Raw genomic sequence first — 84,135 nt, forward strand, 5'->3', positions numbered from 1 at the left:
CAACGACTAATTTAAACTTTCTTCATTCAGCGACCAGGGAGACGCGAGCAAAGGCCTTCTTGCCAGCCTGCAGCACATGGATGGCACCGACCTTGAAGACAAAGCTGCGACCCACCACATCGCCATCCACACGCACGCCGCCAGAAGACAGCAGGTCGCGAGCGACAGCAGAGTTCTTCACCAGGCCCGCCTTATTAAGAACGGCACCGATCGGCAGATCCTCCGCCGCCGCTACTTCTACTTCCGGCAGGTCTTCCGGAAGCTCGCCTTCCTTCAGGCGATTGCCAGCAGACTTGTGCGCGGAAGCAGCAGCTTCTTCGCCATGGAAACGAGCGACGATTTCTTCCGCCAGCTTGATCTTGATGTCACGCGGATTGGCGCCAGCCTCGACATCCTTCCTGAAGCCCTCGATCTCTTCCATGGAGCGGAAGCTGAGGAGCTCGAAGTAACGCCACATCAGGGTATCCGGGATGGAAACCAGCTTGCTGTACATGACACCCGGAGCTTCCTGGATGCCGATGTAGTTGCCCAGGGACTTGGACATCTTCTTCACGCCGTCCAGGCCTTCGAGCAGCGGCATGGTCAGGATGCACTGCGGCTCCTGCTCATAGGCGCGCTGGAGCTCGCGCCCCATCAGCAGGTTGAATTTCTGATCAGTACCGCCGAGCTCGACGTCCGCACGCAGCGCTACCGAGTCGTAGCCCTGAACCAGCGGATAAAGGAACTCGTGAATGGCAATGGACTGATTGCTGGCATAGCGTTTGCTGAAATCATCGCGTTCCAGCATACGGGCAACGGTGTACTGGGAAGCCAGACGAATGAAATCAGCGGGGGAAAGCTGGTCCATCCAGGTGGAATTGAACGCCACCTCGGTCTTTGCGGGGTCAAGAATCTTGAAGACCTGGGCTTTGTACGTCTCGGCGTTGTCGAGAACCTGCTCGCGCGTGAGGGGTGGGCGGGTAACACTTTTCCCACTGGGGTCACCGATCATCCCAGTGAAGTCGCCGATCAGGAAGATCACCTGATGGCCCAGCTCCTGGAATTGGCGCAGCTTATTAATGAGGACGGTATGACCCAGGTGCAGGTCGGGAGCGGTCGGGTCGAAGCCGGCCTTGATACGCAGGGGCTGGCCGCGCTTGAGCTTTTCGATCAGCTCGGCCTCCACGAGAATTTCGTCTGCTCCGCGCTGGATCAGCGCCAGCTGCTCTTCGACCGACTTCATTGCAGGTTCCTGTACGTTGCGAATTGCGAAAGGGAACCAACGATACAAGAACAGGCACTAAAAACAAGTTTTGCCCAGCGCCAGAGGACAGGACGTCAGAAGCCCGACATCAGGGTTGCTTCAGAGGGAATTTGGTTATATTTTAGGCAGTTATTTCACATTCCAAAAACACCACTCACGCCATGACGCAATCCGATCAGAAAGCGCCGTACTACCCGAAGAGCCATCTGCTGGCCGCAAGCGGTGTAGCAGCGCTCCTCAGCCTGGCTCTGCTGGTGTTCCCCTCGGCCGAGGTCGAGGCGAAGAAGACCACGCTCAATCTCGAGCTGGAAAACGGCACCGAGCAGATCCTCCAGGAAAAAGACGACCTTCGACCCAATGCGGTCACGGAAGACAACGGCTCCTCCCCCTTCGCCCAGATCGAAGGCCAGCCGGACAACCAGAACAGCGCCGAAAAAGACGCGGGCAATAAGCACGATCTCGCCGACTCGAAACAAGCCTCCCCCTCCGCCCCCGCAGAACCTGCGTGGAAGAGCGTGACCGTGGGCAAGGGCGACACTCTTTCCAACGTGTTCGCGAAGGCCGGCCTGCCGGCTAACGTCGTGCACGACATGCTTGCCGCCAACAAGGACGCCAAGCAGTTCACTCGTCTGGATGTCGGCCAGGACGTGGACTTCCTCATCGACTCCAAGGGCGAACTGCAGGGCCTCAAGGTCAAGCGCAGCGATCTGGAGACCATCAGCCTGAACAAGTCTGCCAAGGGCTATGACTTCAAGCGCGATCTGGTCAAGCCCTCGGTGCACGCCAACTACGCCCACGGTCGCGTCGACAGTTCGCTGTTCGTCGCCGGCCGGAATGCCGGTCTTTCCCACGACCTGATCATGTCGATGGCCAACGTCCTCGGCTACGACATCGACTTCGCCCAGGATATTCGCGAGGGCGACGAGTTCGACGTGATCTACGAATCCCAGCAGGTACAGGGCAAGCAGGTCGGCACCGGCAGCATCCTGGCGGTGCGCTTCGTCAACCGCGGCAAGGAATACACCGCGGTGCGCTACACCAACAAACAGGGCAATACGAGCTACCTGCGCGCCGACGGCAGCAGCATGCGCAAGGCCTTCATCCGCACTCCGGTGGACTTCGCCCGCATCAGCTCGCGCTTCTCCATTGGGCGTTTCCACCCGATCCTGAACAAGATTCGTGCACACAAGGGCGTGGACTACGCGGCCCCTATCGGCACGCCGATCAAGGCGACCGGCGACGGCAAGATCCTCGAAGCCGGCCGCAAGGGTGGCTACGGCAACGCGGTGGTGATCCAGCACGGCCAGCGCTACCGCACCGTGTACGGCCACATGAGCCGCTTCGCCAAGGGCATCCGCTCTGGCGTGGCGGTGAAGCAGGGCCAGATCATCGGCTACGTCGGCATGACCGGTCTCGCCACTGGCCCGCACCTGCACTATGAGTTCCAGGTCAACGGCCAGCATGTCGACCCGCTGAGCGCCAAGCTGCCGACAGCCGATCCGCTGAGCGGCCCGGAGCGCAAGCGCTTCATGGCGCAGGCGCAACCGCTGATCGCGCGCATGGACCAGGAGAAGGCAACCTTCCTGGCCCTGAACAAGCGCTGAGCCATGCCGCTCTATCTGGGGGTGATGTCCGGTACCAGTCTCGACGGACTGGACATCGCCCTGATCGAGCAAGGCGAGCAGACCGCTCTGCTCGCCTCCCACTACCTCCCGATGCCTGCGGCACTCCGTGCCGATCTCCTGGCACTCTGTTCCTCCGGCCCTGACGAAATCGCTCGCTCCGCCCTTGCGGAAAACAGCTGGGTCCGTCTGGCTGCGCAGGGCATCAACGAACTCCTCGCCCGCGAGAGGCTCAGCGCCGGCACAATTCGCGCCATCGGCAGCCACGGCCAGACCATTCGCCATGAGCCGCACCTGGGCTTCACTGTGCAGATCGGCAACCCGGCACTGCTCGCCGAGCTGACCGGCATCGACGTAGTGGCCGACTTCCGCCGCCGCGATGTAGCCGCCGGCGGCCAGGGCGCACCGCTGGTACCCGCTTTCCACCGCGCACTGTTCGGCAGCGATGACCGCGAGTGCGCCATCCTCAACGTCGGCGGCTTCAGCAACGTTTCGTTGCTCAGCCCCGGCGAGCCGGTTCGTGGATTCGACTGCGGCCCCGGCAACGTCCTGCTGGATGCCTGGATTCAGGAGCAGCGCGGCGAAGCCTATGACCGCGACGGCGCCTGGGCCGCCAGCGGCAGCATCGACCCGGCGCTGCTGCAGAAGATGCTGGCCGATGACTTCTTCGCCGCCAAAGGCCCGAAGAGCACCGGACGCGAGCGCTTCAACCTGAACTGGCTGAACGCGGTCCTGGCCGACCACGGCCCGGTGAAGGCCGAAGACGTGCAGGCAACCCTGCTCGAACTGACCGCACAAAGCATCGCGGCAGCACTATTGGACGCGCAGCCCGGCTGCGAGGAAGTGGTGGTTTGCGGTGGCGGCGCCTTCAACACGACGCTGATGCAGCGACTGGCCGCGCACACGCCTGGCGCCAGCGTGATCAGCAGCCTCGACCGCGGAGTACCGCCGGAATGGATGGAAGCCATGGCCTTCGCCTGGCTGGCCCATCGCTTCTTGGAACGCGAGCCCGGCAACTGCCCGGAAGTCACCGCCGCCCAGGGCCCACGGGTTCTTGGCGCGCTCTACCCAGCCTGAACCCGGCCCACAAACAAAAACGCCGCGCATCTGCGCGGCGTTTTCGCTTTTACGGCATCAGATCGAGAAGGACTGACCGCAGCCGCAGGTGGTCGCTGCGTTCGGGTTCTTGATGACGAACCGCGAACCTTCGAGGCCTTCCTGGTAGTCCACTTCCGCACCGGCGAGGTACTGGAAGCTCATCGGATCGACCACGAGGTTGACGCCGTCGCGCTCGACGATGGTGTCGTCGTCCGCGGTGTCTTCATCGAAGGTGAACCCGTACTGGAAGCCCGAACAGCCACCGCCCGTGACGAACACCCGCAGCTTGAGGCGCGGGTTGCCTTCTTCGTCGATCAGGTTCTTCACCTTGTTCGCAGCGCCTTGCGAGAACATCAGCGGAGTGGGGGTGAAGGTTTCGATGGTCATGGTGAAAACTCTCCCGGCCGAGGCCGTACGTTACAACATTGCGGACCATTATCCGCTTACCCCAGAAAAACGGTCAACTAATCCGACTCATCCATTGGTCCAGATCAATCGGCCGCCTTCCGGGGCAGTCTTTCCTTACGGCAGCAGCGCGACGTTGGACAGGCCCAGGTGCTCATCCAGACCGAACAGGATGTTCATGTTCTGGATCGCCTGGCCGGATGCACCCTTCACCAGGTTGTCGATCACCGACAGGATCACCACCAGGTCGCCGCCCTGCGGACGGTGCACCGCGATGCGGCAGACGTTGGCGCCGCGTACGCTGCGGGTTTCCGGATGGCTGCCAGCCGGCATCACGTCGACGAACGGCTCGTTGGCGTAGCGCTCTTCATACAGCTTCTGCAGGTCGACGCCACGATCAGCGACGCGTGCGTACAGGGTCGCATGGATGCCGCGGATCATCGGGGTCAGGTGCGGCACGAAGGTAAGGCCGACATCGCCCTTGGCCGCGCGACGCAGGCCCTGGCTGATTTCCGGCAGGTGACGGTGACCTTTCACCGAGTAGGCCATCATGCTTTCACCGGCTTCGCAGAACAGCGAACCGACCTTGGCGCCACGACCGGCGCCGCTGACGCCGGACTTGCAGTCGGCGATCAGCTGACTGGCGTCGGCCAGGCCGTTTTCCAGCAGCGGGATGAAGCCGAGCTGGGTGGCGGTCGGGTAGCAGCCGGGAACGGCGATCAGGCGCGCGGACTTGATCGCCTCGCGATTCACTTCCGGCAGACCATAGACCGCCTCGGGCAGCAGTTCGGGCGCGCCATGGGGCTGGCCGTACCATTTGGCCCACTCTTCGGCGTCCTGCAGGCGGAAATCCGCGGACAGGTCGATCACCCGGGTACCGGTCGCCAGCAGTTCGCCGGCCAGTGCGTGGGCCACACCGTGCGGAGTGGCGAAGAACACCACGTCGCACTCGCCCAGACGCTTCACGTCCGGCACGCTGAAAGCCAGGCCGTCGTAGTGGCCTCGCAGGTTCGGGTACATGTCAGCGACTTTCACGCCCTCCTCGGAACGCGAGGTAATCACCTCCACGCGAGCCTGGGGATGCTGTGCCAGCAGGCGTAGCAGTTCCACGCCCGTATAACCCGTACCGCCTACGATACCGACCTTGATCATCTGCCTGTCACTCCACCTATGGGGCCAAATTCAGGGGCAGCCATGATATGAGCCGCTGCCCCCGCTGAACAGAGCGAATGCACGCAGGTTTAAGAGCCTTTGGTCGGAGCCAGGGTTTCCTGCATCTGACGAGCGAGCGCGTGATAGATCGGCAGCGGGTTCAGGCGCGCCGATACACCACTGGCCAGCAGCGTGGCGGCGAGGATTGGGATCAGCATGTCCGGGCTGTGGGACATCTCCACGGTGATCACCGTGGCGGTGAGCGGCGTACGCGTGACCCCGGCGAGGTAGGCAGACATCCCCAGCAGCGCCACTGCCGGCAGGCTTGCGCCGGGGATCAGCGGCGTCAGCCAGGGCGCCAGACTGGCGCCTACGGTGAGCGAGGGCGAGAACAGCCCACCGGGGATGCCGGCGATGAAGGAGATCACGTTGGCGATGAACTTCCACAGGAGGAAGTCATCTCCCACCACCGGATGCCCCTCGAGGATGGAACGGGTTTCGGCGTAGCCAGTGCCGAACACATGCTGCCCGGACAGCAAGCCGAGCAGCGCCAGCACCAGCCCGCAGGCAGCGGCAAAGCGGATCGGCCAGCGGCTGATGAAGCCGAGCGGGCCGCGCTGGGTCGGCAGCACCAGCCGGCAGTAAAGGCCGCCAAGCAAGCCGCCGAGCACTCCACAGGCCACCACGGCGATCCACGCCGGGCCCAGCGGCATGCTTTCCGAGAGACGACCGAAATAGCTGTAGCTGCCCATCAGGCCGAGCGTGACCATACCGCCGAGCAGGACGGCGGTGAGCACCAGCCCGCTGAAGCGTTGCTCGAAGGTGCGGCTCAGTTCCTCGATGGCGAAGACCACTCCGCCCAGCGGCGTATTGAAGGCGGCCGCGATGCCCGCCGCACCGCCGGCGATGATCAGGCCGGACACCGTGCGCTTGTCGTAGAGCCCCAGGCGACGGCCTAGCGAGTACATCAGGGCGGCGCCGATATGCACTGTCGGGCCCTCGCGGCCAGCCGAGGCTCCCACCAGCAGCGCCATCAGGGTCATCGCCAGCTTGCCCACGGCAATCCGCACCGACAGCAAGGCATTGCGATTGCGACTGCTGCGTTGCTCCAGCGCCACGATGACCTGTGGAATGCCGCTGCCACGAGTGTTCTTCAACGCCCCCTGGGTCAGCCACACCAAGCCGGCGAAGCCCAGTGGGCAAAGCAGCCACGGCCACCACGGACTTTTCGCGACCACGGCGCGGAACGTCGCGCTGGCGAGGTCCGCCAGATGCGCGAAGGCCAGTGCCACCAGGCCCACCAGCAGCGCACCGAGCCAGAACGCCAGGTTGCGCCGCCACTGGCGCAGCAATGGATGGCGCGCCAGCGGGCGCCTGGGCGCGGCACGAGCGGACGAATCACCAAGCGGCTCGCTGGAACTCTCCGGCGGTGTGGGTTCTGACATGGACACGAAGCCGGGCATCTTCCGGATGCCATGCGGCGCGCGCGGCAAACAGCCACGGACGGGATAGCTCAGTGTAATAGATGCAGGGATGACGCCATTGCACGACGCCACTACTATCGGCTCAACCGTGATTCGAGGAAGTTCCGATGCTTTACCTGTGGTTGAAAGCCTTTCACATCATTGCCGTGGTCTGCTGGTTCGCCGGCCTCTTCTATCTTCCGCGCCTGTTCGTCTACCACGCCATGAGCGAGGACGCCGCCAGCCGCGAGCGCTTCTGCATCATGGAGCGCAAGCTGTACCGCGGCATCATGGGCCCGTCGATGATCCTCACCCTCGCCCTCGGCGCCTGGATGCTCTACCTCAACCCGGCCTGGCTGACCCAGGGCTGGATGCACGCCAAGCTGACCCTGGTGGTCCTGCTGATCGGCTACCACCACGCCTGCGGAGCCATGCTCAAGCGCTTCGCCCGTGGCGAGAACGGCCGCAGCCATGTGTTCTACCGCTGGTTCAACGAAGTGCCGGTGCTGTTCCTGATTGCCATCGTGATCCTGGTGGTCGTCAAACCTTTCTGACCCCGACAAGGAGACTGTCATGTCCCTGCCCGCCCTGCTCGACCGCCGCCTGCGCATCCCTCTGGTGGCGGCACCGATGTTCCTGGTCTCCAACCCGCAACTGGTGCTTGCCTGCTGCAAGAGCGGCATCGTCGGCAGTTTCCCGGCGCTGAACCAGCGCGAGAGCAGCGGTTTCAAGGCCTGGCTGGAAGAGATCGAGGCCGGGCTGGCCGCCGACCCGCAGGCCGCGCCCTATGCGGTGAACCTGATCGTCCACAACACCAACCCGCGCCTGCAGGAAGACCTGAAGCTCTGCGTCGAGCACAAGGTGCCCATCGTCATCACCAGTCTGGGCGCGGTGCGCGAGGTGGTGGATGCGGTGCATAGCTACGGTGGCCTGGTGTTCCATGACGTCACCACCCGCCGTCATGCCGAGAAGGCCGCGCAAGCCGGTGTCGATGGCCTGATCGCCGTGGCCGCCGGCGCAGGTGGCCACGCCGGCACCTGGAGCCCGTTCGCGCTGGTCGCCGAGATCCGTCAGTTCTTCGACAAGACCCTGCTGCTGGCCGGTTGCATCAACCACGGCCACGAGATCCTCGCCGCGCAGGTGCTGGGCGCCGACCTCGCCTACCTCGGCACCCGCTTCATCGCCACCCGCGAGAGCGCCGCTTCCGAGGAATACAAGCACATGCTGCTCAACGCCCGCGCCGCCGACATCATCCATACCCCTGCCGTCTCCGGCGTGCCGGCCAGCTTCATGCGCCAGAGCCTCGAGGCCGCCGGCTTCGACATGCAACGGCTGAACGACAAGGGCGCGCTCGACTACGGCGAGAAGCTCAAGCCGGTCAGCGACGAGGCCAAGGCCTGGAAGACCGTGTGGTCCGCCGGCCAGGGTGTCGGCGATATCCGCGACCTGCCCGCGGTGGGCGAGCTGATCGCGCGGCTCGACCACGAGTACCGGCAGGCCTTGACGCGCAGCGCCGGCCTGTCCAACCAACTGCTGCTCTGAGCTGCGGCACCGCTCACGATATATCCGCCGGGGCCGCTTGTTGGCCCCCGGCGGCCCGATTACGCTGTAGTGATTCCAACATAGCCAGAAGACAAGGATGCCCCGATGGATCAATCCCGCTTCAAGATCGTGTTCGACGGCGCGCTGATGCCGCAGACCCCCCTGGAAACCGCCAAGGAAAACCTCGCCCGTCTGTTCAAGAGCGACGCCGCGAAGATCGAAGCCCTGTTCAGCGGCCAGCCGGTCGTGCTCAAGCGCGACCTCTCCGGCGATGAAGCCGACAAGTACCTGCGCGCACTCCATGGCGCCGGCGCCAACGCCCGCAAGGAAGCCGAAGGTGTTGCCGGTTTCAGCCTGGTGGAGACCGAAGACCACCCCAGCGAAGCGACCCTGGCCGCCCGCGCCGCCGGCGAAAGCGCCAGCAACGAGCGGATGACCTGCCCCAAGTGCGGGCATGAGCAGGCCACCGCCATCGAATGCAGCGCCTGCGGCATCGTCATCGAGAAGTACCTGGCACGCCAGGCCGAACTGGCGGCCTCCCCGGCGCCCACCGTGGCAGCCGCGGCTCCGAGCGCGGCGGCCTCCCCCTATGCGCCGCCGCAGGCGCAGGTCGGCGATGACCTGCCCGAATTCGGCGAGCTGAAAGTCCGCAGCCTGTCCGGCCGGATCGGTCGCGTACGCTACCTCGGCTGGTCCGCCGCACTGTCCTTCATCGTCTTCGGCGCCTACCTGGTCGCCAGCCTGCTGATGGCTGTCTCAATGCCCCTGGGTGTGGCCGCCATCGCCGCAGTGGTCATCGCTGCCGTGGTCTTCAGCGTGCCCATCGGCGTACAGCGCCTGCATGACCTGGGCTGGTCCGGCTGGCTCTGGCTCGTCCTGCTGGTGCCCTTCGCCAACGCCGTCCTCAGCCTGCTGATGCTGTTCATGCCCGGCGAGCAAACAGCCAACCGTTTCGGCCCGCCGCCGCCGCCCAACAGCACCGGCGTCAAGGTTCTGGCCTTCTCCTGGCTGCTGTTCCCGGTGTTTGGCGGTATCCTCGCCGCCATCGCGATCCCGGCCTACCAGAGCTACGTCGAACGCGCCCAGGCGGCGCAAGCCTCGCAGTACCAGCAGGGCGACGAAGCGGCCGATCCGGCGGCCACCGCGGAGCCTTCCGACGGCGACTTCAGCAGTGGTGACACCGAAGGCGGCGACTCGGACCAGTAATGCAACAACCCGTGGCGGGCGTGGTCGAACGCCACCCCGTCACAGAGACTCCTGAATGCCTCGTTTTGCCCTCATCACCGGCGCTTCCAGCGGTATCGGCCTGGCCCTGGCCGAAGCCCTCGCCCGCCGCGGCCAGGCACTGATCCTGGTGGCGCGCCAGCGCGATGCACTGGACAGCGCCGCCTGCGAGCTGTCTCAGCGTTTCGGGGTGGAGGTGCTGTTCCGCGTCTGCGACCTGTCCGAACCACTGCAGATCTCCGGCCTGTTGCATGAGCTGGAACAGAGCGGGCGGCAGATCGAGCTGCTGGTGAACAATGCCGGCGTCGGCACCTCCGGTGCCTTCATCGACCAGGACTGGTCCCGCGAGCAGGAACTGCTGGAGCTCAACGTCCTCGCCCTGGCGCGCCTGTGCCACGGCATCGGCGCGATGATGGAGCGCACGGGCGGCGGACGGATTCTCAACGTCGCCTCCATGGCGAGCCTCCTGCCCGGCCCCTGGATGAGCAGCTACTACGCCAGCAAGGCGTTCGTGCTGCATTTCTCCGAAGGTCTGCGCGAGGAACTCAAAGGCCGCGGCATCAAGGTCTCGGTGCTGTGCCCGGGGCCGACCCGCACGGCCTTCTACCGCAATGCCGACATGCGCCTGGGCAAGCTCGACGACGGCAAGCGAGTCATGACACCCGAGGAAGTCGCCTTCCTGACCGTGAAAGCGCTGCGCCGCGCGCCCGCGCTGATCATCCCCGGCTGGCGCAACCGTCTGTTCGCCTGTGGCGTGCGCCTGCTGCCACGCTGGGTCATGCGCAAGCTGGCCGGGCGCATCAACCGCCTGGCGCTGGCCAGCTAGCCAGGTTCAGTCCGCGCGTACCGTACGGCCATCGGCCCACGCGCGCAGGGCGGCCAACTCCTCGGCCATCACCACCGACAGCGGCGCGGTGCGGCGGATTTCCTCCAGCAGCAACGCCTGGTCCACGGACTTCTGCCGAGCCTGAGCGGCATAGAACGCACCAACCACCGCCTGCTCGATCTCCGCACCGGAGAAACCGTCGGCCGCTTCAGCCAGCCCGCCCAGATCGAACTGCGCCACCTCCAGCTCGCGGCGCACAAGGTGGATTCGGAAGATGTCCATCCGCACGGGATGATCCGGCAGATCGACGAAGAACAGCTCGTCGAAACGCCCCTTGCGTACCAGCTCCGGCGGCAGACGATCGATGGCGTTGGCGGTCGCCACCATGAACACCGGCGCCTTGCGCTCGGCCATCCAGGTCAGCAGCGTCGCCAGTACCCGCTGGCTGACACCGTTGTCCTGGTCACCGGTGGCCACGCCCTTCTCGATCTCGTCTGCCCAGAGCACGCAGGGCGCCATGCTGTCCGCGAGGCGCAAGGCCTCCCGCAGGTTGCGCTCGGTCTCACCGAAATACTTGTTGTAGAGGCTGCCGAAATCCAGGCGTAGCAACGGCAAGCCCCAGAGGCCGGCAACGGCCTTGGCCGCCAGGCTCTTGCCGCCACCCTGCACGCCCACCAGCAACACGCCCTTGGGCAGGTCCTTGTCCCTGCCCTCGGTGAAGGCGCTCTGCCGTTCGCCCAGCCAGCGTTTCAGACTGGCCAACCCGCCCACTTCGGCGAAGCGTGCGGTGTCGTGTTCGAAACTGAGGACGCCGTCGAGGTTGAGCAGCTCGAACTTGGTGCGATTGAGCTCCGGCAAGTCTTCCTGGGTAATCGCCCCATCGTTGCAGATCACACTGCGCGCCAGCAGCCGGGCCTCGCCGTGGGTCAGGCCGCGCAGGTTCTTCACCACCTGGCGCAGCGTGCGGTTGTCCGTGCGCACCCGTGCGCCCTGGTTGCGCTCGCTCCAGCGGGTCGCCTCCTCACGGACCAGCCCCACCAGTTCATCCTCGGAAGGCAGCGACAGCGCAAAACGCGCGGCGAATCGCTGGACTTCGGCGGGCAATTTCAGGGCATGGGAAACCAGCACCAGCGTGGGGCGGAAATTGCCCTCGGCCATGGCGATCTCCTTGAGCAGACGCACGGCACGCGGGTTATCCACCAGATAGGGATGCAGATCGCAGAGCACATAGAGGTTCGGCTGCGGGTCGGCCTTGATCAGGCGCAGGGCGTTCTCGGCCTCACGGCTGTCGCCCTCGCCCTGGGGCTCTCCACCAAAACCCAGGCGCTGCAGGCCTTCGGTCGCCGACCACAGCTGCAGGTTGAGCCCACGACGCACCGCCAGACCGGTCAGGGTCTCCAGCACGCGAGGTTCATCCCAGGACTCGATGACGATCAGCTTGACCCTGGAGTCGAGCACCAGGCCCAGATCATGGATATCGTTCTGCACGCTTGCTCCTTGCGTTGGCCGGCCCGGAACTGGGCGCGGCGATCGACGGCCGCTAAACTCCTGCTCCTGACCACACGACTGGAGGAGCATTTCGTGGACTGTCTGTTCTGCAAGATCGTCGCCGGGGACATTCCCGCGCGCAAGCTCTATGAAGATGACCAGGTCATCGCCTTCCACGACATCGGCCCGCAGGCGCCGGTGCATTTCCTGGTGATCCCGAAGAAGCACATCTCGACGCTCAATGACCTGGCCGAGGCGGACAAGCCACTGGCCGGGCACATCCTCTTCACCGCCCAGCGGCTGGCGAAGGAACAGGGCTGCGACGAGGGCTTCCGCGTGGTGATGAACTGCAACGACCTCGGCGGCCAGACCGTGCACCACATCCACATGCACGTGCTGGGTCAGCGCCAGATGCACTGGCCGCCGGGTTGATCGGGCAGAAGAAGCTGCGCGCACCTCGGCAAGACCTGTCATTCTCCATCCGGTAAACTGCCGGGCGAATGTTCCTACTCGGAGGTGCGCCATGTCCGCCGACCGTCAATACTCCCCCGCCGACCGCTTCCTGCTGCAGGCCGACGCCGCGCTGCGAACCCTGCTGCCCTTCAGCGGTCATCCGGGACGCCCGTCCCCCGCCATCGTCCAGCCCGACACCGAGCTCAGCGAGACTGACGCCCGCCACGTGGCCGGCCTGATGCGCATCAACCATACCGGCGAGGTCTGCGCCCAGGCGCTGTACCAGGGCCAGGCACTGACCGCCAAGCTGCCGAAGGTGCGCAAGGCCATGGAAGAAGCGGCCGACGAAGAGGTCGACCATCTTGCCTGGTGCGAGCAGCGCATCCGCGAACTGGGCAGCCGCCCGAGCGTGCTCAACCCGTTCTTCTACGGACTGTCCTTCGGCGTCGGCGCCGCCGCCGGGCTGATCAGCGACCGGGTCAGCCTGGGCTTCGTCGCCGCCACCGAAGACCAGGTCTGCAAACACCTGGACGAACACCTGGCGGAAATCCCCGCCGAGGACCAGAAGTCCCGCGCCATCCTCGAGCAGATGCGCGAGGACGAGGAGCACCACGCCACCAGCGCCATCGAGGCCGGCGGCCTGCGCTTCCCGGCGCCGGTGAAGTTCGGCATGACGCTGCTGTCCAAGGTGATGACCAAGTCCACCTACCGGATCTGATCCCTCCGGGGCGAAGCCCCCGCTTCGGCCCGGGTCTTTTCCTTGCGTTGAAGGAAAAATTCCCAAGCCCTTTCTGCTGCCTTCCACGCCGCCATCACGCCGTGGATGCTGCTCCGGCTGTTCACCCAACCGGAGTTTCCATGCGCTTCATCAGCAGTTTTACCTCGCTTCTCGCACCACTGTGCCTTGCCCTGTCCACCGCTCACGCCGCCGATGCCCACTGGACATACAACGGCGACCAGGGGCCAGCGCACTGGGGAGAACTGGGCAGCCCGCTGTGCGCCAGCGGCCACGAACAATCACCGATCAACGTGGAGAATGCCGAGGTCCAAGCGCAGAAGGTCGACGCCTCGCAGCTCCAACTTCACTATGGCCAGATACCGCTCAAGCTGATCAACAACGGCCACACCATTCAGGCAAGTGCAGCCGAGGGCGACACCCTGACCTACAAGGGCACCGAATACCGCCTGCTGCAATTCCATTTCCATACGCCCAGCGAGCACCAGATCAATCACAAGGCCTATCCCATGGAGATGCATCTGGTTAACCAGGACAAGGATGGGCACCTTCTGGTCCTCGGACTGATGATCAAGGCAGGCCATGCGAACAAGGAGCTGGCCTCGTTATGGAAGCAACTGCCGGCCAAGGAAGGACAGGAAGTTCAACTGGCTGCCAAGCTCGCGCCAAATCTTTCCAAGCTGATCCCCGCGGCGAGCCACCACCTGTTCTACCACGGCTCACTCACCACTCCGCCGTGCACCGAAGGCGTGCAGTGGGTGCTGTTCGAGAATCCCATCGAAATGTCGAAGCAGCAGATCGGCCAGTTCCACAAACTGTTCCCGGACAACCACCGCCCGACTCAGTCGGCAACCGGGCGCGAAGTGGACGAGGACTGAGCAAACAGAAGCGAAAAGGGCGCCCACTGGGCGCCCTTTTTCAACGTGCGGAAAATCAGCGCGGCATGTTGCGCGCGTAGAAGATCTCCAGCATCTCGTGCCGAACGCGCTCTTCCACCTGCTTGCGCTGCTCGGGCGAGAGGTTGCTCGTGGCATCGCCGAACAGGTAGTTGTCCAGGTCGAACTCCTTGAGCAGCATCTTGGTGTGGAACAGGTTCTCCTGGTACACGTTCACGTCGGTCATCTGATAGGCCTCGTACGTGTCGTCGGACAGGTAGTTCTGGATCGAGTTGATCTCGTGGTCGATGAAGTGCTTCCTGCCTTCCACGTCACGGGTGAAACCGCGCACGCGGTAATCCACGGTGACGATGTCCGAATCGAACTGGTGGATGAGGTAGTTGAGCGCCTTGAGCGGCGAGATGACGCCGCAGGTCGACACATCGATGTCCACTCGGAAGGTCGCGATGCCTTCCACCGGATGAATCTCCGGATAGGTGTGCACGGTGATATGGCTCTTGTCGAGGTGCGCCAGGATGGTTTCCGGTAGCGGCCCCGGGGATTCCTCGATCTGGCTGTCGGTCGGGGTGACCGGCTGCTCGGAGATCAGGATGGTTACGCTGGCGCCTTGCGGATCGTAATCCTGACGGGCGATGTTCAGGATGTTTGCGCCAATGATGTCGACAACATCGGTGAGGATCTGCGTGAGACGCTCGGCATCGTACTCTTCGTCGATGTACTGCACGTAGGCCTGCTGGTCTTCAGGCGTCTCGGCGTAGCAGATGTCATAGATGTTGAAGCTCAAGGTCTTCGTCAGGTTGTTGAACCCGTGGAGCTTGAGTTTGCTTTTCACCGTGGGAGAACTCTCATCAAATGCGGCTCTGCCGCGTGGTTGAGCATGCCCGTCAGATGCGTACGGCGCACCTGCGTAGGACGGTTTACACCTCTTCGCGATGGCGATTGTGGTTTCTGGTTTCGGGCGGAAGGCCCTGAAAAAAGGTGGCGCATTATGCAGAGGTCAGGCGACCTCTGCCAGATTTTGCGCACCCTTGATGATGAAAGGATGAAGGGAGCTGTCAGCCCAGTTCCACGATCTCGTAGTCGTGGGTGATCTCAACGCCGGCGCGGCCGAGCATGATCGAGGCGGAGCAGTATTTCTCGGCCGACAGCTCGACCGCACGCTTGACCTGCGCTTCCTTCAGGCCACGGCCCTTGACCACGAAATGCACGTGGATCTTGGTGAACACCTTCGGGTCTTCGTCGGCGCGCTCGGCCTCGAGGAAGGCCTCGCAGCTCTCCACCGGCTGACGGCCTTTCTTCAGGATGCTGACCACATCGAAGTTGGTGCAGCCACCGAGGCCGAGCAGGAGCATTTCCATCGGACGCACACCCAGGTTGCGGCCACCGGCGTCCGGCGGGCCGTCCATTACCACCACGTGGCCGCTGCCGGATTCACCGAGGAACATGGCCTCGCCCGCCCACTGGATTCGCGCTTTCATTGCAAAGGACTCCGCCGGAAAAAAGGGGCGATAGCTTAACACAGCCCTCTAGCACGCCCACCGGGGCCTGCGGCTGTTACCCAGGTCTCATTTCCACACGGCGAGTATGCATTTATCACTTAAGCTGGCGCCGGTTTACTGGCACACTCTAGGAAATTGCCCGCACGAATGTTCCAGCTTTCCGATTGTTGGTAACACGTCGTCTGTTAAGCTCTTGCGGATTTACGTACGCGCAAGAATGCTCAGCAAGGCAATCTGCCGCCCTGCGGATCGAGGGGGATCGAGCCAGGGACGCACGGCACTACAGCTGGTCATAAAAAATCATTAGCGCCTGTTGTGCAAAGGCCACTCTTTATTCTTTCCGGGACTCGGGCATGGTAGCTATTACCCTCACACCCAAAATCAAGAACCTCGACAAGTTGCTCGCGCACTGTCATCGCCGCCGCTTCACCGCCAAGAGCACCATCATCTACGCTGGCGACCGCTGCGAAAGCCTGTTCTTCATCATCAAGGGGTCGGTCACCGTCCTGATCGAGGACGACGATGGTCGCGAGATGATCATCGGGTACCTCAACACCGGCGATTTCTTCGGGGAGATGGGGCTCTTCGAGAAGGAAGGCAGCACCGGCCAGGAGCGCAGCGCCTGGATCCGCGCCAAGACCGAATGCGAAGTCGCCGAGATCAGCTACGCGAAATTCCGCGAACTGAGCCAGCAGGATCCGGAGATTCTCTTCACCCTGGGCAGCCAGATGGCCGATCGCCTGCGCAAGACCACGCGCAAGGTCGGCGACCTGGCCTTCCTCGACGTCACCGGCCGCGTCGCCCGCACACTGCTGGACCTGTGCCAACAGCCGGACGCCATGACCCACCCGGACGGCATGCAGATCAAGATCACCCGCCAGGAAATCGGCCGCATCGTCGGCTGCTCCCGCGAGATGGTCGGCCGCGTGCTCAAGAGCCTGGAAGAACAGGGCCTGGTGCACGTGAAAGGCAAGACCATGGTGGTCTTCGGCACCCGCTGAAGCATCCCCAGAATGCAAAAAAGCCGGCAATCGCCGGCTTTTTTGTTGCCCTGACTCTGCAGGAGCGAGCTTGCTCGCGAGCCCTTTCCGGCCACTAGGGCGCCTGGGCAGTTCGCGAGCAAGCCCGCTCTTACATAAGGGCTTTCAGTCCGGATCGGCGCCCAGCTTGACCTTGCTGCGTTCGGGGAAGAACAGGCGCTTGAGCTCGGTGCCCGGCTCGTCGGCACGCATGAAGGCTTCGCCAACCAGGAAGCCGAACACATCGCTGACTTCCATCAGTTCCACGTCGGCGCGGTTGAGGATGCCGCTTTCGGTGATCACCATGCGCTCGCGCGGGATTTCCGGCAGCAGGTCCAGGGTGGTCTCCAGGCTGACTTCGAAGGTGTGCAGGTTGCGGTTGTTGATGCCGACCAGCGGGGTGTCCAGGGTTTTCAGCGCGCGCTCCAGTTCCGGGGCGTCATGCACTTCCACCAGCACATCGAGGCCGACGTCCTTGGCCACCGAGGCCAGTTCGGCCATGCGCACGTCATCCAGCGCCGAGACGATCAGCAGGATGCAGTCGGCGCCAATGGCGCGGGCTTCCACCACCTGGTAAGGGTCGATCAGGAAGTCCTTGCGGATCACCGGCAGCGTGCAGGCCGCGCGGGCCTCCTTCAGGTAGGCGTCGCTGCCGAGGAAGAAATCGATGTCGGTCAGCACCGAAAGACAGGCGGCGCCACCTTCTTCATAGCTGCGGGCGATGTCGGCGGGATCGAAGTTCTCGCGCAGGATGCCCTTGCTCGGGGACGCCTTCTTCACCTCGGCGATCACCGCCGGTTCGCGACGCTTGGCGCGCTCCAGCAGGGCATTGGCGAAACCACGGGGTGCGTCCGCGGCACGCGCCAGCTGCTCCAGCTCGGCAATGCTCACGCGGGTACGGCGATCAGCGACTTCTTCGGCCTTGCGGGCCAGGATCTTCTGCAGAACCGTCGGCACACTCACTGTGCGTTCTCCTCTCGGTAAACGGCGGTGAAGGCCGCCAGTTCTTCCATCTTCTCCCGCGCAAGCCCCGTGTGCAGGGCGTCGTGGGCCAATTGCATGCCTTCGTGCAGGCTGGTCGCCAGGTCCGCGGCGTAGAGCGCAGCGCCGGCATTGAGCACGATCAGCTCGGCGGCCTTCTGCCCGGCCTCGGTCTTGCGACGGCCCAAGGCATCACGGATCAGTTCCAGCGACTGCTGCGGGCTGTCCACGGTCAGGCCGATCAGGCTCTGGCTCTTGATGCCGAAGTCTTCTGGCTGCACTTCGTACTCGGTGACCACGCCGTCCTTCAGTTCGGCCACATGGGTCGGTGCGGCGAGGCTGAACTCGTCCAGGCCATCGCGCGAATGCACCACCAGGATGTGCTCGCTGCCCAGGCGCTTGAGCACCTCGGCCAACGGACGGCACAGCGCCTGGCTGAACACGCCGACCACCTGGTGTTTCACACCGGCCGGGTTGGTCAGCGGGCCGAGCATGTTGAACAGGGTACGCAGGCCCAGCTCGCGGCGCGGGCCGGCGGCGTGCTTCATGGCCTTGTGGTGGACCTGGGCGAACATGAAGCCGACGCCGACGGTCTCGATGCAACGCTTCACCTGGACCGGCTTGAGGTCCAGGTAGATGCCGGCCGCTTCCAGCAGGTCGGCGCTGCCGCTCTTGCCGGAGACCGCACGGTTACCGTGTTTGGCGACCTTGCCGCCAGCCGCGGCGACCACGAAGGCCGCCGCCGAGGACACGTTGAAGATGTTCGCGCCGTCGCCACCGGTGCCGACCACGTCGACCACGTGCTTGAGGCTGTCCAGCTCGACCTGGTCGGCCAGCTCGCGCATCACTGCCACGGCGCCGACGATCTCGTCGATGGTCTCGCTCTTCATGCGCATGCCCATGAGGAAGGCGCCGATCTGCGCGTCGGTGCACTGCCCGGTCATGATCTCGCGCATGACGTCCTGCATTTCCTCGGTGGTCAGGTCCAGCTGGTTGACCACGCGGCCGAGGGCTTCCTTGATATTCATGCGCGCACCCCGCCGGTCTGCTTGAGGAAGTTGGCCAGCATCTCGTGGCCCTGTTCGGAGAGGATCGACTCGGGGTGGAACTGCACGCCCTCGACGTTCAGCGTCTTGTGGCGCAGGCCCATGATCTCGTCGACCGAGCCATCCTCCAGCGCCGTCCAGGCGGTGATCTCCAGGCAGTCAGGCAGCGTTTCGCGCTTCACCACCAGGGAGTGGTAACGGGTCTGGGTCAGCGGGTTGTTCAGGCCGGCGAACACGCCCTGGTCCTTGTGGAACACCGGGCTGACCTTGCCGTGCATGACCTGGCGCGCCCGCACCACATCACCGCCGAAGGCCTGGCCAATGGACTGGTGGCCCAGGCACACGCCCAGCAACGGCAGCTTGCCGGCGAAGCGCTCGATGACCTCCAGGGACACGCCCGCCTCGTTCGGCGTGCAGGGGCCGGGGGACAGGACGATGCGCTCGGGGTTGAGCGCGGCAATTTGCTCGACGCTCAACTCGTCGTTGCGAATGACATGGATGTCGGCCTTCAACTCGGCGAAGTACTGCACCAGGTTGTAGGTAAAGGAATCGTAGTTATCGATCATCAGCAGCATGTCTGCTCGAACCTCATGATTGCACTGCTTTCGGATCGCGCCATCGTCGACACCCATTGCGGCCTCGCGGGCTGCGCGAATCTGGCAATTATGCCAGCGGATGGGGGAAATGGACGCGTAAGAAGAGACCGGCGCTATGCCGGGAAAGAAGGAATCAGGCGCGCCAGCGCCAACGGGCGAATGCCTTGAGGAGGGAGGTGATGATGCGGGTGCGGTGGATCACGGTTGCGGTCTCGCCTAGCGATGGCCGAACAGTAGCCCAAGGCCGGGCGCCAGCGCAATACGCGCGGCGGCCCTGCCGACGAAGGTAGGAAGGTTCAGCGGCACGCGTCGAGGGCGGCGCGCAGGCGGGTTTCGTAGGCCAGGTGTTGCTGCCGTTCGGCCAGCAGCGCACGTACCTTGGTTTGCAGGTCGTCCGTCGGGCGCAGGGCGGAGGTGGCGAATCGGGGGACTTCGATGGCCGGAGTCTGGCACGGCACCGGGACGGGAATACGCACTTCCACCGGCGCCGGCGCGATGGATGCGCACCCCGCCAGAAGCAGCACGGGGAGCACCCGCAGCAGCTTCATGGCAACAGCTCCCGCTCGATCAGCTGACGTACCACGGCGCACTCCTCGCCTTCGCTGCGCTCCAGCAGCAGCCGGCTGGCAGCGGTCTCATGGTTCTGCGCCTGTTCGCGAGCCAGTGCCAGAGTGCGCTCGGCGGCATCCACACGCTGGCGGGCAGCCTGCTCCAGCGCTTCGACCTGGGCGTTCTGCAGCACCAGCTTCGACTCCAGCACCTTGCCGGCGCCACTGCAGCGCGCCTGCTCCAGACGCAGACTCTCCAGCTGGCCGCCATAGAAGCACGCCGTCAGCCAGCCGCCGGCGAAGCCCCCCAGCAGGAATCCGACCACGCCCAACGCCAGCCAGAAACGGCTCATCCCAGTACCTCCAGTGCACGGTGCCAAAGCCGCACACGCTCCTCGAGGCCATTCAGCCCGCCATTGATGCGCCGGGTGATGTCCTCGAAGCGTCCCGCATCGGCCAGCTCATTGAGCCCATTGCATTGCCACCACCAGGCGGCGGTGCGACAGGCCCAGCGCGGTTCCCCCAGCAGTTGCGGGCGGGCGACAAAGGGCTGTGCGAGCCCTTCGCCAACCGCGCGGTAATTGCTCCGACCCGTCACCTGCAGCAGGCCGCGGCCACGAAAGCGCCAGCCGTCGCCGGAGGCTTCATCGCGGTTACCGTTGCGCCCGGCGTAGACGAGGTTGGCAATGCGCTCCGGCTGATACGCCACCTCTCGCGCCAGCGCCGTGGGCGAGCCATCGGCGCTGCGGAAGCGCCGGGGCCAGACGGCAGCCAGACGCTGGGCGCTGTACGTCAGGTTTTCCACACAACGGGTCAGATGGGCACTTTCATGGCCGACCTGGGCGATGAAGGCAGCAACACGCGGTGGCGTGTCGATTCCGAAATCCCCCATGGCGGCCTCGAGTGCCGGCAGAAAAACGCCCGCGACAGGGCGGGCGTTGGGCAGGATCAGCAGCAACTGGCGTTCGTCGATTTGCATATCAGCCGCCCTCCCCTGCCTTGCCCTTGCCATCGTTCCCGCCGTTGCAAAGCACGCTGGTTGTCCAACCGCTTGCCTGGAAGTGCTGGGTGACGGTGTCGACCAGATAAGTGCCATCGACCCCAGTCTTGAATCCACTCAAGTCGACCACGCACTCCGCGAACAAGTCCGCGCGGCCCGGCAACTGCAGCCGTACCCCGGCGGTTTTCCGGTTGAAATCCGCAAGACGCGACCTGGCCAACTGACGCGCCGCCGCTTCGTTGGCCTGGACATGGCGTTCGACGTACTCGGCCTGCACCTGCTTCGGCACGTTAGGGTTAGTCACCGTCACTGTTCGCACGGTCCCATCCAGTCCTTGGTACGGAACAGAGACTGTCGCGACAACCTTGCGATCATCCAGAGTGAAGGTGAAGGAGCTGACCTCCGCACGTTTGATCGGAAGATTGTCCAGTACCCGGCCGGAAGCACTGCGACCGCCCTGACGAGGCATGACCAGTAGCTTCAGATCGGCGATCTTCGCAGTGCAGTCGTACTGCCGCGCCAGGCGGGTGACGAAGTGATAGTCCGACTCCTTGATCTGATCCGCGCGCTCAATTCGCGTACTCACTTCGCACTCGGCCTGCCAGCCGTTGCGCTCCGCAATGCGCTTGACGATCTCAGCCAGCGTCACGTTCTCCCAACTGTCGCTACGGACGGACTTTCCGGCATTGCGCGAATCACCGGACTTGGCCTTGATCACCAGCGTGTCCGGCGCACCACTGAAGGTAATGGTGTCGACCGTATAGCGCCCCATAGGAGCGACACCTGTCTCCTCATAACCAAGGTAAAGCACCAGCTCTGCTCCGCGCCGCGGCAGCAGTACGGCACCATCGCGGTCGTCGAGGGTCAGCGAAAGGGTGTCAGACTCCAGGCCGTACTTGTCGGTTACGACCAGCTCGAGCACCCGGTCATTGACGTGCGGAGTGATGTCGCGGCCGTCAGCGACGATGCGAAAGACAGGTTTCATGGTTCACCAGAATGAAAAAGCCCCGCTTATGCGGGGCCAGGATGGATAAGCCGGATCAATCCCACAGGCGTACCTGGGGGCTGTCCGGCACCGCCAGGTCCGGCATGTGGATCAGCACACCGGCTCGCAAGGGTTGCGGCTCGTCGGCGAGCCCGGGGTTGGCATTCAGCACGGCTTCCACACAGCCCTTCAGATGGCCATAGCGCTGATAGCAGAGTTGGTCCAACACATCGCCGCTACTGCTGCGATAGCTTGTTGTCGTCGCCATAGCGATTGAACTCCAGGTCCAGGGTTTGTACGCGCGGTACGCCGTCAGTGAAGAGCGCGGACTGGGTTTCGGTGACCTTGATCAGACACCAGGTGCCCAGGGAGTCTCCGTAACCGCTGATAAGACTCACCGGTTTGCCGCTCAGCGCGATTTCGCGCAATTTGTCCGGGTTCTCCCGCCCTACTCGCCTGCCCGCTACGCGGGATAGCCCCGGCATGATCACCGCCTTCAGCAGTAGCGTCTCCGCACCAGCGCCGACGTACTGCAGAGCCGGCCGCCGCCCCAGGCGCGCCTGCTCTTTCCAGCTGAGCTGGCTGGTACGGGTCGCCGCTTCGAAGGGCACCGTGTCGATGTTGAAGTAGAACTGAGTCTGAGAATCCAGCACCGTCATGATCAGCAGATGCTGCTGGGGGATAACGCACATCGAGTCAGCCAGCAGAGACTTCGGCGACAGTACGGACGTGGGCAGCGGCAAACCCAGGCTGTCGCCCACCTTTCCGACCACCTTGTCCACTGCCTTTCTAGCCCGGCCGACCTGTTCGCCCAGTCCCTGCATGCGCTCATCGATACCCTTCAGGACCCGCGTGGCGCTGTTGTAGGTGTTGACCACCTTGTTGACCTTGGCCTGCGCGCGCTCCAGGCCCTGCATTGCACGCTGCACCTTGCCAACCATCTGCGACGAAACACCGGGCAGGCCCTCCAGTTCGCCAGCCGCGCCACGGATATCGCCGATAGCGCCGTTGACCGGCGCTATCATTCCGTCGAGATCGCGACGGCCATCCTCGGCCGCCCGGGCAAGTTGCGACAGGCCACTCTGCATCTGTTCCCAATACGCCATTTCGCCTCCTTACACGACGACCGTGTCGAACAGCGCATCGCGCTGTCGTTCCTGGGAGAAGTCCGCCAGCATCCAGCGCAACCGCGGCAACAGCTCGTTGGCCAACCGATCGGGATCGCTGACATTACCGGCCACGTTGATGCTGATCTGGGGGGAGAAGGTCCAGTTTTGGGTGGTCGGTTCCCCGATGGGAGCGGCAGCAGGAGATTCCGCGCCGCTTCTCCCGTCCCGCGGCTCTGGCCCGCGTCCTTCGATAGCAGGAGCATTGCGCTCCGCGGGTACGCCACCCCAATCGGTCAGTCCGCCGACGACGGCACCGATGAACGGCCCCAGCACCGGCACCGTCCAGGCTCCCAGCATGCTGCCGGCCAGCGCCCCACCCAGCGCGCGGGTGGAGTCGTCATTGCCTGGGGCATCACCACCCGCGCCAACGCGTGACCCGCGTGGTGGTCGAACCGGCTCGTTCAGCTGTGCGCCCGGCGGACGCGCAGCCGGACCAAAGCCGACGTTGCCCCAGTCACTGCGCATCCTGCGCCAGAGACCCCGGAGATCCAGGCTCGGCAGTCGCCAGTCACTGTCAGACTCATCACGCCGCCGGGCGAGTGGGGCACCGAGCTTCGTGATCAGCTGCGAGCGATCGCTCATTACGCCCAGGTCAAGCGACTTGAGGTACTGGGAAACGTCATCGAGCCCCAGTTCAGAGGCAAAGGTTGCCAACATCTCCTTCGACAGCCCGTACTGCCCCGTCATCAACCCGAACTGCGCTCCCACGAAGTGGGTGGACTCCTTCAGCCGGTCAGCGGCAAAGGTCAGCGCAGGCAGGCCTTCGTCGACCACCTTCAGGGTGACACTGCCACTGGTCTGCAGCATCCCTTCCACGGCATTCTCAGCGGTATGGCGCCAGCCTTGAGTCGTCCCTCTGCGGGCATCCACGTCCGCCTGCAACTGCGCTGCCGGCTTGATCCGCATCTCACTTGGCCGCTGCAGCATCTGCGCCCACGACCGATGCTCCTGCCCATCATTGAGTCGGCGTACCAGAAGATCGGTTGGCACCTGCTCCTGTCGTGCTCGCCAGGAAATGACTCCGAGGCTGCGCTCGACCCCTGCCGCACTGTCATCACCGTGGTCGAGGACATTCCTCACCAGAGCAGCCACTGCATCCGGCGCGACAGCCTTGCCATACTGCAGCTTCGTTGCGGCCGGCAGGTAGTTCAGGCTTTGCCGCAGGGTGAGGCCGACGTTCATCAGCTGCCGGACCATATCCAGGGCAGCGTCGGAGTTGAGCCCACTACCCTGCGCTGCTGCCTCAACCCGGCTTTTGACGAATGCTTCGGACGTTTCGCCCGGCTCAAGGCCACCGCGTACCACCAGTTCCTGAACGCGCTGTTCGTAGCGGTGCGAACTGGTGAGGGCCATGGAGATCGCGTCCAGGGGATTGGACAGGACCTGGTAGATGACCGGGTCCTTCTGGGTCCAGTCGACGTTGACCGGTTGCAGGGAGCTCGTGGGAGCCGTCGCCCCGATCTGAACGGCATTGCCCAGGGCGCCGCTCACTGTGGGCCGGCGAAGCAGGGTTGCGATTTCCCTCAGGGCCTCGAGCGTCTGCCTAGCTATCTCTTCGCCTCCCTCAGACTCCTGTCGCAATGCCTGATGCAAGGCGCTCCCCGAAGGCTCCGGCGAGCCGTCGGCCACCGCCCGTGTGCGCTTGCCCTGCAATCGTAAAAAGCCATCCGCAATGGCTTGCCCCAGAGTGTCCTTCACTGCCAGGCCGAACGACTGTCCCAGCACCTGCGCGACCTCGGGCCCCAGGATCACCGTCACCCCGGCGGTTTCACTTACTGTCATCTTGTTCACCTCAATGACGACAAAGGAGCGCCGGCCACCCGGCGCCCCTCCAAGGGGCGAACTAGCCCGCCTCGTCCCCCAGCCACCAACGCAGGTCGCCGAGGGTCATGCGCTCCAGTTCACCGGCCGTGAAGCCCGACTCAGTCGCCAGTCGCCGCGCCAGCTGGCGCATCAGCGCGAAGCTCATCGTCGTCCTCTCGCACCAGGCGAAAGTAGGCGTGTTGCAGGCGCTGGTAATCACTGAGCTTGAGCCCCTCCAGGTCCTGGCGGCTAACCTGCACCAGCGAGGCGAACAGTTGCAGCTCGCGCTCCTCGTCATCGCTGGCCACCTTGCTGGCCAGGCGAATGTCGCGCACGGTCGGCGCACGCAGGGTGAGGGCGTCGACATCGACGCCGTTGCAGGAGGTCGGGCGGGACAGTTTCACCACCGCCGCGTCGTCGGACAGGCTCAGCCACGCGGGCTGTTTGACGGAGTCTTGCATCACGGTTCTCCTCAGACGCCCAGGTCGTTACGCATGGCGGCGAGCTGGTCGACGCCGTCGATCTTGCGCACCGAGTTGGCCGGGTCGATCTCGAACATCTCGCGGCCCTCGACTTCCAGCTTGTAGTAGGTGACCGCCACGCTGTAAGTGCAGGCGGCCAGGTCACCGGCCTTCCAGTCGCCCGGGTTGATCTCCTTGAGCAGGCCGCGGACGGTGGCGACCACCGGCACGGTGCCGCCCTTCTGGGTCTTGAACGAGCCACGGAAGGTGCCGTTGAAAGCGCCCTGGTCGCTCAGGCCGAAGAACTTCATGGCCTCGCGTCGCGCGCCGTTGGTGGTGAACTTGGCCTCCATGGCCTCCAGGCCCACATCGAGCAGGACCGGAGCGTCCATGCCACCGGCACGGTACTCCTGGGTCTTCACCTTGAGGGTCGGCAGGGTCAGGGACGGCACGTCGCCGGCAAAGCTCACGCCGTCGACGAAGAGGTTGGTGTTGGTGAGGATCTGCGGAATCATCTGGGGTTCTCCTTAAGCTGCGTCCAGGACTTCGGTGAGCCACTGATCGGTCACCTCGACGCGGAAGTTGGGGTTCTCGGCAGGCGGTACGTCGGTGAAGCGGATGTTCCAGTACACCTTGCCCTGGGCCAGCTGGCTGGCGGTGTTGAGTTCCGGGTCGGCGTAGACCTCGAAGTCGATCACCGCGCCCTGGTTCTTCAGGTCGCGCATGAAGGCCTGCAGGCCCTCGGTGACGTCCTTCACGTAGGTCTTGGTGATGCCGCGGTCGACCGCCCACTTGTGCCCGGCGAGGATGGCGTCCATCACCATGTCCATGGTCCGCACGCGGGTCACGAAGGCCCACTTGGCGTCGCTGGAGAGGGTGCGGTTGCCCCACAGGCGGTAACCGTCGTCGCGGATGATGGTGGTGATGTTGGCGTTGTTGAGCAGGTTGGCGCGGCAGGTCTCGTCGCCGTCGAGGAACTCGATGGGGCGGCCGGTGCCGGTGATGCCGAGCAGTTCCTTGTTCGACGGCGAGGACCAGAAGCCGTACTGGCTGTCGGTCCAGGCGAACAGCGCGGCGGCATTGGCCGAGGCCGGTGCGTCGACCGTGGCGCTGCTGGCGGTATCCCAGGTCTGCACGCCCGGATCGACCAGGTAGATGCGCTTGCTGCCGAACTCGTCGGCGTAGGCGATGGCCGCCTCGTCGGTGGTGTTGGGGCCGTCGACGATGGCGATGGCACGCAGTTTCTCGGCCAGCGCGCCCATGGCGGTGGCGACCGCCTGGGTAGCGGAATGCTTCGGCGCGATCAGCAGGCGCGGTTGGGCGTTGAAGCGCGACTTGCCATCGAGCAGCGCCTGCAGGCCGGTACGCTGGCCGGCTTCGGTGACGGTGCCGATGATCGCGGAAGTCAGCTGTGCCGCATCCTCGATCTTCGCCACACCCACCGCCACGACCACCGCGGCGGACTGGGTGAAGATCGCGGTGCAGGACTTGTAGATCGCCGACGCAGTGCCGAACGCGGCGGCCGCTTCACGCAGGCTGGTAAGCAGCACCGGCACATCAGCCTGCGCGGTCAGCTTGGCATCGGGGGTGAAGGTATCCACCAGGCCGATGATCGAGGACGACGGCAGCGCAATGGTGCGCGCACCGACGTCGACATTGGTCACGGTGACGCCGTGAAAGAAGCTCATAGATTTTCTCCAGACATAAAAAAACCGCCGGGAGGCGGTTGGGTGGTTTGCCCTGGTCGCAAAGGGCGAAGGGCGGGATTACGGGTAAATTCACTACAACGAAAAGACTCGGTACTCGGTGATCAGTATCCGATTGCCATCCATTCGAACCCAGCGACGCCCGGGGTCGCGTTATTCCCCACGCAGTAGAACTGCCCTCCCGTCTTCGTATGTGTTCCCAAGCCCACATAGACTTGCAAGGCGGGGGAAACCCAGCGTCCGGCAGCTGTCGCTACGAATACGGCATTGGGAAACTCTGTAGGCCAGACAACATCACAAATACCGCTAGCTGCAGATATGTTGGCTCCCCACTGAATCAGAAGACCGCTGGGCAGGCGCTGGTAACCTGACTCCTGTGGTCTAAGAGCTCCTGCACCTCCGACGGCGTAGTAAACGGACGAGCCGGAGTGGACAATTTCCATCGCGTCATATCCCCTCAGGATCACCGACGAGACGCTGCTACCTGCCGTGAAATTACCCAACCCCAGAATCGCACCACCGCTGACTACCGTGACGGAATTGCCAGAGATGTCAGTGCGCTGGATCTTGAACACAGCACCCACCGGCAGCCCGCTCGGCAGGGTCAGCGTGACGTTTCCGCTTGCCGCATTTACCAGTATGAGACGTCCGACATCACTGGCAGGAATGTTTGTACTGGCCGCATAAGCGGAAGTTCCATTAAGACTGCCAAGGGCCTTCTGGACGAAGGCAGTAGTTGCCAGAGACGTATCATTGTCGAATTGCTGTGCAGTCGGAGCCGAGGGATTTCCGGAGAAGTTCGGAGAGGCCAATGGCGCCAACGTCGATATTGCCGTTTGTACGAATGCAGTAGTGGCTAGCTGCTGGGTATTCGTTCCCCCCGCCGCGGTTGGGGCAGTTGGAACACCTAGGAGAGGTGTATTCACATAGTCAAACTCTGGCGAATACACATCGACAGAATTGCAAACCAGCATCCGCTGTCGCCCCTGCGTCACAGTTACTCCTGTGCCAGCTGACGTCTTTAGCGTCAGACTGAAGGCGCCACTAGTACGGTTATGGACTACCCATTGTTGGTAGCCATTCGGCACGACCACATTGATGTTTGCAGTAAGCGCTCCGGTAAAGACCAGCATGCCGTAACCGACCTCATCCGAGGTCAGCGTGACATCGCTGCCTCCGGCAACCGACTTGACGAGCTGACCGGATACCAGGTTGCGCACGTAGGTGGTGGTGGCCAGGCGAGACGACAGATCGCCTTGAGCAGGGCTTGGAGCGGTCGGCGTGCCAGAAAACGCCGGCGAAGCCAGCTTCGCCAAGCCATTGGTAATGTTCTGGAACGTCAGCGCCGTGGCGCCCAGGACAATCGCGCCATCGGTCACCAACTGCCAGACGCTGTCCGCCTGAGCCGCACCGCTCTCCACGGTAACGGTCAGCCCCGGCGTCACCTCGCTGTTCTCATCGGCATCCGTCGCACGCCTCCAGGGGCCGGAGGCAACGAGGTACAAGCCGTTGTCCACGGCATTGCTCTGATTCTTCACCAGCACCCGGTCGCCGACTGCCAGCGCGATGCCATCCAGGGTCTGCAGGCCACTCAGGGTAATGCTCGCGGTAGTCGCCGCGCGCACTGACTGCTTGTAGTCCAGCCGATTCAGCGCCGTGACGATGGAGTTATCCACGTACTCCCGCGTCGCCAGCACCACACTCGGGTCGATCTTCAGCTCCACCGAAGCAGCATTGCTGACGATCAGCACGATGCGTACGGTCTGGGTCCGGCCGCTGCCTTCGGCCAGTTGCGGTTTGTAGGACGGCGCGCAGTTGGCGTAGGCGATCAGCGCGCCGGCTTCGTCGTACAGGCCCATCTCGCGGATCCACCAGCCACCCACGTCTTCGGGGATGACCTGTTCGGCGATGATCTGCGCGCTGTTCGCCGGGTCCACGCTCAGGCGGTTCAGCGGCGCACGGCGGACTTCGTTGACCAGCTGCGTGCGGCTGGCGTCGGGGGTCGGCACGTTGCCGCCGCCGTCGCCCACGGCAAGCTGGGTGATTTTCAGGGTGGTGCCCAGCGCGGTGGCATTCGCCAGCTTGCCGGCACCGATCGTGGTGAGAAGTGCGTAGTAGGTTACTGCCATGGGTAGACACTCAAGCTATCGATGGTGTGCTCCCGGCCCGGCAAGCCGTGGGTGCCGATCGCTTCGATGACATCCGGGAGGTAGGGGTAGACGGTGACGATGTCGCCGTCGTATTGCCCGGAGCCGACGGTGATCCGCCCCTGGGATTCCAGGCTGATATCCAGCCCGATGAGGTGCCGCGTGAGCGGCTTGGCGTCCTCGATCAGACGCTCCACCTCCTGGTACATTTCCTCGCTGATCCCGCTGTCGAGTACGCCGATGCGCAGGCGGAAGGTGCCCGGCGCGCCCATGGGCGAGCCCTGCCACCACTCGATGATCTCGATCAGGTAGCCCAGCGGCTCGATCACCCGCCGCAGCGCGGCGATGGTTCCCTTGTGCTGGTGGATGCGGAACGCAGCGGCCACTGCCTTGCGCTTCACCACCTCGCTCCAGGCCGGGTCCCAGCGGTCCACCGACCAGGCCCAGGCCAGATAGGGCAGCAGAGAAACAGGACAGCGTTGCGGATCCATCAGCTCGCGCAGGGGCACCGGCAGGTCGCCGACCTGTACATCCGCCAGTACCCGCTCCAGCGGCGTCGAGTTGATCGGCAGCAGGCGGCTACTCATCGGAGCCACCCACGCGGATCTGGTAGCCGCTGCAGTACGCCGCCTGGGTCGAGTCGAGCACCACGTCGGCAGCCGGCTTGGCCAGCTCGACACGCTGCACGCCTTCCACATGCAGCGCGGCGAACAGCGCGCTGCGACGGATGTCGCGGCCGATGCGGCGCTGGGTGGCGATGTAGGTCTGCAGCGAAGCCTCGGCGGCCTGCTGGATCAGCTCGGCCTCCGGGCCCGGATAGATGTAGAGCAGCGCATCGACCTGATAGGGCACGATGGCGGCAGACTGCACCGTGAGGCGGTCGCCCACCGGGCGCACATCTTCGTCGTTCAGCGCCTCGCGCACGGCATCCAGCAGGTCGGCCGACGCCGCACCATTGCCCTCGGAAGACAGCACGCTGACCAGCGCCTCGCACGGCTGCGGGCTGATCGCCGAAACGTCGGCGATACGACCATCGGCGCCGAGCGCGAAGGCCACGTAGGCATTGCGCGGCCCGGCCACGGACAGCTGGTCGAAGGCCAGCTGGGTGCGGTTGCGCAGGGAGTCGTCTCCCTCCAGCACGGCGGGCGTCGGTGGCGAGGTCGTGGCATCCGCTTCCTGGATCACCAGGCGCTTGACGTTGTAGCCGGCGGCCAGTTGGTCGAGGTCGCCCTGGGTCGCATAACCGAGCATCACCGCACGGGCAGCGTCGTTGATCCGGGCGCGCAGCAGCAGCTCGCGATAGGCCGCCAGCTCGAGCAGCTTGACCACCGGATCGGACTCCACCGCCGCTGTCCAGCCTTCGCCCATGGCACTACGGAAATCCGCCAGCAGCTCTTCGTAGAGCGTCTCGTAATCGAGGTTCTCGACCACCTGCGGCGCCGGCAGCTGGGACAGGTCGATCAGGCTCATGCCGCCACCTCCAGTCCGATCTCGTCGCCCAGGTAGACGCCGCGCAGGCGCAGCGAAACGCTGCCGGCGACCACCGCCACGACCTGCACCGAACTCAGCCGCAGACGGGGCTCCCAGCGGCCGATGGCACGGGCCACTTCCGCCTGTAGCGCGCCCTTCCAGCCTTCGGTGACGGGCAGGTCGACCATGCGCCGCAGGCGGCTACCGTACTCCGGGCGCATGCGCCGGCTGCCCAGCGGGGTGGCAAGAATGTCCTCGATGGATTGCTTCAGGTGCGCCAGCGCGCCCAGCGGCTGGCCGTTGCGTCGATCCATGCCGATCATGGCCGCGCCCTCCGTCGCTCAGGGTGCGCACGGGAAAAGTTGCCCATGGCAGGTCTCCAGAAATGCAGAGGCCCGCACGTGGCGGGCCCGGGTTGGAAGTCGATGCGACTTCAATGGGTGTGGTGGTTGCTGTTGCCGGCGGTGTCCAGGATCGAGCCGGTGCTGCTGATGTTGCCGTTCACCGTCAGCGCGCCCTTGATGGTCACCGGCCCGGTCAGCAGGATGCTGGCGGCAGTCACGCTCACCGCTCCGGGATCGATCACCACCTGGGTGCCGCCGACCTTTACCGTGGCGGTGCCGGCGGGCAGTTGCAGGTCATAGCGATGCGCCTGCCAGTCGTAGCTGAGCACTGCGCCATCGGGAAAATGCCAGCTCTCCACTTCGCCTCGATTGTTCGGCGCCGACGAGGCAGCGCCGAACAGCCCCGGCACGAAGGTGCCCATCGCGGCCATGCCGGACGGGCTGAGCAGTACGCCCTGCTCGCCCAGGCTCGGCGCGCGCCAGTGCCGTGCGGCGCCTGCGGCCTGGGCATGCCAGCGCACCCAGGCGCTGGTCCATTCGCCGGAGCGCACGCGCACCCGCGCCGCCGCCAGGTCCACGGCCACCACTTCGCAGGGCATGACCAGCGCGGCCAGCATGCGGTCGTGCTCGGCACTCACGTAGTCCTGGTTCATTGCAGGGCTCCCGGATCGAAGTAGTCGTCCTCATGGCCGGGGCCGGTTTCGGGGTCGAAGCCCAGCATGAGACTGCCCGGCGGCTGGTCCTCCCACGGCCACTCGGTCTCGCCCAGCAATACGGGCTGCTGCCACTCCACCCGCCACACGCGGCAGGCTGCGAGCGCCGGGTTGTCGAGCTCAGGCTGTGCCTGGATGAAGCTCACCGGTTCCAGCTCCAGACCCCAGTTCTGTGCACGCAGCAGTACCGCCAGCGCCGCGACAGTGCGCAGCGCCAGCTCCTCGGCTTCGGCATCGTCGCGCGCCACCAGCAGGCGTGCCTGCAGGCGGCAGAGCAGTGCCGTCTGGCCATTGCCGGGATCCCGGCCCGGCAGCATCCCGGCGTACTCCAGCACCAGCGCAGGGAGTGTCGCCGGGACCTGCTTCAGCGGGCCGCGCAGGTAAGCGCCGATCTCGCTCAGTCGTGCGCTCAGCGTCTGCTCGACCGCATCGAGCAACAGCGCCAGGGTCAAAGGTTGTTCGGACATGTCGTCTCCTCGCTGCTTCACTCTTGTCCGCGCTCGCTCGGCGGCAACTCGCAGACACCCAGGCGTTTAGCCGCCCAGCGTTCATAAAGGCCGACGGCGATCTCCGCGCCGGCCGCCGCAGTCAAGCTGCCGATGGCCGCCGCCAGGGTCAGCGAGGCGCCGCAGGCCATGGCCAGGAACATCACCGCCATGCCGCAGACGATGGAGGCGCCAGAGCGCAATGCCAGCCGCCGCAGCAACCGCCAGCCGCCCAGGCCCGCCTTGTCGGCGCGCCACATTTCACCGCTGATGCCGCCCGCGACCGCGAGCAGGATCAGCCCCCACAAAGGCACGTCGGCCAGGGTCTGAGGTTCGTTGCCCATTGGCTCACCTTGGATAAAGACGCCCGCGAACGGGCGAAACCGGCGGCTATCAGCCAACCGGGGATGACTGCCGGCGTGCTCGCCGGCCATCCGCCGCAACCGGCGGATCAGAAAACGCGGGCATGAAAAAGCCCGGCTCAGTGGCCGGGCTTTTCGGGGTTTCGCGTTGTGCTCCCTGGGGACGCACCTTTACAAGAATGACTACTTTTTACCCCCCGATTCCCGCCGGAACAAGGGTTCTCGGGGAATGCGCTGCAATATGCTGGTGACACACCGCAATGCGCTATCGAAACACAGAAATCCAGGATCGGAAATTTCAGAGCCCCTTGCTCATCAACACGGTGGTGAAGCCGCTGTGCCATTCCTCGTCCGGGTAGAAATCGACCTCCGCATAACCGTGCGCTCCGTAAAAGGCCCGCGCCTGCTGGTTGAAGGTGTCGGTCTCCAGGCGAATGCGCACATGGCCCGCGCTGGCGATGGCGGTTTCGGCGTGGCGCAACAGCGCCGCACCAATTCCCCGGCGTTGGTGGCGAGGAGAAACATGCAGGGCGTCGATGAAGTCATCGCGCCAGTCGAGCAGGCCGACGACCTCGCCGTCGATGCAGGCCACGTCGAAATGCGCCAGGCGCTCACGCACATAGGCAGGGGTATGCGCGGATGACTCGAAGCGCGCGATAGCTTCGGCGCTCAGCTCGGGCTTCCAGGTGGCTTCGTAGGTTTCACCGAGGATGCGCAGGACGGCATCGGTGTCGGCGGGTTCGGCGCGGCGAATCAGGATAGGTGTCGTCATGGACTGCGAGCATAGCCCAGGAGCACCCGCGAAAAGCACGAAGCCCGGCGCAGGGCCGGGCTTCGGAGAAAGAAGGGAAAGGATCAGGCGACGCGGCGCATCAGCCGCGACTGGATGCTCTGGTGCGCCACGTGCAGGCGCAGGTAGAAGGTATTGCGGCTGCAGCGGCAGTGCCGGTACTTCTGTGACGCTTCGCTGTCGCGGTTGAGGTAATGCTCCGTGACCACGTCCTTCTGCTCGTCGGGCAGGTGATTGATGATCAGGTCCAGTTCGGCAACACGGTCGAGGATTACCTTGCTGCCCCGCGTGCCGCGAATCATCTCGCCCTTGTTGGCCATCATCATCGCCAGCAGGTTGCCGCCGGCATAACCGCCGCCGGCGCTGCCCGGATTGTGCATCTCTTCGGCCCAGAGCTTGAGCATTTCATCGATGGGTTTGATCACGGCGTTTCTCCCTGGCGGCTCAGTGCCGCCGCTCCAGTTCGTCCATTGCCTGGCAGTCGATGCAGCGGGTGCAGCCCGGCGCGGCCAGGCGGCGCGCCGAAGGGATGTCGTCGCCGCAATCCTCGCAAGACTCGGCGGAGCTGATGGCCGCCGGGGAGCGGCGGCTGTGCAGCATGTCCTCGATGCGCTCCAGCATCAGGTCATTGGCGTAGTCGGCGATGTCAGCCATGGCGCACCTCCGCATCGGTGGGGGATTCGGGCTGCATTGCGTGGTTCGGGTGTCGGCTCATGAAGGTCCTCCTGGCGACGTGCCCTCCGTGGTCGCCGAGCCTTCGGCCGCCTGGGGTGGTCAGTCGCGATCTGTTCGTCGCGGACGCCGACTCATCGGACGGCATCCCTTGCCGGTACGCGGGCAGCGCCTTCCTGGCCCACCCGCATCCTCCAGCCTGCTGCGCAGGCAACCCACGGCCTCCTTGCCATGGTGAGGGGGAAGCCGGTCGCCTCCCTTCAGCCAAACCGGTTCTGGTTTCTCCGGTGGGCTGCTGGCTTTTATGATTACAACTCTGGCTATATTTAGTCAACACCAAAGCTATTTACACGCTACAACCCAGGAGGTAGAGTGCTGCCATGGAAAACTCACCCTCATCGACGCTGGCAGACCGCCTGAAACAGGCGATGGCCTCGCGCAACCTCAAGCAGGAAACCCTGGCCGAAGCCGCCGGGGTTTCGCAGAACACCATCCACAAGCTGACCTCGGGCAAGGCGCAGAGCACGCGCAAGCTGATCGAGATCGCCAGCGCGCTGGGGGTCTCGCCGACCTGGCTGGCGACCGGAGAAGGCGCGCCGACGCAGGTCGCCGGCATACCCACCGCGAGGCCGGCCGATGGCAGCCCGCTGCGACTGGAACCGCTGCACCCATGGGATAGCGACACACCGCTGGACGAGGACGAAGTGGAACTACGCCTGTACAAGGAAGTGGAACTGGCGGCCGGCGCCGGACGCACCGCCGTGCGCGAGATAGAGGGGCGCAAGCTGCGGTTCTCCTACGCCACGCTGCGCGCCGCGGGAGTCGATCCGGCAGCGGCGATCTGCGCCCAGCTCACCGGCAACAGCATGGAGCCGCTGATCATGGATGGCTCCACCATCGGCATCGACACGGCCACCACGCACATCACCGACGGCGAGATCTACGCCCTGGAACACGAGGGCATGCTGCGGGTGAAGTTCGTCTATCGCCTGCCCGGCGGCGGCATCCGCCTGCGCAGCTTCAACCGCGACGAATACCCCGACGAGGAGTACCCGGCGGAGCAGTTCGACAGCGGGCAGATCCGCCTGATCGGCTGGGTCTTCTGGTGGTCCACGGTGCGCCATCGCCGCGCACCGACCCTGGTTCGCTGAGCCCATTTCGCGATGGAAGAACCCCGCTTCGGCGGGGTTTTTCTTGCGTGTCGATTGAAGAAAAATACAACCTTTGCTATATTCATCGTGTCGCCATCACCATCGGAACAGGAGAGTCCCATGCAGTCGACCGCAGATGTCCGCCCCGCCCCCCGCCCGGAAACGGTAAGCCTGGTCTATCAGATTTTCGGGGACGTCCTGGTGCCGCTGGAGCAGGTGCGCGAGCGCTGGTTCCGCAACCTGAACCGGGAGAATTTCAGCAAGGCGCTATCCTGCGGACGCATCGCCCTGCCGGTGACCACGCTGGATGACAGCCACAAGGCGATGCAGTACGTCGCGGTGGATCACCTGGCCGCCTATGTGGAAGAGCGCTCGCTGCAGGCGGACGCAGCCCTCACCCGGCGCAGGGCTAAACAGCCGGCAGTGGTCTGACAGCAAGTACCTACAAACTGCCGCTCGCTTTCCTTCCTGAAAATGTCTGCTAGCTTCAATCCGCGCCCCGTCACTCATAATAGGAAGTACGTGCAGATGGACCAGCAGACAAAGGAAGTGCTCACCGACAACCAGGTCTATCTGGGCGTTGCGCCCGAAGACCTCAAGGTGTTCGAGTTCTACAAGAATCCGGACGCTGTTCCTGAAAAGGGCTTCTATACCGACTTCTCCGGCACCCGGACCCGATTGTCGTACTTCGGGCTGGACGAACACCCGAATGAAACGCAGATCGGCCGCGTTCCGTTCCCCGACGACGGGCTGCATGCGGAAACCATCGAATACATCGCCGCACTGCATGCAGTGGAAAGTGCCGGCGATAGCTTCACTGTCGTTGAACTGGGAGCCGGATATGGTCCCTGGGTAGTCTTCGGTGCACGCGCCGCCGCCAGGAAAGGCATCCAGAAGATTCACATGATTGCCGTTGAAGCGGATCGCCAACGACTGGCACTCATGCACTCGAATCTGTCGGACAACGGCCTTCCCGTACCCAACGAAAAGGGCCATGGGGGAGACGCATCTACCTCCATCGAAGTCGTGCATGGCGCGATCTCGGACGAAAACGGCGTTACCTCGTTCGGCGCGCAGAGCATTCATGACTGGGGGGCCGCCGCAATCGAAAATGGCAGCGACATCGACTATCGCGGCGTCAAGGTGGTGACCGAGCAGGTTAATACCTACACCATCGAAAGCGTCTTGAAGGATGTCCAGTCCGTTGATTTCATGCACCTGGACATCCAGGGCTTCGAGTACCGCGCCGTTCGCAAGTCGCTGGACGCCCTGCAGCGCAAGGTCCGGGTCCTGCTGATCGCAACCCACAGCCGCCGAATCGAAGGAGAGCTCATCGGGCTCCTGTACGACAATGGCTGGCGCCTGACCTACGAGAAGCCCTGCAAGTTCGCGCTGGCCAATGGGGGCGACCTCACCGCGCTGACCTATCTGGATGGCACTCAGGTTTGGATCAACACGGCTCTGGGCAGCCCGGCCCAGACGACTGAAGATCCGGCGGACATCCTGAGTGCCGCGAACAGCGAGATCAAGGAGCTGAAATCCACGCTGCACTCCTGCCAGCGAGAGATCGTCAATCTGAAATCCTCGACGAGCTGGCGAGTCACCGCTCCCTTACGCAAGCTGAAGCTACTGATCAGTTAAAGCGTCAGGCTGCCAGGTGCGCCTCAATATGCACCTGGCGCCACTGGATGAAAAAAGCCCCGCCGAAGCGGGGCTTTTTTCATCCGGTCAGCGACTCAATCGCGGCCATGGACCTTGGCGGTATGCTCGGCCAGCGCGACGGCGCGGAACATCGCGCGGCGCTTGTTGATGGTTTCTTCCCACTCCGCTGCCGGCACCGAGTCGGCGACGATGCCGCCGCCGGCCTGGACGTGGAGCTCGCCGTTCTTGATCACCGCGGTACGGATGGCGATGGCGGTGTCCATGTTGCCATTCCACGCGAGGTAACCCACGGCGCCGCCGTAGACGCCGCGCTTGACCGGTTCCAGCTCGTCGATGATTTCCATCGCACGGATCTTCGGCGCACCGGACAGGGTGCCGGCCGGCAGGATGGCGCGCAGGGCGTCCATCGCGCTGAGCTTCTCGTTCAGCTGGCCATTCACGTTGGAGACGATGTGCATCACGTTGGAGTAGCGCTCGATCACCATCTGCTCGGTGACCTTCACGCTTCCGGTCTGCGACACGCGGCCGACGTCGTTGCGGCCCAGGTCGATGAGCATCAGGTGCTCGGCGATTTCCTTGGCGTCCGACAGCAGGTCTTCTTCCAGCGCACGGTCGGCCTCTTCGGTCGCGCCACGCGGGCGGGTACCGGCGATGGGGCGTACGGTGACTTCGCCATCCTCGACCCGCACCAGCACTTCCGGCGAGCTGCCGACGACATGGAAGTCGCCGAAGTTGAAGAAGTACATGTACGGCGTCGGGTTGAAGCAGCGCAGCGCGCGGTACAGATCGATGGGCGCGGCGCTGAAGTCGATGGACATGCGCTGCGACGGCACGACCTGCATGCAGTCGCCAGCCAGGATGTATTCCTTGATGGTGCCGACGGCGCGCTCGTAGTCCTCGCGGGTGAAGCTGGCGCGGAACTGCGGCTCCGGGGCATTCACGGCGCTGAAATCCAGGCCGCGGCGCGGCGTGATCGGCTGGCGCAGGCGCTCCAGCAGTTCCTCCAGCTGGGCCAGGCCCTGGTCGTAGGCATCGGCCTGGGCCGGATCGGCGAGGACGATCGCGTGCATCTTGCCGGCAAGGTTGTCGAACACGACCACCGCGTCGGAGACCATCAGCAGGATGTCCGGGTTGTTCAGCGGATCGGGGTTCGGGCACTGCGCCAGGCGCTGCTCGACGTAGCGCACGCAGTCATAGCCGAAGTAACCGACCAGGCCGCCGTTGAAACGCGGCAGGCCGGCGATGGTCGGTACGCGGTAGCGCTCCTTGAACTCCTCGACGAAGGCCAGCGGGTCGGCGCATTCGAAGCTCTCGGTCTCGACGCCGTCGACCTTGATGCTCGCCTGGTGGCCATAGACGCGCAGCACGGTGCGGCTCGGCAGGCCGATGATCGAGTAGCGGCCCCACTTCTCGCCGCCCTGCACGGACTCGAGCAGGTAGGTGTTGGGGCCGTCGGCCAGCTTGAGGTAGATCGACAACGGGGTATCGAAGTCGGCAAGGGTTTCGCAGGTCAGCGGAATGCGGTTGTAGCCTTCGGCGGCCAGGCGCTGGAATTCTTCGCGGGTCATGATCAGCCTCGTGGAATGAGGAGGTAACGGACTTGGGTGCACACACGCGCCGGGCGAACCGGCCAAAGGATGTCAGGCGCGCCAGCGCCAGCGGGCCAGGGCCTTGATGACTTTCATCCAGAGTGTGTGGGGAGCCGTTTCCACGGTGCTGTCTCGCTGAGCGGGTTTTGAAGCGGAGTCGGGCAACACTATCGCTTTGCCCGAATCGAAGCAAGGCAGCAGATGGCGCAGGTCGTCGAGCACCAGCGTCGGGGTTTCCTCGGCGATGGGGCGACCGTGGTTGTAGCCGTAGCTCAGCCCCACACTGCGCACGCCGGCGGCCTTGGCGGCGAGGATGTCGTTGCGCGAGTCGCCGACGAACAGGGCCTGTTCCGCCGAGACACCGGCCATCTTCATCACGAACAGCAGCGCGGCCGGGTCGGGCTTCTGCTGCGGCAGGGTGTCGCCACCGATGATCCAGCGGAAGAACTTGCCCAGCTTCATCTCGTCCAGCAGCGGGCCGACGAAGCGCTCGGGCTTGTTGGTGATCAGCGCCAGCTCGACGTCGCGCTTCTTCAGCCACTTCAGGGTCTCGATCACGCCGGGGTAGACCACGGTCAGCGCGTGGCTGTCGGCGTAGGCGTCCATGAACAGTTCGAGGGCGCGCTCGGTGTCTTCCTCGCTGACACTTTCATGCTCGATGTCGCCCGCCAGGGCGCGGCGCACCAGTACGCGTGCACCGTTGCCGACCCAGTGACGCACCGCGTCCAGGCCAGCCGGCTGGCGTCCGAGCGCCAGCAGCATCTTGTCCACCGCCGCGGCGAGGTCGGGGACCGAGTCCACCAGGGTGCCGTCCAGGTCGAACATCACCAGACGCGGCAGCCCGGCGAACGGCAGCTGTGCAGCACTCATCACTTGCGCGCCTGCGCCAGCTCAGCGTGCATGGCGCGGATGACCTCGGCGTAGTCCGGTGCGTTGAAGATGGCGGAGCCAGCGACGAAGGTGTCGGCGCCAGCAGCGGCGATCTCGCGGATGTTCTTCACGTTCACTCCGCCGTCGATCTCCAGGCGGATATCGCGGCCGGAGGCATCGATCAGCGCGCGGGCTTCGCGCAGCTTGTCGAGGGTGCCGGGGATGAACTTCTGTCCGCCGAAGCCGGGGTTCACGCTCATCAGCAGGACCATGTCGATCTTGTCCATCACGTACTTCAGCGCGTCCAGCGAGGTCGCCGGGTTGAATACCAGCCCGGCCTTGCAGCCGCCGTCCTTGATCAGTTGCAGGGAACGGTCGATGTGCTGGGTGGCTTCGGGGTGGAAGGTGATGTAGGTGGCGCCGGCCTCGATGAAGTCGCCGATGATGCGGTCCACCGGGGAAACCATCAGGTGCACGTCGATGGGCGCGGTGACGCCGTACTTGCGCAGGGCCGTGCAGACCATCGGGCCGATGGTCAGGTTCGGCACGTAGTGGTTGTCCATCACGTCGAAGTGGACGATGTCGGCGCCGGCGGCGAGCACTTTGTCGACGTCCTCGCCCAGGCGGGCAAAATCGGCGGACAGGATCGACGGAGCGATGGCATAGGGTTGCATGGCGCACCTCTGTGGGCGGAAATCACGGATGGCGCGCATTGTAGCCGCTCGGACGGCTCGAAGGGGATCGGGCCGATAGTCGAAACGGAAAGGATGTCGGTGGGAGCAGGAACGCGGGCAAAAAAAATCGCGGATCGATCCCACCCCTGCGGGTGAGCACAGGGACGCAACCGTCCGCGAAACACTGTGAATCAGGAAGTCGGTGCGGTACGCAGTTTCTCGCTGCGGCCGCGCAGCCACTCGAGGGTCAGCAGGAGCACGACGGAGAAGCCGATCAGCAGGGTCGCCGCGGCGGCGATGGTCGGGCTGAGGTTCTCGCGGATGCCGCTGAACATCTGGCGCGGCAGAGTGGCCTGCTCGGGGCCGGCGAGGAACAGGGTCACCACCACTTCATCGAAGGAGGTAGCGAAGGCGAACAGCGCGCCGGAAATCACACCGGGAGCGATCAGCGGCAGGGTGACCTTGAAGAAGGTCAGCACCGGCGGCGCGCCCAGGCTGGCGGCGGCGCGCACCAGGTTGTAGTTGAAGCCCTGCAGGGTCGCCGACACGGTGATGATGACGAAGGGCACACCCAGCACCGCGTGGACGATGATCAGCGAGATGTAGCTGTTGCCCAGGCCCAGCGGCGCGAAGAACAGGTAGCTGGCCACGCCGATGATCACCACCGGCACGACCATCGGCGAGATCACCAGGCTCATGACCAGCGCCTTGCCGCGGAACTCGCCACGGGTCAGGCCGATCGACGCCAGGGTGCCGAAGACCATCGCCAGCACGGTGGCCGCCGGGGCGACGATGATGCTGTTGGTCAGCGCGCGCATCCACTCGGCGGAGTTGAAGAAGTCGGCGTACCAGCGCAGGGAGAAGCCCTGCAGCGGGTAGACCAGGAAGGTGCCGGAGTTGAACGACAGCGGCACGATGACCAGTACCGGCAGCACCAGGAACAGCAGGATCAGGCCGCAGAGGATGCGCAGGGTGTAGAACCACACGCGCTCGACCGGGGACATGTACGGGCTCAGCATCTTCTTGTTCTCCTCATCAGCCCAGGCGCAGGCGGCTCGCGCCCACCAGCCAGCCATAGATCACGTAGAGCACCAGGGTGGCGAACAGCAGCAGGCCGCCCAGGGCCGTGGCCATGCCCCAGTTGATGGTGGTGTTGGTGTAGAAGGCGACGAAGTAGCTGACCATCTGGTCGTTCGGGCTGCCCAGCAGGGCCGGGGTGATGTAGTAGCCGATCGACAGGATGAACACCAGCAGGCAACCGGCGCCGACGCCCGCCACGGTCTGCGGGAAGTAGACCTTCCAGAAGCTGGAGAACGGGTGGCAGCCCAGCGAGATCGCGGCGCGCATGTAGCTGGGGGAGATGCCCTTCATCACGCTGTAGATCGGCAGGATCATGAACGGCAGCATGATGTGGACCATGGAGATGTAAACGCCGGTACGGTTGAACACCAACTGCAGCGGCTGGTCGATCAGGCCCATCTTCAGCAGCGCGCCGTTGATCAGGCCGCCCGACTGCAGCAGCACGATCCACGCGGCGACGCGCACCAGGATCGAGGTCCAGAACGGCAGCAGCACCATGATCATCAGCAGGTTGGACTTGCGGGTCGGCAGGATCGCCAGCAAGTAGGCCAGCGGGTAGGCCAGCGCCAGGCAGATCAGGGTGATCACCGCGCCCATCCAGAAGGTACGGGCGAAGATGTCCAGGTAGATCGACTGGTCGGGCGTGGCGCGGGCGATCTCGCCCAGGTCATCGATGCGGTGATCGAGCGCCGCCAGCAGGTAATACGGAGTGACGGAACTGGCGTTGCGACGGATCGCCTGCCAGTAGGCCGGGTCGCCCCAGCGCTCGTCGAGGGCTTCCATCGCGTCCTTGTAGGACGCCGGCTGCTCCTTGAACGGCAGCGCGCGAGCGGTCTTGGACAACAGGCTGCGGTAGCCGGCCAGTTCCATGTTCAAGCGCTTGGACAGGTCACCGATGGTCTGGTTCTTGCGCGCGGCGACCAGGTCGTCGCTCAGCGCCTTGTACACCTCGTCCGAGGGCAGCGACTTGCCGTCCCAGGCGGAAATGGCGTTGACGGTCAGCGGCAGCGCACCGACGACCTCGGGGTTGTTCACGCTCTTGTAGAGCAGTGCCGCGATGGGCACGAGGAAGGTCAGCAGGAGGAAGACCAGCAGGGGCAGGACCAGCGCCTGCGACTTCAGGCGGTTCATCCGCTCCGCGCGCGCCAGGCGCTGCTTGAGGGTGGGGCCGGCGACCTCGTTCATCGACACAGCGGTGGCCATAGCGAACTCCGGTAAAACGGGCCGCCCGAGGGCGGCCAAGGTGTGGTGTCAGGAGGAACCGCCGCGAGGGGGAGCAGCGGTTCCGGTCCGCCACGGTCCGGGCGGCCGTGGCGGTAAGGGCTTGCTTACTTGGCGGCCCAGGCGTTGAAGCGCTGTTCCAGCTGCTCGCCGTAGTCAGCCCAGAAGGTCACGTCCATGCCGACCTGGCCCTGCATGTTTTCCGGGGTGGTCGGCATGTCTTTCAGCAGGTCCTTGCTCAGCAGCGGTACGGCGTTCTTGTTGACCGGGCCGTAGGCGATGTTTTCGGAGTAGGTCTTCTGCTGCTCGGGCTGAACCGAGAAGGCGATGAACTTCAGGCTCTCGTCGACTTTCTTGGCGCCTTTCGGGATGGCCCAAGCGTCGAAGTCGTAGATGCCGCCGTTCCAGACGATCTTCAGGTTGCTCTCTTTCTGCACGGCGGCGATGCGGCCGTTGTAGGCGGAGCTCATGACCACGTCACCGGAAGCGAGGTACTGCGGCGGCTGGGCGCCGGCTTCCCACCACTGGATGTTCGGCTTGATCTGGTCGAGTTTCTTGAACGCGCGATCCTGGCCTTCCTTGGTGGCCAGCACCTTGTAGACGTCCTTGGGCGCGACGCCGTCGGCCATCAGGGCGAATTCCAGGGTGTACTTGGCGCCCTTGCGCAGGCCACGCTTGCCCGGGAACTTCTGGGTGTCCCAGAAATCGGCCCAGCTGGTCGGCGCGGTCTTCAGTTTGTCGGCGTTGTAGGCCAGCACGGTGGACCAGACGAAGAAGCCCACGCCGCAGTTGCTCACGGCGCCCGGTACGTAGTCTTCGGCCTTGCCGAGGATGGCCGGGTCGATGGTTTCGAACAGGCCTTCGTCACAGCCGCGGGCCAGTTCCGGCGACTCGACTTCCACCAGGTCCCAGGAGACGCTGTTGGTGTCGACCATGGCCTTCACCTTGGCCATCTCGCCGTTGTACTCGCCGGCGACGATCTTGTTGCCGCTGCTCTTCTCGTAGGGGCCGTAGAACGCCTTCACCTGGGCGTTCTTGTTGGCGCCGCCGAAGGACACCACGGTCAGGTCGGTGGCAGCCATGGACTGGGCCGCGAAGGCCACGCCCAGAGTCAGCGCTGCGAGTTTGAGCCCCGATGCTTTCAAGGACTTCGACATTATTGTTGTCTCCACAGTGTGCAGGTTTGTTTTTCTTGGATGCGTCCGGGAGTGGCCGGGCCGCGCTGTTACGCCGCGGACAGTGGGTCGAGCGCGCGGACGTGCTCGACTTCCCAGCCCAGCGGAACCACGTCGCCAACACTGAGCGCGGAATCGAGCTCGGCGATCGGCTGTTTGACGAAGAAATCGGTACGGCCGCAGACCTCCAGGCGAATGCGCACGTGGTCGCCCAGGTAGATGAACTCGGCGACGCGGCCGGAGAAGCGGTTCGCGCAGTTTTCGCTGTGGCCGTTCAGGCGCACGCGCTCGGGGCGGATCGACAGGCTGACGGTGTCGCCGACATTGCCGACGTTGACCGCCAGCGCCTCGACCTTCTCGCCACGGGCCAAGCCGACGGTGCAGCGGTCGCCATCGCGGGCCTGGAGCTGGCCGGCGATGCGGTTGTTCTCGCCGATGAAGTTGGCGACGAAGGAGTTGCGCGGGTGCTCGTAGAGCTCGGCCGGCGGGGCGATCTGCTGGATCTCGCCCTGGTGGAACACAGCCACGCGGTCGGACATGGTCAGGGCTTCGCCCTGGTCGTGGGTCACGTAGACCACGGTCACGCCCAGGCGCTGGTGGATGTGCTTGATCTCCATCTGCATGTGTTCACGCAGCTGTTTATCCAGCGCACCCAGGGGTTCGTCCATCAGCACCAGTTGCGGCTCGAAGACCAGCGCACGGGCCAGGGCCACGCGCTGCTGTTGACCACCGGAAAGCTGGCCGGGATAGCGGCCGGCGAAGGTGTCGAGCTGGACCATCGACAGCGCACGCTTCACGCGCTCGCTGACGTCGGTCTTGCTCATGCCGCGCACGGAGAGCGGGAAGGCCAGGTTCTCGGCCACCGTCATGTGCGGGAACAGGGCATAGTTCTGGAACACCATGCCGATGTCGCGCTTGTGCGGGGGGACGTTGTTGATGGCGCGGCCGGCGAGCTGGATTTCACCGGCGGTGGGAGTTTCGAAACCGGCCAGCATCATCAGGCTGGTGGTCTTGCCGGAACCGGAAGGCCCCAGCAGTGTCAGGAATTCGCCTTTGCGAATGTCCAGATTGAGGTCCTTCACGATGAGGGATTCGCCGTCGTAGCTCTTCTGCACGCCACGGAAACTCACCAGCACATCGTTTGCCTGATTCTCGGCCATCACCGCACCTTTGTTTTTTTGTAAATGCCGTTGATCTCAAGACTAGAGAAGCAACACCTACGCGCAAATCGGGCGGTATGAGAGATTGCTATAAGGCTTAGAGAGGATGCTTTGTAGGGATCGCCCTACAAAACCAGGGAAACCAACTGCCGACCAATGGCTGGCCGGCAGTCCGTCGATCACCGCTTGGCCCAGGCCTGGAAGCGCTGTTCCAGCGCGTCGCCGTGCTCGGCCCAGAACGCCACGTTCATGCCCACGGCATTGGCGATGTTCTGCGGCGCGGTGGGCAGGTTGGCGGCCACGTCCGGCGCCAGCAGTTCCACGGCCTTGCGGTTGGTCGGGCCGTAGGCGATGTTCTCGGCGAAAGCCTTCTGCTGCTGCGGCTGGCCGGCGAAGTTGACGAACTGTTCGGCCAGCTCCTTCTTGAACACGCCCGAGGGCAGCGCCCAGAAGTCGAAGTCGTAGATGCCGCCGGCCCAGACCATGCGGAAGCCCTTCTGCTCGGCCTGCGCGGCGGCGATCCGGCCGTTGTAGGCGGAGCTCATCACCACGGTGCCATCGGCGAGGTCGCGCACCGGGTCCTGGCCGGACTTCCACCAGTTGATGCTCGGCTTCAGCTCATCGAGCTTGCGGAAAGCGCGGTCGACGCCGTCGTTGGTGGCGAGCACCTTGTAGACGTCCTTGGGCGCAACGCCGTCGGCCATCAGGGCGAATTCCAGGCTGTACTTGGCGCCCCAGCGCAGGCCGCGCTTGCCGGGGAATTTCCTGGTGTCCCAGAAGTCCGCCCAGCTGCTGGGCGTGCCCTGCAGCTTGCTCTGGTTGTAGGCCAGCAGCGTGGTCCAGACGAAGATGCCGACGCCGCACGGCTGCACCGCGCCGGGAACGAAATCGGCGGTGTTGCCCAGGGTCTTGGGGTCGAGCTTCATGAACAGCCCTTCCTCGCAACCGCGCGCGAGTTCGGGGGCCTCGACTTCCACCACATCCCAGGACACATGGCTGATTTCCACCATGCGCTTGAGCTTGGCCAGGTCGCCGTTGTAGGAGCCGTGGACGACGGCGTTGCCGGTCACTTCCTTGAACGGCTTGTAGAAGGCCGCTTCCTGCGCTGCCTTGTTGGCGCCACCGAAGGAAATCACCGTGACGTAGTCCGCCAGCGCCGGCATCGCAGCGCTCCCCAGCAGGCCGAACAGCAGCCCTCCCCTTACCGCTCGCAACATCTTCTTCTCCTTGTTATCACGACGTACTGCATGAAGCCGGCAATCATTCCCTGCCTCACGCCCGCTAGATAGACGGTGTGTTACAGAAATCGGACACGTCGCACAGAGTGGAGGGAAAATTCAGCGAGCGATCTGCCGCAGGTCAAGCCGGCGTCGAGGAGGGTTCAGACGAGCTTGTGCTCCATGGCGTAACGCACCAGATCCGCCACCGAGTTGGCATTGAGTTTCTGCATCAGCCGCGCCTTGTGGGTGCTGATGGTCTTGCTGCTGACCGCCAGTTGCTGGGCGATTTCGTTGACGCCCTCGCCGTGCACCAGGCGCTCGAACACCGAGAACTCGCGCTCCGACAGCAACGCATGGGGCGGGCGCGAATCGGTGAGGCCGACTTCGAAGACCATGCGGTCGGCGAGATCAGGGTCGATGTAGCGGCCGCCGCTGGCGACCTTGCGGATCGCCGTGAGCAGCAGCGCCGGGTCGCTGTCCTTGGTGGCGTAACCAGCGGCGCCGACCTTCAGCGCACGGGCGACCATCTGCACCTCGTCGTGCATCGACAGCATCAGGATCGCCGGCGGGTTGTTCAGCGCGCGGATCCGCGGGATGGCTTCCAGGCCGTTGACGCCGGGCATGGAGATGTCCAGCAGGACCACTTCGCAGGGTGTCTGGCGCAGGGTTTCGAGCAACTGCTCGCCGTTGGTGGCTTCGCCTACCACCTGCAGGTCCTTGGCCATGCCGATCAGTTGCTTGATGCCCTCGCGCACGATCGTATGGTCTTCCGCCACCAGCACTCGAATCACCGCCTTTCCTCCCGTTCCACTCTTGTCATTGTCGTTAGGGTCGTCGCCCGGTTACGCACTTCGGGAGCGCAACGGCACCCGGATCCACAGCGTGGTGCCCTCCCCGGGCTGGCTGTCGATCTGCAGGGTGCCGCCGAACATCAGCACCCGCTCGCGCATGCCCACCAGGCCAAAGGAAATGCCCTGGCGCGTGGCATTCGGGTCGAAACCCACGCCGTCATCGGCGATGCGCAGGCACAGCTCCCGTCCTTCGACGCTCAGCTGCAATTCCACAGTATGCGCCTGGGCATGGCGCATGACATTGGTCAGTGCCTCCTGGAGGATGCGGAACAGCCCGATGGCCTTGGCGTCGGACAGCTCCGGCGGGTTCTCCGGCACCTGCACCAGGCAGGGAATCTGCGTGCGCGACTCGAAGCGGCGCGCCTGCCATTCCACCGCCGAGCCGATGCCGGCATCGAGGATCGGCGGGCGCAGCGCGGTGGCCACGTCGCGCACCAGCTGGAACAACTGGGCGATCAGGCGCTTCATGTTGTCCAGGCGCTCGCGCAGGCCGCTGTCCAGCTCGGCGTAGGCCAGTTCGCACATGGACGTTTCCAGCTTGAGCACGGTGAGTACCTGGCCCAGTTCATCGTGCACTTCGCGGGCGATGCGCGCCTTCTCCTCCTCCCGCACGCTCTCCAGGTGCGCCGACAGCTCGCGCAGCTGCGCGCGGGAGTCCTGCAGCTCCAGCTCGATCTGCTTGTGCTCGGTGATGTCCCAGACGACGCCATCCCAGGCCGGGCGACCGTCGTCCAGGGTGCGTACCGTTGCCTTGATATCGACCCAGCGCGGCTCGTGGCTGCGGGTGAGGATGCGGCCCTGCCACAGCCAGTTGCGATGGCCTTCCACGGCGTCCAGTTGGCTGGCCAGGTAGCTCTCGCGCTCGGACGGATGCACCAGGCCCATGATGCCCAGGCCGCTCTCGCGCAGGTAACCGGGCGAGTAGCCCAGCGAGGTTTCGCTGCCGCCGGTGATGAAGCTGATGTAGGCGAAGTCGGAGTCATCGTCCGGCGCGTTGGGTTCCAGGCGGAACACCAGCCCGGGCACGTTGGCGGCGATGCCCTGCAGGCGCGCCTCGCTCTCTTCCAGCGCGGCACGGGCGCGGCGGCGCTCGGTGACGTCGGTAAGAAACACCAGCAGGTATTCCGAATCGCCGAAACGCAGGAAGCTCAGGGAAACGTCGGCCGGCAGCCACTGGCCGTCGGCACGCAGGCAGCGGGTCTCGAAGCTCAGCGGCGCCTCGTCGGCATTGCGCGCGCGGCGCCAGAGGTTGAGCCAGCGGTCCATGTTCAGCGTCGGCTCGAAGTCCGACAGCGGCCGGTCCACCACCGCGCCCGGAACATGGCCGAGCATTTCCTCGGCCGCGCGGTTGGCGTAGCGCACATGGCTATCCCAGTTGACCCAGAGGATGCCGACGGTGCTGCTGTCGATGGCGAACTGGGTCAGGCGCAGGGCCTGTTCCGCCGCCTGGCGCAGTTCGATATCGCGACGCGCGGCGAGCAGGCGCGACTCCAATGCGCGGTGCTGCCGGCGCAGCCAGAGCAGCGCGGCAACGGCGAACAAAAGCAGCAGGCCAAGCAGGATGCAGAGGTTCTGCCAGAAGCCTGGGGAGGAACCCAGGCGCGGGTAGGTCGGTTGCAGCCAGCGTTCGTGGAGCTGGTCGAGGTCCTTGGCCGGCACCGCGCGCAGGGCCGCATCGATAATTCCCGCCAGCTCCGGCAGGCCACGCCGGGTCGCCACGCGCAGCAGCTGCGGATAGCCGATATCGGCCACCACCAGCAGGCCGGTGAATTCGGTTTCGCGGGTCAGGCGCGCCAGCTGCGCCTCGTCGATCACCGCGTAATTGGCCTCGCGACCGAGCACCTTGCGCAGCACTTCGCGGTCGCTGTCGACGATCTGCAGGGTCAACCCCGAGTAGGTGCCACGCAGGTAATCCACCACCGGGCCGGGGCCGCGCACGGAGACGGACTCGCCTTCGCCGAGGGTATCCAGCTCCACCGACGTCCCGCTGCGGCGATCCCCCACCACCAGACGCGGAACACGCAGGTAGGGGTCGGAGAACAGCCAGTCGCGCAGGGTCGAAGGCGTCTGGCTGACGCCGGGCGCGAGGTCGATTTCGCCTGCGCGCACGGCCTTCTCCAGTGCGGCCTGATCGGCATAGGTGCGCCACTCCAGGCTGACGTGCAGGGCCTTGGCCAACCACTCCAGCAATTCGACGTTGGCTCCGGAGAGCTGCTGCAGGCGGCGATCCTGCTGCACATAAGGTGCTTCGAGCACGGCGCCAACGCGCAGCTGAGGGTGCTCGGCGAGCCACGCGAGTTGCGCTTGATCCAGGGTCAACGGTGGCGCGGCGGTTTCCGCCACGGCCAGCAACGGCAGGCAGCAGAGCCAGGCCAGGCAGGCTTTCCAGAACAGACGTCTCATGCCGACAGCACCATGGATTTCACTCGGGTCAAAGCAAATGGCCGGCATACCTTACAGCAACCCCGGTTGAACCCGGCACGCCTGCGCCTGACAAAGCTAATACAAGCCGCTAGGCTGGCCGCTCTCGCGCCCGCCGCTTGCTGCCCGCCAGACAGGGATATCCTTGATGCCGCATTTGCCTCGCCCGACGCTTTTCGCCCTCAGCCTGTGCCTCGGCCTTGCGCCGCTGGGCACCAGTTGGGCCGCGGACGCCACGCCCGCCGCCGAGAAACCGGCTGCCGCGCCGCTGGTGCGCCCGGCAGTGAGCGAGCGCAGCCAGGACGAGGCCAGCGGCCTGGTGCGCCAGTTGCCTGAAAGCGAGCGCCAGGAACTCAAGGCCGGCGACGAAACCTTCCTCGCCCTCTGGCTGCCGGCCAATGCCGCCGACGCATCGGGCGCGGTGATCCTGATCCCCGGCGATGGCGAGAGCGCCGACTGGCCGGTGGCGATCGGCCCGCTGCGGCGCAAGCTGCCCGATGCCGGCTGGCAAACCCTGGCCGTCACCCTCCCCGACCCGCAAAGCACCGCGCCGATCCCGCGGCCGAAGGAATCGCCCGACAAGGCCAGCGCCGACACCGATGCCACGGCCACCGACAGCGCCAGCAAACCCGAAGTGAAAGGCAGCGAAGGCAGCGCGACACCGACACCGGAAAGCACCGCCGAGACCGGCAGTGCGGAACCGGCCCAGGCCAGCCCGGAAGCCCCGCCGCCGCCCACCGACCCGGTAGAACTGCGCAAGGCCCACGCCGAACGGGTGCTGGCGCGCATCCAGGCAGCCGTCGAGTTGGCGCAGCAGCACAGACCCAAGACCATCGTCCTGCTCGGTCATGGTACCGGCGCCTACTGGGCAACCCGCTACCTGGGCGAGCGCACGCCGGCGGACATCAAGAACCTGCTGCTGGTGGCGCCGGAGATGCCGCGCGACTTCAAACCGTCGCTGGACGAGACCGTCCCCTTGCTGAACCTCGCCACCGGCGATTTCTACTACAAGGACAAGGCAACCGACGTAGCGGCGGCCAAGCTGCGCCTGCAGGCCAGCAAGCGGCAGAAAGCCCCCAACTACGTGCAGATCGGCATGAATGCCCTGCCCGCCGACCTGGGCACCGAACAGGACCAGCTCTACCGGCGCATCCGCGGCTGGCTGTCAATGCACCTGGAGCCGATCGAGCAGCCCTGAGGGCTGCCCGATTCAGCGAAAGCCGCGACGCTGGCGCACCAGCAGGTAGGCGGCCTGGATCTCGCGGGTCCTGCCGGTTGCCGCCGCAATCCGTTCAGGGCTCGCGCCCATGCCTTCGAGCTTGTCCGGGTGGTTCTGGCTGATCAGCTTGCGGTAGGCCCGCTTGATCTCCTCCGGCTCGCTCTCCACTGTCACGCCCAGCAGTCGCAGCGCTGCGGTGTAGGACTCGCGCGGCGTGGTGGGCGGTTTGGGCGGCTCGGCGCCCGCCGACAGCGCGAGGACCCTGGACCGGGAAAGCCCCAGCGCATCCCCCCACTGCAGCAGCAGGTTCTTCTGCGCAGCGTTCGGTGCGCCGCCTGCCCAGGCCATGCGCCAGCATGCCTGCACCAAGCCTTCCGCAGTGGCCTCCTGGCCGTGGCGCTGGCGCAGGCCGGCGTCCAGCAACTCGCCGCCGAGCTTGCCGCGCCCGAAGGCATCGATGGCCTGGCGACGGGCCTTGTCATCCAGTTGCAGACGCTGCATTTCGGCCCGCGCCTGCTGGATATGCGCATCGATCACACGACCGCGGCTCTTGGCCAGCCGGCCAAACAGCAGGAATAGCAACTCCTGGTCGCCCACCCGCGGCGCGCCGCGCAACTGATCGAGCAGACCCCGCCAGGTGCGTTTCTTCAGGCGCCGGTCGAGCACCTGGCCCAGCAACGCACCGAGCATGGCACCCGGAATGCTCGCCAATGCCCAGCCGGCGATGACGCCCACCAAGGTCCCCGGCCAGAACACCTCAGCCCTCCGCCAACTGGCGTTCGACTTCGGCCAGGCGCTCGTGGGTGCCGACGTCGATCCAGCGCCCGCGATGATGGACGCCGCTCACCCGGCCGGCTTCCATGGCCTGGCGCAACAGCGGCGCCAGCTTGAAGGCACCGGGCGCGCAGCCCTCGAACAGCTCGGAACGGAGGATGGCGATGCCGCTGTAGGTCAGGCTCGGCTGGCCTTCGCGGTAATCGCTGACACGCCCCTCACTCAGGCAGAAATCGCCGCGAGTGTGGTGCCCGGGGTTGTCCACCAGCACCAGGTGCACCAGGTCGCCGCCGGCCAGTGCGCCGTTCAGGCTCGCGTAATCGAAGTCGGTCCAGATGTCGCCGTTGGCGATGACGAAGGCCTCGCCACCCAGCAGCGGCAGCGCCTTGAAGATGCCGCCGCCGGTTTCCAGCGGTTCGCCCTCGGGCGAATAGCGGATGCTGACGCCGAACGCCGAACCGTCGCCCAGGTGATCCTCGATCTGCTGGCCGAGCCAGGCGTGATTGATCACCAATTGATCGAATCCGGCCCGGCGCAGTGCCTGCAGCTGGTATTCGATCAGCGGCACGCCACCGGCGCGCACCAGCGGCTTTGGCGTATGCAGCGTCAGCGGGCGCAGGCGTTCGCCCTTGCCCGCGGCGAGGATCATGGCCTTCATGCGGGGTGCGTCTCGTCTTTGGGCAGGCTGGCCAGCAACGCCGCGAGGTCGGCCAGTTCCGGGCGGCGGGCGATGACGCTTTCCAGGTAGCGGAAGAACCGCGGCACGTCGCCCAGGTAGCGCGGTTTGCCATCGCGGTGGCAGATGCGAGCGAAGATGCCGATCACCTTCAGGTGGCGCTGGGCGCCCATCAGGTCGCTGGCGCGGAAGAAGGTCTCGAAGCTGTCCGGCAGCGGGATGCCGGCCGCCTGGGCCTTGCGCCAGTAGCGCGACAGGCCGTCGTGCACACGTGGCTCGGGCCAGCTGAGGAAGGCATCCTTATATAGGCAGGTCACGTCGTAGGTCACCGGGCCGTAGACCGCATCCTGGAAATCCAGGATGCCGGGGTTCGGCTCGCTGAGCATCAGGTTGCGCGGCATGTAGTCGCGGTGCACGAAGACGCGCGGCTGCTCCAGGGCACTTTGCACCAGCAGGTCGCAGGTGCGCTCCCAGCGGGCGAGCTGCTCGCCTTCCAGCGTCACGCCCAGATGGCGCTGCAGGTACCAGTCGGGGAACAGCTGCAGCTCCCGGCGCAGCAGGGCTTCGTCGTAGGCCGGCAGGCGCTCGGCGACATCCAGCTGCTGGAACGCCACCAGGGCGTCGAGGGCATCTTCGAACAGCTCCTCGGCATTTTGTGCCGTGAGCACATCCAGGTAGGTCTGTCGGCCCAGATCATCGAGCAACAGGAACCCTTGGCCGACATCTTCGGCCAGAATCCTCGGAACGTGTACGCCTGCCTCGGCCAGCATGCCGGCGACCTTGACGAAGGGGCGGCAGTCCTCCTGGGGCGGCGGCGCGTCCATCACGATCAGGCTGCGGCCTTCGCCCTGCCAGCGGAAATAGCGGCGGAAACTGGCGTCGCTGCTGGCCGCGGTGAGGCTGGCCTCGGGCACCTGGCCCCAGCCCTGTGCGTTGAACACGGCGGGCAAACTCAAGTCCAACCAGTCGATCATCTGCTGGTAACGGGCATCCTGTGACATCTTTACGGGTTCTCCACGGCCCTAGCCGTTGCGCGGGTCATGCTTTATTATCCAGCATCTTTTTGAGCCCATCGATAGGCGTGCGGCCCGTTTTGGGCTGAAGGCTCGCAGGAAGCCCGGATTAACAAGATGGCAGTGAATTTCCCCGTGTTCCGTAGAAAATTCCCCTTACTGGTGACCGGAGGCCTGCTGGCTATCCAGCCGCTCGCCTCTGTGACCGCGGCACCCGGTGAGCAGTTCGCCTGCCAGCCTTCCGCGTCCGGCGCCTGGAACTGCTCCTCGCAGAACAGCGCCAGCAGCGTACCGCGCCCACAGCACGGCGCCAGCTCGGTCAGCGCCGGTGGTACCGCCGCCAGCAGCTCGAAGTCTTCGGGCAGCTCGAGCAGTGCCGGCGAAGAGCCGAAACAGCTGGTCACCGAGTCCGGCGGCCGCGGTCTGAAGTCGCGCAGCAGCGACTACAGCCACCTCGACTGGATCCCGCGCGACAAGCTCACCGCCGCCCAGCAGGCGGAAATGGGCCCGTATTGCAGCGGCGCCTATGTCGAGCCGATCCGCCCGGGCATGAACGACAAGACACCGAACGACGAGGCCCCGACTTACGTTTCGGCAAAGGTTTCCCGCTACGAGCAGGAAAAGCAGGTCGCCACCCTCGCGGGTAACGTGGTCCTGCGCCAGGGCAGCATGCAGGTGGAGGCCGACGAGGCCAACCTGCACCAGGCCGAGAACCGCGGCGAACTGGTCGGCAACGTCAAGCTGCGCGACAACGGCGCGCTGATCGTCGGCGACCATGCCGAACTGCAACTGGACAACGGCGCGGCGAAGATCGACAACGCCGAGTACGTCATGCACCAGGCCCAGATCCGCGGCAGCGCGCTGTACGCCAAGCGCCAGGAAGACGCGATCATCCAGCTCAAGGACGGCACCTACACCCGTTGCGAGCCGGGCAGCAACGCCTGGGTCGTCAAGGGCAACAACATCAAGCTGAACCCGGCCACCGGCTTCGGCACCGCGACCAACGCGACCCTGCGGGTGAAGGACATTCCGGTCTTCTACACCCCGTACATCTATTTCCCGATCGACAACCGTCGTCAGTCCGGCTTCCTGGCGCCTTCCTTCGCCAGCTCGACCGACACCGGTTTCACGCTGACCACGCCGTACTACTTCAACCTGGCGCCCAACTACGACGCCACGTTGTACCCGCACTACATGGTCAAGCGCGGCCTGCTGATGGAGGGCGAGTTCCGCTACCTGACCCACAGCAGCGAAGGCGAGGTCACCGCGGCCTACCTGAACGACAAGAACGACGACCGCAAGGACTTCCCGCAATACACCGACACCCGTTGGCTGTACGGCTGGAAAAACGTCAGCGGCCTGGATTCGCGCCTGATGGCGCAGGTCGACTACACCCGCATCAGCGACCCGTACTACTTCCAGGACCTGGATACCTCGCTGGGCATCGGCTCGCCGACCTTCGTCAACCAGCAGGGCACCCTGACCTACCGTGGCGACAGCTACACCGCCAAGCTGAACGCACAGTCCTACCAGCTGGCGACCGTGACCGACGTCACCCCGTACGATCGCCTGCCGCAGCTCACCCTGGACGGCAAACTGCCGTTCAACCCGGGCGGCCTGAACTTCACCTACAGCACCGAGGCCGTGCGCTTCGACCGCGATCTGGATGAAGGCTACTACCGGATCGACGTCGACAACCCGACCCTGTATCCACGCCCGGACACCAACATCCAGGGCCTGGCGCGGGCCACCGGCGATCGCTTCCACGCCGAGCCGGGCATCAGCCTGCCGATGAACCGCAGCTGGGGCTTCATGACTCCGACGGTCAAGGCGCTGTATACCAAGTACGACCTGGACCTGGACGGCAAAGGCAAAGCCACGCTGCCGTCGTACATCGACTACGACAGCAGCCCGGACCGCTCGCTCGGTCTGGCCAAGCTGGATTCCGGCCTGTATTTCGACCGCGACACCACTTTCGCCGGCACCAAGTTCCGCCAGACCCTGGAACCGCGTGCGATGTACCTGTACGTCCCGTACAAGGACCAGGACAACCTGCCGACCTTCGACACCGGCGAGTTCACCTTCAGCTACGACTCGCTGTGGCGTGAAAACCGCTTTACCGGCCGTGACCGCATCGGCGACGCCAACCAGCTGTCCCTCGGCCTGGGGTCGCGCTTCATCGAAGACGATGGCTTCGAGCGCGCCTACATTGCCGCCGGCCAGATCTACTACTTCAGCGACCGTCGCGTACAACTGCCCGGCCTGACCGAGAACGACCTGGCCGCCAGTGGCGCGAAGAACCCGGACGCCGACACCTGGCGCTCGCCCTACGCGCTCACCGGCATCTACCGCTTCAACCACGACTGGTACGCCAGCTCGGACTTCAACTGGAACCCGAACACCAACCATACCGACAACGGTAACCTGATGTTCCACTACCAGCCCGAAGCCGATCCTCGCAAGGTGCTGAACGCCGGCTACCGCTACCGTGCGGACAGCAAGCGCTTCAACCCGAACACCGGCCAGTTCGAGTACGGCAGCGACGAGTACAAGATCGAACAGCATGACTTCTCGTTCATCTGGCCGGTCCTGCCGCAGTGGGCCGCCATCGGCCGCTGGCAGTTCGACTACAACCAGAGCCGCACGCTGGAAGCCTTCGGTGGCTTCGAGTACGACAGCTGCTGCTGGAAGCTGCGCCTGATCAATCGCTACTGGGTCGACTACGACGACGAGGAATTCGTGACCTCCACGTCCAAAGCCGACCGCGGTGTATTCCTTCAAATCATCTTGAAAGGCCTTGGCGGCGTGGTTGGCAACCAGGTGGAAGGCTTCCTCGACCAAGGTATCCAGGGTTATCGTCAACGTGAAGACAATGCTATGTAAGGCCCTGCGCCCGCTGATGCTGGGCGCGCTGTTGGCAAGTTCCGTCGTGCACGCCGAAGTGGTTCCGCTGGACCGTGTGGTCGCCATCGTCGATAACGACGTGGTGATGCAGAGCCAGCTGGACCAGCGCCTGCGCGAAGTCCGTACAACCATCCAGAAGCGCGGTGCGCCGCTGCCGCCCGAGCACGTGCTGACCCAGCAGGTGCTCGAGCGCCTGATCATCGAGAACATCCAGCTGCAGATCGGTGACCGCTCCGGCGTTCGTATCACCGACGAAGAGCTGAACCAGGCCATGGGCACCATTGCCCAGCGCAACAACATGAGCCTGGACCAGTTCCGCGCCGCCCTGTCCCACGATGGCCTGTCCTATGACGAGGCCCGCGAGCAGGTGCGCCGCGAGATGATCATCAGCCGTGTGCGTCAGCGTCGTGTCGCGGAGCGCATCCAGGTCAGCGAGCAGGAAGTGCAGAACTTCCTCGCCTCCGACCTCGGCAAGATCCAGCTCTCCGAAGAGTACCGCCTGGCCAACATCCTGATCCCGGTACCCGACAGCGCCTCCCCGGAAGCCGTGCAGGCCGCCGCTCGCCAGGCCCAGGAACTGTACCAGCAGCTCAAGCAGGGCGCCGACTTCGGCCAGCTGGCGGTTTCCCGTTCGGCCGGCGACAACGCCCTGGAAGGCGGCGAGATCGGCTGGCGCAAGGCTGCCCAACTGCCCTCTCCGTTCGACAGCATGGTCGGCAGCCTGTCCGTGGGCGACGTGACCGAGCCGGTCCGCACCCCGGGCGGCTTCATCATCATCAAGCTGGAAGAGAAGCGCGGTGGCAGCAAGATGCTGCGTGACGAAGTCCACGTCCGCCACATCCTGCTCAAGCCCAGTGAGATCCGCAGCGAAGAAGAGACCCAGCGCCTGGCCGAGAAGCTCTACGAGCGCATCCAGGCCGGCGAAAGCTTCAGCGATCTGGCGAAGAAGTTCTCCGAGGACCCGGGCTCCAAGCTCAACGGTGGCGACCTCAACTGGGTCGACCCGGAATCCCTGGTACCGGAATTCCGCGAGGTGATGAACAACGCACCGCAGGGCCAGGTCACCAAGCCGTTCCGCTCGCCGTTCGGCTGGCACGTGCTGGAAGTCCTCGGCCGTCGCGCCACCGACAGCAGCGACAAGTTCCGCGAGCAACAAGCCGCCCAGACCCTCCGCGCACGCAAGTACGACGAGGAACTGCAGGCCTGGCTGCGCCAGATCCGCGACGAAGCCTACGTCGAGATCAAGCAGTAAGCAGCGCGAGTCGCTCAGAAAGAAACCCGGCCCAGGCCGGGTTTCTTTTTGCCCGTCGAAAGCTTCGAAGAAGCAAGGCTTCGTCGTAGAGTAGGCCCATCTGCTGCAAATACCGATTCGAGAGCCCCTGATGAGCACTTCCCACCTTTTCGCCCTCACCCCCGGCGAGCCCGCCGGCATCGGCCCCGACCTCTGCCTGCTGCTGGCCCGCGAAGCGCAACCGCACCCGCTGGTCGCCGTCGCCAGCCGTGAACTGCTGGCCCAGCGCGCCGCCCTGCTGGGGCTGAACATCGACCTGCAGGACGTCGGTCCCGGCCAGTGGCCCAGCGCCGCCGCCCCGGCCGGCACCCTGTATGTCTGGGATACTCCGCTGGCCGCCCCGGTCGAACCCGGCAAACTGAACCCGGCCAACGCCGCCTATGTGCTGGAGACCCTGACCCGCGCCGGCCAGGGCTGCCTGGACGGGCATTTCGCCGGGATGATCACCGCGCCGGTGCACAAGGGCGTGATCAACGAAGCCGGCATCGCCTTCTCCGGCCACACCGAATTCCTCGCCGACCTCACCCACACCGCCCAGGTGGTGATGATGCTCGCGACCCGCGGCCTGCGTGTCGCCCTGGTGACCACCCACCTGCCGCTACGGCAGATCGCCGATGCCATCACTCCGGATCGCCTGGAGCGCGTCACCCGCATCCTGCACGCCGACCTGCGCGACAAGTTCGGCCTGGCCAACCCGCGCATCCTGGTCTGCGGCCTGAACCCCCACGCCGGCGAAGGCGGCCACCTCGGCCACGAAGAAATTGACGTGATCGAGCCAACCTTGGAGCGCCTGCGCACCGAGGGCATGCAACTGATCGGCCCGCTGCCGGCCGACACACTGTTCACCCCCAAGCACCTGGAGCATTGCGATGCCGTGCTGGCGATGTATCACGACCAGGGCCTGCCGGTGCTCAAGTACAAGGGCTTCGGCGCGGCGGTGAATGTGACGCTGGGCCTGCCGATCATCCGCACTTCGGTGGACCACGGCACCGCGCTGGATCTGGCCGGTAGCGGCCGGATCGACAGCGGCAGCCTGCAAGTCGCACTGGAAACCGCCTACCAGATGGCCGAAGCCGGCGCCGGCGCGCGCTGATCCGGGGTATTCCGTTCGGCCAGCGTTTCGTGCTGGCCGCGCCGGGCTGGTAAACTGATGGTTTTTCCGCCTCCAGCCGGCCGCCGCAAGCGCCCGGCTGCTCTCCGGAGCCTTCGATGTCCGAACTCTTCCAGCACCGCGCCCGTAAACGCTTTGGGCAGAACTTCCTGCATGACGCCGGGGTGATTCACAAGATCCTGCGCGCCATCGCCGCCAAGGAAGGCCAGCACCTGCTGGAAATCGGCCCGGGCCAGGGCGCCCTGACCGAAGGCCTGGTGGACAGCGGCGCGAAGCTCGACGTGATCGAGCTGGACCTGGACCTGATCCCGCAGCTGAAATGGCGCTTCGGCCTGAAGCCCAACTTCAGCCTGCACCAGGGCGACGCCATGAAGTTCGACTTCTCCACCCTCATGGCCTCTCCCGAGGACAAGCTGCGCGTGGTCGGCAACCTGCCCTACAACATCTCCACCCCGCTGATCTTCCACCTCCTGGACCACGCCTCGCTCATCCAGGACATGCACTTCATGCTGCAGAAGGAAGTGGTGGAACGCCTGGCCGCCGAGCCGGGCAACGGCGACTGGGGCCGCCTGTCGATCATGGTGCAGTACTTCTGTCGCGTGGATTACCTGTTCACCGTCGGCCCCGGCGCGTTCAACCCGCCACCCAAGGTCGAGTCGGCCATCGTGCGCCTGGTGCCCTACGCTGAGCCGCCCCACCCGGCCAAGGATCACCGCGTGCTGGAACGCATCGTCCGCGAAGCCTTCAACCAGCGCCGCAAGACCCTGCGCAACACCCTGCGGACGCTGATGAGCGTCGAGGACATCGAAGCCGCCGGCGTCGACCCGACGTTGCGCCCCGAGCAGCTGAGCGTTGCCGACTTCGTCAGCCTCGCCAACCGCTACAGCGAAACCAACCCGGAAGCCGAGCAAGGACCGAGCGCATGAGCGATCCCCGCTACCAGGTCAGCGTCAGCGTCACCACACGCCACCTGCCCGAGCAGTCCCAGCCGGAACAACAGCGCTTCGTGTTCGCCTACACCGTGACCATCCACAACCACGGCGAGCTGGCCGCCAAGCTGCTGACCCGCCACTGGATCATCACCGATGGCGACGGCCACGTGCAGGAAGTGCGCGGCGCCGGCGTCGTCGGCGAGAAGCCGCTGATCGAACCGGGCGCCAGCCACACCTACACCAGCGGCACCGTGATGGCGACCAAGGTCGGCAGCATGCACGGCAGCTACCAGATGGTCGCCACCGACGGCCACCACTTCGACGCAGACATCCCGGCGTTCCGCCTCGCCGTACCGGGGGCGCTGCACTGATGGCCACTTATGCCGTCGGCGATCTGCAGGGCTGCCTGGAACCGCTCAAGTGCCTGCTGGAGCAGGTGAAGTTCGACCCGGCCCAGGACAAGCTGTGGCTGGTAGGCGACCTGGTCAACCGCGGCCCGGCGTCACTGGAAACCCTGCGCTTCCTTTATGGCATGCGCGATTCGCTGGTCTGCGTGCTCGGCAACCATGACCTGCACCTGGTCGCCGTCGCCTACAACGCCGAGCGCCTGAAGAAGAACGACACCCTGCGCGAGATCGTCGAGGCGCCGGACTGCGCGCAGCTGATCGAATGGCTGCGGCAGATGCCGCTGGTCCACCACGACGCCCAGCGCGACATCACCCTAGTGCACGCGGGCATCCCGCCGCAGTGGGACATCGACAAGGCCCTGCAACGCGCCGCCGAAGTCGAAGCCGCCCTGCGCGACGATGCCCAGCTGCCGATGTTCCTCGATGGCATGTACGGCAACGAGCCGGCCAAGTGGGACAAGAAGCTCACCGGCATCGCGCGACTGCGGGTGATCACCAACTATTTCACGCGCATGCGCTTCTGCACGCCAGACGGCAAGCTCGACCTGAAATCCAAGGAAGGCCTGGACACCGCGCCGCCCGGCTACGCCCCCTGGTTCAGCTATGCCGAACGCAAGGCCGCCGGGCGCAAGATCATCTTCGGCCACTGGGCCGCGCTGGAAGGCCAGTGCGATGTCCCCGGCCTGTTCGCCCTCGACACCGGTTGCGTGTGGGGCGGCAGCATGACGCTGATGAACGTCGATACCCTCGAGCGCATCCACTGCAGCTGCGCCGATCAACCAGAATGAATGCAGCGCAGCCACAGGCTGCGCGCCTTGCGAGGTAACCCCATGAGCGACTTCAAGCGCATCGCCCCCGACCAGGCCCAGCAACTGCGCGAAAGCGGCGCCCAGGTCGTCGACATCCGCGACCCGCAAAGCTACGCGACGGGCCACATCAGCGGCTCGCGGCACATCGACAACTACTCGGTGGCCGACTTCATCCGCGAGGCCGACATGGACGCGCCGCTGGTCGTGGTCTGCTACCACGGCAACTCCAGCCAGAGCGCGGCGGCCTATTTCGTCCAGCAGGGCTTCTCCGAGGTCTACAGCCTCGATGGCGGCTTCGAACTATGGCGCAGCGTCTATCCCGCGGATACCAGCGCCGGCGGCTCCGACTGAAAGCCCCTACGAAAGGGGCGGAATAGCCCCTTCAAAAAATCTGTAACTTCTCGCTCTTTCGTCCTTTACACACCGAAGAACGAACTATCCTTTCCCTCAGGCCATCCAAAAAGGGAGAGCCGGCACACCGGCTTCCGGTAAATCGGCAGTGACCATTGGGGGCGGATCAGGGCAGTGGCCAGGTTCCGTTGGAGTTCTGGGGGATTCTCGCCGGTAAGCACTGGCAGCCCGACCGCACCCGCACAGACCGATCCGGCGCCGGCTCCATGCATCGAGCGAGGAGACGTCATGAGCATTTTCAGTCACTTCCAGGAACGCTTCGAAGCGACCCGTCAAGAAGAGTACTCCCTCCAGGAGTACCTGGATCTCTGCAAGCAGGACAAGATCGCCTACGCCACCGCCGCCGAGCGGATACTGATGGCCATCGGCGAGCCTGAACTACTCGACACATCCGTCGATTCCCGCCTGTCGCGAATCTTCTCCAACAAGGTGATCCGCCGTTACCCGGCCTTTGCCGACTTCCATGGCATGGAAGAGTGCATCGACCAGATCGTCTCCTTCTTCCGCCACGCCGCCCAAGGCCTGGAAGAGAAGAAACAGATCCTTTACCTCCTGGGCCCGGTCGGCGGCGGTAAATCCTCCCTCGCCGAGAAGCTCAAGCAACTGATGGAGCACGTGCCCTTCTATGCGATCAAGGGCTCGCCGGTGTTCGAATCGCCCCTGGGGCTGTTCAACCCGGACGAAGACGGCGCCATCCTCGAGGAAGACTACGGCATCCCGCGCCGCTACCTGCGCTCGGTGATGTCGCCCTGGGCAACCAAGCGACTCAACGAATTCGGTGGCGACATCAGCCAGTTCCGCGTGGTCAAGCTGCACCCCTCGATACTCAACCAGATCGCCATCGCCAAGACCGAACCGGGCGACGAGAACAACCAGGACATTTCTGCGCTGGTCGGCAAGGTGGATATCCGCAAGCTGGAAGAATTCCCGCAGAACGACGCCGACGCCTACAGCTACTCGGGCGCGCTGTGCCGGGCCAACCAGGGCCTGATGGAATTCGTCGAGATGTTCAAGGCGCCGATCAAGGTCCTGCACCCCTTGCTCACCGCGACCCAGGAAGGCAACTACAACAGCACCGAAGGCCTCGGTTCCCTGCCCTACAGCGGCATCATCCTCGCCCACTCCAACGAATCGGAATGGCACAGCTTCCGCAACAACAAGAACAACGAGGCCTTCATCGACCGGATCTACATCGTCAAGGTGCCGTACTGCCTGCGCGTCTCCGACGAGATCAAGATCTACGACAAGCTGCTGATCAACAGCTCCCTGGCGCACGCCCACTGTGCGCCGGACACCCTGAAGATGCTCTCGCAGTTCTCCGTGCTGTCGCGCCTGAAGGAGCCGGAAAACTCCAACATCTACTCGAAGATGCGGGTCTACGACGGCGAAAACCTCAAGGACACCGATCCCAAGGCCAAGTCGATCCAGGAATACCGCGACACCGCCGGTGTGGACGAAGGCATGTCCGGGCTTTCCACCCGCTTCGCCTTCAAGATCCTCTCCAAGGTATTCAACTTCGACCCGCATGAAGTCGCTGCCAACCCGGTACACCTGCTCTACGTGCTGGAACAGCAGATCGAGCAGGAGCAGTTCCCGCCGGAAACCCGCGAGCGCTACCTGCGCTTCCTGAAGGAATACCTGGCGCCGCGCTACGTCGAGTTCATCGGCAAGGAAATCCAGACCGCCTACCTGGAGTCCTACAGCGAGTATGGGCAGAACATCTTCGACCGCTACGTGCTGTACGCCGACTTCTGGATCCAGGACCAGGAATACCGCGACCCGGAAACCGGCGAGATCCTCAACCGCGCAGCCCTCAACGAGGAGCTGGAGAAGATCGAGAAACCGGCCGGCATCAGCAACCCGAAGGACTTCCGCAACGAAATCGTCAACTTCGTGCTGCGCGCCCGTGCCGGCAACAACGGCAAGAACCCCAGCTGGCTGTCGTACGAGAAGCTGCGCGTGGTGATCGAGAAGAAAATGTTCTCCAACACCGAGGACCTGCTGCCGGTCATCAGCTTCAATGCCAAGGCGAGCAAGGAGGATCAGCAGAAGCACAACGACTTCGTCAAACGCATGGTCGAGCGCGGCTACACCGAGAAGCAGGTGCGCCTGCTGTCGGAATGGTATCTGCGGGTTCGCAAGTCGCAGTAGTCTGCCATCGGCGCGGCGGCATTCCCGCCGCGCCGGTCGCCGTCGCATTCGGACCTGTCCGGGGCGGCTCCACGCCGCTGCGCAGCAGGCCCTGAGGAGCATTCATGAGCTACGTCATCGACCGGCGTCTGAACGGCAAGAACAAGAGCACGGTGAACCGCCAGCGCTTCCTGCGGCGTTACCGCGAGCACATCAAGAAGGCCGTCGAAGAGGCCGTCAGCCGCCGCTCCATCACCGACATGGAACACGGCGAACAGATCAGTATTCCTGGCCGCGATATCGACGAGCCGGTCCTGCACCATGGTCGTGGCGGGCGCCAGACGGTGATCCACCCCGGCAACAAGGAATTCACCACCGGTGAACACATCCCGCGCCCCCAGGGCGGTGGCGGCGGCCGTGGCGCTGGCAAGGCGAGCAACCAGGGCGACGGGATGGACGACTTCGTCTTCCAGATCACCCAGGAGGAGTTCCTCGACTTCATGTTCGAGGACCTGGAACTGCCCAACCTGGTCAAGCGCCACCTCACCGGCAGTGACACCTTCAAGACCGTGCGCGCCGGCATCAGCAACGAAGGCAACCCTTCGCGCATCAACATCGTGCGCACCCTGCGCTCGGCCCACGCGCGGCGTATCGCGCTGTCCGGCTCCACCCGCGGCAAGCTGCGCGCGGCGATAGCGGAGCTGGATCGTCTCAAGCGCGAGGAACCGGACAACCTCGGCGACATCCAGGAGCTGGAGCAGAAGATCGCCGGCATGCGGGCGCGTATCGACAAGGTACCGTTCCTCGACACCTTCGACCTCAAGTACAACCTGCTGGTGAAGCAGCCCAACCCGACCTCCAAGGCCGTGATGTTCTGCCTGATGGACGTCTCCGGGTCCATGACCCAGGCCACCAAGGACATCGCCAAGCGCTTCTTCATCCTTCTCTACCTGTTCCTCAAGCGGAACTACGAGAAGATCGAGGTGGTATTCATCCGCCACCACACCAGCGCCCGCGAGGTGGACGAGGAAGAGTTCTTCTATTCCCGCGAGACCGGCGGGACCATCGTCTCCAGTGCCCTGAAACTCATGCAGGAGGTGATGGCCGAGCGTTATCCCACCAATGAATGGAACATCTACGCCGCCCAGGCCTCGGACGGCGACAACTGGAACGACGACTCGCCGGTCTGCCGCGACATCCTGATGAAGCAGATCATGCCCTTCGTCCAGTACTACACCTACGTCGAGATCACCCCGCGCGAGCACCAGGCGCTGTGGTTCGAGTACGAGAAGATCCGCGATACCTTCGAAGACAGCTTCGCCCAGCAGCAGATCGTCTCCGCCTCGGACATCTACCCGGTGTTCCGCGAGCTGTTCCAGAGGAGGCTCGTCGCATGAGCAAGCGCCAGCCGATCGCCACCGGCTCGGAGTGGACCTTCGAGCTGATCCAGCAATACGACCGCGAGATCAGTCGCCTCGCCGAGCGCTATGCCCTGGACACCTATCCCAACCAGATCGAAGTGATCACCGCCGAGCAGATGATGGATGCCTACGCCTCCGTCGGCATGCCCATCGGTTACAACCACTGGTCCTACGGCAAGCACTTCCTCAGCACGGAAAAGAACTACAAGCGCGGTCAGATGGGCCTGGCCTACGAGATCGTGATCAACTCCGACCCGTGCATCGCCTACCTGATGGAAGAGAACACCCAGTGCATGCAGGCGCTGGTGATCGCCCACGCCTGCTACGGGCACAACAGCTTCTTCAAGGGCAACTACCTGTTCCGCACCTGGACCGACGCCACCTCGATCATCGACTACCTGGTGTTCGCCAAGTCCTACATCAACAAGTGCGAGGAACGGTACGGCATCGACGCCGTGGAGGACCTGCTGGACTCCTGCCACGCCCTGATGAACTACGGCGTAGACCGCTACAAGCGGCCCTACCCGATCTCCGCCGAGGAAGAAAAGCAGCGCCAGAAGGAGCGCGAGGAGCAGATCCAGCGCCAGGTCAACGACCTCTGGCGGACCATTCCCAAGGCCGGCGGCAAGGACAAGGAGCAGGGCCTGGCCCGTTATCCCAGCGAGCCGCAGGAAAACATCCTCTACTTCATCGAGAAGAACGCCCCGCTGCTCGAGCCCTGGCAGCGCGAAGTGGTGCGTATCGTGCGCAAGGTCGCGCAGTACTTCTACCCGCAGCGCCAGACCCAGGTGATGAACGAAGGCTGGGCGACCTTCTGGCACTACACCCTGATCAACGACCTCTACGACGAAGGCCTGGTCAGCGACGGCTTCATGATGGAGTTCCTCCAGTACCACACCAGCGTGGTCTACCAGCCAGGCTTCGACAGCCCCTACTACAGCGGCATCAACCCCTATGCGCTGGGCTTCGCCATGTACCGCGACATCCGCCGCATCTGCGAGAACCCCAGCGAGGAAGACAGGCGCTGGTTCCCGGACATTGCCGGCAGCGACTGGCTGGCCACCATCAAGTTCGCCATGAAGAGCTTCAAGGACGAGAGCTTCGTCCTGCAGTTCCTCTCGCCCAAGGTGATCCGCGAGTTCAAGCTGTTCAGCATCCTCGACGACGACCAGAAGGACGACATGCTGGTCGACGCCATCCACGACGACGACGGCTACCGCAAGATCCGCGAAACCCTGGCTGCGCAGTACAACCTCGGCAATCGTGAACCGAACATCCAGATCTGGGATGTCGACCGCCGCGGCGACCGCTCGCTGACCCTGCGCCACCAGCAGCACGACCGCAAACCGCTGGGCGAATCCACCGATGACGTGCTCAAGCACCTGCACCGCCTGTGGGGCTTTGATATCCACCTGGAAACCCTGCAGGGCGAGAACATCGTCAACACCTTCCACATGCCCCCAAAGGGTGAACGCGACAGCGAGGAGGGCTACCCGCGTCTCGACCTGATCATCCCACCCATTTGATCGGTTGACCGGGACAGCAGGCGTGACAAGCATGGCGGCAACCCCGCTGGAGACCGCCATGCGCCTGTTCGCCATTCTCCTGCTCTGCCTTGCTGTCGCGACCTGCAGCAACCCCGTCCCGCACGCCCAGGTCGCGCATCCCGCCGATGCACGCCTGGCCGGGCTGCGCGACTTCCAGCTGATGCCGCCGGAAAACGCCGTCGACGCCCTGCCCTACCGCAGCCGTTATCCCCTGATCAACGCCCAGGTGCGCCAGGGCCTGATCGAGCGCGGCTACCGCGAAAGCGCGGCGCCGCAACTGCGCGTCTACTACTGGCTGGCGTTGCAGGATGCGCCGCTGGAGTTCAAGGTCGATACCCCGCCGCCCAACCCGCTCGGGCCCTATCTCGCCATCCATCGCCTGCGCGATGAGACCGGCACCTTGCGCCTGCGCCTGACCGATGCGCAGGAACAGACGCTCTGGGAAGGCACCGTCAGCACCGGCCTGAGCCCCGCCCACGCCAGCGCGGTACTCCTGCAGGACGCCATCGGCGCCCTCGTCCAACAGATTCCCGCCGCCGCGCCCTAGGTGCGCGGCGCCCCCTTTCGCGAGCAAGCTCGCTCCTACAAGAGCCGGAGCGTGCGCAACCTGTAGGAACGAGGGGGACGCCCAGTCCTTGCTCGCGAACCGCCTCAATCCCCAGAAGCCACCACGCTTGCCCCACCCGCCGCAAACCCCGAAGCTATCCCCCAGAACAGGAGACAGCTTCATGCAGATTTACAAGGTGGGCGGCGCCGTGCGCGACCGCCTGCTCGGCATCCCCTTCAGCGACACCGACTGGGTGGTAGTCGGTGCCAGCGCCGATGAAATGCTCGCCCAGGGCTACCGTCCGGTGGGCGCAGACTTCCCGGTCTTCCTCCACCCGAAGACCGGCGAGGAGTACGCCCTCGCCCGCACCGAGCGCAAAAGCGGGCGCGGCTACGGCGGCTTCACCTTCTACGCCAGCCCCGACGTCACCCTCGAAGACGACCTGATTCGTCGCGACCTGACCATCAACGCCATGGCCGAAGACGACGACGGCAAGGTCATCGATCCCTACCACGGCCAGAAAGACCTCGAAGACCGCCTGCTGCGCCATGTCTCCCCGGCCTTCGCCGAAGACCCGCTGCGGGTGCTGCGCGTCGCCCGCTTTGCCGCGCGCTACGCCCCCCTGGGTTTCAGCGTGGCGCCGGAAACCCTGGCACTGATGCGTGAACTGTCGGAATCCGGAGAGCTGGAAGCACTGACTGCCGAACGCAGCTGGAAGGAAATCTCCCGTGCCCTGGTGGAATCGCGCCCAGACGTATTCATCCAGGTCCTACGTGACTGCGGCGCCCTCGCTGTGCTGATGCCGGAAGTGGACGCCCTGTTCGGCGTGCCGCAACCGCCGCAGCACCATCCGGAAGTGGACACCGGCGAGCACGTGCTGGCCGTATTGCGCGAGTGCGCCAAATACGCCCAGCCGCTGAGCGTGCGCTGGGCCTGCCTGGTGCACGACGTCGGCAAGGGCGAAACCCGCGAGGAAGACTGGCCCAAACACCACGCCCACGAACACCTGGGCCTGCCGCTGATCGACGCGATCAACGCGCGCTTCAAGGTACCGCGGGACTGTCAGGAGCTGGCGCGACTGGTCGGCGAGTACCACACCCACTGCCACCGCGCCCTGGAGCTGCGGCCGAATACCCTCCTGGAGCTGCTGCAGTCCTTCGACGTGTACCGCCGGCCGCAGCGCTTCGAGGAATTCCTCGCCGCCAGCGAGATGGACGCCCGCGGCCGCCATGGGCTGGAGGATCGCCAGTACCCGCAGGCCGACTATCTGCGCAGCGCAGCGCAAGCCGCTCGCGCGGTCGCTGTGCAGCCACTGCTGGAGAAGGGATACAAGGGGGCGGAGCTGGGTGAAGCGCTCAAGCGTGAGCGCCTGACAGCCTTGAAGACCTATAAAAAAGCCGCACAGCCTGACTGCAGCGCAGAATTGTAGGAGCGCCCCATGGGCGCGATCGCGGGCATGCCCGCTCCTACAGCTCAGCCCGCCGGATGCGCCTGGATCAGCGCCGCCGGCGTCAGCTCCACACCGCGCCACTGGAACGGCACTGGCCAGAGTTTCTGCGGGATACTCGCGGTGGCCCAAAGGTCCGCGAAAGTGCGCCGCACGCCCGGATGCTTCACCTCGGGAGCCAGCAACGCCAACGGCCAGAGCACGAAGGCGTTCTTCAGCACTTCCGCGCGCGGCAGCGTCAGGCCATCGAACTCGCCATGCAGATCGCCGTACAGCAACACGTCGATATCCAGCGGCAGGCCCTTGCGCTCCGGCGCATAGCGGCCGTTGTCCGCCTCGATGTGCTTGAGCCGCAGGCTCAACTCCGCCAGCGGCAGGTCGGTGCGCGCCACAATCACGAAGTTGTAGAAGGGACCGCTGCGGATACCCACCGGCTCGCTCTCGAAGACCGGCGAACAGCGGATGTCCTCGAGGAAGCCGTCCAGCGCCTCCAGCCCGGCGAGCAGGTGCTGCTCCCGGTCGAAGTTGCTGCCCAGCCCGAGGTAGACCGTCGTCAGCGGCATCCGCGTTCGATCTCCACACCCACGCCGATGGCGGCCGCAACGGCGCCGGGCTTGGTGACCTTCAGGCGCAGCCACTGGATACCGAATTCGGCCATCAACAACTCGGCCAGGCGCTCGGCAAAGGTCTCCACCAGTTGGAAGTGCGCGTCACGGGCGAAGGCCATGACCCGCTCGGAGAGCACGGCGTAGTCCAGGGCCTTGGCGATATCGTCGTCGGCCGCCGCCGGGCGGTTGTCCCAGCCCAGCGTCAGGTCCAGGCGCAGGCACTGCCGGATGCCCCTTTCCCAGTCGTAGACGCCGATCACGGTGTCCACTTCCAGCCCCTCGATGAAAACTCTGTCCACTGACTGCATGCTCCAAGGCGACACGACAAGCGGCCGGCGCCCCGTTAGAATCGGAAACGACCTCGTCTCCGGTGGAAACCATGTTCTGGTTCTTGGCGATCCTCGCCTACCTGCTCGGATCACTGTCCTTCGCGGTACTCCTCAGTCGCCTGTTCGGCACTGCCGACCCGCGCGCCAGCGGCTCGGGCAATCCCGGCGCCACCAACATGCTGCGCCTGGCCGGCAAGAAGATCGCCATCCTCACCCTGCTCGGCGATCTCGCCAAGGGGCTGCTGCCCGTACTCATCGCCCGCCTGCTCGGCCTGTCCGACATGCAGCAGGCCTGGGTCGGGCTGGCAGCGGTGATCGGTCACCTCTACCCGCTGTACTTCAACTTCCGCGGCGGCAAGGGCGTCGCCACTGCCGCCGGCATGCTGCTGGCGCTGTACCCGCCAGCCGCCCTGCTCGCGGCAGTCGCCTGGCTGGTGACCTTCAAGCTGTCGCGCACCAGTTCGCTCGCTTCCCTGGTCGCCACGCCGCTGACCCTGCCGCTGCTGGCCTGGCAGGAGCCGTCGGCGCTGCTGCCCATGACCGTGCTCACCGGCCTGATCGTCTGGCGTCACCGCAGTAACCTGCGCGATCTCATCGCCGGACGCGAGCGCCACTTCTAGAGCCGCGAGCTTCCCGGCCCGCGTACCGCGCTGCAAGCGAAAAAACGGCCCATGCCGCTCAGAGCATGTGCCGCGTCGTTTGCAGCTTCATTATTCAGATCGCCGGCAGCGACTCCATTGGCCAACGCGCATGGACGCCGATCGACGGGCCGTCCTGCTGCCCGGCCACCAGGCGCTGGCAGCCAGCATAGGCGATCATCGCGCCGTTATCGGTGCAGAAGCGCGGGCGGGCGTAGAACACCTGGCCCTTCATTTCGCCGAGCATCTTTTCCAGATGCTGGCGCAAGGCCTGGTTGGCGCTGACGCCACCAGCGATGACCAGACTCTTGAGGTGAGTCTGCTTGAGCGCGCGCTTGCACTTGATGGTCAGGGTCTCGACCACGGCGGTCTGGAACGCCAGGGCGATATCGCAGCGGGTCTGCTCGCTGTCGTCACCTTCGGCAACGCAGCGCTGCCAGGTGTTCAGCGCGAAAGTCTTGAGGCCGCTGAAGCTGAAATCCAGCCCCGGACGATCGGTCATCGGCCTTGGGAAAACAAAGCGACCCGCGGTGCCACGTTCGGCCAGACGGGCGATCTCCGGACCACCGGGATAGGCCAGGCCGAGCAGCTTGGCAGTCTTGTCGAAGGCCTCGCCGGCAGCGTCGTCCACCGACTCGCCGAGCACCTGGTACTGGCCGATGCCATCCACCCGCACCAGCTGGGTGTGGCCGCCGGACACCAGCAAGGCGACGAACGGAAACTTCGGCGGCTGCTCTTCCAGCATCGGAGCCAGCAGGTGGCCTTCCATATGGTGCACGCCGACGGCCGGTATGCCCCAGGCGAACGCCATGGCCTGGGCGCAGGACGCGCCGACCAGCAGCGCACCCACCAGGCCGGGGCCGGCAGTGTAGGCGATGGCATCGATGTCTTCGGCGGTGCGGCCGGACTCGTCCAGCACCTGGCGAATCAGCGGCAGCATGCGCTTGACATGATCACGGGACGCCAGCTCGGGAACCACGCCGCCGTACACGCGATGCAGGTCGATCTGGCTGAACAGCGCGTCGGCCAGCAGGCCTTTTTCGCTGTCGTACAGGGCGACGCCGGTCTCGTCGCAGGAGGTTTCCAACCCCAGCACTAGCATGGGTTTGAGCCTTTACTCTGGGCAAAATTGAAGCCGCGCATCATAATCGCCGGCTGGGCTTCGGACCAGTGCTTTTCGATCGGAGGCTTTGCATTCCTCCTTCCGAACGTTTAATATCCGCAACCCTTGAAAACCGCCGACTCCGAACAACCGTCAGGAGCGCGATAAATCCTCCGGTAATCATTGAAGGTACGACCTGGATGCCCGCCGTCAAAGTTAAAGAGAACGAACCCTTCGACGTAGCTCTGCGTCGTTTCAAGCGCTCCTGCGAAAAAGCAGGCGTACTGGCCGAAGTCCGTAGCCGTGAGTTCTACGAAAAGCCGACCGCCGAGCGTAAGCGCAAGGCCGCTGCCGCTGTTAAGCGTCACGCCAAGAAAGTGCAGCGCGAACAGCGCCGCCGCGAGCGCCTGTACTGAGTTACAGCGCTTCGTCGCACGCTTTCCGCATCGCCCGGCCCACTCGCCGGGCGAGTGCCTGAAACAAGGCACCCGACTCCGATTCGCATTCGCGGACTTCGGAGTTTTTGCTTTTCCAGCCCCATGCTTAGTCTCAAGCCTCGCCCACGGCTTCACCGCCGGGGACTATGCTTGGGTCCACCCTGCGTCCCGATGAGTCTATGGCCGGCCTGATTCCACAATCCTTCATCGATGACCTGCTCAACCGCACCGACATTCTCGATGTGGTGAGTTCGCGCATCCAGCTGAAGAAGACCGGCAAGAACTACAGCGCCTGCTGCCCGTTCCACAAGGAGAAGACACCCTCCTTCACCGTCAGCCCGGACAAGCAGTTCTACTATTGCTTCGGCTGCGGCGCCGGCGGCAACGCGCTCGGCTTCATCATGGACCACGACCAGCTGGACTTCGTCCAGGCGGTCGAGGACCTGGCCAAGCGCGCCGGGATGGACATCCCCCGCGAGGAAGGCCGGCGCGGCAACAAGCCCCGCCAACCGGTCGACTCACCGCTGTACCCGCTGCTGGCCGGCGCCGCCGAGTTCTACCGCCAGGCGCTGAAAGGCCACCCGGCACGCAAGGCTGCGGTGGAATACCTCAAGGGCCGCGGCCTGACCGGCGAGATTGCCCGCGACTTCGGCCTGGGCTTCGCCCCGCCGGGCTGGGACAACCTGCTGAAGAACCTCGGCGGCGACAACCTGCAGCTCAAGGCCATGCTCGACGCCGGCCTGCTGGTGGAAAACCCCGACAGCGGCAAGCGCTACGACCGCTTCCGCGACCGGGTAATCTTCCCCATCCGCGACAGCCGCGGCCGGGTGATCGCCTTCGGCGGCCGGGTGCTGGGCGACGACAAGCCGAAATACCTGAACTCGCCGGAAACCCCGGTCTTCCATAAAGGACAGGAGCTCTACGGCCTGTACGAGGCGCGGAAGAACAACCGGGATCTCGACGAGATCATGGTGGTCGAAGGCTACATGGACGTCATCGCACTGGCGCAGCAGGGCATCCGCAACGCGGTCGCCACCCTGGGTACGGCCACCAGCGAGGAACACATCAAGCGGCTGTTCCGCATCGTGCCGAACATCCTCTTCTGCTTCGACGGCGACCAGGCCGGCCGCAATGCTGCCTGGCGCGCACTGGAGTCGGCACTGAGCAACCTGCAGGACGGGCGCAAGGTGCGCTTCCTGTTCCTGCCCGAAGGCGAAGACCCGGACAGCCTGGTGCGCGCCGAAGGCCCGGATGCGTTCCGCGCCCGCCTCGCCCACCAGGCACAGCCGCTGGCGGACTACTTCTTCCAGCAACTGACCGAGGAAGCCGACCCCAGCACGCTGGAAGGCAAGGCGCACCTGGCGACCCTGGCCGGGCCGCTGCTGGAGAAGATCCCCGGCAACACGCTGCGCCTGCTGATGCGCCAGCGCCTGGGCGAGATTACCGGCCTGTCCGCCGAAGCGCTCAGCCAGATCAGCGCCCCGCGCTCCGGCCTCGCCGGCCAGGGAAAACCGGGCCACGGACCCGCTCCGGCCAAGGCACAAGGCCCAGACCAGCACGCCCACGAGTACGCCGACTACGACATGGGCCAGTTCTCCGAGCATGGCGACAGTCATTACCAGGACGCTTCGAACTACTTCGAAGCGCCACAGGAGTTTCCCGCCGGCAACGGCGGTGCCAAGCAGGGCAAGAAGCCCTGGAAGGGCGATCGCAAATGGGACGGCAAGGGCAGGAAAGGCGACTTTACGCCGCGCCAGCCACGCACCGAGATCAGCGTCGAATCGCCGACCCTGACCGCGCTGCGCACCCTGCTGCACCATCCTCAACTGGCGCAGAGCGTCGAGGATGCGAGCCACTTCTCCAACGAGGGACAGACCTATTCGCAACTGCTCGCGGCACTGGTCGAAGCGTTGCAGAAGAATCCGAGACAGAGCTCGATGCACCTCATCGCGCGCTGGCACGGAACACCCCAAGGGCGCCTGCTGCAGGTGCTGGCGGGGAAAGAATGGCTGATCGACGACGGCAATCTTGAAAAGCAGTTCGTCGACACCATTACTACACTTGCACACAACCAACTGCTCAGCAGCCGCGAAGCCCGCCTGCACAGTGTGCTGCGAAAGAATCCCAGTGAACTGACCGACGAAGAGAAAGCATTACTGCGGGAGCACTACAGCACCCCCTCTTCAACAGGCAGCCAGAGCTGAACTGGCGCCTGAAGCCTCGAATCTGGTATAATCCTCGGCTTATTTCAGCCCGCCAAGACCTTCAGTGGATAGGGTGTTATGTCCGGAAAAGCGCAACAGCAATCTCGTCTCAAAGAGTTGATCACCCGTGGTCGTGAGCAGGGTTACCTGACTTACGCGGAGGTCAACGACCACCTGCCGGAGGATATCTCTGATCCGGAACAGGTAGAAGACATCATCCGCATGATCAACGACATGGGGATCAACGTATTCGAGACAGCCCCGGATGCGGATGCCCTGCTGCTGGCGGAAACCGATACCGATGAAGCTGCCGCCGAAGAAGCTGCTGCCGCCCTTGCCGCGGTAGAGAGCGACGTTGGCCGCACGACCGACCCGGTGCGCATGTACATGCGTGAAATGGGTACCGTGGAACTGCTGACCCGCGAAGGCGAGATCGAAATCGCCAAACGCATCGAGGAAGGCATCCGCGAGGTCATGAGCGCCATCGCCCAGTTCCCGGGCGCGGTGGACGGCATTCTCGAAGAGTACAACCGCATCGTCGCCGAAGGCGGCCGCCTGTCTGATGTCCTCAGTGGCTACATCGACCCGGATGACGGCACCCTGCCGGCCGAGGAAGTCGAGCCGGTCGGCCTGAAAGACGACGCCGAATCCAAGGACAAGGATAAGGACGAAGAGGACGAAGAGTCCGACGGCGACAGCGAGGAAGAAGAAGGCGATGGCGGTCCGGATCCGGAAGAAGCCGCTCGTCGTTTCGGCGCCGTTTCCGAGCAGCTGGAAAAAGCCAAGAAGGCTCTGAAGAAGCACGGCCGTGGCAGCAAGCAGGCGACCGAAGAACTGGTCGCCCTGGCCGAACTGTTCATGCCGATCAAGCTCGTGCCCAAGCAGTTCGACGTGCTGGTCGCCAAGGTCCGCGATTCGCTGGACAGCGTCCGCCGCCAGGAACGCGCCATCATGCAGCTGTGCGTGCGTGATGCCCGCATGCCGCGTGCCGACTTCCTGCGCCAGTTCCCCGGCCACGAAACCGACACCGCCTGGGTCGACTCCGTACTCAAGGGCAAGCCCAAGTACGCCGAGGCCATCGAGCGCCTGCGTGACGACATCCTGCGCAACCAGCAGAAGCTGGTCGACCTGGAAACCAGCTCGCAGCTGACCGTTGCCGAGATCAAGGACGTCAACCGCTCCATGTCCATCGGCGAGGCGAAAGCCCGTCGTGCGAAGAAGGAGATGGTCGAGGCGAACCTGCGCCTGGTGATCTCCATCGCCAAGAAGTACACCAACCGCGGCCTGCAGTTCCTCGACCTGATCCAGGAAGGCAACATCGGCCTGATGAAGGCGGTGGACAAGTTCGAATACCGTCGCGGCTACAAGTTCTCGACCTATGCCACCTGGTGGATTCGCCAGGCGATCACCCGTTCGATCGCCGACCAGGCCCGCACCATCCGTATTCCGGTGCACATGATCGAGACGATCAACAAGCTCAACCGTATCTCCCGCCAGATGCTGCAGGAGATGGGTCGCGAACCGACCCCGGAAGAGCTGGGCGAACGCATGGACATGCCGGAAGACAAGATCCGCAAGGTCCTGAAGATCGCCAAGGAACCGATCTCCATGGAAACGCCGATCGGTGACGACGAAGACTCGCACCTAGGCGACTTCATCGAGGACTCCACCATGCAGTCGCCGATCGAAGTGGCGACCAGCGAGAGCCTCAAGGAAGCCACCCGCGAAGTCCTCGCCGGCCTCACCGCTCGCGAAGCCAAGGTCCTGCGCATGCGCTTCGGCATCGACATGAATACCGACCACACCCTCGAGGAAGTCGGCAAGCAGTTCGATGTCACCCGTGAGCGTATCCGCCAGATCGAAGCCAAGGCGCTGCGCAAGCTGCGCCACCCGTCGCGAAGCGAGCATCTGCGCTCCTTCCTCGACGAGTGACGAAGAACCCCCGGCCAAAACCGGGGGTTTTTCTTTGGGCCTTCCATCGGGCAAAGTGCCACGTCTACACTTCGGCATAGTCCCCCCTGGAATGAGGCCCTTCATGCCGCGTCTGCAGGCAGTTCTACTGTGGTGCCTCGCATTCTGGGCGGGACAGGCCTTCGCCCTGAGCCTCACGCCCGACGAACAGCAGTGGCTGCAGGCGCACCCCACCCTGCGCCTGGGCGTGGACGCCTCCTGGCCCCCCTTCGAATTCCGTGACGCGCAAGGTCACTACCAGGGCCTCGCCCCGGCCTACGTGGAGTACCTCAGCGAGCAGCTCAAGGTGAAGCTGGAATCCGTGGAGCCGAAGGACTGGAACGACCTGCTGCAACAGGCCCGCACCGATCAGGTCGACCTGCTTCCTGGCGTCATGGCCACGCCCAGACGCCTCGACTACCTCAGCTTCACCCGCCCCTACCTCGACTTCCCGATCATCATCCTCGCCCGCCGCAACGGACCGGAGCCGGCGAACGTGAAGGAACTGTATGGCCTCAGAGTCGGCGTGGTGGCCCATTACGCCCCGCACGAACTGCTGGTCGCCAACCACCCTGACCTCAACCTGCAGCCACTGCCGAGCATCGCCGCCGGCCTGCAGGCGCTGGCCACCGGCCAGGTGGATGCCTTCGTCGGCGACCTCGCCTCCAGCGTCTGGAACCTGCGCCAGCTCAAGCTTGAAGGCCTGCAGATCAGCGGCGAGACGCCCTACCGCTACCAACTGGCGATGGCCGTACCCAAGGACCAGACCCTCCTTCTGGGCATCCTCGACAAGGTGCTCGCCGACATGAAGCCCGAGCAGATCGAGGCGCTGCAGGCACCCTGGGTCGGTGGCCTGGTGGATCGTCGCAGCGTCTGGCCCGAAGTGTTCCGCGTCGTACTCCCCATCGCGCTGCTCACCGCCCTCACCCTGCTGGTGCTGTTCACCATGAACCGCCGCCTGCGCGGCGAGATGCAGCGCCGCGAGAAGCTCGAACAGGCACTGCGCGACAGCGAACAGCACTATCGCGGACTGGTGGAAAGCCTCACCGCCATCGCCTGGGAAATGCGCCTGTCGGAAAACCGCTTCACCTACGTCTCACCCCACGCCCAGCGGCTGCTCGGCTACCCGATCAAGGACTGGCTGGAACCCGGCTTCTGGCAGCGTACCCTGCACCCGGATGACGCCGAGCGCGCCATCCACTTCTGCCTCAGCGAGAGCCAGGCCGGGCGCAACCACAGCTTCGACTACCGCATGCTTGCCGCCGATGGGCGGATCGTCTGGATTCGCGATATCGTCACGCTGATCCAGCATGCCGACGAGATGATCCTGCGCGGCCTGATGATCGACATCACCGACGCCATGCACACCGAGCAGGCCCTGCGCCTGTCCGAGCAGAAGTTCGCCTCGGTATTCCACCACTGCCCGGACATCATCGTCCTCGCCCGGCGCGTCGACGGGCAACTGCTGGCGGTGAACAGCACCTTCGAACAACAGATCGGCATCCCGGCCAGCGAGGCGCTGGGCAAGACCTCCACCGAGCTCGGCATCTGGGGCGAACCGGGCATGGGCCCGGCGATGCTCGCGCGCCTGCAGGGCGAACCGCTGAACAACGTCGAGATTCCGCTCAACCGCCGCGACGGTACGCGCTTCACCGCCCTCCTCTCAGCCCAGCACATCGTCCTCGACGACACCCCGGCGCTGGTGGTGGTGGTGCGCAACATCTCCCAGGTCAAGGAAACCCAGGAGCAACTGCGCGTCTCCGAGGAAAAGTTTGCCAAGGCCTTCCACGCCTCCCCCGACGGCATGCTCATCTCGCGCATCAGCGACGGCCGGCTGGTGGAAGTGAACCAGGGCTTCACCCGCATCACCGGCTACAGCCGCGAGGAAGCCGCCGAGCGCTCCACCCTGGACCTGCGCCTGTGGGCCAACCCGGCCGACCGCAGCAAGCTGCTGGGCATCCTCGACAGCGCTTCCAGCGCCCCGGACTTCACCGCGCAGATCCGCACCCGCGACGGCAGCCTGCGCCTCTGCGAGCTGTCCGCCCACCGCATCACCATCGGCAACGACGACTGCATGCTGACCATTGCCCGGGACATCACCGAGCAGCAGCAGATGCAGGAAAAGCTCCGCCTCGCCGCCACCGTATTCGAAAGCACCGCCGAAGGCGTGATGATCACCGACGCGCGCCAGCAGATAGTCGCCGTCAACCGCGCCTTCAGCGAAATCACCGGCTACAGCGAACAGGAAGCCCTCGGCAACTCACCGCGCCTGCTCGCCTCCGGCCAGCACGACAGCAGCTTCTACGTCGCCCTCTGGCACCAGCTCAACGCCGAGGGCCATTGGCAGGGCGAAATCTGGAACCGGCGCAAGAACCAGGAGCTGTACCCGGAATGGCTGACCGTCAGCGCCGTGCGCGACGCCGATGGCGAGCTGTCGCACTACGTGGGTGTGTTCGCCGACATCTCCACCCTCAAGTACGCCCAGGCGCGGCTCGACTACCAGGCCCACCACGACCCGCTCACCGGGCTGCCCAACCGCCTGCTGTTCGAAAGCCGCCTGAACGCCTCACTCAAGGAGGCCCAGGAAGACGATCACCAGGGCGCCGTGCTGTTCCTCGACCTCGACCGCTTCAAGCACATCAACGACAGCCTCGGCCACCCGGTCGGCGACCTGCTGCTGAAATCCATCGCCACCCGCCTACGCGAGCAGTTGCGCGACGTCGACACCGTGGCCCGCCAGGGCGGCGATGAATTCATCATCCTGCTACCCGGCCTGCACCACGCGCTGGATGCCGAGCATGTCGCCAACAAGCTGCTGCTGTGTTTCGACAAGCCATTCATCGCCGGCGAACAGGAGTTCTTCGTCAGCGCCAGCATCGGCATCTGCCTTTACCCCAGCGATGGTGGCGACGTGGCCACCCTGGTGAAGAACGCCGACGCCGCCATGTACCGGGCCAAGGCCCAGGGTCGCAACCGCGTCGAGTTCTACACCCGCGAACTGACCTTCCAGGCCACCGAACGCATGGCCCTGGAACACGAGCTGCGCCGCGCTCTGGAGAGCGACCAGCTGCAGCTCTACTACCAGCCCAAGCTGTCCCTCGCCAGCGGCCAGCTTGTAGGAGCAGAGGCGTTGATCCGCTGGAAGCACCCGCAATTCGGCGCGATTTCTCCGGATCGCTTCATCCCCCTGGCCGAGGAAAACGGCCTGATCCTGCCGCTGGGCGACTGGGTACTGCGCGAAGCCTGCCGGCAGATGAGTCGCTGGCAGGACAGCCACGCCGCCTTCGGCCCGCTCTCGGTCAACCTCGCCGGCGCACAGCTGCGCCAGACCAACCTGGTCGAACGCATCCGCGAGCTGCTCGCCCACTACAACCTGCAGCCCTCGCGCCTGCAACTGGAGATCACCGAGAGCTTCCTCATGCACCAGACCGAGGAGGCGCTGTCGATCCTGCACAGCCTCAAGCACCTGGGCGTGCAGCTGGCCATCGACGACTTCGGCACCGGCTACTCCTCGCTCAGCTACCTGAAGCAACTGCCGCTGGATACCCTGAAGATCGACCAGTCCTTCGTCCACGGCCTGCCGGACGACCCCCACGACGCCGCCATCGCTCGCGCCATCATCGCCCTGGGCCGCAGCATGAACCTCACGGTGATCGCCGAAGGCGTGGAACACGAAGCCCAGGAACGCTTCCTCGAAGCGGAAGGCTGCGACCAGATCCAGGGCTACGCGCTCAGCGCCCCGCTACCGGCCGACGCCTTTGCCAACCGCTTCCTGGTCCCGCTGCATCCGGTTGGCGCAAGCCAGAACGCACCGGTATAATCCGCCCGCCTTCTGGGGGCCTATAGCTCAGTTGGTTAGAGCAGAGGACTCATAATCCTTTGGTCCACGGTTCAAGTCCGTGTGGGCCCACCACCCTTTCAGCAAAAGGCCGCGCGGATGCGCGGCTTTTGCGTTTCTGCCAGTCAATTCTCCAGCAGCCGAACGAGAGCCACTTCACACCCGCCGTCGTCCACCTGACGCAAGCGCCCCGCCGACATGACAGGGGTCAATATCAGATAGCCATTAGCCATTAAATTGGCATCTCCCTGATATGAGCGAATCCGTCATGACTCTCCACCGGTATCCAGTCCAGTTGCTGGTCACGTCCCAGGATCCGGCGCTGGCGCGCCAGGTTCGTGCGTTGCTGGCGGCCTACGAGCTGCCCTGCGCGGTGATGGAAGGGCCGCGCAACTGCGAGCAGGCGCCGCTGTGCCGATGGTTCAAGGACGCGCCCTTGAGCGATTCGGCGCGCTTGCAGGCGCTGCTGGCCGATGCCATCGGGGTACTGGAAAGAACCCGCCACGCCTTCCGCTCCCGCGAGCTGGGCGAGCTGCGGCAGCGCCTGAGCGGCGCGCTGCAAGAGTTGTCGGGGCCGCGCCCACTGGTGTAAAAGACTCCCACCCGCGTTCCGCCGTTGCGGAAGCTGGCTTTGCCGGGCAGGACTTGTGGGCCTGCAAGACAAAGCGCCGAGTTGGTCGCCGTCGATTTCGACGTGACGACGAGCCGGCGCTTTTTTCATGCCCGACAAAAACAGCAGACCCGCAAGGAGCCGAACATGGGCCTGGGACCGAAGCTCGAGAGCGTGCTCGAGCGCATCGGCCTGTCGACGATGGAAGTCGATCAGCGCCTGAGTTACCTGGAGTGGCGCGAGGAGGATGGCCGCCATCTGCATGGCCGCGCCACCGAACTGGAGGGCTGCCACCAGCGCTTCATCGAGCAGCTCTACGATCACCTGCGCCACTACCCGCCGCTGGGCGCGATCCTCGCCGAGCCGGCGACACTGGCGCGGCTGAAATGCAGCCAGTTCGAATACTACCGCCAGCTGTGGGACGCCCCGCAGGACGCCGATTACGTGCGCGACCGCCTGCGTATCGGGCTGGTGCACCAGCAGGTTGGCGTCGAGCTGAAGTGGTACCTGGGCGCGTATCGCCTGTACCTGGACCAGATGCTCGCCGACCTGATGGGCGATGCGCCGGAAGCCAAGACCTACGCCAGCCTGCTCAAGCGGGTGTTCTTCGACATGTCGCTGGCCATCGACACCTACGGCGCCGCCCAGCGCCAGGCGCTGGAGGACAGCGAGGCACGCTATGCCCGCGCCCTGCGCGGCGCAAACGACGGTATCTGGGACTGGGACCTGGGCAACGACCGCCTCTACGTCTCCGAGCGCTGGGCGCGCATGCTCGGCCTGACCCGCGACAACCTCGGCGAAGGCAGCACCAGCTGGTTCGCCCGCGTGCACCCGGACGACCTGCCCGGCCTGCGCAAGGCCATCGACGCACACCTGCGCGGCAGCAGCGCGCTGCTCAGCCACGAGTACCGCATCCGCCAGCGCGACGGCAATTATCTCTGGGTGCTGGCGCGCGGCGTGGTCACCGACGGGCGCATGGCCGGCTCGCAAACCGACATCAGCCAGCACAAAGCCAGCGAACACCAGCTCAGCCATGCGGCGCGGCACGACCCGCTCACCGGCCTGGGCAACCGTCTGCGCCTGGATGAACTGCTGCAGCTGGCCCTGATGCGCCAGCGTCGCCCCGGCGCGCGCGAGTCGGGCCTGTTGTTCATCGACCTGGACCGCTTCAAGCTGATCAATGACAGCCTCGGCCATGCGGTGGGCGACCGCGTGCTGGTGGAAGTCTCCCAGCGCCTGTTGCGCTGCCTGCGGCCGGGCGATCACCTGGCGCGCTTCGGCGGCGACGAGTTCGTCGTGCTGCTGGACGACCTCGCCAGCCTGGTCGACGCCGAACAGGTCGCACAACGCATGCTCGATTGCCTGCGCCAGCCGCTGCACGTGGACGGCCGCACCCTGGTGGTCAGCGCCAGCATCGGCATCACCGGGCTGATGACCGACGGCCAGGCCATCGACACCCTGCAGGCCGCCGACCTTGCGCTGTACCGCGCCAAGGAGGCCGGCAAGGCTCAGTACGCGCGCTTCAGCCTGGAGCTGCAGGCCGAAGCACAACGCCGGCTGGACCTGGAAAGCGCATTGGCCCAGGCACTGCGCCGCGAGGAGTTCAGCCTGCACTATCAGCCCATCGTCCGCCTGGACAGCGACTCGCCGCACTGGGAGGCAGTGGAAGTGTTGTTGCGCTGGAAGCACGACGGCCAGTCGATCTCGCCGCTGGACTTCATCCCGGCGCTGGAGGAGTCCGGCGAGATCGTCCCGGTCGGCGACTGGGTGCTGCGCCAGGCGTGCCGGCAGACGGCGTTTTGGCAGAGACAGGGACACCGCAGCCTGTACTGCTCGGTCAACCTGTCGAGCCGGCAACTGCAGCAGCCGGGCTTCGCTGCGCGGGTGCAGCAGATTCTCGCGGAGAGCGGCCTGTCGCCGCGCAGCCTGGTGCTGGAGATCACCGAAAGCCTGCTGATGCAGGACGGCGCGGAAACCCTCGCCTGCCTGCGCGAACTGGCCGCCGAGGGCGTGCGCCTGGCGCTGGACGACTTCGGCACCGGCTATTCCTCGCTCGGCTACCTCAAGCGCTACCCGCTGCACATCCTCAAGGTCGACCGCAGCTTCATCACCCGCGTACCCGAAGACCCGGAGCTCAGCGCCATCTGCCGCGCGATCATCGGCCTGGGCCACAGCCTCGGCCTGGAAGTGGTGGCCGAAGGCGTGGAGCGCCAGGAGCACCTCGACTTCCTGCGCCAGGAAGGCTGCCGCCACGCCCAGGGTTTCCTGTTCAGCAGACCACTGGCGCCGGAGCAACTGTTCCAGACCCGCCTGGAGCACCAGCGATGAAGCTCAACATGCCCGTCACCGGGCGCCAGGTGGATGTGCCCGCCAGTGCCAATATTCTCTCCACCACTGACCTCAAGGGCGCCGTCACCCATGTGAACCCGGACTTCATCAGGATCAGCGGCTTCGAGGCCGAGGAGCTGGTGGGTTTCAACCACAACCGCGTGCGCCATCCGGACATGCCGCCCGCCGCTTTCGCCCACCTCTGGCAGACCTTGCAGGCCGGGCGCAGCTGGATGGGCCTGGTGAAGAACCGCTGCAAGAACGGCGACCACTACTGGGTCAGCGCCTTCGTCACACCGATCCGTCATGGTGGCAAGGTCGTGGAATACCAGTCGGTGCGCACCCGCCCGGGCGCCGAGCAGATCGATGCGGCGGAGCGCCTTTACAAGCGCCTGCGCGAAGGGGCGACATTGAACCGTCCTCGTCTGCCGCTGCTGGCGCAACTGCTGATCGGGATGGTGCTGGCGCAGGCCGGCGGCGCCCTCCTCGCGCTGCTGCTGCCCAAGCTGACGGCACTGGCGTTCCTGCTGGCGCTGGGTGCATCCGGTACCTGGCTGGTACTGCGCCTGCAACCTCTGGGCGCGCTGCTCGGGCGCGCGCGCAAGATCGCCGGAAACCCACTGAGCCAGCAGCTCTACTCGGGCCGCGCGGACGAGTTCGGCGAGCTGGATTTCGCCTTTCGCATGCTGGAGGCGGAGACAGCCGCCGTGGTCGGGCGCATGGCTGACGCGTCCCAGCAACTGGCCGAGCACTCCGCCGCGCTGGCGGATGCCATGGCCGGCGGCAGCGCCGCTTCGCAGTTGCAGCAGCGCGAGACCGAGCAGGTGGCCAGCGCCATGCAGCAACTGGCACAGAGCGTCCAGGAAGTCGCCCGCCATGCGCAGCACAGTGCGGTGGCGGCGCAGTGCAGCGAGCGCATCACCCAGTCCGGGCATCAGGACGTGCACGGTACACGCGGCCGACTGGCAGCGCTGGAAGCCGGCGTGCGCGCGGCGAGCGTCGCCGTGGAGCAGCAGAAGGAGCACAGCGAGGCGATCTCGCGGATGCTCGAGGTGATCCGCGACGTCGCCGGGCAGACCAACCTGCTGGCGCTGAACGCCGCCATCGAAGCGGCACGCGCCGGGGAAAGCGGGCGCGGTTTCGCGGTGGTCGCCGACGAGGTTCGCGCGCTGGCCTCGCGCACGGAGCATTCCGCGCGGGACATCCAGTCGCTGGTCGGCAATCTCCAGCAGGGCGCCGAGGACTCGGTGCGCGCGCTATGGCACTGCTGCGAGCAGGCGGTCGCCAGCCTGGAGCAGGCCGGGCATGCGGCCGGCACGCTGGAACAGATCAGCGAGCAGGTCTCGGCGATCCAGCGCATGAGCCTGGAAATCGCCGAGGCCATCGAAGAACAGGGCGTCGCCAGCGAGGACGTGCAGCGCAGCCTGCACGCCATTCGCGGCTCAGCCGACAGCAACGCGGAAAAGGTCGGCACCTGCCAGCGCAGCGCCGCGCGCATGGCGGAACTGTCGGCGGAGCTGCGGATGCTGGCAGAGCATTTCTGGGAGGGCAGCCGGGCGGGTTAGCACCCGGAACGCTAGAAATGCATCCGATCCACAGAGCCCACTTGGCGCCAGGAGGTGGCTGCGGAAGAATGGAACACTTCAGCCGCCTGGCGCCGCCACAGCGAGTTCGCAGCATGATTCCCTACGGCCTGAGCCCAGAACAATTCCGCACGCGCTACCAGCGTTTCCTGCAACGCGCGGCGCCGGTGACTATCGATAAGCTTCGCACGCTGCTGCAGCGCAGCTTGCCCGATGAGTCGCTGACCGGTGAAGTTCAACTGTTCCTTGGTGAGGATGGCCTCGATTCGTCCGAAGCGTGGCTGTACCTCCGCGGGGAAAACAACAAGGTCGATGCTGCCGACCCCGGCCTGTTCGCAGGCAAGGCACTCGACCTGCAACTGCCTCTGGAAAACACGCCAGAATTCGATGCGGCGTACTTCGGGGAAGATTTCGATGGCGTTGCCCTGATCGCCAACACGCTCAAGGCATGGTTTGCCGAATGCTGGTGGAAGGCAGGCGGCTGGAGCTGGCCTGTTGCACTCACCCTCAACGTGCACGACGAGTTCGGCGATGGCGAACGCATCGCCCTGACCGAGATGGGCTGAACCCGGAGGTTCAGCGCTTGGCGATGATGTACACGGCGTGGACGATGCCGGGGATGTAGCCGAGCAACGTCAGCAGGATGTTGAGCCAGAACGCGCCGCCGAAACCGACCTGGAGGAACACGCCCAGCGGCGGCAGAAGGATGGCGATGAGGATGCGGATAAGGTCCATGCGGTGGCTCCTTGTGAGATTGCCTTGTGCATGGAGTTGACCGCGGATAAGCGAAGCGGGTTCAGAGAATATGCCTGGCTACGACGCTCGCCTGTAGGAGCGCCCCATGGGCGCGA

At 64.9% G+C, this 84,135-nt stretch carries 82 protein-coding genes and 1 tRNA gene; 36 read left to right on the forward strand and 47 right to left on the reverse strand.

Annotation, left to right across the window (positions count from 1 at the left end; translation table 11 throughout):
• Positions 1-22 precede the first annotated feature (22 nt).
• Entirely contained in the window at positions 23-1,222 is a 1,200-nt protein-coding gene (gene tyrS / locus UB43_RS15440; protein ID WP_045212596.1) for a tyrosine--tRNA ligase, read from the reverse strand.
• Positions 1,223-1,404: 182 nt separating this feature from the next.
• On the opposite strand from tyrS, the gene UB43_RS15445 reads away from it, so the two are divergent.
• Together UB43_RS15445 and UB43_RS15450 are read left to right on the forward strand one after the other, a co-directional pair.
• Positions 1,405-2,847: a peptidoglycan DD-metalloendopeptidase family protein gene (locus UB43_RS15445; RefSeq protein ID WP_045212599.1), complete on the forward strand. Its 1,443-nt coding sequence runs from the start codon at positions 1,405-1,407 to the stop codon at positions 2,845-2,847.
• Between the two features lie 3 nt (positions 2,848-2,850).
• Positions 2,851-3,942: an anhydro-N-acetylmuramic acid kinase gene (locus tag UB43_RS15450; RefSeq protein ID WP_045212601.1), complete on the forward strand. Its 1,092-nt coding sequence runs from the start codon at positions 2,851-2,853 to the stop codon at positions 3,940-3,942.
• Between the two features lie 57 nt (positions 3,943-3,999).
• Here UB43_RS15450 and erpA read toward each other — a convergent pair whose 3' ends face one another.
• From erpA to UB43_RS15465, 3 genes are all read right to left on the reverse strand, one after another.
• Positions 4,000-4,350 (reverse strand): iron-sulfur cluster insertion protein ErpA, encoded by a 351-nt coding sequence (gene erpA / locus UB43_RS15455; protein ID WP_045212604.1) that lies wholly within the window; start codon positions 4,348-4,350, stop codon positions 4,000-4,002.
• A 135-nt stretch (positions 4,351-4,485) separates the two neighbouring features.
• Positions 4,486-5,520, reverse strand: a complete 1,035-nt coding sequence (argC, locus tag UB43_RS15460; RefSeq protein ID WP_045212607.1) for an N-acetyl-gamma-glutamyl-phosphate reductase — start codon at positions 5,518-5,520, stop codon at positions 4,486-4,488.
• 89 nt (positions 5,521-5,609) lie between these two features.
• On the reverse strand, positions 5,610-6,965 hold the full coding sequence (locus tag UB43_RS15465) for a chloride channel protein (RefSeq protein ID WP_052969570.1): 1,356 nt from the start codon (positions 6,963-6,965) through the stop codon (positions 5,610-5,612).
• Between the two features lie 146 nt (positions 6,966-7,111).
• Here UB43_RS15465 and hemJ point away from each other — a divergent pair, with 146 nt between their 5' ends.
• From hemJ to UB43_RS15485, 4 genes are all read left to right on the forward strand, one after another.
• Complete coding sequence (gene hemJ / locus UB43_RS15470; protein ID WP_045212609.1) at positions 7,112-7,537, forward strand: protoporphyrinogen oxidase HemJ; 426 nt, start codon at positions 7,112-7,114, stop codon at positions 7,535-7,537.
• Between the two features lie 19 nt (positions 7,538-7,556).
• On the forward strand, positions 7,557-8,525 hold the full coding sequence (locus tag UB43_RS15475) for a nitronate monooxygenase family protein (protein WP_045212612.1): 969 nt from the start codon (positions 7,557-7,559) through the stop codon (positions 8,523-8,525).
• Positions 8,526-8,630: 105 nt separating this feature from the next.
• Positions 8,631-9,731, forward strand: a complete 1,101-nt coding sequence (locus tag UB43_RS15480; RefSeq protein ID WP_045212614.1) for a DUF805 domain-containing protein — start codon at positions 8,631-8,633, stop codon at positions 9,729-9,731.
• 55 nt (positions 9,732-9,786) lie between these two features.
• On the forward strand, positions 9,787-10,575 hold the full coding sequence (locus UB43_RS15485; protein ID WP_045212616.1) for an SDR family oxidoreductase: 789 nt from the start codon (positions 9,787-9,789) through the stop codon (positions 10,573-10,575).
• 6 nt (positions 10,576-10,581) lie between these two features.
• On the opposite strand, the gene UB43_RS15490 is transcribed toward UB43_RS15485, so the two are convergent.
• Complete coding sequence (locus UB43_RS15490) at positions 10,582-12,063, reverse strand: AAA family ATPase (protein WP_045212617.1); 1,482 nt, start codon at positions 12,061-12,063, stop codon at positions 10,582-10,584.
• Positions 12,064-12,156: 93 nt separating this feature from the next.
• Between UB43_RS15490 and UB43_RS15495 the strand changes: the two genes are divergently transcribed.
• The 3 genes from UB43_RS15495 (at position 12,157) to UB43_RS15505 (ending at position 14,130) form a co-directional block, all read left to right on the forward strand.
• Positions 12,157-12,495: a histidine triad nucleotide-binding protein gene (locus UB43_RS15495; protein WP_045212618.1), complete on the forward strand. Its 339-nt coding sequence runs from the start codon at positions 12,157-12,159 to the stop codon at positions 12,493-12,495.
• Between the two features lie 91 nt (positions 12,496-12,586).
• Complete coding sequence (gene coq7 / locus UB43_RS15500; RefSeq protein WP_045212619.1) at positions 12,587-13,234, forward strand: 2-polyprenyl-3-methyl-6-methoxy-1,4-benzoquinone monooxygenase; 648 nt, start codon at positions 12,587-12,589, stop codon at positions 13,232-13,234.
• A 140-nt stretch (positions 13,235-13,374) separates the two neighbouring features.
• Complete coding sequence (locus UB43_RS15505) at positions 13,375-14,130, forward strand: carbonic anhydrase (protein WP_045212622.1); 756 nt, start codon at positions 13,375-13,377, stop codon at positions 14,128-14,130.
• 55 nt (positions 14,131-14,185) lie between these two features.
• On the opposite strand, the gene speD is transcribed toward UB43_RS15505, so the two are convergent.
• Both speD and UB43_RS15515 read right to left on the reverse strand, forming a co-directional pair.
• On the reverse strand, positions 14,186-14,980 hold the full coding sequence (gene speD / locus UB43_RS15510) for an adenosylmethionine decarboxylase (RefSeq protein WP_024763565.1): 795 nt from the start codon (positions 14,978-14,980) through the stop codon (positions 14,186-14,188).
• Between the two features lie 223 nt (positions 14,981-15,203).
• On the reverse strand, positions 15,204-15,626 hold the full coding sequence (locus UB43_RS15515) for an OsmC family protein (protein ID WP_015475289.1): 423 nt from the start codon (positions 15,624-15,626) through the stop codon (positions 15,204-15,206).
• Between the two features lie 374 nt (positions 15,627-16,000).
• Between UB43_RS15515 and crp the strand changes: the two genes are divergently transcribed.
• Positions 16,001-16,648, forward strand: a complete 648-nt coding sequence (crp, locus tag UB43_RS15520) for a cAMP-activated global transcriptional regulator CRP (RefSeq protein ID WP_024763566.1) — start codon at positions 16,001-16,003, stop codon at positions 16,646-16,648.
• Positions 16,649-16,792: 144 nt separating this feature from the next.
• On the opposite strand, the gene trpC is transcribed toward crp, so the two are convergent.
• The 23 genes from trpC to UB43_RS15635 form a co-directional block, all read right to left on the reverse strand.
• Positions 16,793-17,629: an indole-3-glycerol phosphate synthase TrpC gene (gene trpC, locus UB43_RS15525; protein ID WP_045212629.1), complete on the reverse strand. Its 837-nt coding sequence runs from the start codon at positions 17,627-17,629 to the stop codon at positions 16,793-16,795.
• A complete protein-coding gene (gene trpD, locus UB43_RS15530; RefSeq protein ID WP_045212631.1) occupies positions 17,626-18,675 on the reverse strand; it encodes an anthranilate phosphoribosyltransferase in 1,050 nt (349 codons plus the stop codon). The genes trpC and trpD overlap by 4 nt, the downstream gene beginning before the upstream one ends.
• Positions 18,672-19,268 (reverse strand): aminodeoxychorismate/anthranilate synthase component II, encoded by a 597-nt coding sequence (locus tag UB43_RS15535; protein ID WP_045212634.1) that lies wholly within the window; start codon positions 19,266-19,268, stop codon positions 18,672-18,674. Before UB43_RS15535 ends, trpD begins: the two co-directional genes overlap by 4 nt.
• Before the next feature lie 317 nt (positions 19,269-19,585).
• Positions 19,586-19,837 (reverse strand): hypothetical protein, encoded by a 252-nt coding sequence (locus tag UB43_RS15540; protein WP_045212636.1) that lies wholly within the window; start codon positions 19,835-19,837, stop codon positions 19,586-19,588.
• A complete protein-coding gene (locus UB43_RS15545) occupies positions 19,834-20,190 on the reverse strand; it encodes a hypothetical protein (protein ID WP_045212638.1) in 357 nt (118 codons plus the stop codon). The genes UB43_RS15540 and UB43_RS15545 overlap by 4 nt, the downstream gene beginning before the upstream one ends.
• Positions 20,187-20,816, reverse strand: a complete 630-nt coding sequence (locus UB43_RS15550) for a glycoside hydrolase family 19 protein (RefSeq protein ID WP_045212641.1) — start codon at positions 20,814-20,816, stop codon at positions 20,187-20,189. Before UB43_RS15550 ends, UB43_RS15545 begins: the two co-directional genes overlap by 4 nt.
• A 1-nt stretch (position 20,817) precedes the next feature.
• Positions 20,818-21,822, reverse strand: a complete 1,005-nt coding sequence (locus tag UB43_RS15555; protein WP_045212643.1) for a phage late control D family protein — start codon at positions 21,820-21,822, stop codon at positions 20,818-20,820.
• Positions 21,823-21,877: 55 nt separating this feature from the next.
• A complete protein-coding gene (locus UB43_RS15560; protein ID WP_045212646.1) occupies positions 21,878-22,090 on the reverse strand; it encodes a tail protein X in 213 nt (70 codons plus the stop codon).
• Positions 22,059-22,928 (reverse strand): phage tail protein, encoded by an 870-nt coding sequence (locus UB43_RS15565; protein ID WP_045212648.1) that lies wholly within the window; start codon positions 22,926-22,928, stop codon positions 22,059-22,061. Before UB43_RS15565 ends, UB43_RS15560 begins: the two co-directional genes overlap by 32 nt.
• A gap of 9 nt (positions 22,929-22,937) precedes the next feature.
• Positions 22,938-24,773 (reverse strand): hypothetical protein, encoded by a 1,836-nt coding sequence (locus UB43_RS15570; RefSeq protein WP_045212649.1) that lies wholly within the window; start codon positions 24,771-24,773, stop codon positions 22,938-22,940.
• A 140-nt stretch (positions 24,774-24,913) separates the two neighbouring features.
• A complete protein-coding gene (locus UB43_RS15575; RefSeq protein WP_045212650.1) occupies positions 24,914-25,255 on the reverse strand; it encodes a phage tail assembly protein in 342 nt (113 codons plus the stop codon).
• Positions 25,256-25,266: 11 nt separating this feature from the next.
• Positions 25,267-25,770, reverse strand: a complete 504-nt coding sequence (locus UB43_RS15580; protein WP_024763578.1) for a phage major tail tube protein — start codon at positions 25,768-25,770, stop codon at positions 25,267-25,269.
• A gap of 12 nt (positions 25,771-25,782) precedes the next feature.
• Positions 25,783-26,943 carry a phage tail sheath family protein gene (locus UB43_RS15585; RefSeq protein ID WP_045212652.1) on the reverse strand — a complete coding sequence of 387 codons (1,161 nt, stop codon included), beginning with the start codon at positions 26,941-26,943 and terminating at the stop codon, positions 25,783-25,785.
• Between the two features lie 122 nt (positions 26,944-27,065).
• Positions 27,066-29,090 (reverse strand): phage tail protein, encoded by a 2,025-nt coding sequence (locus UB43_RS28840; RefSeq protein WP_052969553.1) that lies wholly within the window; start codon positions 29,088-29,090, stop codon positions 27,066-27,068.
• Entirely contained in the window at positions 29,081-29,695 is a 615-nt protein-coding gene (locus UB43_RS15595; protein WP_045212654.1) for a phage tail protein I, read from the reverse strand. Before UB43_RS15595 ends, UB43_RS28840 begins: the two co-directional genes overlap by 10 nt.
• Positions 29,688-30,578: a baseplate J/gp47 family protein gene (locus tag UB43_RS15600; RefSeq protein ID WP_045212656.1), complete on the reverse strand. Its 891-nt coding sequence runs from the start codon at positions 30,576-30,578 to the stop codon at positions 29,688-29,690. The genes UB43_RS15595 and UB43_RS15600 overlap by 8 nt, the downstream gene beginning before the upstream one ends.
• Positions 30,575-30,901 carry a GPW/gp25 family protein gene (locus tag UB43_RS15605; protein ID WP_045212658.1) on the reverse strand — a complete coding sequence of 109 codons (327 nt, stop codon included), beginning with the start codon at positions 30,899-30,901 and terminating at the stop codon, positions 30,575-30,577. Before UB43_RS15605 ends, UB43_RS15600 begins: the two co-directional genes overlap by 4 nt.
• A 110-nt stretch (positions 30,902-31,011) precedes the next feature.
• Complete coding sequence (locus UB43_RS15610) at positions 31,012-31,575, reverse strand: phage baseplate assembly protein V (RefSeq protein WP_045212660.1); 564 nt, start codon at positions 31,573-31,575, stop codon at positions 31,012-31,014.
• A complete protein-coding gene (locus tag UB43_RS15615; RefSeq protein ID WP_045212662.1) occupies positions 31,572-32,102 on the reverse strand; it encodes a hypothetical protein in 531 nt (176 codons plus the stop codon). The genes UB43_RS15610 and UB43_RS15615 overlap by 4 nt, the downstream gene beginning before the upstream one ends.
• Before the next feature lie 17 nt (positions 32,103-32,119).
• Positions 32,120-32,464, reverse strand: coding sequence for a phage holin family protein (locus UB43_RS15620; RefSeq protein WP_024763586.1), 345 nt, complete (start codon positions 32,462-32,464; stop codon positions 32,120-32,122).
• A gap of 316 nt (positions 32,465-32,780) precedes the next feature.
• Positions 32,781-33,254 carry a GNAT family N-acetyltransferase gene (locus tag UB43_RS15625; RefSeq protein ID WP_045212664.1) on the reverse strand — a complete coding sequence of 158 codons (474 nt, stop codon included), beginning with the start codon at positions 33,252-33,254 and terminating at the stop codon, positions 32,781-32,783.
• 83 nt (positions 33,255-33,337) lie between these two features.
• Positions 33,338-33,697 (reverse strand): hypothetical protein, encoded by a 360-nt coding sequence (locus UB43_RS15630; protein WP_045212666.1) that lies wholly within the window; start codon positions 33,695-33,697, stop codon positions 33,338-33,340.
• Between the two features lie 19 nt (positions 33,698-33,716).
• Entirely contained in the window at positions 33,717-33,926 is a 210-nt protein-coding gene (locus UB43_RS15635; RefSeq protein ID WP_045212668.1) for a TraR/DksA C4-type zinc finger protein, read from the reverse strand.
• Positions 33,927-34,324: 398 nt separating this feature from the next.
• Between UB43_RS15635 and UB43_RS15640 the strand changes: the two genes are divergently transcribed.
• From UB43_RS15640 to UB43_RS15650, 3 genes are all read left to right on the forward strand, one after another.
• On the forward strand, positions 34,325-35,095 hold the full coding sequence (locus tag UB43_RS15640) for a helix-turn-helix transcriptional regulator (RefSeq protein WP_045212671.1): 771 nt from the start codon (positions 34,325-34,327) through the stop codon (positions 35,093-35,095).
• 120 nt (positions 35,096-35,215) lie between these two features.
• Positions 35,216-35,527, forward strand: coding sequence for a pyocin activator PrtN family protein (locus UB43_RS15645; protein WP_045212674.1), 312 nt, complete (start codon positions 35,216-35,218; stop codon positions 35,525-35,527).
• 96 nt (positions 35,528-35,623) lie between these two features.
• Positions 35,624-36,736 carry an FkbM family methyltransferase gene (locus UB43_RS15650; protein ID WP_045212676.1) on the forward strand — a complete coding sequence of 371 codons (1,113 nt, stop codon included), beginning with the start codon at positions 35,624-35,626 and terminating at the stop codon, positions 36,734-36,736.
• 95 nt (positions 36,737-36,831) lie between these two features.
• Here UB43_RS15650 and trpE read toward each other — a convergent pair whose 3' ends face one another.
• The 10 genes from trpE to UB43_RS15700 all read right to left on the reverse strand — a co-directional run bounded on the left by trpE (position 36,832) and on the right by UB43_RS15700 (position 49,000).
• On the reverse strand, positions 36,832-38,325 hold the full coding sequence (gene trpE / locus UB43_RS15655) for an anthranilate synthase component I (RefSeq protein WP_045212678.1): 1,494 nt from the start codon (positions 38,323-38,325) through the stop codon (positions 36,832-36,834).
• A 72-nt stretch (positions 38,326-38,397) separates the two neighbouring features.
• Positions 38,398-39,216, reverse strand: coding sequence for a phosphoglycolate phosphatase (locus tag UB43_RS15660; RefSeq protein ID WP_045212679.1), 819 nt, complete (start codon positions 39,214-39,216; stop codon positions 38,398-38,400).
• A complete protein-coding gene (gene rpe / locus UB43_RS15665) occupies positions 39,216-39,890 on the reverse strand; it encodes a ribulose-phosphate 3-epimerase (protein WP_045212681.1) in 675 nt (224 codons plus the stop codon). Before rpe ends, UB43_RS15660 begins: the two co-directional genes overlap by 1 nt.
• Before the next feature lie 191 nt (positions 39,891-40,081).
• Complete coding sequence (locus UB43_RS15670; protein ID WP_045214142.1) at positions 40,082-40,909, reverse strand: ABC transporter permease; 828 nt, start codon at positions 40,907-40,909, stop codon at positions 40,082-40,084.
• Positions 40,910-40,925: 16 nt separating this feature from the next.
• Positions 40,926-42,173, reverse strand: a complete 1,248-nt coding sequence (locus UB43_RS15675; RefSeq protein WP_045212683.1) for an ABC transporter permease — start codon at positions 42,171-42,173, stop codon at positions 40,926-40,928.
• 125 nt (positions 42,174-42,298) lie between these two features.
• Positions 42,299-43,348: an ABC transporter substrate-binding protein gene (locus tag UB43_RS15680; RefSeq protein ID WP_045212685.1), complete on the reverse strand. Its 1,050-nt coding sequence runs from the start codon at positions 43,346-43,348 to the stop codon at positions 42,299-42,301.
• A gap of 68 nt (positions 43,349-43,416) precedes the next feature.
• Positions 43,417-44,526, reverse strand: coding sequence for an ABC transporter ATP-binding protein (locus UB43_RS15685; protein ID WP_045212687.1), 1,110 nt, complete (start codon positions 44,524-44,526; stop codon positions 43,417-43,419).
• A gap of 179 nt (positions 44,527-44,705) precedes the next feature.
• The gene (locus UB43_RS15690) at positions 44,706-45,743 is read right to left on the reverse strand and encodes an ABC transporter substrate-binding protein (protein WP_045212690.1); all 1,038 of its coding nucleotides are present in this window, start codon (positions 45,741-45,743) and stop codon (positions 44,706-44,708) included.
• A 164-nt stretch (positions 45,744-45,907) separates the two neighbouring features.
• A complete protein-coding gene (locus UB43_RS15695) occupies positions 45,908-46,537 on the reverse strand; it encodes a response regulator transcription factor (RefSeq protein ID WP_045212692.1) in 630 nt (209 codons plus the stop codon).
• A gap of 51 nt (positions 46,538-46,588) precedes the next feature.
• Positions 46,589-49,000, reverse strand: coding sequence for a PAS domain S-box protein (locus UB43_RS15700; protein WP_045212695.1), 2,412 nt, complete (start codon positions 48,998-49,000; stop codon positions 46,589-46,591).
• Positions 49,001-49,166: 166 nt separating this feature from the next.
• Here UB43_RS15700 and UB43_RS15705 point away from each other — a divergent pair, with 166 nt between their 5' ends.
• Positions 49,167-50,216 (forward strand): alpha/beta hydrolase family protein, encoded by a 1,050-nt coding sequence (locus UB43_RS15705; RefSeq protein WP_045212697.1) that lies wholly within the window; start codon positions 49,167-49,169, stop codon positions 50,214-50,216.
• 12 nt (positions 50,217-50,228) lie between these two features.
• Here UB43_RS15705 and UB43_RS15710 read toward each other — a convergent pair whose 3' ends face one another.
• The 3 genes from UB43_RS15710 to UB43_RS15720 are packed head-to-tail and all read right to left on the reverse strand — an operon-like array spanning position 50,229 to position 52,688.
• Complete coding sequence (locus tag UB43_RS15710) at positions 50,229-50,993, reverse strand: DnaJ domain-containing protein (RefSeq protein WP_045212699.1); 765 nt, start codon at positions 50,991-50,993, stop codon at positions 50,229-50,231.
• A 1-nt stretch (position 50,994) separates the two neighbouring features.
• A complete protein-coding gene (gene murU, locus UB43_RS15715) occupies positions 50,995-51,669 on the reverse strand; it encodes an N-acetylmuramate alpha-1-phosphate uridylyltransferase MurU (RefSeq protein ID WP_045212700.1) in 675 nt (224 codons plus the stop codon).
• The gene (locus tag UB43_RS15720; RefSeq protein WP_045212703.1) at positions 51,666-52,688 is read right to left on the reverse strand and encodes an aminoglycoside phosphotransferase family protein; all 1,023 of its coding nucleotides are present in this window, start codon (positions 52,686-52,688) and stop codon (positions 51,666-51,668) included. The genes murU and UB43_RS15720 overlap by 4 nt, the downstream gene beginning before the upstream one ends.
• A 129-nt stretch (positions 52,689-52,817) precedes the next feature.
• Between UB43_RS15720 and UB43_RS15725 the strand changes: the two genes are divergently transcribed.
• The 12 genes from UB43_RS15725 (at position 52,818) to UB43_RS15780 (ending at position 67,639) form a co-directional block, all read left to right on the forward strand.
• Positions 52,818-55,583, forward strand: a complete 2,766-nt coding sequence (locus tag UB43_RS15725) for an LPS-assembly protein LptD (RefSeq protein WP_045212706.1) — start codon at positions 52,818-52,820, stop codon at positions 55,581-55,583.
• Positions 55,564-56,856: a peptidylprolyl isomerase gene (locus tag UB43_RS15730; RefSeq protein WP_156160426.1), complete on the forward strand. Its 1,293-nt coding sequence runs from the start codon at positions 55,564-55,566 to the stop codon at positions 56,854-56,856. The genes UB43_RS15725 and UB43_RS15730 overlap by 20 nt, the downstream gene beginning before the upstream one ends.
• Positions 56,857-56,986: 130 nt before the next feature.
• Positions 56,987-57,988 carry a 4-hydroxythreonine-4-phosphate dehydrogenase PdxA gene (gene pdxA / locus UB43_RS15735; RefSeq protein ID WP_045212708.1) on the forward strand — a complete coding sequence of 334 codons (1,002 nt, stop codon included), beginning with the start codon at positions 56,987-56,989 and terminating at the stop codon, positions 57,986-57,988.
• Positions 57,989-58,104: 116 nt separating this feature from the next.
• Complete coding sequence (gene rsmA, locus UB43_RS15740) at positions 58,105-58,932, forward strand: 16S rRNA (adenine(1518)-N(6)/adenine(1519)-N(6))-dimethyltransferase RsmA (protein ID WP_045212709.1); 828 nt, start codon at positions 58,105-58,107, stop codon at positions 58,930-58,932.
• Positions 58,929-59,309, forward strand: coding sequence for a Co2+/Mg2+ efflux protein ApaG (gene apaG / locus UB43_RS15745; protein ID WP_045212711.1), 381 nt, complete (start codon positions 58,929-58,931; stop codon positions 59,307-59,309). The genes rsmA and apaG overlap by 4 nt, the downstream gene beginning before the upstream one ends.
• Entirely contained in the window at positions 59,309-60,133 is an 825-nt protein-coding gene (locus tag UB43_RS15750; RefSeq protein ID WP_045212713.1) for a symmetrical bis(5'-nucleosyl)-tetraphosphatase, read from the forward strand. Before apaG ends, UB43_RS15750 begins: the two co-directional genes overlap by 1 nt.
• Positions 60,134-60,175: 42 nt before the next feature.
• Positions 60,176-60,505: a thiosulfate sulfurtransferase GlpE gene (gene glpE, locus UB43_RS15755; protein WP_045212715.1), complete on the forward strand. Its 330-nt coding sequence runs from the start codon at positions 60,176-60,178 to the stop codon at positions 60,503-60,505.
• A 288-nt stretch (positions 60,506-60,793) separates the two neighbouring features.
• A complete protein-coding gene (locus UB43_RS15760; protein ID WP_045212719.1) occupies positions 60,794-62,716 on the forward strand; it encodes a PrkA family serine protein kinase in 1,923 nt (640 codons plus the stop codon).
• Positions 62,717-62,820: 104 nt separating this feature from the next.
• Positions 62,821-64,092: a YeaH/YhbH family protein gene (locus tag UB43_RS15765; protein ID WP_045212721.1), complete on the forward strand. Its 1,272-nt coding sequence runs from the start codon at positions 62,821-62,823 to the stop codon at positions 64,090-64,092.
• A complete protein-coding gene (locus UB43_RS15770; RefSeq protein WP_045212724.1) occupies positions 64,089-65,642 on the forward strand; it encodes a SpoVR family protein in 1,554 nt (517 codons plus the stop codon). Before UB43_RS15765 ends, UB43_RS15770 begins: the two co-directional genes overlap by 4 nt.
• Before the next feature lie 58 nt (positions 65,643-65,700).
• Complete coding sequence (locus UB43_RS15775) at positions 65,701-66,210, forward strand: DUF4136 domain-containing protein (RefSeq protein WP_045212727.1); 510 nt, start codon at positions 65,701-65,703, stop codon at positions 66,208-66,210.
• 181 nt (positions 66,211-66,391) lie between these two features.
• Complete coding sequence (locus UB43_RS15780) at positions 66,392-67,639, forward strand: multifunctional CCA addition/repair protein (RefSeq protein ID WP_045212730.1); 1,248 nt, start codon at positions 66,392-66,394, stop codon at positions 67,637-67,639.
• Positions 67,640-67,683: 44 nt separating this feature from the next.
• Here UB43_RS15780 and folK read toward each other — a convergent pair whose 3' ends face one another.
• Both folK and folB read right to left on the reverse strand, forming a co-directional pair.
• Positions 67,684-68,220, reverse strand: a complete 537-nt coding sequence (folK, locus tag UB43_RS15785) for a 2-amino-4-hydroxy-6-hydroxymethyldihydropteridine diphosphokinase (RefSeq protein ID WP_045212733.1) — start codon at positions 68,218-68,220, stop codon at positions 67,684-67,686.
• Positions 68,211-68,564 carry a dihydroneopterin aldolase gene (gene folB / locus UB43_RS15790; protein ID WP_015475255.1) on the reverse strand — a complete coding sequence of 118 codons (354 nt, stop codon included), beginning with the start codon at positions 68,562-68,564 and terminating at the stop codon, positions 68,211-68,213. Before folB ends, folK begins: the two co-directional genes overlap by 10 nt.
• Before the next feature lie 80 nt (positions 68,565-68,644).
• Here folB and plsY point away from each other — a divergent pair, with 80 nt between their 5' ends.
• Positions 68,645-69,214, forward strand: coding sequence for a glycerol-3-phosphate 1-O-acyltransferase PlsY (gene plsY, locus UB43_RS15795; RefSeq protein WP_024763613.1), 570 nt, complete (start codon positions 68,645-68,647; stop codon positions 69,212-69,214).
• A gap of 94 nt (positions 69,215-69,308) precedes the next feature.
• Here plsY and tsaD read toward each other — a convergent pair whose 3' ends face one another.
• Entirely contained in the window at positions 69,309-70,334 is a 1,026-nt protein-coding gene (gene tsaD / locus UB43_RS15800; protein ID WP_045212736.1) for a tRNA (adenosine(37)-N6)-threonylcarbamoyltransferase complex transferase subunit TsaD, read from the reverse strand.
• Between the two features lie 200 nt (positions 70,335-70,534).
• Here tsaD and rpsU point away from each other — a divergent pair, with 200 nt between their 5' ends.
• The 9 genes from rpsU (at position 70,535) to UB43_RS15845 (ending at position 83,850) form a co-directional block, all read left to right on the forward strand.
• The gene (rpsU, locus tag UB43_RS15805; RefSeq protein WP_003085057.1) at positions 70,535-70,750 is read left to right on the forward strand and encodes a 30S ribosomal protein S21; all 216 of its coding nucleotides are present in this window, start codon (positions 70,535-70,537) and stop codon (positions 70,748-70,750) included.
• A 200-nt stretch (positions 70,751-70,950) separates the two neighbouring features.
• Positions 70,951-72,975, forward strand: a complete 2,025-nt coding sequence (gene dnaG / locus UB43_RS15810) for a DNA primase (RefSeq protein ID WP_045212740.1) — start codon at positions 70,951-70,953, stop codon at positions 72,973-72,975.
• Positions 72,976-73,053: 78 nt separating this feature from the next.
• The gene (gene rpoD / locus UB43_RS15815) at positions 73,054-74,907 is read left to right on the forward strand and encodes an RNA polymerase sigma factor RpoD (protein WP_045212742.1); all 1,854 of its coding nucleotides are present in this window, start codon (positions 73,054-73,056) and stop codon (positions 74,905-74,907) included.
• A 103-nt stretch (positions 74,908-75,010) separates the two neighbouring features.
• Positions 75,011-78,745, forward strand: a complete 3,735-nt coding sequence (locus UB43_RS15820) for a bifunctional diguanylate cyclase/phosphodiesterase (protein WP_045212743.1) — start codon at positions 75,011-75,013, stop codon at positions 78,743-78,745.
• 16 nt (positions 78,746-78,761) lie between these two features.
• A tRNA-Ile gene (locus UB43_RS15825) sits at positions 78,762-78,838 on the forward strand.
• A gap of 193 nt (positions 78,839-79,031) precedes the next feature.
• Positions 79,032-79,355: a hypothetical protein gene (locus UB43_RS15830; RefSeq protein WP_017516592.1), complete on the forward strand. Its 324-nt coding sequence runs from the start codon at positions 79,032-79,034 to the stop codon at positions 79,353-79,355.
• A gap of 165 nt (positions 79,356-79,520) precedes the next feature.
• Positions 79,521-81,701 carry a bifunctional diguanylate cyclase/phosphodiesterase gene (locus UB43_RS15835; protein WP_045212746.1) on the forward strand — a complete coding sequence of 727 codons (2,181 nt, stop codon included), beginning with the start codon at positions 79,521-79,523 and terminating at the stop codon, positions 81,699-81,701.
• On the forward strand, positions 81,698-83,266 hold the full coding sequence (locus UB43_RS15840; protein WP_045212748.1) for a PAS domain-containing methyl-accepting chemotaxis protein: 1,569 nt from the start codon (positions 81,698-81,700) through the stop codon (positions 83,264-83,266). The genes UB43_RS15835 and UB43_RS15840 overlap by 4 nt, the downstream gene beginning before the upstream one ends.
• Before the next feature lie 68 nt (positions 83,267-83,334).
• Positions 83,335-83,850: a hypothetical protein gene (locus tag UB43_RS15845; protein ID WP_256205167.1), complete on the forward strand. Its 516-nt coding sequence runs from the start codon at positions 83,335-83,337 to the stop codon at positions 83,848-83,850.
• Positions 83,851-83,860: 10 nt separating this feature from the next.
• Here UB43_RS15845 and UB43_RS29195 read toward each other — a convergent pair whose 3' ends face one another.
• Positions 83,861-84,019, reverse strand: coding sequence for a YqaE/Pmp3 family membrane protein (locus tag UB43_RS29195; RefSeq protein ID WP_003084988.1), 159 nt, complete (start codon positions 84,017-84,019; stop codon positions 83,861-83,863).
• Positions 84,020-84,135 lie beyond the last annotated feature (116 nt).

Source organism: Pseudomonas sp. 21, from assembly GCF_000955805.1.
Taxonomy (GTDB): domain Bacteria; phylum Pseudomonadota; class Gammaproteobacteria; order Pseudomonadales; family Pseudomonadaceae; genus Pseudomonas.

Coding starts and splice junctions, on each gene's coding strand:
- UB43_RS15685 (WP_045212687.1), bottom strand. CDS start 44,526: ATGGCCGAGAATCAGGCAAACGATGTGCTGGTGAGTTTCCGTGGCGTG.
- UB43_RS15625 (WP_045212664.1), bottom strand. CDS start 33,254: ATGACGACACCTATCCTGATTCGCCGCGCCGAACCCGCCGACACCGAT.
- argC (WP_045212607.1), bottom strand. CDS start 5,520: ATGATCAAGGTCGGTATCGTAGGCGGTACGGGTTATACGGGCGTGGAA.
- UB43_RS15535 (WP_045212634.1), bottom strand. CDS start 19,268: ATGCTGCTGATGATCGATAACTACGATTCCTTTACCTACAACCTGGTG.
- UB43_RS15675 (WP_045212683.1), bottom strand. CDS start 42,173: ATGGCCACCGCTGTGTCGATGAACGAGGTCGCCGGCCCCACCCTCAAG.
- UB43_RS15450 (WP_045212601.1), top strand. CDS start 2,851: ATGCCGCTCTATCTGGGGGTGATGTCCGGTACCAGTCTCGACGGACTG.
- UB43_RS15845 (WP_256205167.1), top strand. CDS start 83,335: ATGGAACACTTCAGCCGCCTGGCGCCGCCACAGCGAGTTCGCAGCATG.
- UB43_RS15600 (WP_045212656.1), bottom strand. CDS start 30,578: ATGAGCCTGATCGACCTGTCCCAGCTGCCGGCGCCGCAGGTGGTCGAG.
- crp (WP_024763566.1), top strand. CDS start 16,001: ATGGTAGCTATTACCCTCACACCCAAAATCAAGAACCTCGACAAGTTG.
- UB43_RS15570 (WP_045212649.1), bottom strand. CDS start 24,773: ATGACAGTAAGTGAAACCGCCGGGGTGACGGTGATCCTGGGGCCCGAG.
- rpsU (WP_003085057.1), top strand. CDS start 70,535: ATGCCCGCCGTCAAAGTTAAAGAGAACGAACCCTTCGACGTAGCTCTG.
- glpE (WP_045212715.1), top strand. CDS start 60,176: ATGAGCGACTTCAAGCGCATCGCCCCCGACCAGGCCCAGCAACTGCGC.
- UB43_RS15615 (WP_045212662.1), bottom strand. CDS start 32,102: ATGTCCGAACAACCTTTGACCCTGGCGCTGTTGCTCGATGCGGTCGAG.
- UB43_RS15605 (WP_045212658.1), bottom strand. CDS start 30,901: ATGATCGGCATGGATCGACGCAACGGCCAGCCGCTGGGCGCGCTGGCG.
- UB43_RS15680 (WP_045212685.1), bottom strand. CDS start 43,348: ATGTCGAAGTCCTTGAAAGCATCGGGGCTCAAACTCGCAGCGCTGACT.
- UB43_RS15775 (WP_045212727.1), top strand. CDS start 65,701: ATGCGCCTGTTCGCCATTCTCCTGCTCTGCCTTGCTGTCGCGACCTGC.
- UB43_RS15840 (WP_045212748.1), top strand. CDS start 81,698: ATGAAGCTCAACATGCCCGTCACCGGGCGCCAGGTGGATGTGCCCGCC.
- UB43_RS15595 (WP_045212654.1), bottom strand. CDS start 29,695: ATGAGTAGCCGCCTGCTGCCGATCAACTCGACGCCGCTGGAGCGGGTA.
- UB43_RS15585 (WP_045212652.1), bottom strand. CDS start 26,943: ATGAGCTTCTTTCACGGCGTCACCGTGACCAATGTCGACGTCGGTGCG.
- folK (WP_045212733.1), bottom strand. CDS start 68,220: ATGCCGCTGACGACGGTCTACCTCGGGCTGGGCAGCAACTTCGACCGG.
- UB43_RS15465 (WP_052969570.1), bottom strand. CDS start 6,965: ATGTCAGAACCCACACCGCCGGAGAGTTCCAGCGAGCCGCTTGGTGAT.
- UB43_RS15720 (WP_045212703.1), bottom strand. CDS start 52,688: ATGTCACAGGATGCCCGTTACCAGCAGATGATCGACTGGTTGGACTTG.
- UB43_RS15545 (WP_045212638.1), bottom strand. CDS start 20,190: ATGAGCCGTTTCTGGCTGGCGTTGGGCGTGGTCGGATTCCTGCTGGGG.
- UB43_RS15770 (WP_045212724.1), top strand. CDS start 64,089: ATGAGCAAGCGCCAGCCGATCGCCACCGGCTCGGAGTGGACCTTCGAG.
- UB43_RS15445 (WP_045212599.1), top strand. CDS start 1,405: ATGACGCAATCCGATCAGAAAGCGCCGTACTACCCGAAGAGCCATCTG.
- UB43_RS15705 (WP_045212697.1), top strand. CDS start 49,167: ATGCCGCATTTGCCTCGCCCGACGCTTTTCGCCCTCAGCCTGTGCCTC.
- UB43_RS15725 (WP_045212706.1), top strand. CDS start 52,818: ATGGCAGTGAATTTCCCCGTGTTCCGTAGAAAATTCCCCTTACTGGTG.
- dnaG (WP_045212740.1), top strand. CDS start 70,951: ATGGCCGGCCTGATTCCACAATCCTTCATCGATGACCTGCTCAACCGC.
- UB43_RS15830 (WP_017516592.1), top strand. CDS start 79,032: ATGACTCTCCACCGGTATCCAGTCCAGTTGCTGGTCACGTCCCAGGAT.
- UB43_RS15555 (WP_045212643.1), bottom strand. CDS start 21,822: ATGAAACCTGTCTTTCGCATCGTCGCTGACGGCCGCGACATCACTCCG.
- UB43_RS15690 (WP_045212690.1), bottom strand. CDS start 45,743: ATGTTGCGAGCGGTAAGGGGAGGGCTGCTGTTCGGCCTGCTGGGGAGC.
- coq7 (WP_045212619.1), top strand. CDS start 12,587: ATGTCCGCCGACCGTCAATACTCCCCCGCCGACCGCTTCCTGCTGCAG.
- trpE (WP_045212678.1), bottom strand. CDS start 38,325: ATGACCCGCGAAGAATTCCAGCGCCTGGCCGCCGAAGGCTACAACCGC.
- erpA (WP_045212604.1), bottom strand. CDS start 4,350: ATGACCATCGAAACCTTCACCCCCACTCCGCTGATGTTCTCGCAAGGC.
- UB43_RS15835 (WP_045212746.1), top strand. CDS start 79,521: ATGGGCCTGGGACCGAAGCTCGAGAGCGTGCTCGAGCGCATCGGCCTG.
- UB43_RS15540 (WP_045212636.1), bottom strand. CDS start 19,837: ATGAAGCTGCTGCGGGTGCTCCCCGTGCTGCTTCTGGCGGGGTGCGCA.
- UB43_RS15505 (WP_045212622.1), top strand. CDS start 13,375: ATGCGCTTCATCAGCAGTTTTACCTCGCTTCTCGCACCACTGTGCCTT.
- UB43_RS15635 (WP_045212668.1), bottom strand. CDS start 33,926: ATGGCTGACATCGCCGACTACGCCAATGACCTGATGCTGGAGCGCATC.
- UB43_RS15750 (WP_045212713.1), top strand. CDS start 59,309: ATGGCCACTTATGCCGTCGGCGATCTGCAGGGCTGCCTGGAACCGCTC.
- UB43_RS15645 (WP_045212674.1), top strand. CDS start 35,216: ATGCAGTCGACCGCAGATGTCCGCCCCGCCCCCCGCCCGGAAACGGTA.
- UB43_RS15610 (WP_045212660.1), bottom strand. CDS start 31,575: ATGAACCAGGACTACGTGAGTGCCGAGCACGACCGCATGCTGGCCGCG.
- UB43_RS29195 (WP_003084988.1), bottom strand. CDS start 84,019: ATGGACCTTATCCGCATCCTCATCGCCATCCTTCTGCCGCCGCTGGGC.
- UB43_RS15560 (WP_045212646.1), bottom strand. CDS start 22,090: ATGGCGACGACAACAAGCTATCGCAGCAGTAGCGGCGATGTGTTGGAC.
- murU (WP_045212700.1), bottom strand. CDS start 51,669: ATGAAGGCCATGATCCTCGCCGCGGGCAAGGGCGAACGCCTGCGCCCG.
- UB43_RS15670 (WP_045214142.1), bottom strand. CDS start 40,909: ATGCTGAGCCCGTACATGTCCCCGGTCGAGCGCGTGTGGTTCTACACC.
- UB43_RS15480 (WP_045212614.1), top strand. CDS start 8,631: ATGGATCAATCCCGCTTCAAGATCGTGTTCGACGGCGCGCTGATGCCG.
- UB43_RS15700 (WP_045212695.1), bottom strand. CDS start 49,000: ATGAGACGTCTGTTCTGGAAAGCCTGCCTGGCCTGGCTCTGCTGCCTG.
- tsaD (WP_045212736.1), bottom strand. CDS start 70,334: ATGCTAGTGCTGGGGTTGGAAACCTCCTGCGACGAGACCGGCGTCGCC.
- UB43_RS15650 (WP_045212676.1), top strand. CDS start 35,624: ATGGACCAGCAGACAAAGGAAGTGCTCACCGACAACCAGGTCTATCTG.
- UB43_RS15580 (WP_024763578.1), bottom strand. CDS start 25,770: ATGATTCCGCAGATCCTCACCAACACCAACCTCTTCGTCGACGGCGTG.
- rpoD (WP_045212742.1), top strand. CDS start 73,054: ATGTCCGGAAAAGCGCAACAGCAATCTCGTCTCAAAGAGTTGATCACC.
- UB43_RS15620 (WP_024763586.1), bottom strand. CDS start 32,464: ATGGGCAACGAACCTCAGACCCTGGCCGACGTGCCTTTGTGGGGGCTG.
- UB43_RS28840 (WP_052969553.1), bottom strand. CDS start 29,090: ATGGCAGTAACCTACTACGCACTTCTCACCACGATCGGTGCCGGCAAG.
- UB43_RS15760 (WP_045212719.1), top strand. CDS start 60,794: ATGAGCATTTTCAGTCACTTCCAGGAACGCTTCGAAGCGACCCGTCAA.
- trpD (WP_045212631.1), bottom strand. CDS start 18,675: ATGAATATCAAGGAAGCCCTCGGCCGCGTGGTCAACCAGCTGGACCTG.
- rpe (WP_045212681.1), bottom strand. CDS start 39,890: ATGCAACCCTATGCCATCGCTCCGTCGATCCTGTCCGCCGATTTTGCC.
- UB43_RS15475 (WP_045212612.1), top strand. CDS start 7,557: ATGTCCCTGCCCGCCCTGCTCGACCGCCGCCTGCGCATCCCTCTGGTG.
- UB43_RS15515 (WP_015475289.1), bottom strand. CDS start 15,626: ATGAAAGCGCGAATCCAGTGGGCGGGCGAGGCCATGTTCCTCGGTGAA.
- UB43_RS15780 (WP_045212730.1), top strand. CDS start 66,392: ATGCAGATTTACAAGGTGGGCGGCGCCGTGCGCGACCGCCTGCTCGGC.
- UB43_RS15820 (WP_045212743.1), top strand. CDS start 75,011: ATGCCGCGTCTGCAGGCAGTTCTACTGTGGTGCCTCGCATTCTGGGCG.
- UB43_RS15765 (WP_045212721.1), top strand. CDS start 62,821: ATGAGCTACGTCATCGACCGGCGTCTGAACGGCAAGAACAAGAGCACG.
- rsmA (WP_045212709.1), top strand. CDS start 58,105: ATGTCCGAACTCTTCCAGCACCGCGCCCGTAAACGCTTTGGGCAGAAC.
- UB43_RS15485 (WP_045212616.1), top strand. CDS start 9,787: ATGCCTCGTTTTGCCCTCATCACCGGCGCTTCCAGCGGTATCGGCCTG.
- UB43_RS15550 (WP_045212641.1), bottom strand. CDS start 20,816: ATGCAAATCGACGAACGCCAGTTGCTGCTGATCCTGCCCAACGCCCGC.
- UB43_RS15565 (WP_045212648.1), bottom strand. CDS start 22,928: ATGGCGTATTGGGAACAGATGCAGAGTGGCCTGTCGCAACTTGCCCGG.
- hemJ (WP_045212609.1), top strand. CDS start 7,112: ATGCTTTACCTGTGGTTGAAAGCCTTTCACATCATTGCCGTGGTCTGC.
- UB43_RS15575 (WP_045212650.1), bottom strand. CDS start 25,255: ATGCAAGACTCCGTCAAACAGCCCGCGTGGCTGAGCCTGTCCGACGAC.
- UB43_RS15640 (WP_045212671.1), top strand. CDS start 34,325: ATGGAAAACTCACCCTCATCGACGCTGGCAGACCGCCTGAAACAGGCG.
- UB43_RS15660 (WP_045212679.1), bottom strand. CDS start 39,216: ATGAGTGCTGCACAGCTGCCGTTCGCCGGGCTGCCGCGTCTGGTGATG.
- pdxA (WP_045212708.1), top strand. CDS start 56,987: ATGAGCACTTCCCACCTTTTCGCCCTCACCCCCGGCGAGCCCGCCGGC.
- apaG (WP_045212711.1), top strand. CDS start 58,929: ATGAGCGATCCCCGCTACCAGGTCAGCGTCAGCGTCACCACACGCCAC.
- tyrS (WP_045212596.1), bottom strand. CDS start 1,222: ATGAAGTCGGTCGAAGAGCAGCTGGCGCTGATCCAGCGCGGAGCAGAC.
- plsY (WP_024763613.1), top strand. CDS start 68,645: ATGTTCTGGTTCTTGGCGATCCTCGCCTACCTGCTCGGATCACTGTCC.